99 protein-coding genes and 1 tRNA gene (1 of these 100 cut by a window edge) are annotated in these 114,649 nt (G+C 72.7%); 38 read left to right on the forward strand and 62 right to left on the reverse strand.

The annotated features are described in order from the left end of the window. The coding region (locus A6A06_RS42480; protein ID WP_206780376.1) for a hypothetical protein at positions 1-242 on the forward strand (242 nt) is incomplete at its 5' end. A gap of 129 nt (positions 243-371) precedes the next feature. On the opposite strand, the gene A6A06_RS38100 is transcribed toward A6A06_RS42480, so the two are convergent. Continuing rightward, complete coding sequence (locus A6A06_RS38100) at positions 372-1,379, reverse strand: stage II sporulation protein M (RefSeq protein ID WP_073768440.1); 1,008 nt, start codon at positions 1,377-1,379, stop codon at positions 372-374. Between the two features lie 129 nt (positions 1,380-1,508). Here A6A06_RS38100 and A6A06_RS38105 point away from each other — a divergent pair, with 129 nt between their 5' ends. Beyond that, complete coding sequence (locus A6A06_RS38105) at positions 1,509-2,609, forward strand: RDD family protein (protein ID WP_073768443.1); 1,101 nt, start codon at positions 1,509-1,511, stop codon at positions 2,607-2,609. A 33-nt stretch (positions 2,610-2,642) separates the two neighbouring features. On the opposite strand, the gene A6A06_RS38110 is transcribed toward A6A06_RS38105, so the two are convergent. Then, on the reverse strand, positions 2,643-3,257 hold the full coding sequence (locus tag A6A06_RS38110; protein ID WP_073768445.1) for a hypothetical protein: 615 nt from the start codon (positions 3,255-3,257) through the stop codon (positions 2,643-2,645). 156 nt (positions 3,258-3,413) lie between these two features. Next, positions 3,414-4,871, reverse strand: a complete 1,458-nt coding sequence (ahcY, locus tag A6A06_RS38115) for an adenosylhomocysteinase (protein ID WP_073768447.1) — start codon at positions 4,869-4,871, stop codon at positions 3,414-3,416. A gap of 1,175 nt (positions 4,872-6,046) precedes the next feature. Between ahcY and A6A06_RS38120 the strand changes: the two genes are divergently transcribed. After that, positions 6,047-8,458, forward strand: coding sequence for a fructose-specific PTS transporter subunit EIIC (locus A6A06_RS38120; protein ID WP_274535913.1), 2,412 nt, complete (start codon positions 6,047-6,049; stop codon positions 8,456-8,458). A gap of 190 nt (positions 8,459-8,648) precedes the next feature. On the opposite strand, the gene A6A06_RS38125 is transcribed toward A6A06_RS38120, so the two are convergent. The 7 genes from A6A06_RS38125 to A6A06_RS38155 form a co-directional block, all read right to left on the reverse strand. Further along, positions 8,649-9,608 (reverse strand): cation diffusion facilitator family transporter, encoded by a 960-nt coding sequence (locus A6A06_RS38125; RefSeq protein ID WP_073768451.1) that lies wholly within the window; start codon positions 9,606-9,608, stop codon positions 8,649-8,651. A gap of 177 nt (positions 9,609-9,785) precedes the next feature. Continuing rightward, entirely contained in the window at positions 9,786-11,105 is a 1,320-nt protein-coding gene (manA, locus tag A6A06_RS38130; protein ID WP_073768453.1) for a mannose-6-phosphate isomerase, class I, read from the reverse strand. Positions 11,106-11,242: 137 nt separating this feature from the next. Continuing rightward, positions 11,243-12,385, reverse strand: a complete 1,143-nt coding sequence (locus A6A06_RS38135; protein WP_073768455.1) for an SIS domain-containing protein — start codon at positions 12,383-12,385, stop codon at positions 11,243-11,245. A gap of 64 nt (positions 12,386-12,449) precedes the next feature. Beyond that, positions 12,450-12,632 (reverse strand): Trm112 family protein, encoded by a 183-nt coding sequence (locus tag A6A06_RS38140; protein WP_073768457.1) that lies wholly within the window; start codon positions 12,630-12,632, stop codon positions 12,450-12,452. Between the two features lie 287 nt (positions 12,633-12,919). Further along, complete coding sequence (locus tag A6A06_RS38145) at positions 12,920-14,278, reverse strand: phosphomannomutase/phosphoglucomutase (RefSeq protein WP_199931418.1); 1,359 nt, start codon at positions 14,276-14,278, stop codon at positions 12,920-12,922. 148 nt (positions 14,279-14,426) lie between these two features. Then, entirely contained in the window at positions 14,427-16,055 is a 1,629-nt protein-coding gene (locus A6A06_RS38150; protein WP_199931429.1) for an L-lactate permease, read from the reverse strand. 314 nt (positions 16,056-16,369) lie between these two features. Beyond that, entirely contained in the window at positions 16,370-16,813 is a 444-nt protein-coding gene (locus tag A6A06_RS38155; RefSeq protein ID WP_073768845.1) for a DUF3499 domain-containing protein, read from the reverse strand. 271 nt (positions 16,814-17,084) lie between these two features. Here A6A06_RS38155 and A6A06_RS38160 point away from each other — a divergent pair, with 271 nt between their 5' ends. Beyond that, positions 17,085-17,624 carry a metallopeptidase family protein gene (locus A6A06_RS38160; RefSeq protein ID WP_199931419.1) on the forward strand — a complete coding sequence of 180 codons (540 nt, stop codon included), beginning with the start codon at positions 17,085-17,087 and terminating at the stop codon, positions 17,622-17,624. Between the two features lie 65 nt (positions 17,625-17,689). Here A6A06_RS38160 and A6A06_RS38165 read toward each other — a convergent pair whose 3' ends face one another. The 3 genes from A6A06_RS38165 to A6A06_RS38175 all read right to left on the reverse strand — a co-directional run bounded on the left by A6A06_RS38165 (position 17,690) and on the right by A6A06_RS38175 (position 23,711). Beyond that, the gene (locus A6A06_RS38165) at positions 17,690-19,222 is read right to left on the reverse strand and encodes a DUF5719 family protein (protein WP_073768461.1); all 1,533 of its coding nucleotides are present in this window, start codon (positions 19,220-19,222) and stop codon (positions 17,690-17,692) included. Next, the gene (locus A6A06_RS38170; RefSeq protein ID WP_073768463.1) at positions 19,219-23,154 is read right to left on the reverse strand and encodes a glycosyltransferase family 2 protein; all 3,936 of its coding nucleotides are present in this window, start codon (positions 23,152-23,154) and stop codon (positions 19,219-19,221) included. The genes A6A06_RS38165 and A6A06_RS38170 overlap by 4 nt, the downstream gene beginning before the upstream one ends. Before the next feature lie 293 nt (positions 23,155-23,447). Further along, entirely contained in the window at positions 23,448-23,711 is a 264-nt protein-coding gene (locus A6A06_RS38175) for a WhiB family transcriptional regulator (RefSeq protein ID WP_003983763.1), read from the reverse strand. A 678-nt stretch (positions 23,712-24,389) separates the two neighbouring features. On the opposite strand from A6A06_RS38175, the gene A6A06_RS38185 reads away from it, so the two are divergent. From A6A06_RS38185 to A6A06_RS38195, 3 genes are read left to right on the forward strand one after another with little or no spacing between them, the layout of a single operon-like run. Further along, a complete protein-coding gene (locus tag A6A06_RS38185; RefSeq protein WP_073768465.1) occupies positions 24,390-24,944 on the forward strand; it encodes a cysteine dioxygenase in 555 nt (184 codons plus the stop codon). Between the two features lie 12 nt (positions 24,945-24,956). After that, positions 24,957-25,913, forward strand: coding sequence for a 2-phospho-L-lactate transferase (gene cofD / locus A6A06_RS38190; RefSeq protein ID WP_073768467.1), 957 nt, complete (start codon positions 24,957-24,959; stop codon positions 25,911-25,913). Beyond that, a complete protein-coding gene (locus A6A06_RS38195) occupies positions 25,910-27,265 on the forward strand; it encodes a coenzyme F420-0:L-glutamate ligase (RefSeq protein WP_073768469.1) in 1,356 nt (451 codons plus the stop codon). The genes cofD and A6A06_RS38195 overlap by 4 nt, the downstream gene beginning before the upstream one ends. 92 nt (positions 27,266-27,357) lie before the next feature. Here the strand turns inward: A6A06_RS38195 and A6A06_RS38200 are convergent, their stop codons facing one another. The 3 genes from A6A06_RS38200 to A6A06_RS38210 all read right to left on the reverse strand — a co-directional run bounded on the left by A6A06_RS38200 (position 27,358) and on the right by A6A06_RS38210 (position 31,045). After that, positions 27,358-28,272, reverse strand: coding sequence for a DNA-3-methyladenine glycosylase family protein (locus A6A06_RS38200; RefSeq protein ID WP_073768471.1), 915 nt, complete (start codon positions 28,270-28,272; stop codon positions 27,358-27,360). A gap of 147 nt (positions 28,273-28,419) precedes the next feature. Continuing rightward, on the reverse strand, positions 28,420-29,502 hold the full coding sequence (locus A6A06_RS38205; protein ID WP_073768473.1) for a nucleotidyltransferase family protein: 1,083 nt from the start codon (positions 29,500-29,502) through the stop codon (positions 28,420-28,422). 73 nt (positions 29,503-29,575) lie between these two features. Beyond that, positions 29,576-31,045 (reverse strand): peptidoglycan recognition protein family protein, encoded by a 1,470-nt coding sequence (locus A6A06_RS38210; RefSeq protein ID WP_073768475.1) that lies wholly within the window; start codon positions 31,043-31,045, stop codon positions 29,576-29,578. A 127-nt stretch (positions 31,046-31,172) separates the two neighbouring features. On the opposite strand from A6A06_RS38210, the gene A6A06_RS38215 reads away from it, so the two are divergent. The 4 genes from A6A06_RS38215 to A6A06_RS38230 all read left to right on the forward strand — a co-directional run bounded on the left by A6A06_RS38215 (position 31,173) and on the right by A6A06_RS38230 (position 37,723). Next, positions 31,173-31,925, forward strand: coding sequence for a TIGR03089 family protein (locus tag A6A06_RS38215; protein WP_073768477.1), 753 nt, complete (start codon positions 31,173-31,175; stop codon positions 31,923-31,925). 379 nt (positions 31,926-32,304) lie between these two features. Beyond that, positions 32,305-33,648, forward strand: coding sequence for an LCP family protein (locus A6A06_RS38220; RefSeq protein WP_073768479.1), 1,344 nt, complete (start codon positions 32,305-32,307; stop codon positions 33,646-33,648). Positions 33,649-33,877: 229 nt separating this feature from the next. Then, entirely contained in the window at positions 33,878-35,653 is a 1,776-nt protein-coding gene (locus tag A6A06_RS38225; protein ID WP_073768481.1) for an LCP family protein, read from the forward strand. A gap of 111 nt (positions 35,654-35,764) precedes the next feature. After that, complete coding sequence (locus A6A06_RS38230) at positions 35,765-37,723, forward strand: LCP family protein (protein WP_073768483.1); 1,959 nt, start codon at positions 35,765-35,767, stop codon at positions 37,721-37,723. Here the strand turns inward: A6A06_RS38230 and A6A06_RS38235 are convergent. The 3 genes from A6A06_RS38235 to A6A06_RS38245 form a co-directional block, all read right to left on the reverse strand. Next, positions 37,711-38,817, reverse strand: a complete 1,107-nt coding sequence (locus A6A06_RS38235) for a polyprenyl synthetase family protein (protein WP_073768485.1) — start codon at positions 38,815-38,817, stop codon at positions 37,711-37,713. The genes A6A06_RS38230 and A6A06_RS38235 overlap by 13 nt on opposite strands. Before the next feature lie 92 nt (positions 38,818-38,909). Further along, positions 38,910-40,340, reverse strand: a complete 1,431-nt coding sequence (locus tag A6A06_RS38240; protein ID WP_073768487.1) for an MFS transporter — start codon at positions 40,338-40,340, stop codon at positions 38,910-38,912. 298 nt (positions 40,341-40,638) lie between these two features. Then, positions 40,639-41,703, reverse strand: a complete 1,065-nt coding sequence (locus tag A6A06_RS38245) for a glycosyltransferase family 2 protein (RefSeq protein WP_073768489.1) — start codon at positions 41,701-41,703, stop codon at positions 40,639-40,641. 229 nt (positions 41,704-41,932) lie between these two features. Here A6A06_RS38245 and A6A06_RS38250 point away from each other — a divergent pair, with 229 nt between their 5' ends. Beyond that, positions 41,933-43,402, forward strand: coding sequence for an LCP family protein (locus A6A06_RS38250; protein ID WP_073768491.1), 1,470 nt, complete (start codon positions 41,933-41,935; stop codon positions 43,400-43,402). A 46-nt stretch (positions 43,403-43,448) separates the two neighbouring features. After that, the gene (locus A6A06_RS38255; RefSeq protein WP_073768493.1) at positions 43,449-44,189 is read left to right on the forward strand and encodes a hypothetical protein; all 741 of its coding nucleotides are present in this window, start codon (positions 43,449-43,451) and stop codon (positions 44,187-44,189) included. A gap of 12 nt (positions 44,190-44,201) precedes the next feature. On the opposite strand, the gene A6A06_RS38260 is transcribed toward A6A06_RS38255, so the two are convergent. Next, complete coding sequence (locus A6A06_RS38260) at positions 44,202-44,756, reverse strand: acyl-CoA thioesterase (protein ID WP_073768495.1); 555 nt, start codon at positions 44,754-44,756, stop codon at positions 44,202-44,204. A 283-nt stretch (positions 44,757-45,039) separates the two neighbouring features. Here A6A06_RS38260 and A6A06_RS38265 point away from each other — a divergent pair, with 283 nt between their 5' ends. The 5 genes from A6A06_RS38265 to A6A06_RS38285 all read left to right on the forward strand — a co-directional run bounded on the left by A6A06_RS38265 (position 45,040) and on the right by A6A06_RS38285 (position 49,501). Beyond that, positions 45,040-46,377 carry an LCP family protein gene (locus A6A06_RS38265; RefSeq protein WP_073768497.1) on the forward strand — a complete coding sequence of 446 codons (1,338 nt, stop codon included), beginning with the start codon at positions 45,040-45,042 and terminating at the stop codon, positions 46,375-46,377. 173 nt (positions 46,378-46,550) lie between these two features. Beyond that, positions 46,551-46,808 (forward strand): hypothetical protein, encoded by a 258-nt coding sequence (locus tag A6A06_RS43370; RefSeq protein ID WP_073768499.1) that lies wholly within the window; start codon positions 46,551-46,553, stop codon positions 46,806-46,808. Continuing rightward, positions 46,783-47,313, forward strand: coding sequence for a DUF6879 family protein (locus tag A6A06_RS38275; protein ID WP_073768501.1), 531 nt, complete (start codon positions 46,783-46,785; stop codon positions 47,311-47,313). Before A6A06_RS43370 ends, A6A06_RS38275 begins: the two co-directional genes overlap by 26 nt. A 23-nt stretch (positions 47,314-47,336) precedes the next feature. Then, positions 47,337-48,185, forward strand: a complete 849-nt coding sequence (locus A6A06_RS38280; RefSeq protein WP_073768503.1) for a helix-turn-helix domain-containing protein — start codon at positions 47,337-47,339, stop codon at positions 48,183-48,185. A gap of 215 nt (positions 48,186-48,400) precedes the next feature. Further along, positions 48,401-49,501 (forward strand): methyltransferase domain-containing protein, encoded by a 1,101-nt coding sequence (locus A6A06_RS38285; protein ID WP_073768505.1) that lies wholly within the window; start codon positions 48,401-48,403, stop codon positions 49,499-49,501. 141 nt (positions 49,502-49,642) lie between these two features. On the opposite strand, the gene A6A06_RS38290 is transcribed toward A6A06_RS38285, so the two are convergent. Continuing rightward, positions 49,643-50,815 (reverse strand): acyl-CoA dehydrogenase family protein, encoded by a 1,173-nt coding sequence (locus tag A6A06_RS38290; RefSeq protein ID WP_073768507.1) that lies wholly within the window; start codon positions 50,813-50,815, stop codon positions 49,643-49,645. 198 nt (positions 50,816-51,013) lie between these two features. On the opposite strand from A6A06_RS38290, the gene A6A06_RS38295 reads away from it, so the two are divergent. Next, on the forward strand, positions 51,014-52,354 hold the full coding sequence (locus tag A6A06_RS38295; RefSeq protein ID WP_073768509.1) for a UDP-glucose dehydrogenase family protein: 1,341 nt from the start codon (positions 51,014-51,016) through the stop codon (positions 52,352-52,354). Between the two features lie 78 nt (positions 52,355-52,432). Here the strand turns inward: A6A06_RS38295 and A6A06_RS38300 are convergent, their stop codons facing one another. The 3 genes from A6A06_RS38300 to A6A06_RS38310 are packed head-to-tail and all read right to left on the reverse strand — an operon-like array spanning position 52,433 to position 55,271. Continuing rightward, positions 52,433-53,620, reverse strand: coding sequence for a dipeptidase (locus tag A6A06_RS38300; RefSeq protein ID WP_073768511.1), 1,188 nt, complete (start codon positions 53,618-53,620; stop codon positions 52,433-52,435). After that, positions 53,617-54,156 carry a 5-(carboxyamino)imidazole ribonucleotide mutase gene (gene purE, locus A6A06_RS38305; protein ID WP_073768513.1) on the reverse strand — a complete coding sequence of 180 codons (540 nt, stop codon included), beginning with the start codon at positions 54,154-54,156 and terminating at the stop codon, positions 53,617-53,619. The genes A6A06_RS38300 and purE overlap by 4 nt, the downstream gene beginning before the upstream one ends. Beyond that, positions 54,153-55,271, reverse strand: coding sequence for a 5-(carboxyamino)imidazole ribonucleotide synthase (locus A6A06_RS38310; RefSeq protein WP_073768515.1), 1,119 nt, complete (start codon positions 55,269-55,271; stop codon positions 54,153-54,155). The genes purE and A6A06_RS38310 overlap by 4 nt, the downstream gene beginning before the upstream one ends. A gap of 165 nt (positions 55,272-55,436) precedes the next feature. Between A6A06_RS38310 and A6A06_RS38315 the strand changes: the two genes are divergently transcribed. Then, the gene (locus tag A6A06_RS38315; RefSeq protein ID WP_073768517.1) at positions 55,437-55,874 is read left to right on the forward strand and encodes a protease inhibitor I42 family protein; all 438 of its coding nucleotides are present in this window, start codon (positions 55,437-55,439) and stop codon (positions 55,872-55,874) included. A gap of 135 nt (positions 55,875-56,009) precedes the next feature. Next, positions 56,010-56,540 carry a GtrA family protein gene (locus tag A6A06_RS38320; RefSeq protein ID WP_073768519.1) on the forward strand — a complete coding sequence of 177 codons (531 nt, stop codon included), beginning with the start codon at positions 56,010-56,012 and terminating at the stop codon, positions 56,538-56,540. A gap of 55 nt (positions 56,541-56,595) precedes the next feature. Here the strand turns inward: A6A06_RS38320 and A6A06_RS38325 are convergent, their stop codons facing one another. Beyond that, a complete protein-coding gene (locus A6A06_RS38325) occupies positions 56,596-57,843 on the reverse strand; it encodes an ATP-binding protein (protein ID WP_073768521.1) in 1,248 nt (415 codons plus the stop codon). A 59-nt stretch (positions 57,844-57,902) separates the two neighbouring features. Beyond that, entirely contained in the window at positions 57,903-58,583 is a 681-nt protein-coding gene (locus tag A6A06_RS38330; RefSeq protein ID WP_073768523.1) for a response regulator transcription factor, read from the reverse strand. 522 nt (positions 58,584-59,105) lie between these two features. Here A6A06_RS38330 and A6A06_RS38335 point away from each other — a divergent pair. Next, positions 59,106-60,635, forward strand: coding sequence for a peptide MFS transporter (locus A6A06_RS38335; RefSeq protein WP_073768525.1), 1,530 nt, complete (start codon positions 59,106-59,108; stop codon positions 60,633-60,635). 97 nt (positions 60,636-60,732) lie between these two features. On the opposite strand, the gene A6A06_RS38340 is transcribed toward A6A06_RS38335, so the two are convergent. The 6 genes from A6A06_RS38340 to A6A06_RS38365 all read right to left on the reverse strand — a co-directional run bounded on the left by A6A06_RS38340 (position 60,733) and on the right by A6A06_RS38365 (position 66,724). Continuing rightward, positions 60,733-62,184, reverse strand: coding sequence for a hypothetical protein (locus A6A06_RS38340; RefSeq protein ID WP_079194638.1), 1,452 nt, complete (start codon positions 62,182-62,184; stop codon positions 60,733-60,735). Further along, entirely contained in the window at positions 62,184-63,329 is a 1,146-nt protein-coding gene (locus tag A6A06_RS38345; protein WP_443333826.1) for a hypothetical protein, read from the reverse strand. Before A6A06_RS38345 ends, A6A06_RS38340 begins: the two co-directional genes overlap by 1 nt. After that, positions 63,326-64,294: a COG1470 family protein gene (locus A6A06_RS38350; RefSeq protein ID WP_073768529.1), complete on the reverse strand. Its 969-nt coding sequence runs from the start codon at positions 64,292-64,294 to the stop codon at positions 63,326-63,328. Before A6A06_RS38350 ends, A6A06_RS38345 begins: the two co-directional genes overlap by 4 nt. A 129-nt stretch (positions 64,295-64,423) precedes the next feature. Continuing rightward, on the reverse strand, positions 64,424-65,230 hold the full coding sequence (locus tag A6A06_RS38355) for an LPXTG cell wall anchor domain-containing protein (RefSeq protein WP_073768531.1): 807 nt from the start codon (positions 65,228-65,230) through the stop codon (positions 64,424-64,426). A 446-nt stretch (positions 65,231-65,676) separates the two neighbouring features. Further along, on the reverse strand, positions 65,677-66,174 hold the full coding sequence (locus A6A06_RS38360; protein WP_073768533.1) for an ATP-binding protein: 498 nt from the start codon (positions 66,172-66,174) through the stop codon (positions 65,677-65,679). A gap of 181 nt (positions 66,175-66,355) precedes the next feature. Continuing rightward, on the reverse strand, positions 66,356-66,724 hold the full coding sequence (locus A6A06_RS38365) for an STAS domain-containing protein (protein ID WP_073768535.1): 369 nt from the start codon (positions 66,722-66,724) through the stop codon (positions 66,356-66,358). Between the two features lie 261 nt (positions 66,725-66,985). Between A6A06_RS38365 and A6A06_RS38370 the strand changes: the two genes are divergently transcribed. Then, positions 66,986-67,993, forward strand: a complete 1,008-nt coding sequence (locus tag A6A06_RS38370) for an RNA polymerase sigma factor SigF (RefSeq protein WP_073768848.1) — start codon at positions 66,986-66,988, stop codon at positions 67,991-67,993. 112 nt (positions 67,994-68,105) lie between these two features. Here A6A06_RS38370 and A6A06_RS38375 read toward each other — a convergent pair whose 3' ends face one another. From A6A06_RS38375 to A6A06_RS38425, 10 genes are all read right to left on the reverse strand, one after another. Further along, a complete protein-coding gene (locus tag A6A06_RS38375) occupies positions 68,106-68,534 on the reverse strand; it encodes a hypothetical protein (protein ID WP_073768537.1) in 429 nt (142 codons plus the stop codon). Between the two features lie 197 nt (positions 68,535-68,731). After that, a complete protein-coding gene (gene hutI / locus A6A06_RS38380; RefSeq protein WP_073768539.1) occupies positions 68,732-69,937 on the reverse strand; it encodes an imidazolonepropionase in 1,206 nt (401 codons plus the stop codon). A gap of 29 nt (positions 69,938-69,966) precedes the next feature. Further along, positions 69,967-71,292, reverse strand: coding sequence for a formimidoylglutamate deiminase (locus A6A06_RS38385; RefSeq protein WP_073768849.1), 1,326 nt, complete (start codon positions 71,290-71,292; stop codon positions 69,967-69,969). Between the two features lie 71 nt (positions 71,293-71,363). Next, a complete protein-coding gene (locus A6A06_RS38390) occupies positions 71,364-72,599 on the reverse strand; it encodes an allantoate amidohydrolase (RefSeq protein ID WP_073768850.1) in 1,236 nt (411 codons plus the stop codon). Positions 72,600-72,688: 89 nt separating this feature from the next. Beyond that, entirely contained in the window at positions 72,689-74,347 is a 1,659-nt protein-coding gene (gene hutU / locus A6A06_RS38395; RefSeq protein ID WP_073768541.1) for a urocanate hydratase, read from the reverse strand. A 166-nt stretch (positions 74,348-74,513) separates the two neighbouring features. Continuing rightward, positions 74,514-75,059: a hypothetical protein gene (locus A6A06_RS38400; RefSeq protein ID WP_242441157.1), complete on the reverse strand. Its 546-nt coding sequence runs from the start codon at positions 75,057-75,059 to the stop codon at positions 74,514-74,516. A 141-nt stretch (positions 75,060-75,200) separates the two neighbouring features. After that, entirely contained in the window at positions 75,201-76,244 is a 1,044-nt protein-coding gene (locus A6A06_RS38405; RefSeq protein WP_073768545.1) for a proline racemase family protein, read from the reverse strand. Then, entirely contained in the window at positions 76,244-77,215 is a 972-nt protein-coding gene (locus A6A06_RS38410; RefSeq protein ID WP_073768547.1) for a dihydrodipicolinate synthase family protein, read from the reverse strand. The genes A6A06_RS38405 and A6A06_RS38410 overlap by 1 nt, the downstream gene beginning before the upstream one ends. After that, positions 77,212-79,095 carry an FAD-dependent oxidoreductase gene (locus A6A06_RS38415; RefSeq protein ID WP_242441158.1) on the reverse strand — a complete coding sequence of 628 codons (1,884 nt, stop codon included), beginning with the start codon at positions 79,093-79,095 and terminating at the stop codon, positions 77,212-77,214. Before A6A06_RS38415 ends, A6A06_RS38410 begins: the two co-directional genes overlap by 4 nt. After that, positions 79,083-80,348, reverse strand: a complete 1,266-nt coding sequence (locus tag A6A06_RS38425; protein ID WP_079194640.1) for an NAD(P)/FAD-dependent oxidoreductase — start codon at positions 80,346-80,348, stop codon at positions 79,083-79,085. Before A6A06_RS38425 ends, A6A06_RS38415 begins: the two co-directional genes overlap by 13 nt. A 137-nt stretch (positions 80,349-80,485) precedes the next feature. On the opposite strand from A6A06_RS38425, the gene A6A06_RS38430 reads away from it, so the two are divergent. Together A6A06_RS38430 and A6A06_RS38435 are read left to right on the forward strand one after the other, a co-directional pair. Further along, a complete protein-coding gene (locus A6A06_RS38430) occupies positions 80,486-81,907 on the forward strand; it encodes a diaminopimelate decarboxylase (protein ID WP_079194641.1) in 1,422 nt (473 codons plus the stop codon). Positions 81,908-81,936: 29 nt separating this feature from the next. Further along, on the forward strand, positions 81,937-83,289 hold the full coding sequence (locus A6A06_RS38435; RefSeq protein WP_073768549.1) for an APC family permease: 1,353 nt from the start codon (positions 81,937-81,939) through the stop codon (positions 83,287-83,289). A gap of 10 nt (positions 83,290-83,299) precedes the next feature. Here A6A06_RS38435 and A6A06_RS38440 read toward each other — a convergent pair whose 3' ends face one another. From A6A06_RS38440 to A6A06_RS38455, 4 genes are all read right to left on the reverse strand, one after another. Next, the gene (locus tag A6A06_RS38440) at positions 83,300-83,884 is read right to left on the reverse strand and encodes a hypothetical protein (protein WP_073768551.1); all 585 of its coding nucleotides are present in this window, start codon (positions 83,882-83,884) and stop codon (positions 83,300-83,302) included. Positions 83,885-84,011: 127 nt separating this feature from the next. Beyond that, entirely contained in the window at positions 84,012-84,923 is a 912-nt protein-coding gene (locus A6A06_RS38445) for a MurR/RpiR family transcriptional regulator (RefSeq protein ID WP_073768553.1), read from the reverse strand. 142 nt (positions 84,924-85,065) lie between these two features. Continuing rightward, positions 85,066-86,655, reverse strand: a complete 1,590-nt coding sequence (locus A6A06_RS38450) for an aromatic amino acid ammonia-lyase (protein WP_079194642.1) — start codon at positions 86,653-86,655, stop codon at positions 85,066-85,068. A gap of 127 nt (positions 86,656-86,782) precedes the next feature. After that, complete coding sequence (locus tag A6A06_RS38455) at positions 86,783-87,799, reverse strand: LacI family DNA-binding transcriptional regulator (protein ID WP_073768555.1); 1,017 nt, start codon at positions 87,797-87,799, stop codon at positions 86,783-86,785. 181 nt (positions 87,800-87,980) lie between these two features. Here A6A06_RS38455 and A6A06_RS38460 point away from each other — a divergent pair, with 181 nt between their 5' ends. The 4 genes from A6A06_RS38460 (at position 87,981) to A6A06_RS38475 (ending at position 91,649) form a co-directional block, all read left to right on the forward strand. Next, a complete protein-coding gene (locus A6A06_RS38460; protein WP_073768557.1) occupies positions 87,981-88,871 on the forward strand; it encodes an amidohydrolase family protein in 891 nt (296 codons plus the stop codon). A gap of 11 nt (positions 88,872-88,882) precedes the next feature. Continuing rightward, on the forward strand, positions 88,883-89,542 hold the full coding sequence (locus A6A06_RS38465; RefSeq protein ID WP_079194643.1) for a cysteine dioxygenase: 660 nt from the start codon (positions 88,883-88,885) through the stop codon (positions 89,540-89,542). 237 nt (positions 89,543-89,779) lie between these two features. After that, on the forward strand, positions 89,780-91,222 hold the full coding sequence (locus tag A6A06_RS38470) for a purine-cytosine permease family protein (protein WP_073768559.1): 1,443 nt from the start codon (positions 89,780-89,782) through the stop codon (positions 91,220-91,222). 10 nt (positions 91,223-91,232) lie between these two features. Then, entirely contained in the window at positions 91,233-91,649 is a 417-nt protein-coding gene (locus tag A6A06_RS38475) for a hypothetical protein (RefSeq protein WP_073768561.1), read from the forward strand. Positions 91,650-91,979: 330 nt separating this feature from the next. Here A6A06_RS38475 and A6A06_RS38480 read toward each other — a convergent pair whose 3' ends face one another. Beyond that, complete coding sequence (locus A6A06_RS38480) at positions 91,980-93,371, reverse strand: cystathionine beta-synthase (protein ID WP_073768563.1); 1,392 nt, start codon at positions 93,369-93,371, stop codon at positions 91,980-91,982. Positions 93,372-93,668: 297 nt separating this feature from the next. Here A6A06_RS38480 and A6A06_RS38485 point away from each other — a divergent pair, with 297 nt between their 5' ends. The 3 genes from A6A06_RS38485 to A6A06_RS38495 all read left to right on the forward strand — a co-directional run bounded on the left by A6A06_RS38485 (position 93,669) and on the right by A6A06_RS38495 (position 97,550). Continuing rightward, entirely contained in the window at positions 93,669-94,694 is a 1,026-nt protein-coding gene (locus A6A06_RS38485; RefSeq protein ID WP_079194656.1) for an SGNH/GDSL hydrolase family protein, read from the forward strand. A gap of 330 nt (positions 94,695-95,024) precedes the next feature. Further along, complete coding sequence (locus A6A06_RS38490) at positions 95,025-96,245, forward strand: acetyl-CoA C-acetyltransferase (RefSeq protein ID WP_073768567.1); 1,221 nt, start codon at positions 95,025-95,027, stop codon at positions 96,243-96,245. 393 nt (positions 96,246-96,638) lie between these two features. Continuing rightward, positions 96,639-97,550 (forward strand): hypothetical protein, encoded by a 912-nt coding sequence (locus tag A6A06_RS38495; RefSeq protein ID WP_073768569.1) that lies wholly within the window; start codon positions 96,639-96,641, stop codon positions 97,548-97,550. A gap of 104 nt (positions 97,551-97,654) precedes the next feature. Here A6A06_RS38495 and A6A06_RS38500 read toward each other — a convergent pair whose 3' ends face one another. Then, positions 97,655-97,969, reverse strand: a complete 315-nt coding sequence (locus tag A6A06_RS38500; protein WP_073768571.1) for a hypothetical protein — start codon at positions 97,967-97,969, stop codon at positions 97,655-97,657. Positions 97,970-98,067: 98 nt separating this feature from the next. Here A6A06_RS38500 and A6A06_RS38505 point away from each other — a divergent pair, with 98 nt between their 5' ends. Continuing rightward, complete coding sequence (locus A6A06_RS38505) at positions 98,068-98,295, forward strand: DUF4287 domain-containing protein (protein ID WP_003984087.1); 228 nt, start codon at positions 98,068-98,070, stop codon at positions 98,293-98,295. Positions 98,296-98,409: 114 nt separating this feature from the next. Here the strand turns inward: A6A06_RS38505 and A6A06_RS38510 are convergent, their stop codons facing one another. Beyond that, positions 98,410-99,270, reverse strand: a complete 861-nt coding sequence (locus A6A06_RS38510) for a Bax inhibitor-1/YccA family protein (RefSeq protein WP_073768573.1) — start codon at positions 99,268-99,270, stop codon at positions 98,410-98,412. Between the two features lie 257 nt (positions 99,271-99,527). Continuing rightward, positions 99,528-99,932 (reverse strand): rodlin, encoded by a 405-nt coding sequence (locus tag A6A06_RS38515; protein WP_073768575.1) that lies wholly within the window; start codon positions 99,930-99,932, stop codon positions 99,528-99,530. A 213-nt stretch (positions 99,933-100,145) separates the two neighbouring features. Between A6A06_RS38515 and A6A06_RS42415 the strand changes: the two genes are divergently transcribed. Then, complete coding sequence (locus tag A6A06_RS42415; protein ID WP_199931420.1) at positions 100,146-100,319, forward strand: hypothetical protein; 174 nt, start codon at positions 100,146-100,148, stop codon at positions 100,317-100,319. An 87-nt stretch (positions 100,320-100,406) separates the two neighbouring features. On the opposite strand, the gene A6A06_RS38520 is transcribed toward A6A06_RS42415, so the two are convergent. The 5 genes from A6A06_RS38520 to A6A06_RS38540 form a co-directional block, all read right to left on the reverse strand. Then, on the reverse strand, positions 100,407-100,814 hold the full coding sequence (locus A6A06_RS38520) for a rodlin (RefSeq protein WP_073768577.1): 408 nt from the start codon (positions 100,812-100,814) through the stop codon (positions 100,407-100,409). Between the two features lie 148 nt (positions 100,815-100,962). Next, entirely contained in the window at positions 100,963-101,277 is a 315-nt protein-coding gene (locus tag A6A06_RS38525) for a hypothetical protein (RefSeq protein ID WP_073768579.1), read from the reverse strand. A gap of 236 nt (positions 101,278-101,513) precedes the next feature. Next, positions 101,514-101,747 carry a chaplin gene (locus A6A06_RS38530; RefSeq protein WP_073768581.1) on the reverse strand — a complete coding sequence of 78 codons (234 nt, stop codon included), beginning with the start codon at positions 101,745-101,747 and terminating at the stop codon, positions 101,514-101,516. Positions 101,748-102,035: 288 nt separating this feature from the next. After that, positions 102,036-102,443, reverse strand: a complete 408-nt coding sequence (locus tag A6A06_RS38535) for a rodlin (RefSeq protein ID WP_073768583.1) — start codon at positions 102,441-102,443, stop codon at positions 102,036-102,038. 346 nt (positions 102,444-102,789) lie between these two features. Continuing rightward, a complete protein-coding gene (locus A6A06_RS38540) occupies positions 102,790-103,080 on the reverse strand; it encodes a hypothetical protein (protein WP_073768585.1) in 291 nt (96 codons plus the stop codon). Between the two features lie 357 nt (positions 103,081-103,437). Between A6A06_RS38540 and A6A06_RS38545 the strand changes: the two genes are divergently transcribed. After that, positions 103,438-103,965, forward strand: coding sequence for an STAS domain-containing protein (locus A6A06_RS38545; protein WP_073768587.1), 528 nt, complete (start codon positions 103,438-103,440; stop codon positions 103,963-103,965). Positions 103,966-104,139: 174 nt separating this feature from the next. Here the strand turns inward: A6A06_RS38545 and A6A06_RS38550 are convergent. Beyond that, positions 104,140-104,221 (reverse strand) — tRNA-Leu (locus A6A06_RS38550). 424 nt (positions 104,222-104,645) lie between these two features. On the opposite strand from A6A06_RS38550, the gene A6A06_RS38555 reads away from it, so the two are divergent. Both A6A06_RS38555 and A6A06_RS38560 read left to right on the forward strand, forming a co-directional pair. Beyond that, positions 104,646-105,425 (forward strand): ABC transporter ATP-binding protein, encoded by a 780-nt coding sequence (locus A6A06_RS38555; protein ID WP_073768589.1) that lies wholly within the window; start codon positions 104,646-104,648, stop codon positions 105,423-105,425. A 46-nt stretch (positions 105,426-105,471) separates the two neighbouring features. Next, positions 105,472-108,012 (forward strand): ABC transporter permease, encoded by a 2,541-nt coding sequence (locus tag A6A06_RS38560; RefSeq protein WP_073768591.1) that lies wholly within the window; start codon positions 105,472-105,474, stop codon positions 108,010-108,012. Between the two features lie 154 nt (positions 108,013-108,166). On the opposite strand, the gene A6A06_RS38565 is transcribed toward A6A06_RS38560, so the two are convergent. Together A6A06_RS38565 and A6A06_RS38570 are read right to left on the reverse strand one after the other, a co-directional pair. Further along, positions 108,167-109,480, reverse strand: coding sequence for an SAM-dependent methyltransferase (locus A6A06_RS38565; RefSeq protein WP_073768593.1), 1,314 nt, complete (start codon positions 109,478-109,480; stop codon positions 108,167-108,169). A 224-nt stretch (positions 109,481-109,704) separates the two neighbouring features. Further along, positions 109,705-111,108, reverse strand: a complete 1,404-nt coding sequence (locus A6A06_RS38570; protein WP_073768595.1) for an NAD(P)/FAD-dependent oxidoreductase — start codon at positions 111,106-111,108, stop codon at positions 109,705-109,707. Positions 111,109-111,547: 439 nt separating this feature from the next. Here A6A06_RS38570 and A6A06_RS38575 point away from each other — a divergent pair, with 439 nt between their 5' ends. Then, positions 111,548-111,814, forward strand: a complete 267-nt coding sequence (locus A6A06_RS38575) for a type II toxin-antitoxin system Phd/YefM family antitoxin (RefSeq protein WP_073768597.1) — start codon at positions 111,548-111,550, stop codon at positions 111,812-111,814. A 38-nt stretch (positions 111,815-111,852) separates the two neighbouring features. On the opposite strand, the gene A6A06_RS38580 is transcribed toward A6A06_RS38575, so the two are convergent. The 4 genes from A6A06_RS38580 to eno all read right to left on the reverse strand — a co-directional run. Next, on the reverse strand, positions 111,853-112,821 hold the full coding sequence (locus A6A06_RS38580) for a Ppx/GppA phosphatase family protein (RefSeq protein ID WP_073768599.1): 969 nt from the start codon (positions 112,819-112,821) through the stop codon (positions 111,853-111,855). Then, positions 112,818-113,405: a DUF501 domain-containing protein gene (locus A6A06_RS38585; RefSeq protein WP_242441159.1), complete on the reverse strand. Its 588-nt coding sequence runs from the start codon at positions 113,403-113,405 to the stop codon at positions 112,818-112,820. Before A6A06_RS38585 ends, A6A06_RS38580 begins: the two co-directional genes overlap by 4 nt. A gap of 80 nt (positions 113,406-113,485) precedes the next feature. Then, positions 113,486-113,935 carry an FtsB family cell division protein gene (locus A6A06_RS38590; protein WP_073768601.1) on the reverse strand — a complete coding sequence of 150 codons (450 nt, stop codon included), beginning with the start codon at positions 113,933-113,935 and terminating at the stop codon, positions 113,486-113,488. 127 nt (positions 113,936-114,062) lie between these two features. After that, positions 114,063-114,649 carry the 3' portion of a phosphopyruvate hydratase gene (eno, locus tag A6A06_RS38595; protein ID WP_073768603.1) on the reverse strand. 694 nt of this gene lie beyond the right edge of the window, so only the last 587 of its 1,281 coding nucleotides appear in the window; the start codon falls outside the window, past its right edge — the gene reads right to left on this strand; its stop codon occupies positions 114,063-114,065.

The following is a 114,649-nucleotide window of genomic DNA, read 5'->3' on the forward strand; positions in this document are numbered from 1 at the left end:
CGGCTCCCTGCTGGAGCGGGGCGGCCGTCCGGCTTTCGCTTTTCAGCCTTTCCGACTCTATCAGATCCGATTCGCAGTCCGTTTCCGGGCTGAATTCGGTTCCGATTTTATCGGAGGAGTTTGCCTTTCGGCTGTTCCGACTTTATCAGAAGCGTTTCGCCGACATGAAGTCGATGAACTCTTTCCAGATAAAGATTTCGGAGGTGCTTCGCGGAATCAACTTCCCGACCGAAGCAGACTAGAGACTAGCCGTTGCGCTCGAACATGTCTAGTCCGTGGCAACCGTTTGAATCTACCTCCCCGCCTGACCCGTGTCAACGGGCTTCTTGGGGAGATCAGGAGATTAGCAGGTCAGGGCGGCTCTACGCACATCAGGCGGCGGTCGGGAGGAGGGCCTCGCGGTCCGAGGCGTCGACGTCCCCTGTTTCGCCCGATCGGACGGCACGGCCGCCGAGCACGTACACGTACGTGAGAAAGGCGAGCTCGGCGACGACGCCGATGGTGATCCGGGCCCAGGTGGGCAGGCCGGACGGGGTGACGAAGCCTTCGAGGACACCCGACACGAACAGCACGGCGGCCAGGCCGATGGCGACGCCGAGGGCGGAGCGGCCTTCTTCGGCGAGGGCGGTACGGCGGGTGCGCGGGCCGGGATCGACGACGGTCCACCCCAGGCGAAGGCCGACTCCGGCCGCTACGAAGACCGCGGTGAGTTCCAGGAGGCCGTGCGGCAGGAGCAGGCCGAGGAAGGAATCGAGGCGGCCTGCCGAGGACATCAGGCCGAGGCCGACTCCCAGGTTGAGCATGTTCTGGAAGAGCACCCAGAAGACGGGCAGGCCGAGGAAGGCGCCCAGGACGAGGCACAGGGCTACGGCCTGCGCGTTGTTCGTCCATACCTGGGCGGCGAAGGACGCGGCGGGATGGCTGGAGTAGTACGTCTCGTACTCCCCACCGGGCCGGGTCATGGCGCGCAGGTCCTCGGGAGCGCCGATGGCGGCCTGGACCTCGGGGTGGGTGGAGATCCACCAGGCGATGAGGACGCCGACCGCGGTGGAGAGGAGGGCCGTCGGGATCCACCAATGGCGCAGCCGGTAGACCGCTGCAGGGAACGACACCGTGAAGAACCGTGCGACGTCGCGCCAGGATGCCTTGCGTGCGCCGGCCACCGTACTGCGGGCGCGCGCTACGAGAGAGGTGAGGCGTCCTATGAGGGCGGGGTCCGGGGCGCTGGCCTGAAGAAGCGACAGGTGTGTGGTGGTGCGCTGGTAGAGGGCGATCAGTTCGTCGGCCTCGGCGCCTGTACGCCGGCGTTTGCGGCGCAGCAGTTCTTCGAGACGGTCCCACTCGGCACGGTGGGCACTGACGAAGACATCGAGGTCCATGGATCCAGCTCCTGGCGGCGCCGTGCGGTGACTGTGCCGTCAGCTTGGCAGACTGGGCTGGTCGGCAGCGGGGCGGGCGGCGGTTCGGGGACGGACCGGTACGGATCGGGGCATGGGAGGACGGCGCAGATGAACGAGCTCGTGACGGGCGAGGCGGTGGTGTTGGGGCTGCGGCCGGCCCGGCTGCCGAGCCGGGCGCTGGCGGTCCTCGTCGACCTCGCGGTGACCTGGAGTGCCTACGTTCTGGTGTCGGTGCTGATGCTGCGTGCCACGGCGTCGATGGACGAGGCGGCGGTGGCCGCCGTGTCGGTGGCGCTGTTCGTGCTGGTGCTGGTCGGAGTACCGATCGTGGTGGAGACGCTGAGCCGTGGCCGGTCGCTGGGAAAGCTGGTGTGCGGACTGCGGGTGGTGCGCGAGGACGGCGGGCCGGTCCGTTTCCGGCATGCGCTGGTGCGCGGCGCGCTGGGCGCCGTCGAGATCGTGCTGACGATGGGTGTGGTGGCGTGCATCGCCTCCCTGGTGTCGGCCAGGGGGCGGCGGCTCGGGGACGTCTTCGCGGGCACCGTCGTCGTACGGGAGCGGATACCCACGCCGCACGGCATGCCGGTGCTGCCGCCCCCGCCTCCCTGGCTGGCGGCGGAGCTCGGCGCGCTGGACCTGTCGCGGGTCCCGGACAGCTGGTGGCTGACGGTCCGCCAGTACCTGAGCCGAATACGGCAGCTCGATCCGCAGGCCGGCGGGGCGATGGGGGCTCGGCTGGCGGCGGATTTGTGCGGCTGGACCGGGGCGTCGGTGCCGGCGGGAATGTATCCGGCGGTGTATCTGGCCGCGGTGGTGGGCGAGCGGCAGGCGCGGGAGGCACAGCGGGCGTTCGGGGCGCCGCTGGGGGCGCCTGGGCCGGTGGCCGGCGGGCACGGGGGCGCGTACGGAGGTACGTACAGGGGCGGTGCTTATGGGGGCGGTGCTTATGAGAGCGGCGCCTACGGGCGCGGGGCTTACGGGAGCGGGGCTTCCGAGGTTTCGGCTGGGCCGGGGGCGGTGAGCGCGGAGGCGTCGTACGTGATGCCCGCGGTGGAGCAGCGCGGTGAGGGCGCCGTGGGGCCGGCTGCCGTGGGGCCGGCTGTGGTGACGGGCGGTGACGAGGGCCTGCGCGGGGCCGGGGAGACGGTGTCCGGAAAAGGGCCCGAGGATGGCCGGGAGCGTCGTTCGGGGTTCTCGCCGCCGGTGTGAGGGGTCGGGGGCATGGCGGTGGGGGCCCGCCGGTCAGGTGAAGGTCGAGGGCGGGGTTTCCAGGTCTTCGAGTTCGATGCCGGGGGCCGACAGGACGACGTCGCCGGCGAGGTGTACGGCGTGCTGTTCACCGGTCTCCAGGTCGTTGACCTGGTATTCGTCCGCGGTCAGCGGGTCGTTGTCAGTGGCGTGTGCTGTCCTTTTCACCAAGGCCCAGGACTGGTCGAGCGTGCGGGGTGCGAGGACGGGGGGTGCGAAGGCCACGAGGCGGGTGCGGACGGCTCCGGTGCCGGGGGCGGGGCGGAGCAGCCGGGCGGTGGCGATGAGGAAAGCGGGGGACGCGCCGGTGAAGGCATGGGCGGGAACGTTGCCTTCGGTGGCGTGGGCGCCGGACGGGTCGGTACGGACCCAGGTGACGCCTTCCAGGGCGGCGCCGCGTACCTGCCAGCCGCCGGCGTGGAGTTCGAGACGGATGGGGCGGCCGAGGTCGTCGAGGGTGAGGTCGACGGAGCCCGCGTGGTCTCCGGAGGGGGTGGTGATCTGGGAGACGTAACGCCAGCCGGAGGGGCCGGTGGCGCAGTGGAAGTGTTCTTCGCCGAGGGGGGTGTGATCGTGCGGGTCGTGGAGGGAGTAGCGGCCGCGGGGCATGGGGGTCCTTGGTCGGGTCCGGTGGTACGGGTCAGGCCCCCGCCGTGGTGCTGGGCGGGGGCCTGGATCACTGCCTGGATCGCTGCCTGGATCACCGGGTTCCGGTGGTGGTGCCCACCGCGCGCGGTGGCGGGGCGGGCGCCGGGAGCACGGGGATCAGTAGCGGTAGTGGTCGGACTTGTAGGGGCCCTCGACCGTGACGCCGATGTAGGCGGCCTGCTCGGGGCGGAGGGTGGTGAGCTTGACGCCGAGGGCGTCGAGGTGGAGGCGGGCGACCTTCTCGTCCAGGTGCTTGGGCAGGACGTAGACGTCGGTCGGGTACTCCTCCGGCTTGGTGAACAGCTCGATCTGGGCCAGGGTCTGGTCCGCGAAGGAGTTGGACATCACGAAGGAGGGGTGACCGGTCGCGTTGCCGAGGTTCAGCAGGCGGCCCTCGGACAGCACGATCAGGACCTTGCCGTCGGCGAAGGTCCAGGTGTGGACCTGCGGCTTGACCTCGTCCTTGACGATGCCGTCGATGGCGGCGAGGCCGGCCATGTCGATCTCGTTGTCGAAGTGGCCGATGTTGCCGACGATCGCCTGGTGCTTCATCTTGGCCATGTCGGAGGCCATGATGATGTCCTTGTTGCCCGTCGTGGTGACGAAGATGTCGGCGGTCTCGACGACGTCGGCGAGGGTCGTGACCTGGTAGCCGTCCATCGCCGCCTGGAGCGCGCAGATCGGGTCGATCTCGGTGATGATGACGCGGGCGCCCTGGCCGCGCAGCGACTCGGCGCAGCCCTTGCCGACGTCGCCGTAGCCGCAGACGACGGCGGTCTTGCCGCCGATGAGGGTGTCGGTGGCGCGGTTGATGCCGTCGATCAGGGAGTGGCGGCAGCCGTACTTGTTGTCGAACTTCGACTTGGTCACGGCGTCGTTCACGTTGATCGCCGGGAAGAGCAGCTGGCCGTCGCGCTGCATCTCGTAGAGGCGGTGCACGCCGGTGGTGGTCTCCTCGGTGACACCGCGGATCTCCGACGCGAGCTTGGTCCACTTCTGCGGGTTCTCGGCGAGGGTGCGGTTGAGGAGCTGCAGGATCGTGCGGTGCTCGTCGTTCTCCGCGGTCTCGACGGCGGGGGCCTTGCCCTCCTTCTCGTACTCGACGCCCTTGTGGACCAGGAGCGTGGCGTCGCCGCCGTCGTCCAGGATCATGTTCGGGCCGCCGGTGGGCGAGTTGGGCCAGGTCAGCGCCTGCTCCGTGCACCACCAGTACTCGTCGAGCGTCTCGCCCTTCCAGGCGAAGACCGGGACGCCCTGAGGGTTCTCGGGAGTGCCGTTCGGGCCGACCGCGATGGCGGCGGCGGCGTGGTCCTGCGTGGAGAAGATGTTGCAGGAGGCCCAGCGGACCTCGGCGCCGAGCGCCGTGAGGGTCTCGATCAGCACGGCGGTCTGCACGGTCATGTGCAGCGAGCCGGTGACGCGGGCGCCGGCCAGCGGCTGCGCGGCGGCGTACTCCTTGCGGATCGCCATCAGGCCGGGCATCTCGTGCTCGGCGAGGGTGATCTCCTTGCGGCCGAAGGCGGCGAGGGACAGGTCGGCGACCTTGAAGTCCTGGCTGTTGGCTGCGGTCGACATTCGGGTTGCTCCCGGGGTCGAGGGTGGTTGGCTGGCAGTCTGCGGCGCGGGCAGGCGGGGACGCCACCGCCCGGAGTTCCGCGCGGGCGGACGTACCGCATGAGCGAAATACCGTTGGTGACGGCATACCGTACGGGTGGTTCCGCGTGTGCGGACACACCTCTCCCCTGGCCGCAGCGCAGTCCGTCGGAGGCCCTCTCTCCCTCGGCCGGCCCGCGGGGCGGACCGCCCGACCGCCATCAGCAGCGACGTCTGGCACTGGTCACGAATCTACACCGATCGCCCCCCGGAACCCCAGCCCGCCCTAGGAAAACGCGCACAACCGCGAGTGGGCGGGGCCGACAGGCGACACGGGGCCGGGGATGTCGGACGCGGGGCGCACGTCGCGGATGCACGTCGCGGATGCACGTCACGGGTGCAGGTCACGGGGGTGGGGCGCGGGTGTAGGGCGCGGGTGCGGGTCCGGGTCCGGGTGTGGAGTGCGAGTGGGATGAGCGCGGGGTGGAGGGTGCGAGTGGGATGAGCGCGGGGGGTGGGGGGCGAATGGCGGGTAACGGGCGGCGGGTGGCGGGGAGTGGACTACCGGCTTACGGGCGCGGGCGGCGGAGTGCCGGGGGGAGCGCGGGAGGAGGGCTGGCGGCAGGGGGCGGCCCCGGAGAGCAGGGGGCGGCTGAGGACTGGTGGCAGAGGGCGGATGCGGAGAGCGGGAGGCCGAGAGCAGGAGGCGAGTGAGGGGCTGGCGGGTAGGGGGCGGAGAGCCGGAGGCGGAGGCGGCAGGGGACGGACGTAGAGAGCGGGAGGCGGGTGAGGGCTGACGGTAGGAGGCGGGCCCGGAGAGCGGGAGGCGGAGAGCCGGAGCGCGGGAGGAGGGCTGGCGGCAGGGGACGGATGCAGAGAGCGGGAGGCGGGTGAGGGCTGACGGTAGGGGGCGGGCCCGGAGAGTAGGAGGCGGAGAGCCGGAGGACGGGTGAGGGGCTGGCGGTAAGGGGCGGGCGGAGAGCGGGAGGCGGGTGAGAGCTGGCGTCAGGGATGGATGTGGGGGCGTGAAGGCGGGGGCGTGAGGGTGGGGTGGGGTGGTGTTCGGTGCTTTGCAGGTGTGGCTCTGTGTTGCAGGATGCGGGGAGCGTGAGGACACTCGCACGTCACCTTGCGCGCACGTCCGTTAGGAGAACCACGTGACCACCAGTCCAGCTGATCCCCCCAAGGGTGCGGGGAAGGGCGGGCGAGGGCTGAAGCTGCTCGCAGTGACCGCCTGCCCGACCGGCATAGCCCACACGTACATGGCTGCCGAGAAGCTGACCCAGGCCGCCGAAGCGCTTGGCCACGAGATGAAGGTGGAGACGCAGGGGTCGATCGGCGCCGAGAACGTCCTCTCTGACAACGATGTCAACCACGCCGACGGCGTCATCATCGCTGCGGACAAGGACGTCGACCCGAGTCGGTTCGTCGGCAAGAAGTTGCTGGTGGTGGGTGTGGCCGAGGGCATACGCCACCCCGAGGAACTGATCGAGCGAGTGCTGAGCGCACCCGTACACGGGTCGGACGGCGACAGCGACAGGGCAGGGTCTGGGGACGGAGTCGGGGGTGGAAGCGGTTCGGAGGTCGGGGGTACGGCCGGTGCGCGGGTCGGCGGAGTCCGTGGGGGCGGCGGAGTCCGTGAGGGCGGTGGAGTCCGTGAGGGCGGTGGTGGCGGGGGCGGTGCGTCAGGGGGGAAGGAGCGCGGGCTCACGTACAAGGCGCTGATGAACGGTGTCAGTTACATGATCCCGTTCGTCGTGGTCGGCGGTCTGCTGCTGGCGCTGTCCCTGGCGGTCGGCGGGGAGGCGACGCCGAAGGGGCTGGTCATCCCGCAGGGCACCTTCTGGGCGCACGTCAACGACATCGGCACGATCGGCTTCCAGCTGATGGTGCCGGTCCTCTCCGGGTACATCGCGTACGCGATCGGGGACCGGCCCGCGCTCGTACCGGGCATGATCGGCGGCTGGATAGCCAATACCGGCGAGCTGTACGACTCCAAGGCGGGCGCCGGGTTCATCGGGGCGATCGTGACGGGCTTCCTGGCCGGGTACCTGGTCATGTGGATCAAGAAGGTCCGGGTCCCCCGGTTCGTACGGCCGATCATGCCGATCATCGTGATTCCGATCGTCGCCACGGCGGCGGTCGGGCTGTTCTTCATCTACGTCCTGGGCAAGCCGATCTCGTGGGTCTTCACGCATCTGACGGACTGGCTCAGCGGTATGACGGGCACCAGCGCCATCGTGCTCGGCGCGGTCCTCGGCCTGATGATCGCGTTCGATATGGGCGGGCCGGTCAACAAGACGGCGTTCCTGTTCGGTACGGGGCTGATCGCGACCGGCAACCAGACCGTGATGGGCATGTGCGCCGCCGCGATCCCGGTGATGCCGCTAGGCCAGGGGCTGGCCACGCTGATCCGCCGGCGCCTGTACTCCGACCAGGAGCGGGAGACCGGGATGGCGTCGCTCTTCATGGGGCTGTTCGGTATATCGGAGGGCGCGATCCCGTTCGCGGCGGCGCGGCCGGCGCAGGTCATCCCGGCGAACATGCTGGGCGGCGCGGTGGCCGGTGCGGTGGCCGGCATGGCCGGGGTGACGGACGCGGTGCCGCACGGCGGCCCGATCGTGGCGATCCTGGGCGCGGTCGGCGGGGTGCCGATGTTCTTCGTGGCCGTGGCGGCCGGGGCGGTCGTGACGGCGCTGGCGACGGTCGCGCTGGTGGACGTGTCGGCGCGGCAGAAGGACCGGCAGCAGGACCGGAAGAAGGACCAACAGCAGGACGAACAGCAGGATCGTGCACCGGCCGGGGGCAGCGGGGCGGCTTCGGGAGCGGAGCCGGTCCTGGCCGGCGTCGGCGCGGGCGCCACCGCCGTACCACCCATGGCCGCGGCGACCGGGGCCCTGACGGCCGGAGCGGTGGCGGCCGGGGTGACCGGAGCCACGGCGTCGAAGCGGGAGGGAGCGAACGGGGAGGCTGGAGCGGATGGGGAGGCAGGAGCGGACGGGGCGGACCGCGCGGAAGAAGCGGACGGTTCGGAAGACGCGGACGGGGCGGACAGGGCGGAAAGGGCGGAAAGGCCGAACGGCGCAGGTGTGAGTGACGGTGGCTCGGAGGGTGAGGTGCTTTCCGGGTATCTCACGCGGGAGACCGTGAAGGTGCGGCTGGCCGCCGGCGGCAAGGAGGACGCGATCCGCGAGATGGCGGAACTCGCGGCCCGTACGGGCAAGGTGGCGGACGTGGACGAGCTGGTCCGGGTGGCGCTGGCGCGCGAGGCGCAGGGCACCACCGGCCTCGGCGAGGAGATCGCAATCCCGCACGCCAAGACGGACGCGGTGACCGCGCCCGTCGTCGGCTTCGCGCGTTCCGCGGAGGGCATCGACTGGGGCTCACCGGACGGTACGCACGCCAAGCTGGTGTTCATGATCTCGGTGCCGGAAGCCGCCGCGGGCGACGAGCACCTGCGCATCCTGGCGCTGCTGTCGCGGAAGCTGATGGATGCGGAATTCCGGGCGCGGCTGCAGGGCGCGCCGGACGAGGCGGCGATCCTGCGGGTGCTGGGCGAGGTGGGGTAGCCGGTCCGCCGCCGCCGAGTAGCTGGGGGGAGCGGTGGGCGGGTACGGGAGCCGGAAAGAAACGGCAGGGGGCGGCGGACGGGTACGGAAGCCAGAAGGAAACGGCAGAGCCGGAGACAGCAGGGCCGGAAACGGCAGGGCCCCGCACCGGATCGGGTGCGGGGCCCTGTTCGTACGGCTCGGGGCGTGATCAGATGCCGCCCGGCGTCTTGCCCGGGTTGCCGCCCGATGCGGCGGCGGACTCGTTGTAGATGTCGGGTTCCAGGTAGATCACGCGGGCGATCGGTACGGCCTCGCGGATGCGGTCCTCGGCGGCGTTGATCGCGTCGGCGACCTCCTTGGCGGTGTCGTCGTGCTGTACCGCGACCTTGGCGGCGACGAGGAGTTCCTCCGGGCCGAGGTGGAGGGTGCGCATGTGGATGACGCGGGTGACGGTGTCGCCGTCGACCAGGGCCGCGCGGATCTTGGTGACCTGTTCGGGGCCCGCCGCCTCGCCGAGCAGCAGCGACTTCGTCTCGGCGGCGAGGACCAGGGCGATCAGGACGAGGAGGGCGCCGATGCACATCGTGCCGACGCCGTCCCACACGCCGTTGCCGGTGGCGAGGGTGAGGCCGACGCCGCCGAGCGCGAGCACCAGGCCGACCAGCGCGCCGAAGTCCTCCAGGAGGACGACGGGGAGTTCGGGGGCCTTGGCGCGGCGGACGAACTGGGGCCAGGTCTGCTTGCCGCGCAGCTCGTTGGACTCCTTGATGGCCGTACGGAAGGAGAAGCCCTCGGCGATGACCGCGAAGACCAGGACGCCGACCGGCCAGATCCAGTTGTCCAGCTCGTGCGGGTCGTGGATCTTCTCGTAGCCCTCGTACAGGGCGAAGACGCCGCCGATGGTGAACAGGACGATGGAGACGAGGAAGCCGTAGATGTAGCGCTCGCGGCCGTAGCCGAAGGGGTGTTCCTCGGTGGCGGCGCGCTTGGCCTTCTTGCCGCCGAGCAGCAGCAGGCCCTGGTTGCCGGAGTCGGCGATGGAGTGGACGCCTTCGGCCAGCATCGAGGACGATCCGCTGAAGGCGAAGGCGACGAACTTCGCCACCGCGATGGCCAGGTTGGCGCCCAGCGCCGCGACGATCGCCTTGGTACCGCCTGATGCACTCATGGGTGGCGCATTTCCCTTCCGTCGGCCGACTGCGGTGCGCAGCCTGTTCAGAGGCCGCTCCGTGGGCTCCTTTACGAACCCTTTAGGCGGGTCATTGTTGCAGCCCGTCCGCCGGGGCGCGCAGGGGGCCGCCGGCCGGGGCGCCGGACGGCTCGTGGGCCGTCCGGCGGGCAGCCGTCAGACCGCCACCGTCGCGCGGAAGACCGTGCCCTCCCCCGTCAGTTCCACGCGTTCCCCGGCCGGTACGAAGACCGACTCGCCCGGCGCCAGCTTCAGGTCGGTACGGGAGCCGAAGCCGGAGCCGAAGCCGGAGCCGAAGCCGCTGTCCGCGCCCAGCCCCGCCCCACTGCCCGTCCCCGCCCCACTGCCCTCGCCCGTCCCCGCCCCACTGCCCGCACGCGGCCCGTCCGCGTGCAGAGCAACCGTTCCTGCGGTGCACAGCAGGATCTGCGGGGTGCGGTCGCCGAGAGTGCGGGGCGCGCCGCCGGGGGCCAGGACGAAGCGGGAGAGCCGGAATTCGTCGATCGGAGTCTCGTAGACCTCCTCGCCCGACGCCGTGGCCTCCTCCGGGCGCAGTACTCCGGCGTCGCGGGCGGCGAAGCGGACCACGCGCAGGAGTTCCGGTACGTCCACGTGCTTGGGGGTCAGGCCGCAGCGCAGCACGTTGTCGGAGTTGGCCATCAGTTCCACGCCGAGGCCGCTGAGGTAGGCGTGCGGGATGCCGGCGCCCAGGAAGAGCGCTTCGCCGGGCTGGAGCCGTACGTGGTTGAGGAGCATGGCGGCGAGCACGCCGGGGTCGCCCGGGTAGTGGTGGGCGATGGCGGCGTACGCGGCGTAGGAGTCGGCGTGCGGGCCGCCCTCGTCGGCCAGGCGCCGGGCAGCGGCCGCGGCCTGCTCGACGGTATCGGCCGTCTCGTCCTGGTCCGCGCTCAGTACGGCGGTGAGCACCTCGCGCAGCGCGGCGTCCTCCGGGGCGGCGCGCAGGATGTCGGCGTACGGCTTGAGGGTGCCCACGCCGAGTCCTTCGAGAAGGGACGCGGCCTCGGCCGGGTGCCGGAAGCCGCAGAGTCCTTCGAAGGGGGTGAGGGCGCAGAGCAGTTCGGGCTTGTGGTTGGCGTCCTTGTAGTTGCGGTGCGGGGCGTCCGCGGGGACCCCGCGCCGCTCCTCGTCGGCGTACCCCTCCTTGGCCTGGGTCAGGTCGGGGTGGACCTGGAGGGAGAGCGGGGAGCCGGCGGCGAGCAGCTTGAGCAGGAAGGGCAGCCGGGGGCCGAAGGCGCGTACCGCGTCGGGGCCGAGTTCGCCTTCCGGGTCGGCGGCTATGACGTCGGCCAGCGACACCGGGCCGGTGCCGCGGTCGGCTCGGGAGGGGGCGCCGGGGTGTGCGCCCATCCACATCTCGGCCTGCGGTTCGCCGGTCGGCTCGGTGCCGAGGAGTTCCGGGATGGCGGTGGTGGAGCCCCAGGCGTAGGGGCGCACGGTGTTCGTGAGGCGGTCCATGTGACGGGGTTCCTGACTCTTCGTTCGGGCTGAGCCGTATGCAGCCGTATGCAGTTGCAGCCGTATGCAGCCGTACGGGTACGGGGCGCGCCTGCCGGGCCGCGCTCAGGCTCCCCGTGCGCCCGGCGGCCGGGGCCTCATGTTCCCTCGGTGCCGGCGAGCGCCAGGTAAACGGCGGCGAAATCTGTGACGGCGAGGAGTTCGGCGGCCCTTTCCAGGGCGCTGCCGCCGTCCGGTTCCAGTTCGCTGACGGGTGTGTCGTGCTCCAGCGCCAGTTCGCGGGCGGCGGGCGCGGCGGAGAGCGGGCCGGGGTTCTCCTCGCGGAGCAGGACGACGCGGGCGTGCAGGGCGGTGGGCTGGTCGACGCGGTCGCGGAAGAAGTCGTCCGGGTCGGCGCCGGCCGCGAACGGGCCGGCGAGCAGCGCGCCGTGCGTGGTCATCGTCTCGGGCAGTTCGCCGGCGAGCGCGGGCCGGCCGGCGAGTCCGGCCAGTACGGTCGCGAAGTGCCGGCCGACGGCGCCGGAGACGGTGCCTTCGGTCCAGATCAGCGGGAGCGCGTCGGCGAGTTCGGCGGCGAGGGTCTTGGCGGGGTTGGAGTACGTCTCGATGGCGGGGCCGCAGCGTTCGGCGACCTGGTCGAGCCGGTCGGCGAGCTGCGCGAGCAGCTCGGGCGGGGCGCTGAGCAGGCCGATCCGGTCGGCGAGCGCGAGCAGCGGGATGAGCAGCGACCAGAGGGTGCCGGGGGCTGCCGGGGGTGCGCCCTCCACGTCGAACTCGGCGTCGTACGGAGTGGTGGCCAGCGGTACGGACAGGCCGCGGGCCTGGACGACGGCGTCGGCGAGCGGGCCGCCCGCGGGGGTGACGGCGACGACGGAGCAGCCGCGGCGGTACGCCTGCTCGACGAGCTGCGCGAGGCCCGCGTCGGTGCCGTCCGGGCCGACGATCAGCAGCAGGTCCAGCGGGCCGGACCAGCCGGGCAGGGTCCAGCGCAGCGCGCCGGGCCGGGCCGCGACGCCGGTGGGCCGGATGAGGGTGACCGGGCAGGTGCCGCCGCCGAGGGCGCCGAAGAGGTCGGCGACGCAGGCGGCGGCCGGTGCCGGGCCCGCCACGAGGACGGTGCGGGGCCGGCCGTCGGGCCGCAGGTCGGCGATGCCGGACTCGGCGGCGTTACGGGCCGCGGTGCGTACCCGGGCCCCGGATTCGGCGACGCCGCGCAGCAGTCCGTAGCGGTCGGCGCCGGCCAGCGCCTCGGGTGCGTCCAACAGGGACTCGTCGAGCATGGTGTGCGCTGCCTCCGATCGCCGGTGCGGGCGGGGTGGGGTCCGGGCGGCTCGGCCGCCCGGGTCAGGCGGGGCGCCGGGCCTCGTCCACCAGGAGGACGGGGATGCCGTCACGGACGGGGTAGGCGAGGCCGCATTCCTCGCCGGTGCACTGCAGCTCGGCCGGGTCGGCGTCCGACCGGTCCGCCAGCGGGGCGTGGCACGCCGGGCAGGCGAGGATCTCGATCAGGCTGGCGTCGACCGGCATGGGGGCTTCTCCTTCGGCGGAAATACGGCACTGCCAGCGTACCGCCGGGGCGGGCGCCGGGACGCGCCGCAGGTGGGTGGTGGGGCGACGGCGTTCCGGCGGCACGGGCCGGGGCCCGGCCCTTCGCTGCTGACCGAGCGCCCCGGCACCCCCGTACGGGTCCGTACGGACCCGTACGGACCCGCATTCGGACCCGCACCGGGCCCATACGAACCTGTCCCGCGCGGCCCCGTGGGCCCTCGCCCTCAGCCCCCACACACCGGCCTCACACCGGCCTCACCCCCGCCTCACCCCCGCACGATCCCCAGCACCTCGTCCCGTACCCGCTCGACCGTTGCGCTGTCCCGGGCCTCGACGTTCAGGCGCAGCAGCGGTTCGGTGTTGGAGGGGCGGAGGTTGAACCACCAGTCGGCGGTGCTGACCGTCAGGCCGTCCAGTTCGTCGAGTTCGGTGTCCTCGTGGCCCTGGTACGTGGTCTTGACGGCGGCGAGGCGGCCCGTCTGGTCGTCGACGGTGCTGTTGATCTCACCGGAGGCGGCGTACCGGTCGTACTCGGCGACCAGTTGGGAGAGCGGGCCGTCCTGGCCGCCGAGCGCCGCCAGGACGTGCAGGGCGGCGAGCATCCCGGTGTCGGCGTTCCAGAAGTCGCGGAAGTAGTAGTGCGCGGAGTGCTCGCCGCCGAAGATGGCCCCGGTCTTGGCCATCTCCCCCTTGATGAAGGAGTGGCCGACGCGGGTGCGGACGGGGGTGCCGCCGTTCTCCTTGACGACCTCGGGGACGGACCAGGAGGTGATGCAGTTGTGGATGACCGTGCCGCCGGGGTGTTTGGCGAGTTCGCGGGCGGCGACCAGGGCGGTGATCGCGGACGGGGAGACGGGGTCGCCGTTCCCGTCGACGACGAAGCAGCGGTCCGCGTCGCCGTCGAAGGCCAGGCCGATGTCGGCGCCGACCTCGCGGACCCGCGCCTGGAGGTCGACGATGTTCGCCGGGTCCAGGGGGTTGGCCTCGTGATGGGGGAAGGTGCCGTCGAGTTCGAAGTACAGGGCGTCCAGGTCGACGGGCAGGCCCTCGAAGACGGTGGGGACGGTGTGGCCGCCCATGCCGTTGCCGGCGTCCACCACGACCTTCAGGCGGCGGATGCCGGAGAGGTCGACGAGGTGGCGCAGGTGGGCCGCGTAGTCGCTGAGGACGTCGCGCTGCGTGATGGTGCCGGGGGTCGCCGCGGGCTCCGGGCGGTCCCCGTCGCGCCACTGCTCGACGAGGGCGCGGATCTCGGTGAGGCCGGTGTCCTGGCCGACCGGGGCGGCGCCGGACCGGCACATCTTGATGCCGTTGTACTGCGCGGGGTTGTGCGAGGCGGTGAACATCGCGCCGGGCAGGTTCAGCGCGCCGCTGGCGTAGTACAGCTGGTCGGTGGAGCACAGCCCGATCTCGGTCACGTCCGTCCCGAGTGCCGCGGCGCCACGGGCGAAGGCCCGGGACAGGCCGGGCGAGGAGGGCCGCATGTCGTGCCCGGTGACGATCGCGTCCGCTCCGGTCACGCGGGCGAAGGCCGCGCCGAACAGCTCGGCCAGCGTCTCGTCCCACTGATCGGGGACCACACCGCGCACGTCGTACGCCTTCACGATCTGCGACAGGTCAGTCACAGCCAGCCCTCCTGATGTCATGACGGGGTCCCAAACCTACCCGTAGGCGGTCGGGGGGAGGCGGGATCGGGGGCGGGTCCGGCGGTCCGGGGCGTCCTGCGTCCCGGCATCGCGTATCCCGCGCACCGCATCCCGCGCTCCGCACGCCCTACGGCAGCATCCACCCCAGCACAGCTGTGCTCTGACCCACCACGATCAAGCACATCACCAGCAACAATCCCAGACTCCACGGCAACACCTTGCGCAGCAGGTCTCCTTCACGTCCGGCCAGTCCGACCGCCGCGCAGGCGATGGCCAGGTTCTGCGGGGAGATCATTTTGCCGAGGACGCCGCCGGAGCTGTTGGCCGCGGCGAGCAGTACGGGGGAGAGCCCGGACTGCCGGGCGGCGGTCACCTGGAGGGCGCCGAAGAGGGCGTTGGCGGAGGTGTCGGAGCCGGTGACGGCGACGCCGAACCAGCCGAGGACGGGCGAGAGGAAGGCCAGTCCGGCTCCGGCGGCGGCGACGAAGTGGCCGATGGTGGCGGCCTGTCCGGAGAGGTTCATGACGTAGGCGAGGGCCAGTACGGAGGTGACGGTCAGGATCGCCGGGCGCAGTTCGCGTACGGTCGCGGCCCATTCGCGTACGGCGGTGGCGGCCCGTACGCCCAGGACGGGGGCACTCAGTACGCCCGCCAGCAGCACCAGGGTGCCGCCGGTGGCGAGCAGCGGGAGCGAGAAGACGTTGCCGCCGGCCGGTTCGCCGTCGGGGCCCGCGACGTCCAGGAAGGGCCAGTCGAAGGTGCGGGTCGCCCGCGCGAGGAGGTCCCTGACGGGCGGGACCTGGGCGAGGGAGAAGACGACGACGATGAGGGCGTACGGCGCGTAGGCCCGTACGACGTCGGCGCGGGAGTCGCGTACGTCGAGGTCCTCGCTGCGGGCGCCGGTCAGTACGGCGGCCCGTACCGGCTCGGCGGCGGGCCTGCGGGCGCCGGGGACGGCGACGAGCGCGGCGGCGCCCGCGAGGGCCGCGCCGATGTCGGCGAGCTGCGCGGACACGTGGTTGGCCGCCGCGAACTGCACGGCGGCGAAGGCCACTCCGCAGGCGAGCGCGGGCACCCACGTCTCGCGCAGGCCGCGCCGCCCGTCGACCAGGAACACCAGCAGCAGCGGTACGACGAGGGCGAGCAGCGGGGTCTGGCGGCCGACCACCGGGGCGACGGTGTCCAGCGGCAGTCCGGTGACCTGGGCGAGCGTGACCACGGGGGTGCCCATGGCGCCGAAGGCGACCGGCGCGGTGTTGGCGACGAGCGCGACGACGGCGGCGCGTGCCGGGGTGAAGCCGAGCGCGACCAGCATCACCGCGCTGATCGCGACGGGCGCCCCGAACCCGGCGAGCGCTTCGAGCAGCGCTCCGAAGCAGAAGGCGACGACCAGGGCCTGGACGCGGGGGTCGGCGGAGAGTCCGGAGAAGGAGCGGCGCAGGACGTCGAAGTGACGGGTGCGGACCGTCATCCGGTACACCCACAGGGCGTTGACGACGATCCACAGGATGGGGAACAGGCCGAAGAGCGCGCCCTGCGCCGCGCTGGACAGGGCCTGCCCGGCGGGCATGCGGAAGGCCAGGCAGGCGGTGGCGAGGGCGACGGCCAGGCCGGCGAGCCCGGCGAGGTGGGCGCGCATCCGTACGGCGCCGAGCAGGACGAGGACGGTGACCAGCGGGAGTGCGGCGACGAGTGCGGACAGGGCGAGCGAATCGGCTACGGGCTCCAGTTGCTGCACGAACTCCGGCTGCTGCACGAACCCCGGCTGCTGCACGAACTCCAGCTGCTGTACGGACACACGGCCTCCCGATGGACAGCTCCCCCGTCACTTCCGCCATACGGAAGCGGATCTATCGGGAGTGGAGGCATGGTGGTGTCCGCCCGGAGGCGGCGTCAATGCCGCGGGCGAAAGTGGCCGGGGGCGGGACGGGTTGCCCCGCCCCGCTCTCGTCGGCAGCTGTTTTCAGGAGCCCTTGCTCGGAAGCCCTTGCTCAGGAGCCCCTGGCCGGGAGCCCCTGCTCGGGAGCCCCGGCTCAGGGGCCCTTGGGGAATTCTTCTCGGAGGTCCCGCTCAGGAGTCCGGTGACCGCAGGACCCGCAGGTGGCCCCGGCGGGCGACCTCCATCGGGTGGGCGTCGCGCCCGTTCGGTCCGCTGACCTGGGGGCCGTTGGCGCCGCCCGCCGCGCGTTCCTGGGGCCGGGCCGCCTCGCGCACCGCGTTGGCGAGCGCTTCGAGGTCGTCGCCGCTGGGGCGGGCCGGACCGGTGTCGGTGGCCAGGCGCACGACCTCCCAGCCGCGCGGCGCGGTCAGCCGCTCGGAGTGCTCGGCGCACAGGTCGTAGCAGTGGGGCTCGGCGTAGGTGGCGAGCGGTCCGAGCACGGCGGTCGAATCCGCATAGACGTACGTCAGCGTTGCGACGGCGGGGCGGCCGCACGCAGTGCGCGAACAGCGACGTACAGGGCTCACGACGTTGGACGGTACCGCACTCTTGAGCGGGCCGCGATGACTCTCCACGACCTCACCCAACCGTGTCGTCCTGGTTCGTCCGGTGCGCCTGACCTGCGGGCGCTCGGACCGGACTGTGCCGTGAGCACTGCGCCGGACGGCGCAGGGCGTCGAAACCCGTCACGACTCTGTACATTTCATGTCAATCTCCATGCCCTTCTTGGTCCGATGCGTGGCCGCAACCGGACTCGACGAGCCTACGACCGGTCACTCGACGACATGCCACCGGATCCGCCGCTCTCCCGCGCCGCCTGGCCCCGGACGGTTACGCTCGGTTCTGATGGACAGCCCCGTACCTCCTCCGGCCGACGCCGGAGGGACCCCCGCACCGACCGGCACCGGCGGCACTCCCGCCGCACCCGGCGGCGCCGCGCGGCCCCCCGTCCCGGCGGGGCCCCGCCCGCGGCGCCGCGACCGGCACGGCCGCGGTATGCGCGGCCCGGTCGCCCCGCCCCAGGTGCCGCTCTCGGTGAGCCGCGCGGACTCCTTCGTCGACCTGGTCTACGACTCGCGGGACCGGCTGGAACGGCGCTGGCCGCAGCTGGCGGACATCGACTTCCTGGTCGTCGAGGTGCCCGGGTTCGGCCCCGACGGGGACGCCGGGCCGGCCGGCGACGACGAGACGGTGCCGCTGGGCCGGCTGCTGCCCGCCACCGGCGAACAGCAGGAACGGGTGGTCGTCTACCGCCGCCCGGTCGAGATCCGTACGAAGAACCGCTACGAGCGGGCGCTGCTGGTCCACGAGGTCGTCGTCGAGCAGGTCGCCGAGCTGCTCGGCCTGGCACCGGAGTCGGTCGACCCGCGGTACGGGCAGGACTGACCGCGGTACGGGCAGGACCGGCCCCGCCCTCACCTCCTCAGCAGCGCGACACCCGGACCCCGCCCTCACCGCGTCAGCAGCGAGAGGTCCTCCCCCGCCGTCGGCACCACCACGGTCCCCCGGTCGTCCGGCAGCGTCTGCACGGTGAAGGCGGGCAGGCCGCCCTGGGGCAGCGCCAGCGTCCGCGCCGCGTGGACCGGGCCGCTGCCCGCCGCCGGTTCGACGGTCAGCGCGTAGGAGCCCTTGAGGCCCTGGGGGCGCGGCGGTTCGACGGCGAGGGTGCTGCCGCCCTTGACCGTGTACGTCTTCGACACCGGCGTGCCGCCCCCGCTGCCCGCCGACGCGGTGACCGTGACCTTGGCGTCCTTGCCCTTCTCCGGTGCGACCAGGGACAGCGTGCTGCCCTTGTCCCGGTTGTCGGCGGCGGTGGCCCGCTGTCCGACCGCTCCGGTCGCCGGGATGAAGGCCATCTCCTGCTTGTCGCCCTTGCCGCGGATGACCTGGAGGGCCGCCGCGACCGGCGCCTTGGAGCCGTTCGCGGGGGTCAGCACGAGCGAGCCCGCCTCGCCCTTGGTGACGTCCTTGAGGTCGACGGACGCCGTCATGCCGCTCTTGACGTGCAGTGTCTCCACGCCGGCCGGGGTGATCAGGCCGTTCGGGGTGGCCAGTTGCACCTTCAGGTCGGCGTCCTCCCGGCCGGGGGCGACGGCGACGAGGTGGACGGAGGTCGCGTCGGCCGGGATGCCCGGCAGGACCGCGCCGGGCGCGGGGTCGGCCGCGGCGGGCAGCCAGTCGCCGCCCAGTTTCGCGTCGGCGGCCTGTACGGAGGCGCCGACCCGGCCCTCGCGGGCGACCACGTGCAGTGCCGCGTCCTGGGTGGGGGCGCCGGTCAGGGTGGAGAGCAGGACCGGCACGGTGGAGCGCGGCGGGACGGTGATGTTCTCGCCGGACGCGGACTGCAGCGGGCCGTCCTTGCCGCGCAGGTCGAGGTCGACGACGGCCGGGGAGTCGTCGGGGTTGGTGAGGTGGATGTAGTCCTGGCGGTCCTTGCCGGTGCTCACGCCGGGGAACCAGAAGTCGGTGTCGGGTGCCGCGCAGGACAGGCCGAGCAGGCCGCGGCCGCTGCCGGCCGCGACGCTGGTGGTCTGCTGGACGGTCCAGCCGGGCGCGAGGGCGCCGTCGGCGGTCCCGACGAGGGCGGGCGCGTCGGCGCGGTCCGTGGTGGCGGTGACCGGGGTGCCGGCTTCCTTCAGTGGCGCGACGGGCGCGGCGTTCGTCTGCGCGCCCGGCTTGCCCTTGCCGTCCGGCGTGCCGCCCTTGCCGTCCGGCTTGCCCTGCTGGGCGGGCAGCAGCCCCGCGGTGCCCTGGGGGCCGGTCTTGCCGCCCGTTCCCTTGGGGGTGAAGGCGGTGTACGTGGTGTCGCCGACCTCCGACGAGGTGGGCGGCGGGCACAGCTGCGCGGACCGCTCCACGGGCAGCCGGGAGGCGCCCTTGGCCGTGGTGGTGCGCTGGCCGTCGGGGGCGGCCATGGCGGCGACGCCGGTGACCGCGCCGAGCGCCACGGTCGCGCCGATCAGGGACATGATGGTGCGCTTCACTGCTGGTCGCTCCCGTCGCGGCGGGGCTCGCGGTAGGAGCCGGGGTACGTCGTGCCGTCGTCGTAGGGCTGCTGGGGCGGCTGGTGCGGCGGCTGCTGCTGGTGCGGCGGCTGCTGGGGCGGCTGCTGGCCGTAGTGGTACGGGTCGTAGGTGCCGGGCTGGTGCGGGGCGGCGGCCTGGTCGGAGTCCGGCGGGTAGCCGTCGGCTCCGCCCGCGTACGGCCGGCCGTACTGGTCCTGCCCGTACTGCTGGGAGCCCGCCTCCGGCCCGTACGGCTGCGCGCCCGCTCCCTCCCCGTACGGCTGCCCGTACGGTTCCTGCCCGTACGGCTGGACGTACGGCTGGACGCCGGGTTCCTGCCCGTACGGCTGCTGCGCGCCCTGGTACGGGTCGCCCGGCTGCTGCCACTGGTCGTACATCTGCATCTGCTGCTGCCCGTAGCCGTGCTGCTCGTCGTAGCCCTGCTGCGGCACGGCCGCGTACGGGTCGGCGGCCTGGACGTCCGCGGGGGCGGCGCCCTGCGGCACCGCCGCCGGGCCGGGCGGCGGCTCCTCGCCGGTCCGCGCGGCCGGGATGCCCGGCTCCGCGCCGCCTTCGGGGGCGTCCGCGGTCTGCGCCGCGCGCAGGCGCCGCGCCCGGCGGCCCTCGCCCGCGACGGCCTGTGCGGGCACCGCGGGCACGCCGTCCTCGGGCAGGTCGTCGTCGATCTCGCGGCGGCGGCCCGGCAGGGCGAGCACCACGAGGACCACGGCGAGCGCGCCCTGGGCCCAGAGCCACGCGGTGTGGCCCATGGGGTCGTCGTAGGTGAGGTCGAGGCGGCCGCCGGTCGCGGGCAGTTCGAAGCCCTGCGCCCAGCCGTCCAGCTCGACCGGTTTCAGTGCCTTGCCGTCGAGGGTGGCCTGCCAGCCCGCGTCGGCGGTGTCGGCGACGCGCAGCACCCGGCCGTCGGCGCCCGCGGGCAGGTCGGTGTGGGACTCGACGGGCCCGGACGGGACGGGCACCGGTGCGGCGGCGCGGCCCGCGCGGGTCCCGTCCTTGGTCTCCTCCGGCACGATCGAGACCCGCGAGACGCGCTGTTCCACGCGCCACAGGGCGCTGCCGTCGTCCTGGCTGAGGCGCATCAGGCCCGGTGTGGCGTCCAGGACGCGGCCCATGTCGCGGGGCGCGCCGTCGCGGACCAGGATGTAGCGGACCGCGTAGCCGCCGAGCTGGTTGCTCTGGTCGGCGCCGGAGCCGGCGACGAGGTTGGCGACGATGCCGCCGAGCCGCTTGTCCTCGCCGGTCCCGTCGGCGATGTCGGCGTCGCCGAGGCGGGCGCCGGAGCCGCGTACCAGGCTGTAGGCGACGTGGCCGGCGCCGCCGTCGAGGACGAGGGTGCGGGCCCGGTCGACGGAGCCGGTGTCCTCGGCGACGAACGCCGGGACCTGTACGGAGTCGCGGCGCTCCAGCGGCCCGGCCGCGCCGGTGATCATCCAGCTGACCGCCGCGTACAGGGGGGCGAGCAGCGCGGACAGCGCGATCAGGACGGCGACCGGCTGCTTCCAGCCGAAGCCGAGGGTCTCCATGCGGGAGCGGATGCCTTCGGCGCCGACGGTGGCGGTGCACAGCAGCGCCAGCCCGTAGACGAGGGCGGCGGGTCCGGCCCAGGCGGAGCGGTTGGCCAGTACGGCGAACAGCAGGGCGGTCACGGCCACCGCCCAGGCGACTCGGACCGCGCGCTGCCGGTCGTCGCGCAGGGTGGCGCCCAGCGCGGCCAGCACGATGCCGAGGAGCAGCACCCCGCCGACGGCCTTCGGGCCGCCGGGGCTGATGCCGACGAGGTCCAGTACGGACGCCGAGCCCGCGCCGAGGTCCAGTCCGGCCTCCCGGAAGAAGCGGGAGGGGTGGGCGAGCAGGGACAGCGACCAGGGGGCCAGGACGACGAGGGGGGTGACGGCGACGGCGAGGAAGCGCAGCGCGTAGGCGAGGAGCAGGCCGCGGTTGCCGTCCAGGGCGCGCAGGACGAGCAGGGCGATGCCGAGCAGGACGGCGACGGGCCAGACGACCGGCGTGAAGGCGGTGGTGACGGTGAGGAGCAGGGCGTACGCCCAGGCGGCGCGCCAGCTGGGCCGGGTGCCGGGGGTCAGCCGCAGGCCGCCTGCGGCGACGGCGGCCCGTGCCATGAGCGGCAGCAGGACCGCGAGGACCGCGGTGCCGATGCGGCCGCCGGCGAGGGCGCCGGTGGCGGCGGGCAGGAAGGCGTAGACGATGCTGCCCCAGGCGCGCAGCAGGCGGGAGCCGACGAGCGGCCGGGAGGCGAAGTAGGCGCTCAGTCCGGCGAGCGGTACGGAGCAGACGAGCAGCACGGTGACGGCCAGGCCGGTGCTGCCGAGGAAGAGGGTGGCGATCAGGGCGAGGACGGCGAGGTACGGGGGCGCGGCGGCGGTGCTGCCGGTGCCGGTGGCGTGCCAGCCGTCGAGGTAGCCCGACCACAGGTCGGAGAGGGTGCCGGGGGCGGGCAGCAGGGCGCCGCCGGTGAGCGCGCCGGAGCCGAGCAGGGAGCGGCAGGCGATGAGGGAGACGGCGAGCAGGAGGAGGAAGAGCACCGGGGCCGGCTGGCGGGCGATCCGCTTGAGCCGGGCGAACTGTTCGATCTCCAGGTAGTCGGCGTCGTCGCCGCCGGGGCCCGATTCGACGGCGCCGTGCCGTCCGGCGGAGGCGGCTTCGGGGGCGGAGCGGCCGGCGAGGTTGCCGGCGACCTGTTCGACGGTGGCCCGTACGGTCGCGCCGGGTGGCGGGAAGAGCGGCCGCAGTTCGCTCGCGTCGGTCGCGGGGCGGCCGCGTTTGCGGCGTGCGGCGAGGATGCGGCCGGGGCGCAGCAGGGTGCCGATGAGTCCGGCGAGTTCGTCGAGGGCCTGGCCGGGGACCTTGCCGACGAGGTAGGCGAGGACGCGGAGCAGGGTGCCGAGGACGATGCGCAGGGCGACGTACGGGAGCAGGGCGCCGCGGGTGTTGGCCAGGAGGGTGTAGACGGCGCCGGCCTTGTCGACGCGGTGGGGGCTGGCGGTGGAGCGGCCGACGCAGTCGATGGGGCGGCGTTCGCGGGCGGACGCCTCGGCGTGGCGCAGGACCGCGTCGGGGGCGACGAGGACCTGGTGTCCGGCGGACTGGGCGCGCCAGCACAGGTCGACGTCGTCGCGCATCAGCGGCAGCCGCCGGTCGAAGCCGCCCAACTGCTCGTACACGTCGCGGCGGATGAGCATGCCGGCGCTGGAGACGGAGAGCACCGGGCGTACCTGGTCGTGCTGTCCCTGGTCCTGTTCGCGGCGGTCCAGGCCGGTCCAACGGCGGCCGCTGCGGGCGATGCTGACGCCGGTTTCGAGGAGCTGGCGGCGGTCGTACCAGCTGCGCAGTTTGGGTCCGACGACGGCGGTGGAGGGGCTGGCGTCGGCGACGCGCAGCAGTTCGGCGAGTGCGTCGGGTTCGGGCGCGCAGTCGTCGTGCAGCAGCCAGAGCCATTGGACGGGTTCGCCGTGCGGGAGTTCCGGCAGGTCGTAGGCGTCGTCGCGCCAGGTGCGGCCGACCGGGTCCCAGCCGCTGGGGCGGCGCAGGTACGGCAGGTCGTCGGGGCCGAGGACGGGGGCGGTGCGTACGGCTTCGTCGACGGCGGTGCCGAAGCCGGAGCGGCGGGCGAGGTGGAGTACGCGGTCGTCGCCGAGGGCTTCGCCGAGCAGCCGGGCGGAGCCGTCGGCGCTGCCGGTGTCGGCGCCGACGACGTGCTGGGCCGGGCGTTCCTGGCCGAGCAGTCCGGCGAGTGCGTCGGGCAGCCAGCGTTCGCCGTCGTGGGAGACGATCACGGCGGTGACGACGTGCCGGGGGAACTCGGGGGTGCCGTCGTGGTATTCGGCGGCGGCTTGCGCGGCCTGGGCGGCCGGCTGAGTGTGCACGGACATCGAGGTAGGGGCCCTCCCCGGGGGTCTCGGGGTCCTCCCCCGGCATAGCGCTGCGCTGTGGACTGCGACGGACGGCGACGCGGTGCGGCCGACGGCGCGTCCCGTGGCCGGGTGCCCGTCAGGGCGTCGGTGCGCCTCGGACGCGGCCCCACACTAATGCTTCGGCGGTGGCGTGCGTCTGCCGCGTGCACAGCGGTCCGCCTCCGGCACGTGTGGCGCTGGAGGCGGACCGTTGTCTATAGGGGGATTTAGGGAGATGCGGTGGCCCGGCGGCCGGGCCGTCCTGCTGGACGTCAGACCGCTGCCTTCTTGAGCCGGCGCCGCTCGCGCTCGGACAGTCCGCCCCAGATTCCGAAGCGTTCGTCGTTGGCGAGGGCATATTCAAGGCATTCGGAGCGGACCTCGCACGCGAGGCAGACCTTCTTGGCCTCGCGGGTGGAGCCACCCTTCTCCGGGAAGAAGGACTCGGGGTCGGTCTGGGCGCACAGCGCGCGCTCCTGCCAGCCGAGCTCCTCGTCCGCCTCTTCGACCAGCAATTCCTGGAACAGCTCGGTCATGTGCGCCCCTCGTCTGTCTTTGCGTCCCCGTGATGCAGCCGTTACCGATGGCGGCTGAACGACACGAGTGAAATTACAAGTGTGCCGATCCGGGCCAGTCAAGCCGAGATCTGCTATTGGGCCCCTTATTCACTCTGCGGAACCAAGCCTATGCAGAAAGTGTTCAAATCGGCAAAAAACAGGACACTTTCTCAGCTGCATCACCTGTAACTCCCCTCTCACACCCAAGGACGCGACGGGCGGCGCAGCCGTTGCACCCTGCACGCGGAAGCGGGCCAGGTCACATTCAGGTCACGAGACCGCAACGGCGTACAGGGATACGCAGGTGTCGGCCGTCTTCTCCGCACCTCGCCTGCACAAACCTTTCGCCGGGCGCAGTAACCGGATGAGGTGAAACATATCCCCCAAATCAGACACCCGGTTGACATGGGGCCGAGTACCCGGTCTCCTTGCATGCATGCCAGCGATTCCTGCGCTCCGCCTGACCCGTGCCTACGGGTCCCGCTGCGCTGCCCAGGCCCGCTGTCGCTGTTCCAGCTGTTGACGCCACCGAGCTCCAGCTTCTTCTCCCCGTAGCATCCGCAGCACCCCGCACGGCTCCCGTGTCCGCTGCGCGCGTCCCGCGCGGCGGCGCACTCCATCTGCGCCACCTGAGCACCTTGCCGAGGAATTCCCGCAATGAACAGCGATGTCCAGATCGCCGGCGACCCGCTGGCCGTCCCGCACCTGCTCCCGCCCGTCCCCGCGCACCCCTCCACCGTGGCCGGATTCGCGGGACTCGCCCGTGAGATCGCCGCCGACCGGGCCCGCTGGGCCCCGCTCGTGCGCTACGACGCCACCACCCGCTGGTACCACCGGCTGCACGCCGTGCCCGGCGCCCCCGCCACCGGCCACGCGGGACAGGCCCCGGCCGGCTACGAGGTGTGGCTGCTGAGCTGGCTGCCGGGACAGGGCAGCGGACGGCACGACCACGGCCCCTCCTCCGGCGTACTGACCGTGCTGGAGGGCGAGTTGAGCGAGCACACGGCGGGCGGACCCCGGACCCTGAAGGCCGGCGCGCAGCGGGTCTTCGCCCCCGGGTACGTCCACGAGGTCGTCAACGACGCGCTCGTACCCGCCGTCAGCCTGCACGTGTACTTCCCCGGCCTGACCGACATGCCGATGCACGGCGCCCGGTGCGCGGCGGGCGCCTCCTCCGGGGCGGGCGCCTCCCGCCCGGTGGCCGCCCCCTGACATGCTGGGGCCATGCGCATTGTGGTTCTCGCCGGCGGCATCGGCGGCGCCCGCTTCCTGCGGGGTCTGAAAGCAGCGGCGCCGGACGCCGACATCACGGTCATCGGCAACACCGGTGACGACATCCATCTGTTCGGGCTGAAGGTCTGCCCGGACCTCGACACCGTGATGTACACGCTCGGCGGTGGCATCAACGAGGAACAGGGCTGGGGCCGTACCGACGAAACCTTCCGGGTGAAGGAGGAGTTGGCGGCCTACGGTGTCGGGCCCGAGTGGTTCGGGCTCGGCGACCGCGACTTCGCCACCCACATCGTCCGTACGCAGATGCTCGGCGCCGGCTACCCGCTCAGCGCGGTGACCGAGGCGCTGTGCGAGCGCTGGCAGCCGGGCGTGCGGCTGCTGCCGATGTCCGACGACCGGGTCGAGACCCATGTCGCCGTGGACATCGACGGTGAGCGCAAGGCCGTCCACTTCCAGGAGTACTGGGTACGGCTGCGCGCCTCGGTGGACGCGCACGCGGTGGTACCGGTCGGCGCCGAGCAGGCCAAGCCCGCGCCGGGCGTGCTGGAGGCCATCGCGGAGGCGGACGTGGTGCTCTTCCCGCCGTCCAACCCGGTGGTGAGCGTCGGGACGATCCTGGCGGTGCCGGGCGTCCGCGAGGCCATCGCGGACGCCGGGGTGCCGGTGGTCGGGCTGTCGCCGATCGTCGGGGACGCGCCGGTGCGCGGCATGGCGGACAAGGTCCTCGCGGCGGTCGGCGTCGAGTCGACGGCGTCCGCGGTGGCCCGGCACTACGGCTCCGGGCTGCTGGACGGCTGGCTCGTCGACACGGTGGACGCGGGCACGGTGGCCGAGGTCGAGGAAGCGGGCATCCGCTGCAAGGCCGTACCGCTGATGATGACCGACCTGGACGCGACCGCCGCGATGGCCCGCGAGGCACTGGCGCTGGCCGAGGAGGTCCGCGCGTGAGCACCCCCGGCCCGGCCCCGGCGGCCTACCGGGTGTGGGCGCTGCCCGGCATCCCCGAGGTGCGGGCCGGTGACGACCTCGCGAAGCTCATCGCGGCCGCGGCGACCGGCGACGGCCAGCCCGGACTCGCCGACGGCGACGTGCTGCTGGTGACCTCGAAGATCGTCAGCAAGGCCGAGGGCCGGGTCATGGAGGCCGCCGACCGTGAGGCGGCCATCGACCAGGAGACCGTACGGGTCGTGGCGCGCCGCGGCACCCTGCGCATCGTCGAGAACCGGCAGGGTCTGGTCATGGCGGCGGCGGGCGTCGACGCCTCCAACACTCCGGCCGGAACGGTGCTGTTGCTGCCCGCGGACCCGGACGCCTCGGCGCGCGCCATCCGCGACGGGCTGCGGGCCGCCCTCGGCGTACGGGTCGGCGTCATCGTCAGCGACACCTTCGGGCGGCCGTGGCGCAGCGGGCTGACCGATGTCGCGATCGGCGCCGCCGGGGTGCGGGTGCTGGACGACCTGCGCGGCGGCCTGGACGCGCACGGCAACCCGCTCGGCGTGACGGTGGTCGCCACCGCCGACGAACTCGCCGCGGCGGGCGACCTGGTGAAGGGCAAGGCCGCCGGGCTGCCGGTGGCGGTGGTCCGCGGACTGCCGCACGTGGTGCGCGACGACGGCACGGACCGCGGCGGTGCCGGGGACGACACGGGCGCCCGTGAGCTGGTGCGGTCCGCCCCCGACGACATGTTCCGGCTGGGCACGTCCGAGGCCGTACGGGAAGCGGTGACCCTGCGGCGTACGGTCCGCGAGTTCACCGACGACCCGGTGGACCCCGGCGCGGTACGGCGCGCGGTCGCCGCGGCGGTCACCGCGCCCGCGCCGCACCACACCACGCCCTGGCGGTTCGTCCTGCTGGAGTCCGCGGCGGCGCGCACCGGGCTGCTGGACGCGATGCGGGACGCGTGGATCGCCGACCTGCGCGGGGACGGCTTCAGCGAGGAGTCGATCGCCAAGCGGGTGCGCCGGGGCGATGTGCTGCGCAACGCGCCGTACCTGGTCGTGCCGTGCCTGGTGACGGACGGCTCGCACACGTATCCGGACGCGCGGCGCAACGCGGCCGAGCGGGAGATGTTCGTCGTCGCGAACGGCGCGGGCATCCAGAACTTCCTGGTCGCGCTGGCCGGTGAGCGGCTGGGGTCGGCGTGGGTGTCCTCGACGATGTTCTGCCGCGATGTCGTACGGGAGGTGCTGGACCTGCCGGCGGGCTGGGACCCGATGGGCGCGGTGGCCGTGGGGCGCGCGGCGCAGGCGCCCCGGCCGCGGCCGCCGCGCGCGGGGGACGACTTCGTGGTGGTGCGCTGAGTCCGGTGGGCTGGGCTCGGTGCGCTGAGCCCGGTCCGCTGGGCTCGGTGCGCTGGGCCCGTACGGTCTGCGGGGGCGCCGCCCGGCCGTCGCTACAGCCGGGCGATGTCCCCGACGGGGAAGCGCGGGGCGCGGCGCGGCAGCGTCCGGCCCGACAGCAGGATGAAGCGGGCGGCGCGGTGCCGCTGGCCCTCGTAGGGGGCGAGCAGGTCGAGCATCTGCTCGTCGGTGCCGTCCCGCCGCCCGGTCAGCGCGTAGCCGACGATGCGCGGCAGGTGCAGGTCGCCGACGGTGATCGCGTCGGGCGCGCCGTTGGAGCGCTGCACCGCCTCGGCGGCCGTCCACGGGCCGATGCCCTGCACCAGCTGGAGCCGGTGCAGGGCGTCCGGCAGGTCCATGGCCGCGGCCTCTTCCAGGCGGCGGGCGACGCGTACGGCCCGCAGGATCGTGGCCGAGCGCTTGTGGTCGACGCCCGCGCGGTGCCACTCCCAGGACGGGATCAGCGCCCAGCCGCGCGGATCGGGCATGACGCGCAGCCGGTCCCAGGGGCCGGGCGCGGGCTCGCCGTGCCGCTGGAGCAGCAGCCGCCAGGCGCGGTACGCCTCGTCGGCGGTGACCTTCTGCTCCAGGATCGAGGGGATCAGCGATTCCAGGACCAGGCCGGTGCGGGCGAGCCGTACGCCGGGGTGGCGGCGGCGTGCTTCGTGGACGAGGCGGTGCCGCGGGGTGAAGGCCGCCGGGTCGTCGCCCTCCCCCAGCAGGGCGGGCAGCCCGTCCAGCATCCACGCGGCGCCCGGCCCCCACGCCTCGGCCTCGATCCGTCCGGCGCCGGTCCGGGTGCGTACGCACAGGGTGGCCGGGCCCTGCGGGGTGCGGCTGGCCCGCCAGACGGCGCCGTCCGCCACCCGGAACGCGGGGTCGCCGGGGCCGCGACCGAGCACACCGAGGGTGCGGCTCAGGTCGTACGGGCCGGGCGGGACCCAGGTGCGGCGGAGGGCGGCGGGCATCCGGCCAGGGTAAGTGATACGGGGGTGCTGCCGCGGGGCACGGGGTTCGCGTGGGGTGCGCGCATGGGGTGCACGCGGGGTGCGCGCGGGGCCGCGTCCGTCCGCGGCCCTGCGGCCTCCGGCCTACTGGGGGATGCGCCCTCCGGCCTACTGGTCGGAGGAGAAGCGGACCGACGCCGCGGGTATCCCGGCGCCGCACCACACCCGTACGCCGTCGAGCAGCTCGTTGTCGGCGCCGATGTGCGCGCCGTCGCCGATGACGGCGCCTTCCAGGACCGTACGCGCCCCGATGTGCGCCCCGACGCCGATCAGCGAGTCGCGGACGCGGGCGCCCGGCTCGACGACTGCGCCCTCCAGGACGGTGCTGCCGTCGATGCGCGCCCCCGCGCCGACCCGGGCCCGCGCGCCGATGGCCGTACCACCGGTGATCTTCGCGTCCGGGGCGACGTCGGCGGTGTCCATGACCAGGCGGTCGCCGCAGCGGCCCGGCACGGCCGGGGACGGCGCGCGGCCCATGACCAGGTCGGCCGAGCCGCGGACGAAGGCGTGCGGGGTGCCCAGGTCGAGCCAGTAGGTGGAGTCGACCATGCCCTGGAGGTGGGCGCCGCTCTCCAGCAGGCCGGGGAAGGTCTCGCGCTCGACGGAGACCGGGCGGCCGGTGGGGATGGTGTCGATGACCGAGCGGTTGAAGACGTAGGCGCCCGCGTTGACCTGGTCGGTGACGATCTCCTCGGGCGTCTGCGGCTTCTCCAGGAAGGCGGTGACCCGGCCGGTGTCGTCGGTGGGCACCAGGCCGAAGGCGCGCGGGTCGGCGACCTTGGTCAGGTGCAGGGAGACATCGGCGCCGGTGGTGCGGTGGGTGTCCACCAGGGCCGCGATGTCCAGCCCGGTGAGGATGTCGCCGTTGAAGATCAGGACCGGGTCGCCGGGTGCCGAGTGCAGGCGGGAGGCGACGTTGCGGATGGCGCCGCCGGTGCCCAGCGGCTCCTCCTCGGTGACGTACTCCAGGTGCAGGCCGAGCGCGGACCCGTCGCCGAAGTACGGCTCGAAGACCTCGGCGAGGTACGACGTGGCCAGCACGATGTGCTCCACACCCGCGGCGCGGGCGCGCGCCAGCTGATGGGTGAGGAAGGGGACACCGGCGGCCGGGACCATCGGCTTGGGCGTGTGCACCGTCAGCGGGCGCAGCCGGGTGCCCTTGCCACCGACCAGAAGGATCGCTTCAGTCACCTTGTCTTCTCTGCTTCCTGCTGGGGTCGGCCGGTCGGCGGACCAGTGTAGGCAGATTCGTCCGAACGCCTTTTCAGCGGCCCTGAAGGCGCGCCGCCGTACTGCGTGCGGTGCTGAGCTTGCGGTAAAGACGATCGCCGGGGCACTGGGTATTGAAGCCGTCCCGATGTCCGGAGATGGCGTGCAGCTTAGCCCGGCTGCCCTTCTTGAACCGATTGCCTCCGCCAGACACTAGGGAAGTTGTGGCTCGCGGGTCCACGCCGTACAGGCCGAGTTTCCACGCCGTCAGCTTCGCCACCGCGTTCACGGACGCCGCGGACGGGTTTGCATTCTCGAACGATCCGAGGACGGCGATGCCCATGCTGTTCCCGTTGAATCCGCGGGTGTGCGCGCCCATCACCGGCTTGGCGACGCCGCCCGCGCGGCCTTCGTAGATGGTGCCGCACTTGTCGATGAGGAAGTTGTAGCCCATGTCGCGCCAGCCACTGCTCTTGACGTGGTAGCGGTAGATGCCGCGCAGGACCGAAGGGGCCTGCGCACACCTGTAGTTGTTGCCGGTGGCGCTGTGGTGGACGAAGGCCGCACGGACGCGCTTGGTGTACGCGAACTTCCGCTCGCGCAGCTTCTCGTCGGCGCCCCAGCCGGCCCGGGTGACGATGGCCGGGCGGGGGCCGATGTGGGAGCGGGGGCCGGTGGTGGGGCGGGGCTTGGTGGGGGCGGTGGGGCGCGGGGTGGGGTCGTCGTCGAAGTCGTCGCCGGGGGACGCGGGCCTGTTCAGCGCCGGGAGCCGGAAGATGCCGAGCAGGGAGCCGAGGGCGGAGCCGACGGTTTGGGTGCTGTTGCGGGGCGGCTTCGGGCGGCCCTCGCCGGACGGCTGCTCGCCGGTCCGCGCCGCGCGCACCTGAGAGGTGTCCCGGCCGGGGTCGACGAGCTCCAGGCGCATCCCGGCGGGCAGGGCCCGGCGGGCCGCCGCCCGGCTGCTGCCGTCGCGCTCCGGGGCGACGCGCAGTTCCACGGCGTCGGAGGCGCCGACCCACAGGGGTGCGGTGCTGCCCCGTACGGAGCCGCCCCGGCGCTCGGCGGAGTGCGGGTCGGGCGCGTCGTCGTCGTGCGCCTGGATGTCCTGCCAGCCGGACCAGCCGGTGCCGCCGACGGGGCGGGAACGGACCTGGACGTGGCCGTGCAGTTCGGCGGCCGGGTCGTCCCAGACGACGCCGACCAGCGAGAACGGGGCGACGCCGTGGGCGGACAGGCCCTGGGCGCCGGGGGCCGCGCTCCGGTCCGAGGTGCGCAGGGCGCGAAGGGGCAGGGACCGGGTGCTGCCGGGGATGCCGGGGGGCACGGCCCGTGCGGACCGGCCGTCCGGTGCGGACCGGCCGGCCTGCGGCGCGTGGGACGTACCGGTGGCGGACGTACCGGCGGACGTACCGGCGGCGGGGGTGCCGGCGGGACCGGCCGCGGTCGCTCCGGCGGGCAGGGCCAGCGGGAGGGCGAGGGCGGCGGTGCACGTCACGGCGATCGAGGTAGCAAGAATGGCACGCATGAGGGAAGCGTGAACGAATGGGGCATAACATGCCATTCATGGAACTGACGGCGCGTCGGCCGGGCCACCCCGTACCCGCCCGCCGTCCGGCTGACCCGCGACCGCTGCCGCGCGTACCCTGACGCCGATGAACACCACCGATCGCACCCCCGCCGACCTGCTGCGTTCCGCACTCGCCGCGGACCCGGCCCGCCCGCTCGTGACCTTCTACGACGACGCCACCGGCGAGCGCGTGGAACTGTCCGTGGCCACCTTCGCCAATTGGGTGGCGAAGACCGCCAACTACCTCCAGGGCGACCTCGCCGCCGAGCCCGGCGACCGCCTGGCGCTGCTGCTGCCCGCGCACTGGCAGACCGCGGTCTGGCTGCTGGCCTGCTCCTCGGTCGGCGTGGTCGCCGACATCGGCGGCGACCCGGCGGCGGCCGACGTCGTGGTGAGCGGCCCGGACACCCTGGAGGAGGCGCGCGCCTGCACGGGAGAGCGGGTGGCGCTGGCGCTGCGCCCGCTGGGCGGCCGCTTCCCGCAGCCGCCGCAGGGCTTCGCGGACTACGCGGTCGAGGTGCCGAGCCAGGGCGACCGGTTCGCGCCGTACGCGCCGGTCTCCCCGCAGGACCCGGCACTCGCCGTGGACGGCCGGGAGCTGACCGGCGCCGAGGTGGTGGCGGCGGCGCTGGCCGACGCGGCGGAGCGCGGGCTGGCCGACGGGTCCCGGCTGCTGTCCGGCCTGCCGTACGGCACCTGGGCGGGCCTGTCCGCCGGGCTGCTGGCTCCGCTGGCCGCGGGCGGCTCGGTCGTCCTGTGCCGGAACGCGGACCGGCTGGACGCGGACGGCCTGGCCAAGCGCGAGGAGAGCGAGCGGGTCACGCACCGCGCCCTCTGAGGGCCCGCCGAGGACCCGCTGAGAACGCACTGAGGGTCCGCTGAGGGCCCGCTGCGGACCCACTGAGGACCCGGCCGAGGGCCCGCGCCCGCGTCCCCGCCGGGTTCCGGCGCCTGCCCGCAGCCGCATCCCGGCCGGGTTCCGGCCCTGCCCGCGTCCCCGCCGGGTTCCCGCCCTGTCCGCATCCCCGCCGGGAGCGAGCGCAGGCTCCGCCGCTCCTTCCCCCGTCCGGCGGACGCCCGGCCCTCCGTGAGGGGCCGGTACGCCCCGGGCGGGCCATGATCTTGGGGTACGGATGCCCTTGCGGGCCCGCACGTCCGCCCGCCGGACGGCTCCCGCGCGGGCGGGACGCCGACTCCGGAGGGATGGGGACGCACACGTGAGCGACAGCCCGGAGAATCCTTCCGGCCGGTGGGGCCCGCGCGGCGCGCAGGGCCCCGCCGACGAGCCGGGCGCGCGCCCGGCCCCCCTCGCGGCCCCGCCGCTGGACCTCACGGCGGAGAGCGGCGCGACGGCCGACGGCCCGCGGCCCAGGCGGCGGTGGGTGCGCCGGTCCGCCCTCGGGCTCTCCGCGCTGGTGCTGGCCGCGGCCGGTACCGGCTGGCTGCTCTACGCCAAGCTGGACGGCAACATCCGTACCGACCCCGACACCCGCAACGAGCTGGAGAAGTACGAGGCGGAGCGGCCCAAGTCGGAGCCCGGCGGCGCGGAGAACGTCCTGCTGATCGGCTCCGACCGGCGCTCCGGGGAGAACAACGGCCGGTACGGCGAGGACAACGGCACCCAGCGCTCGGACACCGCGATCCTGCTGCACGCGGCGGCGGACCGCAGGAGCGCGACGGCGGTCAGCATCCCGCGGGATCTGATGGTGCGGATTCCCGGTTGCAAGCGTTCCGACGGAAAGCAGTCGGAGCCGCAATTCATCCAGTTCAACTGGGCGTTCGAGTTCGCGGGCGCGGCATGCACGATCCGTACGGTCGAGAAGATGACCGGCATTCGCGTCGACCACCACATGATCGTGGATTTCACCGGATTCAAGAAAATGGTGGACGCGGTGGACGGAGTGGACGTGTGCCTGGAACGGTCCGTCAATGACGACGAGGCGCATCTTCGACTGCCGGCCGGATGGCAGACGCTGCGCGGGGAAGAGGCGCTCGGATATGTCCGGGCCCGCAAGACCCTCGGCGACGGCAGCGACACCCAGCGCATGGAACGCCAGCAGCAGTTCCTGGCGGCGCTGGTGAACAAGGTCCACAGCAACGGCGTCCTGCTGCATCCCGGCAGGCTCTACCCGCTGTTGGACGCCGCGACCAGCTCGCTGACCACCGACGAGGATCTGGCGTCGCTTCGGGGTCTGTACGAATGGGTGCGCGGTATGCGCAGCATCCCGACCGCCAAGGTGCAATTTCTGACCGTTCCGCGCCAGGAGTACCGCTACGACCCGGACCGCGACGAACTCGTCCAGCCGGACGCCGAGCAGCTCTTCCGGCAGCTGGGCACGGACCGCCCGGTGACCGTGCGGCCCACTACCGCGCCCTCCTCGCCGGCCCCCGGGACGTCCGCCGCGCCGGGCCGGGCGCGGGAGACGGCGGGCACACCGGCGCCCGGCCCGGCATCCGGATCGCGTAGGAATTCCGCGGAGGGCGCATCGAACGGTCCCGCCGCCCCGTCCGCGACACCCACGTTCCGGGGAACCACCGCGGAACGCGGGATCTGTCGCTAAAAGCTCCGCAAAGGTACGCTCGGCTGCTCGAAAGCCGCCGAAAAGATGGGGTGAATTGCCCAGTTGTAGGCGAGTGGAATGTGTCACGGGCGTCGCTCGACGCTGAACTGGGCGGATAGTGTGAGCGATCCGGTCCGCACGATCAGGCTGACCGCGCATTGCACAACCGACCGACCGAGCGCCTTGAGGGGGAGGCGCCGCGTGGCACCGACGGAGGACACAAGGAACCGTGGACGCGCAAGGCCGTGGGCGAGGGGACGACATCGATCCCGCCGATCAGTGGGTGTTCGATCCGAACACCGGCACCTACGAGTTGCGGCTGGACCCTGGCGGCAGTCCGCCGGCGCAGCCCGCCGACCGCAGGGCTCCGGCACCCAGACGCGGCAGTGGTGACACACCACGGCCGGCGGGGGGCCGGGACACTCCCGCGCCCGGCAGCCGCACGGGGCAAAACGGTTCTGGAAGCGGCACGCCCGGCAAGGACACCGAGACCCGCGAACTGCCGGCCCAGCGCGACCGGCGTGCCGGAAACCGTGCCGCGCCGCCCGGCGGCGGCACGCCGAGCCGCCGTAAGCCCAAGCCGAAGAAGTCCGCGAAGAAGAAGGCGCTCTACTGGACGTCCGGCGCGCTCGGCTTCGTCCTCGTCGCGGGCTGCGGCGGCGCGTTCTACCTCTACCAGCAGCTGAACGGGAACATCTCCAAGGTCGACGTCGGCAAGGAGAACCCGGCGGTCAAGGACGGCCCCGTCAACATCCTCGTCATCGGCACGGACGCCCGCTCCGGCAAGGGCAACCAGGGCTACGGCGACTCGGGCAGCGTCGGGCACGCGGACACCACGATCCTGATGCACATCTCCAAGGACCGGTCCAACACGACGGCCCTGAGCATCCCCCGCGACATGATCACCGACATCCCGGACTGCCCGACGAAGAAGGACGGCACGACCAGGACCATCCCCGGCCAGCGCAACGTCCGCTTCAACACGAGCCTGGGCCAGGAGGACCGCGACCCCGGCTGCACCTGGCGCACCGTCGAGAAGATGACCGGCCTGTCCATAGATCACTTCATGATGGCCGACTTCAACGCCGTCAAGGAGCTGTCGGAGGCGGTCGACGGCGTCGAGGTGTGCGCCGCCAAGCCCATCGACGACCCCAAGTCCCATCTGCACCTGCCCGCGGGCAAGAGCGTCGTCAAGGGCGAACAGGCGCTGGCCTTCGTCCGTACCCGGCACTCCGTCGGCACCGGCAGCGACCTGAGCCGCATTCAGCTGCAACAGCAGTTCCTCAGCTCGATGATCCGCAAGATGAAGTCCGGCGACACCCTCACCAGCGTGCCCAAGCTCTACGACCTGGCGCAGGCCGCCACCAAGGCGCTGACCGTCGACACCGGGATCGGCAGCGCGGGCAAGCTGGTGGACCTGGCCAAGGACCTCAGCCGGGTCGACATCAAAAACATCACTTTCGCCACAGTTCCCGTCCTGGACAACCCGAAGGACCCCGCAACCGTCGTACTGGACGAAGCGAAGGCCGGACCGCTGTTCCAGATGATCCGCGCCGACCACTCGCTGACCAAGACCAAGACGAAGAAGGGCAAGGGCACGTCGGACGACAAGAAGGTTCCCAAGGCGCCGGCCGACCAGGTCCGGGTCGATGTCAGCAACGGCGGCGGACCGTTCGGTGCCGCCCAGGAGACGGTGGACTGGCTGCAGAACAGCAAGGCCGCGAAGCTGTCGACGAACGCGGGCAACGCCCCGACGAAGCTGGCCGCGACCAGGCTTGAGTACGCACCGAACCAGGCCGGCCAGGCAGCCACCCTGGCCGAGTGGATGGGGCTGCCCAAGAGCGCGCTGAAGAAGACCACCGCGGACGCGGGGCCCAAGGTCCCGATGAAGCTGATCCTGGGCAAGGACTTCGAGGGACCGGGCAAGTCGATCGAGGCGCCGACGAAGACACCGGACGGCGTGCAGAACGTCAACGCCGACGACCAGAACGTCTGCGCCAAGTAGCCGGACACCGGCCGGGGCTCCCCGGCCCGTCCGCGGCTGCACGGGGCAGCCGGAACGACCAAGCGAGCCCCGGCCGCCGTGAACGGCGCCGATCGACGGGGGAGAAACCCAATGCGGCACAACAGTGCGCGTGGTGACGGGCCACGCCGGCGCCGGCCCGACGCCGAGGACCTGGGCTGGGACGACAGCCTGTACGAGGACGGACAGAAGGCGGCACCCGCCCCCGGCGGCCCGCAGGCGGCGGACCGGGCGAGACCCGGGGGCGGCGCGGCCGTTCCGCCGGTGATCACCGGCGGGGTGTCGGGGCCGCCCGTCCCGGGGGTGAATGTCTCGGGGCCGCCCGTCCCGGGGGCGGCCGTCCCGCCCGTAACCGGTGCGGCCGTCACCGGGACCGCCACCACCGGCACGGCCACCACCGGCACCGCCACCGCAGTCGAAGACGCGGTGGAGCCCGACACCTCGCCGTCCGACGGCTCCGAGCCCGGCGGCTCCGACAACCCCCTTCCCAACACCTCCAGCCCCTCCGGCGGCACCGCGGCGGACACCGAGCCCGACGCCAAGGGCTCCCGCCGCGCCGGCAAGCCGCGCGGCAAAGGCCGGCGCGTGCTGCGCTGGAGCGCGATAACCCTGGCCGTGCTGTTGGTCGGCACGGCCGGAGCCGGTTACTGGTACTACGAGCACCTCAACAGCAACCTCCGCAAGGACGCCCTGGACCTGGGGTCCGGCGGCCTGGAGAAGCCGGAGCCGAACGCCTTCGGGCAGACTCCGCTGAACATCCTGCTGCTCGGCTCGGACGGCCGGAACAGCGAGAAGAACATCGAACTCGGCGGTGCCCGCAAGGACGCGGACCGCAAGCCGCTGGCCGACGTGCAGATGCTGCTGCACGTCTCCGCCGACCGCAGCAACATGTCGGTCGTCTCCATCCCGCGCGACACCCGCGTGCCGATCCCCGAGTGCAAGGACCCGGACGACGGCAAGGTCTACCCGCAGACCACCGCGGCCATCAACACCTCGCTCCAGCACGGCGGCCCCGGCTGCACGGTCGCCGCCTGGAAGGAGCTGACCGGCATCTACATCGACCACTTCATGATGGTCGACTTCTCCGGTGTGGTGGACATGGCGGACGCGATCGGCGGCGTCCCCGTGTGTGTGGACAAGAACGTCTACTCGCACGACAAAAAGGGCCACGGCAGCGGCCTGAAGCTGACCGCAGGCACCCACTCGGTCAAGGGCGTGCAGGCCCTGCAATGGCTGCGCACGCGGTACGGCTTCGAGGACAACACCGACATCGGCCGGGCCAAGGCCCAGCACATGTACATGAACTCGATGGTCCGCGAACTCAAGGCGGGCACCAAGCTCACCGACCCGATGAAGCTGCGCGACCTGGCCGAGGCCGCCACCAAGGCACTGACCGTCGACGAGGGCCTGGGCAGCGTGAAGAAGCTGTACGACCTGGGCGGCGACCTCCAGCGGGTGCCGACCGAGCGGATCACCATGGTCACCATGCCGTGGCAGTACGCGGCGGGCGGCGAGTACGTCGTACCCAAGCCGGGCGACGCCGAGCAGACCTTCTCCCTGGTCCGTAACGACACCGCGCTGGACGGCAAGGACGCGAAGAAGAAGCCCGCGCCCGACCCGCAGCCGACGACAGCCAAGGACAAGCTGGACGTCGTCGTGCAGAACGGCACCAACAGCACGGTCCAGGGCCCGGTCTCCGGCCGCGCGAACGTGATCAGCAGCCACCTGGCCTCCCTCGGCTACACGAACGCCTCCACCGACTCCTCCCTCACCACCCAGGCCGACACCACGATCACCTACCCGGCCAAGGAGGGGCGCGGCGACGCCCTCGCCCTCGCGAAGGCGCTCGGCCTGTCCAAGGACGCGGTCAAGGAGTCGCGTTCCGCCACCCAGGTGCGGCTGGTGATCGGCAACGACTGGCGCAGGGGCACGGCGTACCCGAAGCCGCCGGCCGGCAAGAAGGACGAGGACAAGGCGCCGGAGAGCGCCGACGCCCTCAACGGCGAGGACAAGAAGGCCTGCATGAAGGTGAACCCCGCCTACACCTTCTGACCGGACCGCCCCGGGGTACGGCCGGGCAGCACCGCCGGGCCGGGAGGCAGGGCGCAGTGCGCGCCGTGCGGGCCCGTCGGCGCGACGGCGTACGCGGTGGTCCGCACCTCGTCGTCGACACACCGGTGCAGGGGCCCGGCGAAGGGCGAGTCGGGGGCGAGGGTGTCCAGCAGGGCGTGGGCGTGCTGGTGGACGTCCGCGAGGAAGCGCTGGTAGGGGGCCAGGACGTCCGGGGCGTACATCATGGCGGCCAGCCGGTGGCGGTCGGCGGCCGAGTCGGCGGCCCGGCCGAGGAGTTCCACCGCCTGTTCCCTGGCCGCGTCGGGCGCGGAGTGCAGCAGCTGGACCAGGAGGTAGGTGGCGGTGTGGTTGCCGAGGTCGTCGCTGTGGCCGGAGCGCAGGTCGTCCTCGTCGTTGCGGAGCTGCGCGAGCATCCCCACGGCCTGCCCGAACTCCCCCCAGGCGGCGGTCCGCGGGTCGTCCGCGCCGTCCGCGCCGAGCGCGAGGCGGGCCGCCATCGTGGCGGCCATGGCGTAGACCGAGCCGCTCTTGTGCCGGTAGACCGTCAGGACCTCCTCGGGGCTCGTGCCGGTCGGTGAGCCGAGGATGTCGCCGACCTGCCCGTCGCAGGCGGCGGTCCAGCCGTCGAGGAAGTCCGCGGTCAGGCGCTCGCGCAGCGGTCCGGGCACCGGCAGTGCGGCCAGGGCGCGCAGCGGCAGCGCGTAGCCGCATTCCAGGGCCGCCGTCATGACGGCGGCCGGGTCGCCGCCGTACAGCCGGGTGCCGACGCCGCCGTCCGACACGTCGTCGAAGGTGTTGGCGGCCCGCCACCACAGGACGTGGACCCCGGCCACCGGGACGGCCGGTTCGAGGGTGCCTTCGACGGCGCCGTGCACGAGGAGCGGCAGCGCGTTCTCCAGGGGCGTCCGCCTGCCGTGGGCGACGAGCTGTTCGAGCGCGGGCCGCAGGTGCGCGTACCGGGGCCGGTAGGCGTCAAGGAGCCCGGCCAGGTACTCCCCCACCTGCGGGAAGACCTCGGCGAGCCGGGCTTCGGGGCTCGGCCGCACGGCGGCGGACCGGGGATGAGGGGACAAGCGTGTCTCCGTACGGTCAGGGGTCGGTCCGTGTCACGTGCGGTCGCAGGGGATCGGGTGGGCCCACATCGGGTGACGTGGGATCAGATGGGTCACATGGGCAGGTCCCGCGGCGCCGGAGCGCCGTGGATGTCCTCGGCCAGGCCGGCGGGCGCGGCCGCCCGGGGCAGACCGCGGGCGAGGACGGCGGCGGCCGCCGCCGTCGTGGTCAGTGCGGTGGTGGTGACCGCGAAGGCGGCGACGACGTCGGCCGTGGCGCGCACCTGGGCGAAGAAGAGGAAGCCGAAGATGCACACGCCGAGGGCGGCGCCGAGCTGCTGGGCGGTGGAGACCACGCCGGACGCCGCGCCCGCGACCGCTTCGGGCACGGTGCGCAGGGTCACGGACAGGGCCGGGGTGACGCACAGGCCCAGTGCGCCGCCGACGGCGCACACGGCTCCCAGCAGCCATCGCGGGTCGTCACCGAGGGCGCTCATGGCGCAGCCCGCGTACCCGGCGGTGGCGGCGAGGGAGGCCAGGACCAGCAGCCGGGCCTCCGCGCCGCGGGCGAGCCGCGGCGCGGCCAGCGACCCGACGGCGAACGCGACCGCGGCCGGCACCATGCCCGCTCCCGTGGCGAGCGGGCTCCAGCGCAGCCCTTTCTGCAGCAGCAGTCCGAGCATCAGGACGAACGCGGCGAGCCCGCAGTTGACCAGGACGATCAGCACGATGCCGCGGCGGAAGCCGTCGAGCCGCAGCAGCCGCGGCGGTACGAGCGGGTGGCCGCCCCGGGCGTCCAGTGCCCGTTCGTGGCGCAGGAAGCAGGCCGCGGCTGGGACCGAGGCGGCCAGGCAGGCCGGTCCCCACCACACCATGCCGCCCGTGCCGCCCGCCACGAGCGGGACGACGAACAGGCCGAGCGCGCCCGCCGCGAGGCCCGTACCGGTGAGGTCGGCACGGACCGGCCCGCGGCGTACGGGCCGGTGTCCGCCCGCCGCCCACGGCAGGAGTACGAGCGCCAGGACGCCCACCGGCACGTTGACGAGGAAGACGGCGCGCCACCCGAGGCCGAGGACGTCCGCCGACAGCAGCCAGCCGCCCAGGAGTTGCCCGCCGATCGCGCCGAGCCCCATCACCGCGCCGATCGCGGCGTACGCCCTGCGCTGCGCCGCGCCGGTGAACAGGGTCTGCGCCGCCCGGTAGACCTGCGGCACCATCAGCGCGGTGCCGGCCCCCTGGAACAGCCGCGCCACGACCAGGACGACCGTGGTGGGCGCCGCCCCGCAGGCGGCCGAGGCGCCGGTGAAGACGGCCATGCCGAGGCCGAAGACCCGCAGCGAGCCCAGCGCGTCCCCCAGCCGGCCACCGGCGGCCAGGCCGAGGGCGTAGACCAACTGGTAGCCCGCGAGGACGAGTTGCTGCTGTCCGCCGTCCGCTCCCAGGTCCCGCTCCAGTGCGGGCATCGCCACGATCACGATGAAGACATCGAGGTTGGCGAGGAAAGTGCCGCACAGCAGGACAACCAGCGCCGCCCATGGACGCACGGGGGCACCTCCAGCCGATCGTTGAGCACGGTACGTGATGATCGAGGCACGTATCGTAACCATGACGGTGCGTCTGTGCCCAGCCCGCGTCTACTGCTGTGACTGGCGGGGCGATTGGTGCGTGAGGGGCGAAGCGGCGGGCGAAGCGGCGGACGCGGGAAAGACGACCGGCACGGGAGAGGGGCCGGTGCGGGGCCGCCGATACGCGTCGGCGCCCGTACCCGTCGGAATCGGATCTGCTGGATTCCCGGGTACGGGCGCCGTCCGCGTCAGCGGCGGGTACGGGCCGCCGGCGTGATCACTCGGCGGCGGCCGCGGCCGGCCGGGGTGCCGTGACCGCCGGACGGCGGCTGGCGATGACCTTCTTGGCCAGCGACCGCGGGCTGGTCAGGAAGCCCCAGCCCCACGACATGTGCATGGTCGCCAGCGCGACCGGAATCTGGGCGCGGGCCTTCAGCGGCAGGTTCCTGCCCGCCGGGACCGAGCCCGCCGCGATGGCGGCCAGGTAACCGGCCGGTACGGCGAAGCCCCACGGCGTGACGAGGGCGCCGACCACGGTGCCCGCCGCGATGGCGCACACGGCGGTCGGCGGCGCCAGGTACCGCAGATTGATCGAACCGGAGTGGTAGCGGGCCACGACGTGGCGCCAGCGCCCGTAGTCCTTGTACTGCCTGGCGAGCGCGCGGACGCTGGGCCGCGGCCGGTACTGGACCCGCAGCTCGGGCGAGAACCAGACCTGCCCGCCCGCCTCGCGGATGCGGAAGTTCAGCTCCCAGTCCTGGGCGCGGATGAATTCCTCGTTGTAGCCGCCCTGCTGCTCCAGCGCCTCGCGCCGGAAGACGCCCAGGTAGACGGTGTCGGCCGGGCCTGCCTCGCCGCCCGTATGGAAGGACGCGTTACCCACGCCGATCCTGGAGGTCATCGCGGCGGCGACCGCGTCCTCCCAGGCGTTCTCGCCCTCGGCGTGCATGATGCCGCCGACGTTCTGCGCGCCGGTCTCCTCCAGGAGGCGCACCGCGGTCGCGATGTAGTCCGCCGAGAGCATGCCGTGGCCGTCGACGCGCACCACGACCGGGTGGCGGGACGCCTTGATCGCCGCGTTCAGGGCGGCCGGGGTGCGGCCCGTGGGGTTGGGCACGGTCAGCACCCGGGCCCGCTCGTTCGCGGCGTTCTCGGCGACCAGCTCGGCGGCGATCTCGTCCGTACGGTCCGACGAGGGCCCGAGCGCGATCACCACCTCCATCTCACCGGCGTACTCCTGCTCCAGGATGTGCTGGACCGAGCTGCGCAGATGACGTTCCTCATTGAGCACCGGCATGATCACGGAGACGGCCGGGAGCTGCTGCGGGGGCGTGGCGTTCATCGCGGTCACGTTACCGCTTGTGGGGGACGGGGGCCGACGGCAGCCGGGTGGCCCTGGGGGCGGCGCCCGGCGTGTGGTGCTTTACAGCCGATCATATGGGCCTACTGTGACCCGGCCCGCTCCGTTCCCTTTACGCCCGGTACGTCCCCGTCCCCCACCCTCCCGTTCCGAGGTCCGTCCGCCCCATTCCCACTCCGTCCGCCCCGACCCCGCCGCGGAGGTGTCCCCCATGACCGCACCGCACCGCTCGCCCCGCCCGCCCGCCCGTCACCGGCGACCGGGCGGGCGGCCCCGCTGGGGCCTGCGCATCACCGCGGGCGCCTCGCTGCTGCTGCTGGCCGCGGGCGGTATCGGGCACGCCATGGTCACCGGCGTCGAGGACGGCATCGCCCGCGTGGACGCCTTCAAAGGCATGGGCAACCGGCCGGACAACAGCGGCGGTGACGGCATGAACTTCCTGGTCGTCGGCACGGACGGCCGGGACAAGCTCTCCCCCGAGGAGAAGCGCAGGTACCACCTGGGCGGCGAGCCGTGCCACTGCACCGACACGATCATGATGGTGCACCTGTCCGCCGACCGGGACCGCGCCAGCGTGGTCAGCCTGCCGCGCGACTCGTACGCGCAGACGCCCCCGCACACCGACGGCACCACCGGCAAGCAGCACCACGGCCACCCCGTGAAGCTGAACGCGGCGTACGCCGAGGGCGGGCCCAACCTGACGATCCGGACCGTCGAGCGGATGACCGGGGTGCACATCGACCACTACCTGGAAGTCGACTTCACCAGCTTCATGAAGACCGTGGACGCGGTCGGCGGCGTGAACATCTGCTCCGCGCGCCCCCTGAAGGACAGCTACAGCGGTCTGGACCTGCCCGCCGGGCGCTCCCGGCTCAACGGCGGGCAGGCGCTCCAGTACGTCCGCGCCCGGCACCTGGACAGCGCCTCCGACCTCGGGCGGATGCAGCGCCAGCAGCGCTTCCTCGCCGCGCTCATGCACAAGATCACCAGCTCCGGCGCGCTGCTCCACCCGGCCCGGTTCAAGGAGATCACCGACGCGCTGCTGGAGTCCGTACGGGCCGACGAGGGCTTCGGCGCGGACGAGATGGTCGACCTCGGCCAGGCCCTGCGCGGCTTCAACCCGTCGTCCTCCGAATTCGCCTCCGTGCCGCTGGGCGACATCGACTTCCAGGTGCCCAACGTGGGCTCGACCGTGATGTGGAACGAGGAGCGGGCGAAGAAGCTCTTCCAGGCCCTGCGCGAGGACCGGCCGCTGGCCGTGCGGCGGTCCGGCCACCGGCGCGCGACGGTCGTGGACGTACCGCCCGCCACGATCCGGGTGCAGGTCGACAACGGAGCGGGCCGTACGGGGCTGGGCCGCGCGGTGGACAAGTCCCTGCGCGCCACCGGCTTCGACACCACCGGCACCCCCGGCAACGCCCCTGCCCGCGCCCGGCGGACCGTGATCGCCTACGACCCGCGCTGGAACCGCTCGGTTCGCTCCCTCGCCGCCGCCCTTCCCGGGGCGGCCCTGCGCCAGGTCCCCGGCCAGGGCGCGATGCTGCGCGTCACCGTCGGCAAGGACTTCAAGGCGGTCCACCGGGTCCGCTCCGACGACCCGACCCAGACGAACGCCTCCGGCGACTTCGGGACCCTGACCGGCGACGAGGCGGCGTGCCCCGAGCCGCCGGCCCGCCGGTAGTGAACCCGGTTGCCCAGCGCGCTGTGTACTCAGTACATTCCCGCCCATGGGTGAAAAACGAACACCTCTCAGCGACCGGTGGTTCCTCGACCAGATCGCCATCGTCGCGCAGCAGTTCCTGCGCTCACAGCCGGACAGTCAGGTGCCGGACGACCCGGGCGCCCCGGACGTCCCGGGCGCCCCGGGCGCCCCGGGCGCTCCGCGGCGCTTCGGGCACGAGGACCTGACCGCCCGCGCCGCGCGCCTGTCCGCGCAGCGGGCCCGGCTGGAGCAGGAGGAAGCCGCACTCCAGGCGGACGTCGAACGCCTCAACCATGCGAACCGGGGCGCCACCGGCCCGGCGCCGCAGTCGGCGCGGACCGGGAACGCGCCGGAACCGGACACCGGCGGCCTCGGCGCCGACGACCTCACCCTCACCGAGGCGGGCCGCATCCGCCGCGCCTACAAGATCACCGAAGCCGCCCTGCCGCGCCTCGTCCTGGAGGCCGCCGCGGACGGCCTCGAAGCACCCGCCATCGCCCGCGACCTCGCCGTCACACCGTCGTACGTGTACCGCATCCTGCGCGAACGCGTCCGCTACAGCTGGCGCCTCGACGTACGCGACGGCGGCACGTGGGCCGTACGGAGCAGCGGTCAGGACGTCGTGGCACGCGCCCTCGGCAGCGACACCCGGCTCGCCGAACAACTCCTCGCCGAGTCCGGCGCCGACCGCGTACTGCTCTGGGAAGGCGCCCGCACGGCCGACACGAAAGCAGCCCTCGACCTGACCCGCCCCGAAAGGGCCTGACCATCCGCGCCCCTACGCGTCGTCAATCCCGTCCGCCACCCGCTGCGCCCGCAACTCCTTGATCGCGCGCCGCCGGGCCAGCCGGTGGGTACGGCGGATCTGGGCCTCCTGGTAGCGACGCTTGTCCCGCTCGGTCTCCGGGACGACCGGCGGCACGGGACGGGGCTTGCCGTCCTCGTCCACCGCCGCGAACACCAGATACGCCGAACCGACCTGCGTCGCGGGCGTGGACTCGTTCCAGCGCTCGGCCAGGACCCGCACCCCGACCTCCATCGAGGACCGCCCGGTCCAGTTGACCTGCGCCTTCACATGCACCAGGTCACCCACGCGGACCGGTTCGAGGAACGCCATCTCGTCCATGGAGGCGGTGACCGCGGGCCCGCCGGAGTGCCGGCCGGCCACCGCGCCCGCCGCGTCGTCGACGAGTTTCATGATCACGCCACCGTGCACCGTACCCAGCAGGTTGGTGTCGCCTGCCGTCATGATGTGCGACAGCGTCGTCCGGGAGACGGAGGTGGGCTTGCCCGGAAGGTCGCCCTCCGGGTCGGTGGTGACGAGATCGGTCATGCGCCCACTTTATGCGCGGGGCGCACACCCTTCCCCCAGCCCCCACCCCTGCGCCCCCCTCCACCACCTCACGCTCCGAACACACCTCGACACCACCCGCCACCATCCACCGCGCCACTCCACCGCCCCCTCCCCCGACCAGGCAGAACCCGCTGGAATGATCACGTCCGTCCGCATTGCGCAAGCGACGCCCCGCGTCCCTTTGCATCAGCTCTGCAACAGCGGAGGTCCGATCTCGTACCTGGCCTGTATGGGGGAGCCGTAGGACAGGCAGACTTCCCCCATGAACGAGTGGCCTGGGTCCGACAACAGAGACCAGTACGGACGTGGCAGCGGCGCCGAGCCGGAGGGCGCGCGCGCCATGCCGCACGTACGGCGTGGCGGGCCCGGCGGCTCCGGCCCCGGACCCGGCCCGGGGCAGCAGCCCCCCGAGCCGCCGCTGCCGCCGCACCTCTCGCCGCGCCGGCCCTCCGTTCCCCACCAGAACCAGGGCCAGGGCCACGCCCCGTACGGCAACAGCTACGACGGCGGGCACAACGACGGCTACAACACCGGCCAGGTCTACGGCGGGGGCCGCGGCGGCGGACAGGGCGGCTCCGGAGGGCAGGGCGGCGGCCAGGGCGGCCGTGCCCCGCGGCCCGCCCCCAACTGGGGCCGCCGCATCAAGTGGACCGTCCTGACCCTGGTCGTCGTGCTCCTCGTCACCTCCGTCGCCACGTACTTCTGGGCCGACGGCAAGCTGCGCCGCGAGGTCGACCTGAGCAAGGTCATCGACCGGCCGGAGGAAGGCGACGGCACCAACTACCTGATCGTCGGCTCCGACAGCCGCGAGGGCATGTCCGACGAGGACAAGAAGAAGCTGCACACCGGCTCCGCCGAGGGCAAGCGCACCGACTCGATGATGATCCTGCACGACGGCGGCAACGGCCCGACGCTGGTCTCCCTGCCGCGCGACTCGGACGTGGAGATCCCCTCGTTCGTCGGCTCCAAGTCCGGCAAGAAGTACGCGGCCAGGGGCCGCCACACCAAGCTCAACGCGGCCTACGCGGAGGACGGCCCGGAGCTGCTGGTGCGCACCGTCGAGCACAACACCGGACTGCGCATCGACCACTACGTCGAGATCGGCTTCGCGGGCTTCGCCAACATCGTGGACGCGATCGGCGGCGTCGAGATGGACATCCCGAAGGCCTTCAAGGACAAGAAGTCCGGCGCCGACTTCCAGGCCGGCAAGCAGACCCTCAACGGCGAACAGGCCCTCGCCTTCGTCCGCACCCGCTACGCCTTCGCGGGCAGCGACCTGGACCGCACGAAGAACCAGCAGAAGTTCCTCGCGGCCCTCGCCGGCCAGACGGCCACCCCCGGCACGATCATCAACCCGTTCAAGCTCTACCCGACGATGAGCGCGGGCCTGGACACCGTGATCGTCGACAAGGACATGGGCCTGTGGAGCCTGGGCCAGATGTTCTTCGCCATGAAGGGCGTCACCGGCGGCGACGGCAAGTCGATGAACATGCCCGTCTCCGGCTCCCGCGGCGGCAACCTCGTCTGGGACAAGTCCAAGGTCTCCAAACTCGTCGACCAGCTGAAGAACGACGAGCCGGTGACGGTGAGCGGGGACTAGAGACCATCGAGGCGAGCCCCGGACCGCGAGCGCGGTCCGGGGCTCGGCGTTTCGGCGCCGGGGCACGCCGCACCGGGCAGCGCTCGGCTGCGGGTGTGCGCCGTTGACGGTCCGATCCCTCCGCCGTCAAGCTCGTGCAAGTCGGCGCAAGCCACTCGACGCCGGAGGCGGCCATGGCTCTACGGTTCATCGGGATCGATCCGGACACCGGGCAGCAGGGCTCCCCCACGGTGTGGGTGGACGACGAGGCTCGTGAACTGGTGCTCCAAGGATGGAAACCGGACACACGACTGGCGGCCGAATGCGCCGCTTTCGCCGTTCCCGGCCATGCTCCGGGAATTCCTTCGCACGAAGCCGTCATCCGGATTCCGGTCCGGATGGTGCCGGTACTCAGGGAGGCGTGTGATGCCGCAGAGCGAACGGGGCTTTGACGAACTGCTGGCCGCGACACGGCACTCCGCCGTTCATCTGGAGATGCGCGACGTGTACGGCGTGGGAGACGAGGCCGACGACTTCGAGCGGTGGAGGCGTACCGGACGACGCGACGCGGATCCCACGTCCGGCTATTGGGCGCCCTGGGTGGGGCTGATCCGGGAAACGGTGGCGCGCGGTGTCATCGTCCGCCGCGCCCGCGTCGTCTCCGAACCCGTCACCGACTACATCCGGTTCGAGCACGCCGGCACCCCGGTCAACCTGCACGCCGGGGAGCAGGTGCGCTGGCTGCCCCGGCGCCTGGCGTCGGACCTCGCGCTGCCGGGCAACGACTGCTGGGTGTTCGACGGCTCGACCGTGCTCTTCAACCACTTCTCGGGCGACGGCAACTGGTCGGCGCCCGGCTGGGAGGTCCGTACGGAACCCGCCGTGGCGCGATTGGCGTCGGCGGCGTTCGAGGCCGTGTGGGAGCGCGGTACCCCGCACGAGAGGTACGCGGTCTGAGCGGCCCCCGAGAGCGCCCGGCAATGCCCGCCTCGCCCTCGTCCAGCGCCCGGGCCGCCCGTGAGGTGATCGCCGCGCACCTCGGTGCGCTGCGCAGGGAAGCGGGGCTCAGCGGCCACGAGCTGGCGGTGCGGTGCGGCTGGAGCCCGGCCAAGTCGTCCCGGATGGAGCGGGCCAGAACGCCCGCCTCCGATGCCGACATCCACGCATGGTGCACGGCCTGCGGGGCCGAGGACCAGGTGGCCGACCTGGTCGCGGCGAACCGTCAGGCGGACCAGTTGTACGTGCACTGGAAGAAGCTGCACCGGCACGGGATGCGCAGGGCGCAGGAGGAAGTGATTCCCCTGTACGAGAGCACCCGCCATTTCCGGGTGTACTGCTCGAACGTCGTTCCGGGAATGCTCCAGACGGAGGCGTACGCGGCGGCCCTGCTCTCGACCATCGCCGCTTTCCAGAACACCCCGGACGACGCGGATTCCGCCGCGGCCTCCCGTGTCGAGCGCTCACAGGTGGTGTTCCAGGGCGGTCACCGGTTCGCTCTGCTGGTCGAGGAGACCGTACTCCGGCACCGCATCGGCGACGCGGGCACCATGGCCGGCCAGCTCGGTTTCCTGCTGGCGGTCATGGCTCTGCCGAATGTCGGCTTCGGCGTCATTCCGTTCGGGGCCGAGCGGCGGATGTGGCCGCTGGAGGCCTTCTATCTCTTCGACGACCGCCGGGTGAGCGTCGAACTGCTCACGGCCGCGGTGAACATCTCGGCTCCCGGTGAGATCGCCACCTATGCGAAGGCGTTCGCCGGGCTTTCCGACATCGCCGTGTACGGCACGGCCGCTCGGAGTCTGATCACGGAAGCGATTAACGCGTTGGGGTGATGCGCGTGCAAGCCGGTGCAAGAACGTGGCCCGTGGCCTGCCGCCTCCGTAGCGTCAGCGATGGAGCACCACGACAACGCGCGAGAAGCGAGGCACCCATGGGCAAAAAAGGCGGCGACCACTCCGGAAGGCCCGACACGTCCGACAGCGACGGCCACCGGGACAGGCCGCCGGGGCCGACCAAGCCGTACGAGCCGCCGAAGAGTTGAGGACGGATGACGACGCACCGGCAGCTCGTGGCCGGGCTGGAGAGGCGGGGGCTGGTGCCTGCGGAATGGCGGAGGGCCGTGGACGCGGTGGACCGGGCACTGTTCGTTCCGGAGAGATTCGAAGGGGGCGACTTCACCGCCGACCCCGAGGGCTGGCTGCGGGCCGTCTACGCGGACGCACCCGTCGTCACACAGGTCAACGACGGTGCGGCCACTGCGGACGGTGCGTTCCGGCTCGCCACGTCGTCGTCCTCCATGCCGTCGGTCATGCTCGACGTGCTGAGCCTGCTCGACGTGCGGGACGGACACCGGGTGCTGGAGATCGGCACCGGCACCGGTTACCACGCGGCCTGGCTGTGCCACCGGCTGGGCGACAGCCGGGTGACGAGCGTCGAGCTGGATCCGGCCGTCCTGGCCGCAGCGCTGGGCAGCCTCGACCGGGCTGGGTTCCGGCCGACGGCCGTCGCGGGCGACGGGCGCGACGGGCATCCGCAGGGCGCTCCGTACGACCGGGTCGTCTGCACCTGCACCATGCGGGACATCCCGCCGGCCTGGCTGGAGCAGTGTCCCGACGGGCGGATCGTCACCCCGTGGGGCAGCAGTTTCTTCAGTGGCTCGTTCGCCACGCTGGAGGTGCGGGACGGGACGGCCCGGGGCGCCTTCTCCGGTTACCCGGCCTTCATGTGGGACCGCACCCGCCGGGCCGGAGCCGGGCGCATCGCCGATCTGTACGGCGGGGAGGCCGGGAAGAAGAGCACGACGGGCATCCCGCCGCAGCACGTCATCCAGGACGCGCCGGCGTTCTTCACCGGTCTGCACGTCACCGACGCGTGGTACCGGTGGTGCGCCGACGACAGCGGCGAGGCCACCCTGTGGTTCTTCGCCGACGACGGATCGTCCTGGGCCACCGTGGAGTACGTACCCGACGTGGACACGTACGAGGTGGAGCAGTACGGCCCGCGGGCTCTGTGGGACGAGGTGCGCGCGGCGTTCCTCCGATGGCACGGGCTGGGGCGCCCGCAACGCTCCCGGTTCGGTCTGTCGGCCGGCCGGGACGGGTGGTGGGTGTGGCTGGACGAGCCGTCGCAGGTGGTGGGCCGTCCGTAGCTCTGTGAGTGCCCAGGAGGTCCCGCCGGAACGGAGGAGGCCCCGCCGGAACGGAGGAGGCCCCGCCGGAACGGAGGAGGCCCCGCCGGAACGGAGGAGGCCCCGCCGGGGCGGAGCCTCCTCGCACGCATGTGACGGCCGTTACGGCAGGTTCCGCGCCATCACGATGCGCTGGACCTGGTTCGTGCCCTCGTAGATTTGGGTGATCTTGGCGTCGCGCATCATGCGCTCCAGCGGGTAGTCGCGGGTGTAGCCGTAGCCGCCGAGGAGTTGGACGGCGTCGGTGGTGATCTCCATGGCGGCGTCGGAGGCGTAGCACTTGGCGGCGGCGCCGAAGAAGGTGAGGTCTTCGGGCTTGCCGCCGGCGGAGATGCGTTCGGACTTGGCGGCGGCGGCGTAGGTGAGCTGGCGGGCGGCCTCCAGCTTCATGGCCATGTCGGCGAGCATGAACTGCACGCCCTGGAAGTCGCCGATCGGCTTGCCGAACTGCTTGCGCTCCTGGACGTAGCCCTTGGCGTAGTCGAGGGCGCCCTGGGCGATGCCGAGGGCCTGGGCCGCGATGGTGATGCGGGTGTGGTCCAGGGTCTGCATGGCGGTGGCGAAGCCGGTGCCCTCGGCGCCGATGAGGCGGTCGGCGGGGATGCGGACGTTGTCGAGGTAGACCTCGCGGGTCGGGGAGCCCTTGATGCCGAGCTTCTTCTCCGGGGCGCCGAAGGAGACGCCCGGGTCGGACTTTTCCACGACGAAGGCGGAGATGCCCTTGGAGCGCTTCTCGGGGTCCGTCACGGCCATGACCGTGTAGTACTCGGAGACGCCGGCGTTGGTGATCCAGCGCTTGACGCCGTTGAGGACGTAGTCGTCGCCGTCGCGTACGGCCTTGGTCTTCATGCCGGCCGCGTCGGAGCCCGCGTCGGGCTCGCTCAGGCAGTACGAGAACATCGCGTCGCCCTTGGCGAGCGGGGCCAGGTACTTCTTCTTCAGCTCCTCGGAGCCGGAGAGGATCACCGGCAGCGAGCCGAGCTTGTTGACGGCGGGGATCAGGGAGGAGGAGGCGCAGACGCGGGCGACCTCCTCGATGACGATGACGGTGGCCAGCGCGTCGGCGCCGGCGCCGTCGTACGCCTCGGGGACATGGACGGCGTGCAGGTCGTTGAGGGTCAGAGCGTCCCGGGCCTCCTGCGGGAAGCGGGCCTCCTCGTCCACCTCGGCGGCGTACGGGGCGATCTTCGCCTCGGCGAGCGAGCGCACCGAATCGCGGAGCATGTCGTGCTCCTCGGACGTCCGGTACAGATCGAAATCAGCGGTTCCCGCCAAGGTTTCTCACTCCCCTGAGAGCTGGTGCAGTGCTAACTACCGTTAAGTAACCCGAATTCTAGGGGGCTGTACGGCGGGTGGGATACGTGAGTTTGCCGACAGCACCCGAAAGGTCCCGGCCACCGGGCCCGGACCGCCCGGCAGTGGCCCGACTATGCTCAGGCAGCGCACTTCTCCCCGTATGCACCTGGAGTTTCCATGGCCCTGAAGATCACCGTGATCGGCACCGGCTACCTCGGCGCGACGCATGCCGCGGCCATGGCGGAGCTGGGATTCGAGGTGATGGGGCTGGACATCGACCCGGCGAAGATCGCGATGCTGGAGCGGGGCGAGACCCCGATGTACGAGCCCGGCCTGGAGGAGCTGCTGCGGGCGCACGTCGCGGGCTTCGAGGGCACCAGCGGCCGGCTGCGCTTCACGACCTCCTGGGAGGAGCTGGCGGACTTCGGCGACGTGCACTTCCTCTGCGTGAACACGCCGCAGAAGCACGGCGAGTACGCCTGCGACATGTCGTACGTCGAGTCGGCCGTCGAGTCGCTGGCCCCGCTGCTGCGGCGCCCGGCGCTGGTGGTCGGCAAGTCGACGGTCCCGGTGGGCAGCGCGGCGCGGCTGGCGAAGCGGCTCGCGGAGCTGGCGCCGGCCGGCGAGGACGTGGAGCTGGCCTGGAATCCGGAGTTCCTGCGCGAGGGCTTCGCCGTGCAGGACACCCTGCACCCGGACCGGATCGTCATCGGTGTCGAGGGCGGGCGGGCCGAGGAGGTCCTGCGGGAGGTGTACGCGACGCCGGTGGCCGAGGGCTCGCCGTTCGTGGTGGCCGACTTCCCCACGGCGGAGCTGGTCAAGACGTCCGCCAACTCCTTCCTGGCCACGAAGATCTCGTTCATCAACGCCATGGCGGAGGTGTGCGAGGCGGCCGGCGGTGACGTGGTGAAGCTGGCGGAGGCGATCGGCCACGACGAGCGGATCGGCCGCAAGTTCCTGCGGGCCGGTATCGGCTTCGGCGGCGGCTGTCTGCCCAAGGACATCCGGGCGTTCATGGCGCGCGCCGGTGAGCTGGGCGCCGACCAGGCGCTGACGTTCCTGCGCGAGGTCGACTCGATCAACATGCGGCGCCGCGGTCACATGGTCGAGCTGACCCGGGAGGCGGTCGGCGGTTCCTTCCTCGGCACCCGGGTCGCCGTCCTCGGCGCCACGTTCAAGCCGGATTCGGACGACGTACGGGACTCGCCCGCGCTCAACGTCGCCGGGCAGATCCACCTCCAGGGCGGCCAGGTGACGGTGTACGACCCGAAGGGCATGGAGAACGCGCGGCGCGTGTTCCCGACGCTGGGGTACGCGGACACGGCGCTGGAGGCGGTGCGCGGCGCCGATGTGGTGCTGCACCTGACCGAGTGGCGGGAGTTCCGGGAGCTGGACCCGGCCGCGCTGGCCGAGGTGGTGGCCACGCCGCGCATCCTGGACGGGCGCAACGCGCTCGACCCGGAGCTGTGGCGCAAGGCGGGCTGGACGTACCGGGCGCTGGGCCGCCCGCAGGCCTGAGACGGGAACGCACACGCCACGAGGGCCGTACTCCGCGGAGTACGGCCCTCGTGGCGTTGCGCAGGAGGTGCGTGCCCCTCAGCCGTCGAGCTGTTCGATCGTCGCGTTGGACGGGCCGCGCTCGGTACGCACCGTACGCGCGACGTCCTCGGCGCCGCGCAGCGTGCGGACCGCGTTCTGCCAGGTCAGCTTGGCCAGGTCGGCCGTGGACCACTTGCGGTCGAGCAGTTCGGCGACCAGGTTCGGGTAGCCGGACACGTCGGCGAGGTCGGCGGGCGTGAAGGCGGTGCCGTCGAAGTCGCCGCCGATGCCGATGTGGTCGATGCCGGCGGCCTCGCGCATGTGGTCGAGGTGGTCGGCGACGGTGGCGGCGGTGGCGAGCGGGCGCGGGTGTTCGGCCTCGAAGGCGCGGTGCACGGCCATGCCCTCGGCGGTGGTGTCCAGGTGGTGGAGGCCGTGCGCGCGCATGTTCTCGTCCGCCCGCAGGGTCCAGTCGACGGCCGCGGGCAGGATGAACTTCGGCACGAAGGTCGCCATCGCGATGCCGCCGTTGGCGGGCAGCCGCTCCAGCACGTCGTCGGGGATGTTGCGCGGGTGGTCGCAGACCGCGCGGGCGGAGGAGTGCGAGAAGACGACGGGCGCCGCGCTGGTGTCCAGCGCGTGGCGCATGGTGTCGGCGGAGACGTGCGAGAGGTCGACGAGCATCCCGAGGCGGTTCATCTCGCGGACGACCTCGCGGCCGAAGGCGGTGAGGCCGTGCGCGCGGGGCTCGTCGGTGGCCGAGTCGGCCCACGCGATGTTGTCGTTGTGGGTGAGCGTCATGTAGCGCACGCCCAGTTCGTGCAGCGCGCGCAGGGTGGCCAGCGAGTTGTTGATCGAGTGGCCGCCCTCGGCGCCCATCAGGGAGGCGATCCGGCCGTCGGCGCGGGCCGCTTCCATGTCGTCGGCGGTGTACGCCAGGCGCAGGTCGCCGGGGTAGCGGGCGGCGAGCTGCCGCACCACGTCGATCTGTTCGAGGGTGGCGCTGACCGCCTGGTCGCCGGTGTAGTCGGTCCGTACGTAGACCGACCAGAACTGCGCGCCGACGCCGCCGGCCCGCAGCCGGGGGATGTCGGTGTGCAGGTGGCCGGTCTGGTCGTCGGCGATGTCGCGCCGGTCGAGGTCGTAGCGGACCTGCTCCCGCAGGGCCCAGGGCAGGTCGTTGTGGCCGTCGACGACGGGGTGCTCGGCGAGCAGCGCGCGGGCCGCTTCCAGGGACGCGCTCACTTGCCGCCCCCGAAGCCGAAGCCGGCCGGGGCGGCGACCTTGTTGCGCAGCCGCTTGCCCTTCTCGGTGGCCTGCTCGTTGAGCTGCTGCTGGAAGTCGCGCATCCGGGCGAGCAGGTCGGGGTCGTGGGCGGCGAGCATCCGGGCGGCGAGCAGCCCGGCGTTGCGGGCCCCGCCGACGGAGACGGTGGCGACGGGCACGCCGGCCGGCATCTGCACGATGGACAGCAGCGAGTCCATGCCGTCCAGGTACTTCAGCGGTACGGGGACGCCGATGACCGGCAGCGGGGTGACCGAGGCGAGCATCCCCGGCAGGTGGGCCGCTCCCCCGGCGCCCGCGATGATCGCCTTCAGGCCCCGGCCGGCGGCCTGCTCGCCGTACGCGATCATCTCGTGCGGCATGCGGTGCGCGGAGACGACGTCGACCTCGTAGGGGATCTCGAACTCGTCGAGGGCCTTGGCGGCGGCCTCCATGACGGGCCAGTCGGAGTCGGAGCCCATGACGATGCCGATGAGGGGGGAGCTGCTCTGGCTCATTCGGTGATGGTTCCTCGCAGATAGCCGGCGGCGTGCGCGGCGCGCTCTCGCACGTCGGCCAGGTCGTCGCCGTAGGTGTTGACGTGTCCGACCTTGCGGCCGGGCTTCACGTCCTTTCCGTACATATGGATCTTCAGCTGCGGGTCCCGTGCCATGCAATGGAGGTACGCGGAATACATGTCCGGATAGTCGCCGCCGAGGACGTTGGCCATCACGGTCCACTGCGCGCGCGGGCGGGGGTCGCCGAGCGGGAGGTCGAGGACGGCCCGCAGGTGGTTGGCGAACTGCGAGGTGATCGCGCCGTCCTGGGTCCAGTGGCCGGAGTTGTGCGGGCGCATGGCCAGCTCGTTGACGAGGATGCGGCCGTCGGTGGTCTCGAACAGCTCGACCGCGAGGTGGCCGATCACGCCGAGTTCCCGCGCGATGCGCAGCGCCAGCTCCTGGGCCTGTCCGGACAGCTCGTCGCTCAGGTCGGGGGCGGGCGCGATCACCGTGTCGCAGACGCCGTCGACCTGTACGGACTCCACGACCGGGTACGCGACGGCCTGGCCGTGCGGCGAGCGGACGACGTTGGCGGCCAGTTCCCGTACGAAGGGGACCTTCTCCTCGGCGAGAACCGGCACGCCGGCGCGGAACGGCTCGGCGGCCTCTTTGGAGGATCGTACGATCCAGACGCCCTTGCCGTCGTAGCCGCCGCGGACCGTCTTGAGGACGACGGGGAAGCCGTCGGTCTCCTGCGCGAACCGCGCCACGTCCGCCGGATCGGCGACGATGCGGTGCCGGGGGCAGGGGGCTCCGATCGCGTCCAGCTTCGCTCGCATCACCCCCTTGTCCTGGGCGTGCACGAGCGCGTCGGGGCCGGGCCGTACGGGGATGCCGTCGGCCTCCAATGCCCGCAGATGCTCGGTGGGAACGTGCTCGTGATCGAAAGTGATCACATCACAGCCACGGGCGAAGGCGCGCAGCGTGTCCAGGTCGCGGTGGTCGCCGATGACGACCTCGCTGACCACCTGGGCCGCCGAGTCCTGCGGGGTGTCGCTGAGGAGCTTGAATCTGATGCCGAGGGGGATGCCCGCCTCGTGGGTCATACGGGCGAGCTGACCGCCGCCGACCATGCCGACTACCGGGAACGTCACGCCCCCAGGGTATCCGCCCGCCCGCGGGGCCCCGTCGCCCCCTTGGAGGAACGTACGAACACAAGTACGCCACTCTCGCGTTCCGGCCTCCGGAGATCGGCCGGGGGCGGTAGGCTCGCCGCCCGCGCGAAGGGAAAGGAACGCATGGGCGACGGTCACATACCCAGGCGCACCAGGACCGTGGGCATCACCATCGCGGTCGCGGCGCTGGGCGCCGCCGTCTACGCGGTGGTCACCCAGCTGACGGGTCCGGTCGTCTTCGGCGAGGACGACCGGGAGATCACCGTCTCCGCCGGCACCCGCTTCTCGATCCGCCTCGCGGACACCCCCTCCACCGGCTTCCGGTGGGTCCTCGCGGCACCGGAGCCGGATCCGGCCGTACTGAAGGAGACCGGTGGCCACTACGACGCCGACGAGCCGGCCCGTCCCGGGTCGGGCGGCATCCGCTACGTGGATTTCATGGCGCGCGGCGCCGGACGGACCGAGGTGACTCTCAGGTACTGCTTCCGCTGCGGCACCCCGCAGGCCGACGAACAGGACGAGAACAAACGGATCCGAAGGTTCCGTGTGACCGTGAACTGACATGTCCCGCCTGTCACCGTGATCCCGGGTGGCAGGCAGCACGCAGGTCCGCTGGTTAGCATGAGCGTGCGGTTGAACGGAGACGACCGCACAAAAACGCCCACGAACGCCCACCACAGGAGCTGAACGATCACGATGAGTGAACGGAGCGCACTGCGGGCCCGACTGGACGCGCTGGCCCGCGAACTCGTGAAGTTCGGCGCCGTCGGGGGCGCGGGGGTCCTCGTCAACTTCGCCGTCTTCAACCTCGTGCGGCACCTGACCGAGCTGCCCGTCGTACGGGCCAGCATCGTCGCCACCGTGGTGGCCACCGGCACGAACTACCTCGGCTACCGCTACTTCACCTACCGCGACCGCGACAAGAACGGGCGGACCAAGGAGCTGACGCTCTTCCTGCTGTTCAGCGTCGTCGGCCTGGTGATCGAGAACGGCGTCCTGTACGTGGCGACGTACGGGTTCCACTGGGACACGCCGCTGGCGAGCAACGTCTTCAAGTTCCTCGGCATCGGCCTGGCCACGCTCTTCCGTTTCTGGTCCTACCGCACCTGGGTGTTCCAGGCGCTGCCTGCGCGGAAGGCCGTGCAGACCGCGGAGTCCTTCCTGGCCGAGGGGGCCGAGGCCCCGCAGGCGGCGGGCGCGGCGGCGGCCGAGCGGCCGCGCGACTGAGGCGCCTCCCGCCACGCCCGGCGCGGCCCTCCCCTCCCGGGGAGCGGCCGCCCGCTCACTCCGCGGACGCCTCGGCCTCACGGGCGAGGAACAGTGCGAAGACCGGCGGGTACTGCTGGAGGAGTTCCAGCCGGCCGCCGTCCGCCTCCGCGAGGTCGCGGGCCACTGCCAGCCCCAGGCCCGTCGAGTTCCGGCCGCTGACCGTCCGCTCGAAGACCCGCGAGCCGAGGTCCGGCGGTACGCCCCGGCCGGCGTCCGTGACCTCGACGACCGCCTGATTGCCGGTGACACGGGTCCGCAGCGCCACCGTCCCGTCCCCGTGCATCAGCGAGTTCTCGATCAGGGTGGCGAGGACCTGCGCCACCGCCCCGGGCGTGCCGACCGCCCGCAGCCCCTTCTTGCCGGAGCGGACGATGGCCCGGCCGGCGCTGCGGTAGGCCGGGCGCCACTCCTCGACCTGCTGCTTGACGACCTCGTCGAGGTCGAAGGCGACGGCGGAGCCGGAGCGCGGGTCGCGGGAGTTGGTCAGCAGCCGCTGGACGACGTCGGTGAGCCGCTCGACCTGGCCCAGCGCGATGGTGGCCTCCTCCTTCACCGTGTCCGGGTCGTCGGTGAGGGTGATCTCCTCCAGCCGCATGGAGAGCGCGGTCAGCGGCGTCCGCAGCTGGTGGGAGGCGTCGGCGGCGAGCCGCCGTTCGGCGGTGAGCATCCGCGCGATGCGCTCGGCGCTGGCGTCGAGCACGTCCGCGACCCGGTCCAGTTCCTGCACGCCGTAGCGGCGATGGCGCGGCCGGGGGTCGCCGGAGCCGAGGCGTTCGGCGGTCTCGGCGAGGTCGGTCAGCGGCGCGGTCAGCCGCCGGGCCTGCTGGACGGCGAGGACCACGGCGGCCAGGATCGCCAGGATCGCGACGGCCAGGATGACCAGCAGCGTGCGGCCGATCTCGGCGCTGACCGCGGAGCGCGGCTCCTGGACGGTGACCGTCTCGCCGCGGTCGCCGTGCTGGGTCGAGGCGATGACGTCGCCCGTCGGCCGGGCACCGATCTCGATGCGCGACCTGCCGGGCACCTCGATCTCCGCGTACCGCTTCGCGGTGATCTGTTCGGAGAGGATCTCGGGGGTCAGCTTCTCTCCGCTGCCCAGCCGGCTCTCGACGATGCCGACGAGGCGTACGGCCTCGGAGGCGACGCTGTCCTGCGCCCCCGACTGGATGGTGCGGGTCTCGACGATGACGAGCGAGAGGCCGAAGACGGCGATCACGACGAGCACCACGGCGAGGGTGGAATTGATCAGACGGCGGCGCACGGTGTCCTCCGGGCGGGATGCGTTCGTTCTTCTACTTCTTCCCGCCCGGCGGCGGGTGCTCAGCTCTTTTCGAAGCGGAAGCCGACGCCGCGCACGGTGGCGATGTAGCGCGGGTTGGCCGCGTCGTCACCGAGCTTCTTGCGCAGCCACGAGATGTGCATGTCCAGCGTCTTCGTGGACGACCACCACGTGGTGTCCCAGACCTCGCGCATCAGCTGGTCGCGGGTGACGACCCGGCCGGCGTCCCGCACCAGCACCCGCAGCAGGTCGAACTCCTTCGCCGTGAGCTGGAGTTCGTCGTCCCCCATCCAGGCGCGGTGCGACTCGACGTCGATCCGTACGCCGTGGGTCGCGGGCGGCTGCTGCGGCTCGGCGGACGAACCGCGGCGCAGCAGGGCCCGGACACGGGCGAGCAGTTCGGCGAGCCGGAAGGGCTTGGTGACGTAGTCGTCGGCACCGGCGTCCAGGCCGACGACGGTGTCGACCTCGTCGGCGCGGGCGGTGAGCACGAGGACGGGGAAGGAGTGGCCTTCGTTGCGCAGCCGGCGGGCCACCTCCAGGCCGTCCATGCCGGGCAGGCCCAGGTCGAGGACGACCAGGTCGATGTTGCCCTGCAGACCGGCGTCGAGCGCCGTGGGGCCGTCCTCGCGCACCTCGACTTCGTAACCCTCGCGGCGCAGGGCGCGGGCGAGCGGCTCCGAGATGGACGCGTCATCCTCGGCGAGCAGTACACGGGTCATGGGCCGATGGTAGTCCCAGGTCTTACCTCCACGGGCCGGACCCGGTGCGCCCGGAGGTGACCGGAAAACGTCCTGCGGGCGGCGCGCCGACGGCGTGATCGCGGCCGGCGGGTGATCGCGGGGCACACGGGGCGCGGCAAGCGCAACCCCCGGTACGGTTCCCGTTTGATCATGTGACCGTTGTCTCACTGGTCCCACCGGTGCGGCTGCTGGACGTATGGTGTCCCAACGTCCGTAGCACAGCCTCGGGACCCATGACTCTCAAGAGACGTCATCGGTCCCTGTTGTGTGCAGGGCTGGAACCACCAGTCTTGATACACAGTGAATGACCTGTCGACCGGGTCCACCGCGCGTGCAGCACGGGGGCGTGGATCCCGGTGTCACGACTGTCCTGCCGATTCCTCTTCCAGTGGCGTCGGCCCCCGCCGGACGTGGGGGCGGGCAATGTGACGCCGGTGCCGGTCAGCCGACCCGGGCGCGCTGCGGTCTCCCCACGCGTCCCGAGCACACCTAGGAAGCACCATGGCGTCCAGCCTGACGAAGGACGCCGGAGCGCAGGGGAACCCTGGCAGCGACGGCAAAACCTTCTTCGGCCACCCCCGCGGACTGGCCACCCTCTTCATGACCGAGATGTGGGAGCGGTTCAGCTTCTACGGCATGAGGGCGCTCCTCGTCCTCTACCTCATCTCGGGCGGCGCCGACGCCAAGGTGGGCGAGCAGGGCGGCGGCCTGGCCATGACCGCGGCGACCGCCTCGGCGATCTACGCGGTCTACATGGCGATGGTCTACCTGCTCGCCATGCCCGGCGGCTGGTTCGGCGACCGGATCTGGGGCCCGCGCAAGACCGTGGTCATCGGCGCGATCGTCGTGATCGCCGGTCACCTCACGCTGGCACTGCCCGGCCAGGGCACGTTCTTCGCCGGTCTGGCGCTGGTGGCGCTGGGTTCGGGTCTGCTGAAGGCCAACATCTCCACGATGGTCGGCCAGCTCTACGACGGCCCGCAGGACCCGCGCCGGGACTCCGGCTTCACGATCTTCTACATCGGCATCAACCTCGGTGGCCTGCTCGCCCCGCTGGTGGTCGGCACGATCGGCCAGAACATCAACTGGCACGTCGGCTTCGCCACCGCCGGCCTCGGTATGGCGCTGGGCCTGGCGGGCTTCCTGTTCGGCACGCGCAACCTGGACCCGCGCAGCAGCCAGGTCCCGACCCCGCTGCCCCGCGAGGAGCGCAACAGCTGGCTGCGCAAGGGCCTGATCTGGACCGTCGTCGCGGCCGTCTTCTACGGCATCGTCCTGGCCACCGGGTCCTTCACGCTGAACTGGGCGCTGATCCCGATCAGCCTGCTCGGCATGATCATTCCGATCTCGGTGCTGGTGCGCATCAAGCGCGACAAGGATCTGACGCAGACCGAGCAGACCAAGGTCAGCGGCTACATCTGGTTCTTCGTCGCCGCCGCGATCTTCTTCATGATCTTCGACCAGGCCGGTTCGACGCTGAACGTCTTCGCCGACAAGAACACCGCGGACACGATCTTCGGCCTGCACTTCCCCTCGACGTGGTTCCAGTCGGTGAACTCGGCCTGGGTCATGGCCCTCGCACCGGTCTTCGCCACGATGTGGCTGGCCCTGGCCCGGCGCTCCAAGGAGCCCACCACGGTCGTGAAGTTCGCGATGGCGATGCTGCTCGTCGGCGCCTCGTACTTCGTGCTCATCCTGCCGATGCAGATGTCGGCCGGCGGCGACAAGGTCAGCCCGATGTGGCTGCTCAGCGTCTACATGATCCAGACCATGGGTGAGCTGTGCCTCTCCCCGGTCGGCCTGTCGGTGACCACCAAGATGGCCCCGGCGAAGTACGCCAGCCAGATGATGGGCGTGTGGTTCCTCGCCGTCACCACCGGCGACTGCGTGGTCAGCCTGATCTCCCTGTCCGGCGCCGACCTCAGCGGTGTGGGGGTGGTGGCGTCCGAAGCGACCCTGGCCGCCCTGGCCGGTGTCGCGATCTGGATGTCCCGCAAGAAGATCGAGGCGTCCATGGGCGACGTCCACTGACGCTGTTCACGCGTCCCTGATCCGCGGAGGGGCTCGGTGCCGAGGGCACCGGGCCCCTCTTGCGCTGTACGCGGCTGCGTTCAGGTTCGTACGGGCCTCAGCGGCGCCGCGGCCTGCGGCCCGGGACGAAGGTGAAGACGGCGCCGCCCAGCAGGACCACCGTGCCCGCGACGAGGGCGAGGGCACGCAGGCCGCCGTGGTCGCTCGCGCCGGTCTCCGCGAGGCCGCCCGCGGTGCCGCCCGCGCTCGCCGGGCCCGCCGCGCTGCCGCCTGCCGCGCTGCCGCCTGCCGCGCTGCCGCCCGCCGTGTCCCCGCCGGTGCCGCCGGACGCGGAGCTGCCGCCGGTGCCGCCCTGCTGGGCCGTGGTGTCGAGGGTCAGGGAGGCGCCCGGGTCCTTCTCCGGGGTGCACGTCGTGGTCGTCCCCAGCGCGTTGACGGTCAGCACGCCCGGCGTCAGCGTCGTCCTGCCGGTGGCCCCCGGGGTGTAGGTGCCCTTCAGGTCGGGGATCGCGATCGGCTGCCCGGACTTGACGGGCTCCTTGTTGGCCGGGCCCTCGGTCTTCACGGTGCCCTGGCCGGCGCCGCCGAGCCGTACCGCCATGGACGGCTTGACCGTACCGGCCGGGATGTCCGCCGGGCTGTCCATCACCGACTTCGCGAACTTCACCGTCAGGCCGTAGCCGCCGCCCTTCTTGACGGCGTCGATCTGCACCGGCGACGTGGCCTTCTTGTCGCCGATGGGGGTCTTGCAGGCGTACGGGACCTGGACCTGCTTGCCCTCGTACGCGGTGCCGTCGGGGTCGCCGCCACCACCCGAGGAGCCGGACGAGGCGCCGGAGGAGGAGCCGGACGAGCCGCCGGAGCCGGACGTGCCGCCGGTGTCCGAGCCGCCGGTGGTGCCGCCCGTACTGCTGCCTCCCGAGTCGCCGCCGCCCGTACTGCCGCCGCCCGTACCGCTGCCGCCCGTACCGCTGCCGCCGGTCGTGCCGCCCGGGTCGCCGCCGCCTGCCGTCACCTTGATCGTGGCAGCGGGCTTCACCTCACCCTTCGGGGTGCACTTCGTGTCGGTGGAGATCGGCTTGTTGACGTTGATGGTGTAGGGGCCGGGCGCGAGGGTGACCTCGCCGGGCTTCTCCAGCTTCAGGGTGCCCTTCATGTCCGGGAGCTTCATCGGGCTGTTCTTGGGGATCGGCGGATTCTGCCGCGGCCCCTGGACGCGCAGCTCGCCGCTCTGCGCGCCGCCCACCTTGATCTTGCCGCTGGGCTGCACGGTGTCCTTGCCCAGGTCGAGGACGCCGGGGTTCTTGGACGCGGCCTCGACCGTCTTCCACACCACCTCGACCTCGTCGCCGACCTTCGCCGTCGCGGGCGCGGTCACCTCCACCTTGGTGGTGCCCTGGATCGCGGGCAGGCCCGAGATCGGCGGCGGTACGCACTCGGTCGGGTACGCCGCCTCCGCGGCCCCGGCCGGTCCGGCGGCCGCCAGAATTCCCGCACCGGCGAGCATCAGGGCGAAGCCGCCCGCGCTCGCTCTCCTGCGTTGCCTCATCACGTGGAACCTTTCGACGTCGGCGGGTCGGTCGGTGGTGCTGTGGTGGCAGACGGTGCGGTGTCCGGGGTGAACCACGGCAGGGTGGCGGCGGCATCGCCGTCCGCGGGGGCGGGCTCGGCCGCGGCGGGCGCCGTACGCCGGGGAGTCCGCGGGGCGGCCCTTCGCGGCGCCCGCCGCCGCGCCCGCCCCCGCGGACGGGCGGCTCCGGGGCGCGGGCGGGCCCGGTCGACGACCGCCATGCCGACACGGAAGACCGCGGCCGGCACGACGACGCACAGCAGGATCCAGAACAGCGTCACGCCCCACGGCCGCCCGACGCCCCACGGCTGCTCGGCGAGCACCTTGCCGCCGTACTTCAGCGAGACGAGATGGTCGCCGTGCGCCCCCGCGGGCAGCTCCACCGGCAGTTCGATCCGCTGCTTCCGCCCGGCGGGCACGGTCCCCCGCCACTGCTGCTCCTCCCACTGCGGGGCGAACACCCCGTGCGAGGTGCCGACCTCGAAGACCGGGTCCCGGGCGGAGGTGGCGCCGAGGTTGCCCACGGTGACCACGAGCCGCCGCTGCGGCGGTGCGCCGAACCAGGTCAGCAGGCCGCTGGAGCCTTCCAGGCGCGGCGGTGCCAGGACGCTCAGCCGCCCGCCCGTGTCCTGCCGTGGCAGCGGCGCGACGGGGTGACCGGCCACCGTGAACGGCGCGTCGGCGGTGGCGGGCGGGCCGGTCACGGTGGCGGCGTGCACGACGCACGGGCAGGGCTTGGGCGGCTCGGCGACCGGGAGGTCCTTGCGGAAGGAGCCGTCCGGGCCGGTGGTCACGGCCCGGCCGTCGCCGTTGGCGCAGGCGTTGGTGCCGCCGATCATGTTCTGCCCGCAGATGAGCAGGGTGAGCAGCGTCTTGGGCCGCCAGCCCCGGCCGGTCACGGTGACGGTGCCGCCCTTGCCCGCTTCCTGCGCGGAGAGCTGTACGCGGGGGGCGGGGGCCGCGGTGGCGGGGGCCACGGGGGCCGCGATGGCGGGCGGTGCGGGCAGCAGGGCGAGACAGAAGGGGATCAGGAGGGCAAGGAGGGGCAGAAGGGTCAGGAGGGCCGAGGCGGCTCCGCCGGTCCGGGCAGCGGCCCGGCGGCGAGCGGGCCCGGCGCGGTTCACGCGTCCGCCCCCGCCCGGGGAGCCGCCACCGGGGCCGCGTCCGGTTTCGGCCCCGGTTCTGTTTCCGGTTCCGGTTCCGTTTCCGGCTGCGCCGCCGGGGCCCCCGTCCCGGGCTCCGCCCGCCTCCGGCGCCGTACGCGCCACACGGCCGCGCCCGCCAGCAGTCCCGCGGGCGGCAGCGCGGCGACGCCCCACGGCACCGCCGTGTAGGAGGCCGCGGCCGATCCGTGCGCGCCGCCCGGCGCCGTGACCGTCAGCCGTACGTCCACCGAGTCCAGCGCGGGCGGATCGGGCCACGGCTCGGTCAGCGGGATGCGGCGGCCCGGCGGCAGGGTGACGGGGAGGGTGCGCGCGATGCGGCGCAGGGCCGGGCCGAACAGCCCGTCGGCGTCGACCGCGAGCCGTGGCGTGAGCGTGGTGTTGCCGCGGTTGACCAGCACGTACCGGATGACCGCCGCGCCGCCACGGCGCTCCACCGCCACCTCCTCGACGCTCAGCGCCGCCAGCGCGGGCCCGGTCACGCGCAGGTGCACCCGGACGGCGGCCGTCCTGCCGTGCCCTTCGGCGACGAGCGCGGCCGGGTGGTCGCCCGGCGCCGCGTCTCCCGGGACGGTCACGGTGAAGGGCACGTCCGCCCGGGTGCGCGGTGGTACCCGTACCTCCTCGGCCGCCGCCCTGATCCAGCCGCCGGACCCGGCCGGCCCGCCGCGCAGCCGTATCGTCACTGCTTCGCCACCGGGATTGGCCAGCGAGAGCCTGTCCTTCAGGACCGCCCCGGGCGCGCCTTCCAGGTAGAAGTACGGGCGATCCTGGGCGCCGGGCCGGGCGCCTCCGCCGGGGGCGGGCGCGGCGGTCCACCGTCCCGGGGCGGCGGGCGCGGCGTACGCCCCCGCCGGGCACAGCAGCGCGGCGGCGGTCGCGAGGGCTGCTGCGCCCGGGACCACCGAGCGGGTACGGGACGGCATCGGCGGCTCCTGGGGCTGGTGCAGGTGCTGTGCTCGTACGCGTGCCTGATGCGGGTGCTGTGCTTGTACGCGTGCCTAGTGCGGGTGCCTGGTGCGGGCGTTTCGTGCAGCGGTGCCCGGATCGCGGGACTAGGCGCGCTTCTGGTTGCGCCGTGTCAGCCACAGGACGCCCGCCGCACCGGCGAGGAGCACCGTGCCGCCGAGCGTGCCGAAGGCGACGGCGGAGTCGGCCGGTCCGGTCTGCGGCAGTTCGCCGCCGCCGGAGGTGCCCGACGATCCCCCGGCGCTGCTCCCGGAGCCGCCCGTGGTCCCGCCGGTGGTTCCCCCGGTGGAGCTGTCGGCCCCGCTGCCGCCCGTACTGCCGGAACCACCCGTTCCGCCCGTTCCACCCGTTCCGCCCGTGCCCTTGACGTCCAGGGTGAGCGACGGCTTCGGGTTGTTGGCGGGCGTGCAGGTGGTGGTCGTACCGAGGGCCTTGATGGTGAGCGTGGAGGCGGTGAAGGTGACCTGGCCGCTCCCCTTGGGCGTGTACGTCCCGCTCAAGTCACTGACCTTGATGGGCGTGTTGGCGGGGATCGCCTTGTCGTTGGGCGGCCCGGACACGGGCACGGTGCCGCTCTCCGCGCCGCCCAGCTTGATGAGGGCGTTCGGTTTCATGGCGCCCGCGCCGAGTTCGACGGGGCTGGAGGAGACGCCCTTCTGGAAGGACATCACCAGCTTGTACGCGCTGCCGCTGCGCGTGCTCCTGATGTCGATGGGCGAGACCGCGCTCTTGTTCCCGATCGGCGTCTTGCACTGGTAGTTGACGTCCACGACGTCGGCCCGTGCGGCCGGCGCGGCGAGCAGGACCGCGGACCCCGCCGTCAGCGCCACGGCCGCGGCCAGGCCGGCCGCGCGGCGGGGGCGCGCGGCGTGCTGTTCGTAGAAGCGGGCCACCTTGAGTTCCCCTTCTCGCGGTTGAGCGCCGCCCGATGTTACTGACGGCACATCAGATCGGTGGCTCAAGGTACGCCGGGGACCTTGTCGAGGGAAGTCACAGAACAGGCCGGATCCGTACGGCGCGGGGCTCCGGGGGAAGGCGGGGAGAGCGGAACGCGGGGAGCACGGGAAGCAAGGGGCGCCTGAGGTGCAGGGGAGGTACGTCCGGGGGCCCATCGCGGGTGGACGCTCGTACCCCGGAGCCGCCTGTACGGAGACAACCGGCCGCGGCCCGCAGACAGCCATCGCCGTAGCGGGATCCGCTACGGCGCCTTCAGAGTCACTCATGTGCGGCCACGGCGCGTTCCGGCGCGCTCACGTACGGCCACGAATCCACACCGCTCCGGCACGCGGCGCGCCGCGCACCACCGCCCGCGGCGCGAAGGAGGGCCCCGCCAGGGGCCCTAAGAGGGAGCTGCGAGCTCCGCCCACACGGTCTTGCCCGTGCCGTCGGGGTTGCGGACGACTCCCCAGTCAAGACACAGGCGCTGCACGATGAACATGCCGTGCCCGCCGGGCCGCCCCGCCCGGTGGGGGGTGCGGGGCGCGGGCGAGCCCGCGCCGAGGTCGGTCACTTCGAGGCGCAGCACCTTGGCGTTGCTGCGCAGGCGCAGTTCCTCGGGTCCCTCCGCGTGCAGGCAGGCGTTGGTGACCAGCTCGGACACCACGAGCAGGACGTCCTCGGCGGCCGCCCGCTGGTCGGCGCTGTCGGCCGGCAGCCAGCCCCAGTCGTGGAGGGCCTGCCGGGCGAAGTCACGGGCTCGCGCGACGGCTCCCTGCACACCCGCCAGGCGCAGCCTGCGGATCTGGCCGACCGGGACGGCCGGGGAGGCGGAGGGAGCGCCGGCGTTGCCCGGCTCCGGGCCGAGGTCGCCCGGCGGGTACGGCCGGGTGGTGCTCATCAGCGCTTCACCTCACCGATTCGCCATTTCACGGATAGCGGTTACCTGACAGATTCAACAGATTCAGATGTCTCCTGCCCGACGGGACCGTGAGAACACCCACTTCTTGGGTACGGAAGTTGTGACGCGGGCAACGCATACGGGAGGAACCCCCCGTAGTGCACCACCTGCGCCGCCACCGTCAGTCGGCGAGAGCCTTGTCGAGGGAGTCGTGCACGGTGAACACCGCGTCCGCGCCAGTGATCTCGAAGACCCGCGCCACCACCGGTTGCATCCCGGCCAGATGTACCCCGCCTCCCCCGGCCTCCGCCTTCAGGCGGGCACCGAGCAGTACGTTCAAGCCGGTGGAGTCCATGAACTCCAGTTGCGAGCAGTCGACGACCAGTCGCGCGAAGCCGTCCGCGACACACCCCTCGAGTGATTCGCGCAACAGGTCCGCGGTGTGGTGATCCAGCTCACCCGCGACGGACACGATCGCGCTGGCACCCTGATGCCGGATCGCGACATTGAGCCGTCCCCGGCTGGCACTGCCGACCGTCCCGCGGTCCATGCGCGTGCACCCCTCTTGCTGTCTCGGCGTCCGATTGCTGACGACTGCGCTGACCGAACACTACGCCTTCGATACACGCAGCTGGTAGCCGAACAATACGTAATTCACAGCAAACTCGGACAACACGCACTTGCCATCTTCCGGCAAACCCAGGTAGGCGTAGTAAGGACACATTCGAAACGGCCGGCTTTGGAGGCGCCGCACACCGCAGCTTCGCGTAGAGGCATCGGCAGCCATATGCCGAGAACGATGGAGGACAACATGTCACCCCGGCTCGACGAATTGCGCACCGAAGACACCACGGAGACCGCGTCGTCGACTCCCCTGTCAGAGACCACCCTCGCGGAGGCCGCTCTCACCGAGGCCGTCCTGGCCGAGGCCGCCCTGCCCGACCCGTCCCGAACGACTCATTCCCCGCAGATCACATCTGAATCAGCCGAATCGGATGTGGCAGGAATCCCCGAGCTCGACGGGCTGCCCGAGATCCCGCCGTACGCCGAGGTGGGGCCGGTGGACGCACGGGCCCTGTCCAAGACCCTCTTCGAGCGCCTGGAGTCGCTGGAAGAAGGCACGCACGAATTCGCGTACGTCCGCAACACCCTGGTCGAGCTCAACCTCGCGCTGGTGAAGTTCGCGGCCTCCCGGTTCCGCTCCCGCAGCGAGCCCATGGAGGACATCGTCCAGGTCGGCACCATCGGCCTGATCAAGGCGATAGACCGCTTCGAGCTCAGCCGCGGCGTGGAGTTCCCGACGTTCGCCATGCCGACCATCGTCGGCGAGATCAAGCGTTTCTTCCGTGACACCAGCTGGTCCGTACGGGTGCCCAGGCGCCTGCAGGAGCTCCGCCTGGACCTGGCCAAGGCCGGCGACGAGCTGGCGCAGAAGCTGGACCGGTCCCCGACGGTGAGCGAGCTCGCCGAGCGCCTCGGCATCACCAACGAGGAGGTCGTCGAGGGCATGGCCGCGAGCAACGCCTACACGGCCAGCTCGCTGGACGCCCAGCCGGAGGAGGACGACAACGAGGGTGCGCTGGCCGACCGCATCGGCTACGAGGACCACGGCCTCGAAGGCATCGAGTACGTGGAGTCGCTCAAGCCGCTGATCGCCGAGCTGCCCCCGCGTGACCGCAAGATCCTCTCGCTCCGCTTCGTCGCCAACATGACGCAGTCGGAGATCGGCGAGGAGCTGAACATCTCCCAGATGCACGTGTCGCGGCTGCTGTCGCGCACGCTCGTCAAGCTCCGCAAGGGGCTGATGGTCGAGGAGTGAGTCCGGCGAACACCTCGCGGTCGCTGCCGGCCTGACGGGCCGGCAACCGCCCGCGCGGAAGAGGGCCTGCCCCGGTCACCCGGGACGGGCCCTCTTTTGCCGACAGGCGCGCCTACAGCGTCGTGATGATCTCCTCGCCCGAGAGGCCCGGACCGTTCTCCTCCGTGAAGTCGACGGTGACCTTCACGTCGTCGCCCGGGGCGAAGTGCGAGCCGGGAGCCTGCTCCAGGTTCAGCCGGAGGGCGCGGGTCTTGTAGTCACACGTGATCTCCCCGGCCGGGACGGTGCCGGTGGCCGTCGAGACCGGGTCGGCCTTTCCGTCCGCCTTGGTGACCTTGCCGGCCAGCCCGAACGTGTAGCCGGTGTCGCAGGAGTAGCCGAGGTTCACCGAGAGCCGCTGCCCGTCGAGCGTGACCTTGTCAATGGACACCACGTTGGCCTTCGCCGCGGCGGTCGGCGCCATGGCCAGTGCGGCGCCGCCGAGGACGGCGACGGCCGCCGCGGTACCGGCGATACGCGCCGTGATGCGACCGGTCTTCATAGGATTCCTTCCCCCCGCGCGGTCACCCGTGGCGCGTGCCGGAGTTTTCTCCGGCTGTGCGGGTGACTGCGGCAGTTGTTCGCGTGGAGCCCGGACATTACGTGATCTCCGTAATGTCCGGTAGCGGAATCCGTTGAATCCGACGCCGTTCGAAGGCGCTGCCCCTCGACGTCGCTGCCCCTTGAAGTCGCTGCCGTTCAGACGCGTTCGCCGCGGTGCCAGACCTGGGAGACGAGGGGTACGCCCGGACGGTAGGCGAGGTGGACGTGGGAGGGCGCGTCGAGGAGGGCGAGGTCGGCGCGGGCGCCGGGGGTGAGGCGTCCCACGTCGGTACGGCGCAGGGCCGCCGCGCCGCCGGCCGTGGCGGACCAGACGGCTTCGTCGGGGGTCATCTTCATGTCCCGTACGGCCAGGGCGATGCAGAAGGGCATCGAGCTGGTGAAGGACGAGCCCGGGTTGCAGTCGGTGGACAGGGCGACGGTGGCGCCCGCGTCGAGCAGGGGGCGTGCGTCGGGCCACTGCGCGCGGGTGGAGAACTCGGCGCCGGGCAGCAGGGTGGCGACGGTCGCGCTGTTGGCGAGGGCGTCGATGTCGGCGGCGTCGAGGTGGGTGCAGTGGTCGGCTGAGGCGGCGTCGAGTTCGACGGCGATCTGTACGCCGGGGCCGTGGTGGAGCTGGTTGGCGTGCACGCGCGGGAGCAGGCCCTTGGCCTTGCCCGCGGTGAGGATCGCGCGGGCCTGGTCGCCGTCGAAGGCGCCCTGTTCGCAGAAGACGTCGATCCAGCGGGCGTACGGGGCGCAGGCGTCGAGCATGGGGCCGGTGACGAGGTCGACGTACCCGGCGGGGTCGTCGGCGTAGTCGGGGGAGACGATGTGCGCGCCGAGGAAGGTGACTTCGTCGGTGTGGGCGGCGGCGATGCGCAGGGCGCGGGCCTCGTCCTCGACGTTCAGGCCGTAGCCGGACTTGGTCTCCAGGGTCGTGGTGCCCTGGCGGAGCGCTTCGGCGAGGTACTTGGCGACGTTGGCGTGCAGTTCCTCGTCGGTGGCGGCGCGGGTGGCGGCGACGGTGGTGCGGATGCCGCCGGCCGAGTAGGGGCGGCCGGACATCCGGGCGTTGAACTCGGCGGTGCGGTCGCCGCCGAAGACCAGGTGGGAGTGGGAGTCGACGAAGCCGGGGATGGCCGCGCGGCCTCCGGCGTCGTGGTGACTGTCAGTGGCGGGTGCTTTGCTTGTCGTACCGATCCAGGCGACGCGGTCGCCGTCGAAGACGACGGCCGCGTCCCGGATGAGACCGAGGGGGCCTTCGCCGAGGGAGGGGTCGTTGGTGACGAGGCTGGCGATGTTGGTGATGGCGGTGGTGTGGCCGTTCGCGGTGCGTTCCGCGGCCGTGGTGCTGGGGTTCATCGTGGGGGTGCTCTCCTTCGGCCGCGGATTCAGCCGCGTACGGCCGCGATGGCCTCGGCCAGTGCGGTGGGGACGTCGGGCACGAGCGTGTGGACTCCGTCGCGTACGACCTGGCGACCGCCGACCACCGTGTGCCGCACGTCCGCCCCGGAGGCGGCGAATACGGCCGTCTCGGCGCCCAGCCGGGGCAGCGGCCCCGCGGTGCGTACGGAGTCCAGCGCGATCGTGGTGAGGTCGGCGAGCGCACCGCGTTCGATGGTGCCCGCCTCGTCCCAGCCCAGCGCGGCGTGGCCGTCGGCGGTGGCGGCGCGCAGCAGGGCGTTGGCGGTCCAGTGGCCGCGGGTGCGGGTGCGCAGCCGTTCGTCCAGCTCCATCGCGCGGGCCTCTTCGAAGAGGTCGATGACGGCGTGGCTGTCGCTGCCGAGCGACAGGGGGCTGCCGGCGGCCTGGAGGCGGACGGCGGGGCCGATGCCGTCGGCGAGGTCGCGTTCGGTGGTGGGGCACATGCACACGCCGGTGGTGGCGGCGCCCAGCAGGCGGATGTCCTCGCCGGTGAGGTGGGTGGCGTGCACGGCGGTGGTGCGGCGGCCCAGGACGCCGTGCTCGGCGAGGAGAGCGGTGGGGGTGCGGCCGTGCGCCGCGTGGCAGGCGTCGTTCTCGGCGGTCTGCTCGGAGAGGTGGACGTGCAGCGGTGCCTGCCGCCGGTCCGCCCATTCCGCGACGGTGCCCAACTGCCCTGCGGGTACGGCGCGTACGGAGTGCACGGCCGCTCCGATGCGGGCGTGCGGGCGGCCGTCCTTCAGGAGGGAGGCGCGTTCGGCCCAGGCGTCGGCGGTGCCGTCGGAGAAGCGCAGCTGGTGGTGGTCGGGGGCGGCGCCGAAGCCGGCGGAGAGATAGGCGGTGTCCAGCAGGGTGATGCGGATGCCCGCCTCGTCGGCGGCGGCGATCAGGGCTTCGCCCATCGCGTTGGGGTCGGCGTAGCGGGTGCCGCCGGGCCCGTGGTGGAGGTAGTGGAATTCGCCGACGCAGGTGATGCCCGCGAGCGCCATCTCCGCGTACACGGCCCGCGCGAGGGTGTAGTAGGAGTCGGGGGTGAGCCGGGAGGCGATCTGGTACATGACCTCGCGCCAGGTCCAGAAGGTGCCGGAGCCGACCTGGACCGTGCCGCGCAGGGCGCGGTGGAAGGCGTGCGAGTGGGCGTTGGCGAGGCCGGGCAGGGTCAGGCCGCGCAGGGGGACGGCGCCGGGCGGCGGCGCGTCCACCCCGGTCCGTACGGCGCCGATGAGGCCGTCGGCCGGGTTCACGTCCACGGCCACGCCCGGCTCGACGTGGGTGCCGAGCCAGGCGTGTTCCAGCCAGTACGTCTTCGGGGCGGCCGGCCCCGGGCCGTCGCCGGGTCGCGGGGTCGGCTCGGCTTCCTGCGGCGTCACCTGCACGCCAGGCCCTCCAGTACGTCGGCGAGTGCGGTCACCCCGGCGAGGCAGTCGTCCTCGGCCGCGCGTTCGGCGGGCGAGTGCGAGACGCCGGTGGGGTTGCGTACGAACAGCATGGCGGTGGGGACGGTGGCGGACAGGATACCCGCGTCGTGTCCGGCGCCGGTGCCGAGGACGGGCACCTCGCGGGCGCCGCCCGGCCGGCCGTCCGCCGCCTGGGTGAGGATCTTGGCCAGCTCGTCCCGCAGGGCGTGCCCGAACTCGACGACGGGGGTGAAGGACTCCCGGGTGACCCGGACGTCGACGCCGTCGCGCTCGCCGCGCTCGGCGGCCTCCCGCTCGATGGCGGCGATGACGGTGTCCAGCGTCTCCTGGTCGGCGGCGCGGGAGTCCAGCCAGCCGCGTACCAGCGACGGGATGGCGTTGACGCCGTTCGGCTCGACGCTGATCTTGCCGAAGGTGGCCAGCGCGCCGGCCAGTTCGGCGCTCTTGCGGGCGGCGAGCACGGTCGCGGCGTAGGTGAGCATCGGGTCGCGCCGGTCCGCCAGGCGGGTGGTGCCGGCGTGGTTGGCCTCGCCGTGGAAGTCGAACCGCCAGCGGCCGTGCGGCCAGATGGCGGAGGCGATGCCCACGGGGTCGCCGGTCAGGTCGAGCGCGCGCCCCTGTTCGACGTGGAGTTCGACGAACGCGCCGATGCGGGACAGCCGGCCGGGGTCCGCGCCGATGGCGTCCGGGTCGTATCCGGCCCGCTCCATGGCCTGCGGCAGCGACACGCCGTCGGCGTCCCGCAGTTCGTGGGCCGCCTCGGTGGTGAGCTGTCCCGCGCTGAGCCGGGAGCCGACGCAGGCCAGGCCGAAGCGGGCGCCTTCCTCGTCGCCGAAGTTGACGATCGCCAGCGGTTTGGCGGGCTCGGCGCCGCGGCTGCGGAGTTCGTCGAGCGCGGCGAAGGACGACACGACGCCGAGCGGGCCGTCGAAGGCGCCGCCGTCGGGGACGGAGTCCAGGTGGGAGCCGGTGACGACGGCCTCGCCGGGGGCCACGTCGGCGGCGGACGCGGCGCCGAGCCAGGCCCACTGGTTGCCGTTGCGGTCCTGCTCGTAGGCGAGTCCGCGGGCGCGGGCCTGGGCCTCGAACCACGCCCGGCAGTCGGCGTCGGCGCCGGTCCAGGCGAAGCGGCGGTAGCCGCCGCTGCCGGTGTGGCGCCCGATGGGCGCGAGGTCCCGCCACATCTCGTGGAAGGACGCCGCGCCCGGCCCGGCGCCGCGCGCCGGGCCGCCGGGCCGCGCGGGGGTGTCCGCCGGGCCGTCGTACGGCGGGGTCACTCGCCCTCCCGCATCGGGATGCGCACGCCGCGCTCGGCCGCGACCTCGTCGGCGCGGTCGTACCCGGCGTCGACGTGGCGGATGACACCCATGCCCGGGTCGTTGGTCAGCACCCGGCGGATCTTCTCGCCGGCCAGCGGGGTGCCGTCGGCGACCGTGACCTGTCCGGCGTGGATCGAGCGGCCCATGCCAACGCCGCCGCCGTGGTGCAGGGAGACCCAGGAGGCGCCGGAGGCGACGTTGACCATGGCGTTGAGCAGCGGCCAGTCGGCGATGGCGTCGGAGCCGTCGAGCATCGCCTCGGTCTCCCGGTACGGGGACGCCACCGAGCCGCAGTCCAGGTGGTCGCGGCCGATGGCCAGCGGTGCCTGGAGGGTGCCGTCGGCGACCATGTCGTTGAAGCGCTCGCCCGCCTTGTCGCGCTCGCCGTAGCCGAGCCAGCAGATCCGGGCGGGCAGGCCCTGGAAGTGCACCCGTTCGCCCGCCAGCTTGATCCACCGGGCGAGGGACTCGTTCTCCGGGAAGAGGTCGAGGATCGCCCGGTCGGTGGCGGCGATGTCCTTGGGGTCGCCGGACAGCGCGGCCCAGCGGAACGGCCCCTTGCCCTCGGCGAACAGCGGCCGGATGTAGGCGGGCACGAAGCCGGGGAAGGCGAAGGCGCGCTTGTATCCGGCGAGTTCGGCCTCGCCGCGGATGGAGTTGCCGTAGTCGAAGACCTCGGCCCCGGCGTCCATGAAGCCGACCATGGCCTCGACGTGCCGGGCCATCGACTCGCGGGCCCGACGGGTGAAGTCGGCGGGCTGTTCGGCCGCGTACGTGGCCATGTCCGCGAAGTCCACGCCGGTCGGCAGGTACGCGAGCGGGTCGTGGGCGGAGGTCTGGTCGGTGACGATGTCGATCGGCGCGCCGTCGGCGAGCAGCTGCGGCAGCAGGTCGGCCGCGTTGCCGAGGAGGCCGATGGAGAGCGGCTTGCGCTGGTCACGGGCCTCGACGGCGAGCTGAAGGGCGTGCTGGACGCTGTCGGCCTTCACGTCCAGGTAGCGGTGCTCGATTCGCCGTTCGATGGCGCGGGGGTCGCAGTCGATGCAGATGGCGACGCCGTCGTTCATCGTGACGGCGAGCGGCTGGGCGCCGCCCATGCCGCCGAGTCCGGCGGTGAGGGTGATCGTCCCGGCGAGCGAGCCGTTGAACTTCTTCGCGGCGACGGCGGCGAACGTCTCGTACGTGCCCTGGAGGATGCCCTGGGTGCCGATGTAGATCCACGATCCGGCGGTCATCTGGCCGTACATGGTGAGGCCGAGGGCCTCCAGCCGCCGGAACTCCTCCCAGTTGGCCCAGTCGCCCACCAGGTTGGAGTTGGCGATGAGCACCCGCGGCGCCCACTCGTGCGTCTGCATGACGCCGACCGGGCGTCCGGACTGGACGAGCATGGTCTCGTCCTGCTTGAGCGTGGTCAGCGTGCGCACCATCGCGTCGAAGGAGCGCCAGTCGCGGGCCGCCTTGCCGGTGCCGCCGTAGACGACGAGCTTGTCCGGGTGCTCCGCCACCTCCGGATCGAGGTTGTTCTGCAGCATGCGCAGTGCGGCTTCCTGCTGCCATCCCCGGGCGTTCAGTTCCGTACCGCGCGGTGCCCGCACGGGTCGCGGTCCCGACATGGGCCGTGCCTCCCTGACGTCGATGCGAATGGATCGAGCTATTCACATCTTGGAGGCGTTGAATAGGACTAGTCAACAGGTCGGGGCGGGTCGGGCGGCGGGTTTCCGGTTCCGGCGGGTTCCCGCGGCCCACGAGGGCCGACCGGGGCACCCGCCGGTTCCGTCCTCAGCGCACCGTCTGGTCCCCGTCCGGCACGTCCGTCACCGTGACCTTCGCGCGCGGCTGCCCCAGGCCGTCCGCCACCGCCTTCGCCAGACCGCCGGGGTCCGGACGCGTCGGGAACGGCACGGTCTCACCGTCCCCGTAGCTCTCCACCGCCTTGGTGAAGTAGCCGGGCAGCCAGGCGCCGACCGCGCCCCTGACCTCCACCGCGGTCACGTCCCGGCCGCCGACCCGGTCCCGCAGAGCGCCGAGGATGCGGTCGGACCGGTACTCCCCCGGCACCTGGAACAGGCTGGCGTGCGCGCCCGCCAGCCCGCCGTCCGCGAGGCGGACCGTCACGGTCAGGCAGCTGGTCACGCTCGGGTAGAGCAGCGCGCCCCCGGGCCCGGCCTCCCGGACCTGGCCCTCGGTGATCCGGACGGCCGGGGCCGTCCGGTCGGCGGCGGCCGCCGCGCTCCCCGCGTGGTCATGCGGCCGGTCCTGTGCCGCGGCCGGTCCCGCCGCCGCGTGCAGCGCCAGCAACGCGACCGGCACGGCGAGCAGCCGCACGCCCGCCCCTCGCCGCACGTGGCTCCCGCTGCCCGGTATCTCCCTGGTGAACACTGTGCTCCGCTCTCTCTGCCCGTACGCGACGGCCGCGTACGACAGCTCACCTTCGCAGCCGCACCCCCGGGGCCCGCACGGCCACCCCTACAGCACGAACCCGCACGGAAAGGGATCGGACGGATCGAGGACGTACCGGGCCGTGCCCGTGATCCAGGCCCGGCCGGTGACCGTCGGCACGACCGCCGCCCGCCCGCCGACCCGCGCCGTGCCCACCAGCCGGCCCGTGAAGCGGGTGCCGATCAGGGACTCGTTGACGAAGGGCCGGTGCAGCGGGAGCGCGCCGCGTGCGTGCAGCTGGGCCATGCGGGCGCTGGTGCCGGTGCCGCAGGGCGAGCGGTCGAGCCAGCCGGGGTGGATGACCATGGCGTTGCGGGAGTGCGAGCCGTCCGGGCCCGGGGTGCCGGGGGCCGTGAACTGTACGTGGCGGCAGCCGGAGATGGCCGGGTCGGCGGGGTGGACGGGCCGGTCGCGTTCCTCGACCGCGGCCATGACGGCCAGGCCCGCGGCGAGGATGTCGTCCCGGTGGGAGGCGGCGAACGGGATGCCCAGCGCGGCGAGCGGCGTGATCGCGTAGAAGTTGCCGCCGTACGCCAGGTCGTAGCGGACGTCGCCGAAGCCGGGGACCTTCACCACGGCGTCCAGTTCGTGCGCGTACGAAGGGACGTTGTGGAGGGTGACGTGCTCGGCGCGGCCGTCGCGCACCGTGACCCGGGCCGCCACCAGCCCGGCCGGGGTGTCCAGCCGCACGGTGGTGACGGGCCCGGTGACCTCCACCAGTCCCGTCTCGACCAGGACCGTCGCGACGCCGATCGTGCCGTGCCCGCACATCGGCAGGCATCCGGAGACCTCGATGTAGACGACGCCCCAGTCGGCGTCCGGCCGGGTCGGCGGCTGGAGGATCGCGCCGCTCATCGCGGGGTGCCCGCGCGGCTCGTTGACGAGCAGGCGGCGGATGTGGTCGAGGTGTTCGGCGAAGTACCGGCGGCGGTCGGCCATGGTCGCGCCGGGGATGGTGCCGACGCCGTCCGTGACGACGCGGGTCGGCATGCCCTCGGTGTGGGAGTCCACGGCGCCGAAGGTGTGCACGGCGCGGGCTGCGGACGGGCCGCGCACGCTGCCGTCCGTCATCACCCGGCCGCTTTCGCCCAGATCTCCAGTGCCTGGACGGCGCCGCGCAGGTCCGCGTCCAGTTGCCGCCGGTGCTCGGGCAGGAGCGGGCCGCGCGGCGGCCGGCAGGGGCCGCCGTACCGGCCCACGAGGTCCATCGCGCGCTTGACGGCCTGGACGAACTCGGTGCGCGAGTCCCACCGGAACGCGGCGACCAGCGGTTCGTACAGCTCCCGCGCCTCGGCCACGCGCCCGGCCCGCGCCAGCTCGTAGAGGCGTACGGACTCGGCGGGGAAGACGTTGGAGAAGCCGGCGAACCAGCCGGTGGCGCCCATCAGCAGCGCTTCCAGCACCAGGTCGTCGGCGCCCGCCACCACGTCCAGGCCGGGTGCCTGTTCCTTGATGTGCAGCACCCGGCGGATGTCCCCGGAGAACTCCTTGACGGCCACGACGCCGTCGATCGCGGCGATCTCGCGCAGGGTCTCCGGCGTCAGGTCGACCTTCGTGTCGAGCGGGTTGTTGTAGACCATCACCGGCAGCCCGGCGGCCGCTACCTCCTCGAAGTGCCGCACGGTCTCCGCGGTGTTGGCCCGGTAGAGGGTGGGCGGCAGGCACAGCACGCCGTCCGCGCCGTCCTCGGCCGCCAGCTCCGCCCAGTGCCGCGCCTGGTGCGAGCCGACGCCGTGCACGCCCACGACGACCAGCGCGTCGCGCCCCACCGCGGCGACGGCCGTGCGGGCCACGGCGCGGCGTTCGCCGTCGGTGAGGGAGGAGTACTCGCCGAGCGAACCGTTGGGCCCGACCCCGTGACAGCCGCTGTCGACGAGCCAGCGGCAGTGGTCGGCGTACCGGTCGAGGTCGGGCCGGAGCCCGGCGGGGGCGGTCCGGTCCTCGGCGTACGGGAGGGCGGTGGCGACGATGACGCCGGTCAGGGACGTACGGGAGGCGGCGGTGCGGGACGTGCGGGGCGTTGGCGTCGCGTGGTCCGTCATGGCGGGTCCTCTCGGTACGGGACGGCAGCCCCGGAGGTGCCGGGGCTTCGGGTCGGGAGGCCGGGTGCGGCCAGGTCCGCGAGGCGGACCGGCTGGGCTATCGGGCGCCGGTCGGCCGTCTGGGGGTCGGGGAGGGCGTCCGGGCCGCACAGACCGGCCGCGTTGCGGGCGCAGATCCGGCCCTGGCAGGGGCCCAGGCCGACACGCGTGGCGAGCTTGAACGTGCACATGCCGTCCGCCGCCGCCCCGCCTCCGCCGTCCCCGGCCCGCTGCCCCACCGCCGTACGCAGGACGCCGTACGGGACCTCCTCGCAGCGGCAGACGAGCGTGTCCTCGCCGAGCCAGGTGTGCCACCCGTCGCGTACGGGGTGGGCCTCGGCGAGCAGCCGGGCGAAGCGGCGGCCTGCGACGACCCGCCGCCGGGCGGCCAGCGCGCGCGTCACCACGTCGGCCGGGACGCGCTCAGCCACGCCGGACACCACGTCCGCCACGCCGGGCACCACGTCCGCCACGCCGGGCACCGCGTCCGCCGCGCCGGGCACCACGTCCGCCTCGCCGGGCCCCGCCCAGCGGGCCGCCGCCAGTCCCGCCAGTTCGCCTTCCGCCGCGGCGAGCGCCGCGCCGCCGATGCCGGTGGGCTCCCCCGCCGCGTACACGCCGGGTACGGAGGTCTGCTGCCAGGCGCCGACCGCGACCCAGGCGCCGTCGCGCAGCGTGCACCCGGCGGCGAGGGCGAGTTCCAGCTGCGGGGTGAAGCCGTGGCCGACGCAGACCGCGTCCACGCCCTCGACGCGGTGTCCGGTGCCGGGCACGATGCGCCAGTCGGGCGTGAGGCGGGCCACCGTCACCGCCTCGACGCGGTCCCGTCCGTGCGCGGCCACGACGGCCCGGCGGGTCCGGTACGGGACGCGGTGGCGGGCCAGTCCGGCCGCGTACGCGAGGAGTTCGGGCAGTTTGCCGTGTCCGTCGCGGAGCGCGGCCACCGGCGCGCGCAGCCAGGCGGCGGGCGATCCCGCCTCGTACACCCCGAGAACCCGCGCACCCACGGTGAGCAGCGACGACGCCACCGGCAGCAGGAACGGTCCGGTGCCGGAGACCACCACGCGGCGGCCGACCGCCGTCCGCTGGCCCTTGGCGAGGGCCTGGGCCGCGCCCGCCGTGACGACGCCCGGCAGGTCCCAGCCGGGGAACGGCAGGGCCCGGTCGTACGCGCCGGTGCACAGGACGAGCGCGGCGGCGCGCAGGGTGTGCGCCGTGCGGCCCGGGGCATCGGCGGGCCCTTGGAGGACGTGCACGGTCCACCCGGCGTCCGTACGGCCGGGCGGGGCCGCCTGGTGGCCGCCGCCCGGCTCCAGCGCCCAGACGGTGCATCCCGGCAGCCACTCGACGCGCGGGTGTTCCTGTACGGCACGGACCGCCGCGCCCCGCGCCGGCCCGTCCGGCGCCTGCCGGTGGAACTGTCCGCCCGGCCGTTCCCCGTCGTCCACCAGCACCACCCGCGCCCCGGCACCGGCCGCCGCCAGCGCCGCCGCCATGCCAGCGGGCCCGGCCCCCACGACGACCACCGGCACCGCCGCGTCACGTGCCGCGGCCGTGGGCGCGCCCGCGGCGGGATCCGCCGGAAAGCGCGGCAGCCGCGCCCCCTCCTGGGTCTCGATGCGGTCGCCCTCCTCGACCACGCGGCGGCAGGCCCGTACGTCCGGTACGCCGTTGACGACCACCAGGCAGTCGTGGCAGACGCCGATGCCGCAGAAGAGGCCGCGCGGGCGGCCGCCGCGTGTGGTCCGCCAGGAGGCGCGTCCCGCGCCCAGCAGGACCGCGGCGGCCGTCTGGCCCGGCCGCGCCCGCCGTTCGGCGCCGTCCACCGTCACGCGGAGCACCGCGCCTCCTCCGCCAGCCCCGGCCGTGCCACCCGGTACGGCTCCGGATCGAGGCACGGGCGCTCGCCCGCGTAGAGCTGGGCGAGGAGTTCACCGGTCGCGGGTGCCAGCCCGATGCCCGCGCCCTCGTGCCCGGTCGCGTGCCACAGGCCCGGCAGGCGCGGGTCCGGGCCGATCACGGGGAGGTGGTCGGGGGTGTACGGGCGGAAGCCGCCGTACGCGCGGATCACCGGGACGTGGCCGAGCACCGGGAACAACGTCACCGCGTTACGGGCGAGTTCGCGCAGGACCGGGGTGCGGAAACGTTCCTCGAAACCGGCCCGCTCCCGGCTGGAACCGATGAGCACCGTGCCGCCCCGGGTCGCCTCGACGACCGTCGCGGTCCGCAGGCCCGCGCCGCCGCTGCCGACCGCGCCCACGTATCCGGCGTCGTACACCTTGTGCCGGACCGTGCCCGGCGGCAGCGGCGCGGTGACCAGCACCAGGCCCCGGCGCGGCCGGACGGGCAGCGGCGCGCCCGCCTCCCGCGCGAACCGGCCCGCCCACGGGCCGCACGCGTTGACGACCGCGCCGCACGGCAGCGTCCCGGCCGAGGTGTGCAGCGCCGTCACCCGCCCGTCCGCGCCGCGCCCGACGCCGAGCGCCCGCACTCCGGCCCGCAGCGTGCCGCCGCGCCGCCGTACGGCGTCGAGCAGCGCGGTGGCCGCCGCGACCGGCTGGATCTGGGCGTCCTGCGGGTAGTGGACGGCGGCGCGGACGTCCGGTGCCAGATGCGGTTCGTAGCCGTGTACGCCGTCCGGGCCGACCTCGTGCGCGGTGACCCCGGCGGCCCGCTGGGCGGCGGCGAACCCGGCCAGCGCCCGCGCGCCCGGCTCCCCGCGGGCGACGACGAGGCCGCCCTTCGTCTCGTACTCGCACCGCTCGGCGAGCCCGCCGCGCCCGCGTTCCCCGGCCTCCAGTTCCGCGAGCAGCCGCGGCCAGCGGGCGGCCGAGGCGAGGGCCAGGACCAGTTCGGGCCCCGGGGGCTTGTCGGAGACCAGGAGGTTGCCCTCGCCGTGTGCCGTCGTGCCGGAGGCGAGCGGCCCGCGGTCCACGACGGTGACCCGTATGCCGCGCCGGGTGAGCGCCTCGGCGCAGGCCGCGCCGATGATGCCGCTGCCGACGACGGCCACGTCGGGGTACGGGGGCCCGGCCGGACCGGACGGCCGCGGCCGCCGCGCCGCCTCACTCGCCTGGACGCGCCGGTATCGCATGAACCCGCACCACCCGTTCCGCGAAGGGACCCTCGTGAGAGCGCCGTGACGTTATTGCCGCGTGCCGTCGAGGTCAACACCGCGTGCGGGCGGGCCGGTCGATGGCGGCCACGGCAGGCAGGTGGTGCAGTGGTGCCATGAGCCCCGCGACGCCTCCGCCCTCGCCCTCCCCCGCCTCTCCCGACCCCTCCGCCACCGGTTCCCCGTCCGCCGCCGCGGGCACACCGGCCACGCACGGGCCCGCCCTGCGGGACCGCGCCGTCGCGGCAGCCGTCGCCCAGGGGCTGGTCAGCGCCGCCGACCCCGTCGCGGGCCTGCTCGACATCGCCGGAATCCGCCGGTCCGCCGCCGAACTGCGCGCCGCCTTCGCCGAGTTCACCGCCCCGGGCACACCGGTCCTGCACGCCTTCGCCGTCAAGGCCGCCTCCCTCGTCCCCGTACTGCGGCTGCTCGCGCAGGAAGGACTGGGGTGCGAGGTCGCCAGCCCCGGCGAACTGGCCCTGGCCCGCGCGGCCGGACTGCCGCCGGACCGTACCGTGCTGGACTCGCCCGCCAAGACCCACGCGGAGCTGCGCGAGGCGCTCGCCCTCGGCATCGCCGTCAACGCCGACAGCTTCGGGGAGCTGGCCCGCCTGGACGCCCTGACCGCCGCCGCACCGACCGCCTCGCCGCTGGGCCTGCGGGTCAACCCGCAGCTCGGCGGCGGCAGCATCGACGCGATGAGCACCGCCACCGGCATGTCGAAGTTCGGGGTGGCGCTGCGCGACCCCGACGCCCGCGAACGGGTCGTACAAGCCTTCCTGGACCGCCCGTGGCTGACCCGCCTGCACGCCCACGTCGGGTCGCAGGGCATGCCGCTCGAACTGATGGCGGACAGCGCACGCGTCCTGTACGGGCTGGCCGAAGAGATCAACGAGCGGGCCGCGCGGGCCCAGGTCACCACCTTGGACATCGGCGGCGGCCTGCCGGTGAACTTCGCGTCGGACGAGACGGCGCCGACGTACCGGCAGTACGCCCGGCTGCTGCACCGCACCGTGCCGGGGCTCTTCGACGGCCGCTACGGGCTGGTCACCGAGTTCGGCCGCTCGCTGCTCGCCGAGCACGGCATGGTCCTGGCCCGCGTCGAGTACACCAAGTCCGCCGGCGGCCGGCGGATCGCGGTCACCCACGCGGGCGCGCAGGTCGCCACCCGCACGGTCTTCGCCCCGGACTCCTGGCCGGTACGGGTGGCCGCCTACGACGCACAGGGCCGCCCCGGGACCGGCGCGGCGGCCGCCCAGGACGTGGCCGGGCCGTGCTGCTTCGCGGGCGACCTGGTCGCCCGGAACCGGACACTGCCGCTCCTGGAACCGGGCGACCACGTCGCCCTCCTGGACACCGGCGCGTACTACTTCTCCACCCATTTCGCCTACAACTCGCTGCCGCGGCCCGGGGTGCACGGGTACGCGCCGGGCCCGGACGGCACCCTGCGCTGGGCGACCGTACGCGCCGCGCAGCGCGTGGACGAGCTGGTCGCCGAGAGCGGCGGCGCGTACACGGACGCCCTCACCCAGCTCTAAAAATCTTCCCCGCCGGGCATGTCCGGCTCATGCAGACCCCCGCCACGGACACCGCAGGGCCGACCGGCCCGCACCCCCCGCTGCGCCGCGCCATCGGCCCGAAACTGCTGGTCCTGCTGGTGGTCGGGGACATCCTCGGCACCGGCGTGTACGCCGTCACCGGCAAGGTCGCGGGCAAGGTCGGCGGCGCCCTGTGGCTGCCCTTCGTGATCGGGTTCGGCATCGCCGCGCTGACCGCCGCCTCGTACGTGGAGCTGGTCGGCAAGTACCCGAAGGCGGCGGGCGCCGCGCTCTACACCCAGAAGGCGTTCCGGGTGCCGTTCCTGACCTTCCTCGTCGCCTTCATGGTGATGTGCTCGGGCCTGAGCTCGGCGAGCGCCGCGGCCCGTGCCTTCGGCGGCGACTACCTGCGCACCTTCGCCGACCTGCCGCCGACCCTGGTCGCGGTGGTGTTCGTGCTGGCGCTGGCCGCGCTGAACCTGCGCGGCGTGGCGGAGTCGGTGAAGGCGAACGTGGTGCTGACCGCCGTCGAGGTGTCCGGGCTGCTGATCATCATCGGGCTGGGGGTGGCCGCGGTCTGGACGGGCGGCGGGGAGCCGGCGCGGCTGGCCGAGCTCGACACCGGCGGTACCAGCTTCGCCGTGCTGACCGGCGTGCTGGGCGCCACCGGGCTCGCCTTCTTCGCCTTCGTCGGGTTCGAGGACTCGGTGAACATGGCGGAGGAGACCCGCGACCCCGGCCGCAATTTCCCGCGCGCGATCTTCCTCGGGGTGGGGATCACGGGCACCGTCTACGTCCTGGTCGCCCTGGTCTCGTCGCTGCTGGTCGACCACCGGCGGCTCCAGGGGTCGTCGGCGCCGCTGCTGGAGGTGGTGCACGCGAGCGGCGCGACGTTCCCGCCGGAGGTGTTCGCGCTGATGGCGCTGTGCGCGGTCAGCAACTCCGCGCTGATCAACATGATGATGGCCTCCCGGCTGTGCTACGGGATGGCCAACGAGCGCATCCTGCCGCGCGCCGTCGCCCGCGTCCTGCCGGTCCGGCGCACGCCCGTGGTCGGCATCGCCCTGACCACGGCGCTGGCCCTGGGTCTGGTCCTGACCGGCGAGATCGAGGGGCTCGGCGACACGACGGCCTTCCTGCTGCTGTGCGTCTTCGCGGTCGTCAACGTGGCGGTGCTGGTGCTGCGCCGCGACCCGGTGCCGCACCGCCACTTCCGTACGCCCACCGCCCTCCCGGTGCTCGGCGCCGCCGGGGCCCTCGTGCTGGCCAGTCCGCTCGCCGACCGGGCCGTGGAGGTGTACGTACGGGCCGCCGTGCTGGTGGCGATCGGTGTCGTCCTGTGGGGCGTGAACCGGCTCGTGCTGCGCGCCCGGGGCGAGTGACTCCCGGCCGTCAGCCCCTCGCGGCCTTCGGCCGGGCCGCCTTCGCCCCTCCCGGGCGCGCGTCCTTGGCCGCGACGCCGGTCGTCAGGTAACCGCGTACGTCCCGGCCCGCGGGCCCGCCGCGTACGGCCGCCTCCGTACGGACCCACAGCAGCACGTCGTGGTCCCGCTCCCAGCGGCCCAGCCACAGCGCCTTGGCCCACAGTCCGAGACCCGCCCCCGCCAGCAGCATCCCGCCGGCCGCGGGCAGCACGAACGAGGAGCCGAGCGCGGCCGGGAACGCCACGAGCAGCCACCAGCGGTGGGCGCGGCGCCAGGCCCGCAGCGTCACGGCGCGGTCCTGGAGGACGGCCGACTTCCCGGCCCGCGACGCCGCCTTCGCCAGGTGCGCGTACCGCTTGCGGCGCACCGCGAAGACCGCGTACGCCGCGATGATGAACAGCGCCGCACCGGCGTACACCCCGATCCGCCGCCCGGCCGGTGCGGGCACCAGCACACCGGCCCCGGCGGCCAGCACCCCCGGCCACCACAGCCACCCGGCCGGCGCCCGTACCAGCACCGCCACCCGCGCCAGCGCAACAGCCCCGCGACCCACGACAACCTCCTCGTCCGACGATCCGGCTACGGATCCACGTCACGGCGGCGGATGGTAGCCAGCCCGTCTGAGAATTCCGTGAGGCCGCAGCGGCGGAGGAGGGCGGGCCGGGAGGGGGCCCGGCGGCTCACTCCACGAACAGGCCCCGCTCCGCCGCCTTCGCGTCGAACTCCTCCAGCCGCGCCTGCGCGTCCGGCAGCGCGTCGCACATCGCCTCCAGCAGGACCCGGCCGAGCAGCATCGGCGCGCAGGCCGTGTCGAAGGCGAGGCCGGTGCCGACCGCGGCGGGCAGCAGCAGGTCGGTGTGGCGGGCGACCGGCGCGAAGGCGCTGTCCGCGACGGTCACGACGGTCAGGCCGACGGCCCGCGCGTACTCCAGGGCGTCGACGACCTCGCGCGGGTGGCGCGGCAGCGCGAAACACAGCAGGGTGCTCGCGCCCGCCTGCTGCGCCGCGTCGATGCGGTCGGTGAGCATCGTGCCGCCCTCGTCGAGCAGCCGGACGTCCGGGTGGACCTTGCGGGCGAAGTACGCGAAGCCCGCGGCCTGCGCGGTCGCGGCGCGCAGGCCGAGGACCGGCAGGGGCCGGGAGGCCGCGAAGAGCCGGCCGGCCCGGACCACCGGACCCGGGTCGGCCAGCACCGCCGCGAGGTGGCGCAGGTTGTCGATCTCGGCCTGTACGGCCTGCTGGTACTCGTTGTACGTCCCGGTGCCGCGCGCCGCCGGGGCGGGCGCGACCTCGCGCAGGTGCTTGCGCAGCGCCGGGTAGCCGTCGAAGCCGAGCGCGACCGCGAAGCGGGTCACGGACGGCTGGCTGACCCCGGCCAGTTCGGCGAGTTCGACGCTGGAGAGGAAGGGCGCGTCACCGGCCCGGCGCACCATGCAGTGCGCGATGCGCCGCTGGGTCGGGGTGAGGCGGTGCCCCTCGAAGAGCTTCTGGAGGCGTGCCGCGGTGCCGGTGGCGGCGCCGGGTCCGGACGCCTCCGCCGCGTTCGCGTCCGCCGCCGTGCCGCCGCGGTCCTCGCCGCCGTCCCCGTTCATCGCTGCCTCCCGGCCGTTGTTCCCGGCCGTGCTCCCGGCCTTCGTGTCGTTCCTGCCCGTGCGGGGCGGCGCACCGCGTGCGTCCGTCCCGCCGCCCGACTGTACGTAATCGGGGCGCGCTCCCCGTCCCTTTCTTCCCGCTTCACAGCGCGGCCGGCCCGTCCAGCAGGTCCTCCGCCACCCCCACGTCCTCCGTCAGCGGCCGGTCCGCCATCCGCGGGTCGAGCGCCCCGGCGGCCAGGGCGAAGGCGCGCGCCGCCGGTACGTCCGGCGCGGGCTCCAGCGAGCGCATCCGCAACGCCCGTACGGCCGCCACGAGTTCGCAGGCGAGCACCCGCCGGTACGCGACGCGGGCACGCAGTGTCTGGCGTGCGCCGAGCGACGCGAAGCTGGCCAGTTCCTCCACGCCGCGGGAGAGCACCGCGTGCCCGAGGGACGCGGGCTGCGAGGCGGCCCGCAGCTCGCCGAGGGCGGCCCCGGCCGCGTATTCGAGGATCATCACGCCGGAGCTGGCCGGCGCGTGGTCGCCGAGGAAGGGGCGCAGCCGGGTGAGGTCCGGCTCGGAGAGGGCGGCGAGGCGGGCCGTGGACAGCAGCGCGGTCTGGAGCACGGCGAGCCGGAAGCCGTCCAGGGCGAGGGCCGGGTGGGCGGCGTAGAAGTTGCCGTGGTGATAGGCCGCCTGGTCCGCCACGCTGATGAGCGGGTTCTCGGCCGCGGCGTTGACCTCGACGGCCAGGACCCGGTCGAGGGCGTCGGCGGCGTCCAGCGCCGGGCCGTGGATCTGCGGGATGCAGCGGAAGCCGTACGGGTCCTGGATGCGGCCCAGCGGCGGCGCGGGCCGGGCCGCGGCCCCGGTCAGCTCCCGCATCCGGGCCGCGACCGCGGCCGATCCGGGGTGCGGGCGGGCCAGCACGACCGGCTCGGCGAACGGCTCGCAGGAGCCGCCGACCGCGAGCAGGGAGAGCGCGGCGACCGGCAGCGCGGCGGCCAGCAGGCGCCGCAGGCCGTCCAGGGCGAGCGCGGCCTGTCCGAGGGTGAGCGCGTTGCTGCTGATGAGGGCGAGCGCGTCGTTGCCGTCCAGGGCGAGGGGCGCGGGCGCCGGGGCGCCGCCCGGTGTCACCCAGGGGTGCTCACCGGCGAGCGCCAGGCCGGTCTGCGCGAGCGCGGCCAGGTCTCCGGTGCCGACCGCCCCGTACTCGTTGACGACGGGGTACGCGCCGGTCTCCAGCGCCCGGACCAGCGCGGTGATCACCGCGGGACGCAGCCCCGCGCCGCCCGCCAGCAGCTGGTTGGCGCGCACGGCGAGCATGGCGCGCACCTCGCGGGCGGGCAGCGGGTCACCGATCGCCCCGGCGTGGCTGCGCAGCAGGCGCAGGCCGTGCCCGTCGTCGGCGGCGGTCACGTCCTCCGTGCGGTTGGCGCCGACGCCGGTGCTGCGGCCGTAGACACGGCCGGTGGCGGCGAGGCGGCGGGCGGTCTTCCAGGACTCCTCGGCGTGGGCGAGGTCTTCGGGGCCGAGGGCTGCGGGGCGGGCCGTACCGTCCGCGAGGGCGACGATCCCGGGTACGCCGAGCCCGCGTCCGTCGAGCACGACCGTGGCGGCGGGCCGGGCGGGCGGCGCGGGGGCGGGCGTACCGGCGGGCGACGTGTCGGCGGGCGTGCGGGCGGGCTTCGTGTCGGCGGCGGGCGTACCGGCAGGCTTCGTGCCCTGGTCCAGAGTCCGGGACGGCATGGTGCGCGGCTCCCTTCCCAGACAGCCTCTATTCACCCACTGATGACTCTGCATGACGATATACAGTCGAGCAAGAGGCAGGCCCGCGACGGTCCGGCCGGGGCAGGACACGCCCCGCCCCGCGGCCTCACGCCCGTACCGCCGACCCCCGCTCGCTCAGCCGCGGCGCGCACAGCATCCGCTTGCGCCGTACGCGCCGCCCCTCGATCGCCGCGACGGCCAGCCGCGCCGCCTCCCTGGCGATGCCGGCGAGGCCCCAGTCCAGCGTCGTCAGGGGCGGGGTGAGCACCTGGGAGACGGGATGGTCGTCGAAGCCGACGACCGAGACGTCCCGGCCGACCGTCAGCGACGCCTCGGCCGCCGCCGCGTAGACCCCGTACGCGATCGAGTCGGAGAAGCAGAACACCGCCGTCGAGCGGGTCCGGCCCGCCTCGCCGTCGCACAGCACGCTGCGGGCGACCGCCGTCGCCTCGCCCAGTTCCTGGGCGCACGGCAGCACTTCGGCGGCGATGCCGAGGCGGCCCGCCGCTTCCCGTACGTACACGTCGGCGGGCCGGTCCGGGGTGGAGGGCCCGGTCGGGGTCAGGACCGTGACGCGGCGGTGGCCCAGGCCGGTCAGGTACTCCAGTACGGCGTCGATCCCGGCGCGGTTGTCGAACAGCACCTCGCCCGCCGTACGGGCGCGGCGCAGCGAGTCGCCGATGGACACCACCGGCACCGCCTCGGCGATCTGCGCCCAGCCCGCCGCCGAGGGGTCGACCGGCGAGACCAGCAGGCCGTCCACGCGCTGGTCGCGCAGCTGCTTGGCCAGGGCGAGTTCGCGTTGCGGGTCGCCGCCCGCGTCGAGGATGAGGGCGTAGCGGTCGCCCGCGAGCAGTTCCCGCCCTATCGCCGCCATCAGCTGCTGCTGCCACAGGTCCTGGAGGTCCCCGGCCAGCACACCGACCATGCTCGTACGGCCGCTGGCCAGGGCGCGGGCGATCGGGTCCGCCTCGTAGCCGAGTTCGGCGGCGGCCTTGCGCACCCGTTCCTCGGTCTCCTTGGAGACGTGCGTGCCGCGCAGCGCGTAGGAGACGGCGGCGGTGGAGAGCCCGGTGGCCTCGGCCACCTCGCGGAGGGTGGTGCGCTTACGGGGCCTGGCCATGGCGGAAGCCTACCCAAGGGCCCCCGCCGCGCCCCGCGTGCACGAGGCCGCGTCCGCTGTCGCGCACGCATGCCCGCCCCCGCGGTTCCCTTGACAGCCACCGGAGTTAATCGCTTCACTTAATCGCATAACTGAAGCGGTTAACCTCTTCGATCCGCGCTCGATCCACGGGAGGAATCCCGTGCCCACCGACGTCCATCAGCACTTCTGGCCACCGCTGTTCGCCGATCTGCTGCGCGCCCGCGGCGCACCGCCCCGCCTGGACGGCTGGACGCTGCACCTGCCCGGCGAGCCTGCGTACGCCGTCGGTCCCGCCGACCACGACCTCACCGCCCGCACCGGACTGGCCCGCGCCGACGGGCTCGACCGGGCCCTGATCTCCCTCTCCAGCCCCCTCGGCATCGAGTACCTGCCGCCCGCCGAGGCCGCCCCGCTCCTCGACGCCTTCCACGACGGCGCCCTCGCCCTGCCCGCCCCCTTCGGCGTCTGGGCCTCCCCCTGTCTCACCGGCCCCGGCCCGCGGCTCGTCGAAGACCTGCTGCGCCGCGGCTGCGCCGGTCTCCAACTCCCCGCCACCGCCCTGCTCGACGCCGCGGGCTGGGCCCGCTGCGCCCCGCTCGCCGACGTCGCCGCGCGCCACGGGAAACCCCTGTTCGTCCACCCCGGAGCCGCGGCGCCGGCCCCGTCCGGCGGCCCCGCGTGGTGGCCCGCCCTGGTCCCGTACCTCCAGCAGCTGCACGCCTCCTGGTTCGCGTTCCGCGCCTTCGGCCGCCCCCGCCACCCGGGCCTGCGCGTCTGCTTCGCCGCGCTCGCGGGCCTCGCCCCGCTGCACGGCGAACGGCTGGCCGCGCGCGGCGGCCGGGACCGCGGGCGCGTCGACCCCGCCGTCTACTACGAGACCTCCTCCTACGGCACCCGCGCCGTGGACGCGGTCGTCCGCGCCGTCGGCATCGACGCCGTCGTCAGCGGCAGCGACCGCCCGTACGCCGCCCCGGACCTGCCCGACCTGGGCGCAGCGGCCGTACACGCCCTGCGCACCGCCAACCCCGCCCGCCTCCTCGGCCCGGCGTAAGGAGCCCGCACATGACCCCGGAAGCATCCGCACCACCGGCAGCACCGGCATCGCCCGCACCATCGGCGGCACCGGCATCGTCCACACCATCGAAACCACCGGCATGGTCCGCACCACCGGAATTACCGGCCCCCGCGGCCCCTACGGCACCCGCACCGCCCGGCGTCCCCGAACCCTTCGCCGGCCTCCCCGCCCGCAACCTCGGCAAGCGCGAACTGCGCGCGCTCGTCGACCGGCTGGCCCGCACACCCGGCCTCTGGCGCGGCGAGGTCGCCTTCTCCGACGCCGAGCGGCACTACGCCTCCCTCCACCGCGACACCTATGTCGACATCTGGCTGCTGTGCTGGACCCGGCAGAACGACACCGGCTGGCACGACCACGACCTCTCGTCCGGTGCGGTACGCGTCGTCCAGGGCGTGCTGACCGAGGCCAACCCGCGCATCGGCGGCGCGCACCTGGCCACCGACGTCCACTCCGGCGCCTCCTTCTGCTTCGGCCCGGACCACATCCACCGCCTCACCGGCGCCACCGACGACGCGGTCTCCCTGCACGCCTACTCGCCGCCGCTGTGGCGGCTGGGGCAGTACGCCATCACCGAGGACGGCCTGATGCGCCGGCTGTCCGTCTCGTACGCGGACGAGCTGCGCCCCCTGGAGCCCGCCGCCACCTGAGCGGGGCCCGGCACGGCCGCGTCCGGGGGCGCCCCGGGACCACGTCCGGGGGCACCTGCGGGGCCGCCTCCGGGGCCGCCTCCGGGGCCGCGTCCCGGGCCGGGCCGTGAGCCTCGCCCGCGGCCGTGTCCGGAAGCCCTCGTTCCACCTTTTCCGGTCCGGGGTATTGATTTTTCCATTCACTCGCATCGATCCTGCATGAATTCATACAGCCGAGGTGCGGAAGAGGGCCAGCCGATGGCGGCAGTGGTGGAACAGCGCTCGATCGACGTCGTCCCGGACGACGAACGCCACGGCAGGCCCGTCAGCCAGTTCACCCTCTGGCTCGGCGCGAACCTGCAGATCACCGCCGTCGTCACCGGTGCCCTGGCCGTCGTCTTCGGCGCCAACGCCTTCTGGTCCCTGATCGGCCTGCTGCTCGGCAACCTCCTCGGCGGCGCGGTCATGGCCCTGCACTCCGCCCAGGGACCGCGCCTCGGCCTGCCGCAGATGATCTCCTCGCGGGCCCAGTTCGGGGTCCGCGGCGCGGCGGTGCCGCTGGCGCTGGTCATCGTCATGTACATCGGCTTCTTCGCCAGCGGCACGGTGCTGGCCGGGCAGGCGGTCGGCCAGCTGACGCACCTGGGCGACGCGACGGGCATCGTCGTCTTCGCCGCGATCACCGCCGTCGCCGCCGCCGTCGGCTACCGGCTCATCCACGTCCTGGGCCGGGTCGCGAGCATCGTGTGCGCGCTGACCTTCCTCTACCTCGGCGCCCGCCTGCTGGAGCGCGTCGACCTGGCCGTACTGCTGCACGACCGGTCCTTCTCCTTCCCCCTCTTCCTCCTCGCCGTCTCCCTGTCCGCCTCCTGGCAGCTGGCGTTCGGCCCGTATGTCGCCGACTACTCCCGCTACCTCCCCCGGCACACCTCCACCCGCGCCACCTTCTGGTGGACCCTGTCCGGCTCGGTCCTCGGCTCGCAGTGGTCGATGACCTTCGGCGCGCTCGCCGCCGCCGCGGCCCCCGCCGCGTTCGTCGGCCACGAGGTCTCCTACGTCGTCTCCCTGGGCGGCACCGGCCTGATCGCCTCGGCGCTGTACTTCGTCATCGCCCTCGGCAAGCTGACCATCAACGTCCTGAACACCTACGGCGGCTTCATGTCGCTGGTCACCGGCGTCAGCGGCTTCCGCACCCGGAACACCCTCACACCCCGCGGCCGGGCCGCCTACATCACCGGCATCATGCTCGCGGGCACCGCCGTCGCCCTGCTCGGCAAGGACTCCTTCCTCACCTCGTTCAAGGACTTCCTGCTGTTCCTGCTGACCTTCTTCACCCCGTGGTCGGCGATCAACCTCGTCGACTACTACCTGATCTCCAAGGAGCGGTACGACATCCCGGCGCTCAGCGACCCGGCGGGCCGCTACGGCGCCTGGAACGGCAGGGCGCTGGCGGTGTACGCGGCCGGGGTGCTGGCCCAGTTCCCCTTCCTGGCCACCCACTTCTACACCGGCCCGCTGGTGTCCCCGCTCGGCGGCGCCGACATCTCCTGGCTCGTCGGCCTGGCCGTACCCGCCGCCCTGTACTGGACCGTCACCCGCCGCGACACCGGCCGCATCCCGCCCGCCGCCGTACCGGGCACGGGTTCCTCCCCCGCGAATACGGGGGACAGCCCTACCGCGCGGGCCGCTTCCCGCCCGTAATCTCGGCAGTATGGCTGCCTTTGACCCTGAGCTGAAGAAAGAACTCGACGCGACCCTGCAGACCCGCAAGGAACTGGGGCCGGAGTACGAGTCGGAGCTGGTCGAGTCCTTCCTGGAGAAGCTCGACAAAACCGTCGACCAGCGGGTGCGCCGGCAGTTCGCCGAGCAGCAGATGCAGGTCGCGCGCGGCGCGCAGCCGCCCCGCCGGCGGCCCGCCCCCGGAGGCGGCTTCGGCGAGCGCTACGGCTTCGCCAGCGTCTCCCTGGTCCTGGCGATACCGCTGTCCGCGATCGGCGCGGTCAACGCCGGCCTGGTCGGACTGCTCGTCAGCTGGGCCGGGATCGTCGGCGTCAACGTGGTGCACGCGTCCGGCTTCTTCCGGCGTACGCACGGGGAGCGCACGCCGGAGGGGGACGGGTGGGACTGAGCGGACCGGCGCGCGGGCGCGGGGAGGCCCGGTGCGCGGGGACCGCCGCACCCCGGCCGGGGCCGGGGGCGGGACGACGGCGGTCCCCGCGGGGGACGCGGACCGGCTCGTGGCCGGCCGTCGCGTCCGGGCGATCTGCGGAAGGTCCGGGAGCCGCTCCGGAGGTCCGTATCGCCACCGTCACCACTGTGCCGGACCAGTGTTAAGCCCGTGCTGCGGGCACGTGACGCATACGTACACCTTGCGGCGACCGCCCGTTTCCTGACGGACACTTGACGCCGGCTGTCCTCGGCGCAGCGAACCGTACGGCACGGGCCTCCCTGGTGCCCCCTACGCCTGCTTGGCCTCGCGGGCCAGGAAGGCGAGCAGGTCCTGTCGGCTCACCACGCCCTTCGGCTTGCCCTCGACGAGCACGATCGCCGCGTCCGCCTTCTCCAGGACGGCCATCAGGTCACCGACCGGCTCGCCCGAGCCGACCTGCGGCAGCGGCGGGCACATGTGCTTCTCCAGCGGGTCCGCCAGCGACGCGCGCTGGGCGAACAGCGCGTCGAGCAGCTCACGCTCCACGACCGAGCCGACGACCTCCGCCGCCATCACGTCCGGGTGCCCGGCGCCCGGCTTGACGATCGGCATCTGCGAGACGCCGTACTCGCGCAGCACCTCGATGGCCTCGCCGACCGTCTCCTCCGGGTGCATGTGGACCAGCGAGGGCAGCGCGCCCTCCTTGTGCCGCAGCACGTCGCCGACCCGCGCCGCCGGACCGGCGTCCTCCAGGAAGCCGTAGTCCGCCATCCACTCGTCGTTGAAGATCTTGCTGAGGTACCCGCGCCCGCTGTCCGGCAGCAGGACGACGACCACGTCGTCCGGGCCGAGCCGCTCGGCGACCTCCAGGCCCGCCACGACCGCCATGCCGCAGGAGCCGCCGACGAGCAGGCCCTCCTCCTTGGCCAGGCGCCGGGTCATCTGGAAGGCGTCCTTGTCCGAGACCGGCACGATCTCGTCCGCGACCGTACGGTCGTAGGCGCTCGGCCAGAAGTCCTCACCGACGCCCTCGATCAGGTACGGCCGGCCCGAGCCGCCGCTGTAGACCGAGCCCTCCGGGTCGGCGCCGATGACCTTGACCCGGCCCTCGCCGGCCTCCTTCAGGTACCGGCCGGTGCCGCTGATGGTGCCGCCGGTGCCGACGCCCGCGACGAAATGAGTGATCTTTCCCTCGGTCTGTTCCCACAGCTCGGGACCGGTCGTCTCGTAGTGCGAACGCGGGTTGTTCGGGTTGCTGTACTGGTCCGGCTTCCAGGCGCCCGGCGTCTCACGGACCAGCCGGTCCGAGACGTTGTAGTACGAGTCCGGGTGCTCGGGGTCCACCGCGGTCGGGCAGACCACGACCTCGGCGCCGTACGCCCGCAGTACGTTGATCTTGTCGGTCGACACCTTGTCCGGGCAGACGAAGATGCACTTGTAGCCCTTCTGCTGGGCCACGATCGCCAGGCCCACCCCGGTGTTTCCCGAGGTCGGCTCGACGATGGTGCCGCCCGGCTTCAGCTCGCCGGACTTCTCGGCGGCCTCGATCATCCGTACGGCGATCCGGTCCTTCACGGACCCGCCCGGGTTGAAGTACTCGACCTTCACCAGAACGGTCGCCTGGATCCCCCTGGTGACGTTCCTGAGCTTCACCAGCGGGGTGTTGCCGACGAGCTCGATCATGGATTCGTAAAACTGCACGGTGGTCTCCGCTGTCGGGGGCGCGCTGTCCTGCGCCCATCCGACCAGCCTATTGCCCGCCCCTCATGGAGTCTTCGCGCGTTGCGCGGCCCGCCCGACGGGGCACCACCTTCATGTGGCGCTTCTCGCGACCGCCGCCACGACGTCCCGTCCGAGGCCCTGCGACCCGGCTCCGCCACCGACTCCGGACCCGGCCCGACTCCATCCGCCCGCCACTCCACACCACATTTCGCACACAGTTCCGTACACATTTCCGCACGCACTGCACGGGGAGGTGCCCGGCCTATGCCGATGACGATGTCCAGGGCGAGAGTGGCACGGCGGATCGCCGCCGCCGCAGCGGTGGGCGGTGGCGGGATCGGTCTGCTCGGCGTGGCCGGCGTCGGCCTGCTGCTGACCGAGGTCCGACTCGCCCGCCGTACGGTCGGCGGCTCCAGCGCCGTACCGCCCAGCGCGGACGGCCGCTACGGCTCCGCCTTCGCCCACCGCACCGACCGGCCGCCGCTGCGCCTGAGCTTCCTCGGCGACTCCACGGCCGCCGGCCAGGGCGTCCACCGCCCCCGCCAGACACCGGGCGCGCTGCTCGCCTCCGGCCTCGCCGCCGTCGCGGAGCTGCCCGTCGACCTGCACAACGTGGCACTGCCCGGCGCCCAGTCCGACGACCTCGAACGGCAGGTCACGCGCGCCCTGGAACAGCCGGGCCCGACCCCCGACGTCGCCGTCATCATGATCGGCGCCAACGACGTCACCCACCGGATGCCACCGGCCCGCTCGGTGCGCCTGCTGACCGACGCGGTCCGCCGGCTGCGCGAGGCGGGCTGCGCCGTGGTCGTCGGCACCTGCCCCGACCTGGGCACCATCGAACCCGTCTACCAGCCGCTGCGCTGGGTGGCGCGCCGCCTGTCCCGGCAGCTCGCCGCCGCGCAGACCATAGGGGTGGTGGCGCACGGCGGCCGTACGGTCTCGCTCGGCGCCCTGCTGGGCCCCGAGTTCGAGGCGCACCCCCGGGAACTGTTCGGCCCCGACAACTACCACCCCTCCGCCGAGGGCTACGCCACCGCCGCGATGGCCGTACTGCCCACCCTCTGCGCCGCGCTCGGCCTGTGGCCCGAAGCGGAACACCCGGAGCCGCACCGCCGCGAGGGCATCCTCCCGGTCGCCGAGGCCGCCGCACAGGCCGCGGACGAGGGCGGCACCGAAGTCACCGCCACCCGCGCCCCCTGGGCCCTCCTGAAACACCGCAGGCGGCGCCAGATCCCCACACCGGACCCGACGGAAACCGCAGAGGAGACGATTCCGCCCGGGGGCGCTTCCCAGCGGTAGCTGAGCCGGGGGCAGGTCGAGCGCCGTCAGAACAAACCCGTCCGGGGGCGCCTCCCAGCGGTAGCCGGGGGAGTTTGAGGACGAGCGAAGCGAAAACAAGCCCGCCTGGGGGCACCTCTCAGCGGTAGCTGGGGAGCTTGAGGACGCCCGCCGCAGGCGCAGCGTGCCCGCGGACGCACACCGACCACGCAACCCCCTTCGCAGCAGCCGAGCGCAGCGATAAGCACCCGCTTAGAAAAGAGTCCCGCATCACAACGCCCACCGCGTGACCTCCGCCCTACGGCCGGGTAACTTCCCCCTCAGCCCTGCCGTCCTTCCTCTGGAGCCGTCATGCCCGAAGCCGTGATCGTTTCTGCCGCCCGCACCCCGATCGGCCGCGCCTTCAAGGGTTCCCTGAAGGACGTGCGCCCGGACGACCTGACCGCCGGGATCATCCAGGCCGCGCTCGCCAAGGTCCCCGCCCTGGACCCGCGGGACATCGACGACCTGATGCTCGGCTGCGGCCTGCCCGGTGGCGAGCAGGGCCACAACCTGGGCCGGATCGTCGCCGTACAGATGGGCATGGACCACCTCCCCGGCTGTACGGTCACCCGTTACTGCTCGTCCTCCCTCCAGACGACCCGGATGGCGCTGCACGCCATCAAGGCGGGCGAGGGCGACGTCTTCATCTCGGCCGGCGTCGAGGCCGTCTCGCGCTCCGTGAAGGGCACGTCGGACGGCCTGCCCGAGACCCACAACCCGCTGTTCGCCGACGCGGAGGCGCGTACCGCCGGCCGGGCCGAGCAGGAGGGCGCGGACTGGCACGACCCGCGCGAGGACGGCCTGCTGCCCGACCCGTACATCGCGATGGGGCAGACCGCCGAGAACCTGGCCCGCGCCAAGGGCGTCACCCGCCAGGACATGGACGAGTTCGGCGTACGGTCCCAGAACCTCGCCGAGCAGGCGATCCAGAACGGCTTCTGGGAGCGCGAGATCACGCCGGTGACCACCCCCGACGGCACGGTGGTGGCCAAGGACGACGGCCCGCGCGCGGGCGTCACCCTCGAAGGCGTACAGGGCCTCAAGCCGGTCTTCCGCCCCGACGGCCTGGTGACGGCCGGCAACTGCTGCCCGCTCAACGACGGCGCCGCGGCCCTCGTCGTCATGTCCGACACCAAGGCCCGCGAGCTGGGCCTGACGCCGCTCGCCCGGATCGTCTCCACCGGCGTCAGCGGCCTGTCGCCGGAGATCATGGGGCTCGGCCCGGTCGAGGCGTCCAAGCAGGCCCTGTCGCGTGCGGGCCTGGGGATCTCCGACATCGACCTGGTCGAGATCAACGAGGCGTTCGCCGCCCAGGTGATCCCCTCGTACCGCGACCTCGGCGTCGACCTGGACCGGCTGAACGTCAACGGCGGCGCCATCGCCGTCGGCCACCCCTTCGGGATGACCGGCGCCCGTATCACCACCACCCTGATCAACTCCCTCCAGTGGCACGACAAGCAGTTCGGCCTGGAGACGATGTGCGTGGGCGGCGGCCAGGGCATGGCGATGGTCATCGAGCGCCTGAGCTGACCCCGTGACCGGGCCGGCGCCGTCCACGGCGGACGGCGCCCGCCCGGCGGGTGCGGACGGTCCGCCGGGCGGCGGGCGCGGCCCGCTCTCGCGACCGTGCGTGTCCGCCTGTCCCCCATAGGCGCCACATCCACACCCTGCGTCCCAACTGGCGTACACAGAGCGACCGTCGGTGAGCTGGATCACTGGTTGACAAGATCGCGATCAAATCCCCCCACGATTGTGACCAAACGCCGCTCAAGGCCATGTCTTTGCAGGTCAGCGCCGCATCACCCGAACGCACGAGGCCCAAATCCCTGTCCTTTCAAGGACCTGGGGCACTGGGCCCGGTCGCCGACGACCGGCAGCCTGATGTAGGAAGTCGGGGGACATTCTGCTAATGGGAGTACGTCAGTGAGCGCCATCACTCTTGCCCTGCTGCTGGCCGCGGCCGTCGCCGTGGCCCTGGGAGCGGCCGCCCTGCACACCGCCCACGCGCTGCGCCGCCAGGTCACGGCGCTGCGCGCCGAACTCCTCGCCGCGCACGCCGACGCCCGCACCGAGGCCCGCGCGCGGACCGCCGCCGCGAGCATCCCCGCCGCCCGCACCACCCCGGACGCCGCGCACGCCCTCGCCGACATACGGGCCGCCGTGGCCGACGCCCTGGCCGAGGAGCGCGAGCGCGAACTGGCCGAGGCCCGCGCCTTCTGGGCCGCCCAGGAGGCCCGGGACGCCGCCGACGCTCCCTCCCTGCTGGGCCCGGTGGACGGCGGCGCCGACCACCTCGACCCGCACGAGCGCCTCGACGACACGTACTTCCTGCCCCGGCAGTCGGACCTGGCCGGGCTGGAGCCGCTGCTCGGCCCGGACGCGCTGCACGCCACCGACGGGCCGGGCGCCCTGGAGCCGGTGGAGGCGCTGGAGAGCGAGGCCGCCGAGGAGGCCGAGTCGGCCGAGCTGGCCGCCGCGCGCCGACGGCACCCCTCGCACCCGGACTTCACCCCGTCGCCCGCCGTCGGGGACCACGAGCGCACCGTCAGCCGCCTGGAGGAGCTGGCCCGCGACCGCACCCCGCTCGCGGACGTCCGCCCCGGCCCCCTCGGCACCCTGGACGTGTACGTCTTCACCGACGGCACCACGATCTGCATGACGCCCGGCCACCGCGAGACCGCCGAGCGCGTCGTCGCGGCCCTGCGCGACGGCAGCACACCCGTCCTCCTGGGCGGCTCCGGCATCTCCGGCGCCTACGCCCTGACGTTCTCCTGGGGCCCGGCCGCCTCCGACAGCGTCTACATCCTCGCGGACCGCGTCATCGCGTCCCTCTGAGGAGCCCCCGCCCGGAAGCAGCCGGGGGCCTCGGAAACAGCCGGTACACCGCCTCGGAACAGCCGCACGCCGGAGGCCTCGGAAACAGCCGCACGCCGGAGGCCTCAGCAGCGCGCCGCGGCCCCCCGCACCAGCTCCACCGCCGCCGCGAGGTCCCGCTCGCCGCCCGTGGAGCGCACCGCCTCCACCAAGTCGTGCCCGGCCACCGCCACTTGGTCACCGACCGCGAACATCCCGGCGTCCGGGATCTCCCGCGCCTCCCGTCCCGGCTCCTCGATGCACTGCGCACGGGTCGCCAACTCGCGGGCAAGCGTCAGCGCTTCGGCTGCCGAACCGCGCGCCAGGGTGCTCTGCGGCAGCGCCCGCAGGCGGTCGGCGAGGGCGTCCACGGCACTCTGCAAAGGCGTCACGTCAAGCACGGACCGAGCTTATGCGCCACTCCCGGGTGGTTGCCAACACCCCAACGGTCAGGCACGGTGGGCTGAAGGACCAGCATCGAACGCGTCCGGAGGCGCCGATGTCTCAACTCTTCTCCGAAGAGACCCACCGGAACCTGCTCTCCCGCATCCCCCACTGCACCGGCCGTGAAGTCTCCGACTGGCTTCGCACGGTAGATGAAGGCCCCGCTCTCTTCCGCTTCGAGGAGAAGGTCAGCTGGCTCCGGGGCGAGCACAACCTCGCTTACGGACACGCCAAGGCAATCGTCCACGAGTACGACCTCAGGCGCGCCGCGCGCAAGCTGTAGCCGTGCCGCCCGGAAGAACGCCGAAGGGCCCGTGGGGAACTCCCCACGGGCCCTTCGTCACGTCACCGCACCGGGCGCCGGCCGCCCGGTGAGCGGCCGGCGCGGCGCCGGGTCTCAGTCCCGCAGGATCGAGATCAGCCGCAGCATCTCCATGTAGATCCACGCCAGCGTCACGGTCAGGCCGAACGCGGCCAGCCAGGACTCCTCGCGCGGAGCGCCGTACGCGATGCCGTCCTCGACCTGCTTGAAGTCCAGGGCCAGGCACAGCGCGCCGAGCACGACGCCGACGACACCGAAGAGGATGCCCATGCCGCCGCTGCGGAAGCCGAGGCCGTCACCGCCGCCGAAGGCCATGAACAGCACGTTGACGAACGACAGCAGCACGAAGCCGAGCAGCGCGATCATCAGGTAGCGCGTGAAGCGGGCGGTGACCCGCACGATGCGGGTCTTGTAGGCGACGAGCATGGCGACGAAGACCGCCATCGTGCCCATCACCGCCTGCATCGGCGCGCCGCTGAGCTTCGGGATGTCGTTGATCGCGCCGCTGAGCGCCCCGAGGAACAGGCCCTCGAAGGCGGCGTACGTCAGGATCAGGGCGGGCGAGGGCTTGCGCTTGAAGGACTGGACCAGCGCCAGCACCATCGCGACCAGCCCGGCGCCGCCGGCGAAGCCGAGGCTCTGGGTCAGGAAGATCCAGCCGACAGCCGCACCGGCGATCACGGTGCCGAGCGTCATGCCGGTGCGCAGCACGACGTCGTCCATCGTCATCGGGCGGGTCTGCGGCGCGTACTGCGGGGCCTGGGTGCCCTGCGCGGCGTCCTGGCCGTACGGGTTGCCACCCTGGGCGTACGGGTTCGTTCCGGCGTAAGGGTTCGCTGCGGGGCCCCCGGCCTGCGGCGGCGCGTTGAAGCCCGCGTAGCCGTTGTTGTCGCGGCTGAACCCCCGTCGCGAGAAGACCGGGTTGCTGCTCCTCATCTCACTCCTCCATGGCCGCCGTGCGCGGCCTTCCCACCAGGGTAATGGCTTGGCAAAAGCACGTTCTAGTTCTTGAGCAGGATCTTCACCGCAACTTCGGGTGATCAACCCCGCACGGGGACGATTCCCTCGGTCCGATCACGCCTGTAGGACGTACGGGAGGCCGGGAAGGTGCCCGGACGGCGCTGAGGGACCGTACGCGGGCGGCGCACGGTCCCTCAACGGGTTTCGGCGGCCGGTGGCCGGCCGTCAACGGGTCACTCGTTGTTGACACCGTTCTGGGAGAGCAGCGGCAGCTTGTCGACGAGGTGCGACAGCGGCTCGTCCTCCTTGCCCTGGGTCGAGTTCTCGACGCACTGCTGCTTCTGCGGCGAGGACAGGATGTCCTGCGCGATGCCGACGTTGACCAGCGCGATGATCGACTGCAGGTTGGCGTCGACCGGAATGCCGATGCACAGCTTGTTCAGCGAGTCGCCGATGAGCGTGGCGTCCGGGCTCATGTCGCCCTCGGTGCCGCCGTTGCCGAAGGCCTGCGCCGCGTGATTTCCGTTGGCCGTCGCCGTACCGCGGTCGTCACCCACCGCCATGGCCTGCGGAGCCGCAGCCGCGGAGATACCGATCAGAGACGCAGCAACCGCCACGCTCGCCATCATCTTGTTCATCTCGAAACCCCTTCAGGAAATGAACTCCCATGACGAAGGGAGCCCTGTAAGCAACAACCCGTCACAGCTGAGAAAGTTGCGCATCATCACCCGAACAGATCGACATTCCAGATCCCGGCACCGTTATTCCACTCTTCCGGGTCGGCTGCCGGGCAGATGTCCTGGGGACGCTTCTTCCGGTCCGCCGAATAGCGAAAGGACAAGGAGTCCGGCATGGTCGCTCCCATGGACGCGATGCGCGTGAAAGAGGAAATCGTGGACGCGGTGCGCCGCGGTGACGACGTGGGGGTCGACGCGCTGCTGGGCCGCTTTGCGCGGGTCGCCGATTTCGAGGCGCTGATGAGCCTGCGCAGAGCCTTGCTGGAAAGGCCGCAGGAGCCGGCCTGACGGGGGGGGGACCGGCCGCGAAAGGGCCCGCGGCGCCGGACGACGGCACCGCAGGCCCTGGCCCCGGTCAGACAGCTGCGGCGTCCGTCACTGGTTGTTGTTGCCGTTGGCGGACAGCACCGGCAGCTTGTCGATGAGGTGCGACAGCGGCTCGTCGCCCTTGACCTGGGTGGAGTTCTCCACACACTGCTGCATCTGCGGCGAGGAGAGCACGTCCTGCAGGATGCCGACGTTGACCAGCGCGACGATCGACTGCAGGTTGGCCTTGGCCGGCAGGGCGATGCAGGGCTTGTTGAAGGAGCCCTGGATGAGCGCGAACTGCGGGCTCATGTTCCCCGCGGTGGCGAAGTTGCCGTAGGTCTGGGCCGCACCGTTGCCGTTGACCGTGCTGACCCCACGGTCGTCACCGACGGCCGCCGCCTGTGGGGCGGCGGCGGCCGCGATACCGACAAAGGAAGCAGCCGTGGCCGCTGTGGCCAGCGCCTTCTTGATCATGTTTGATCCTTCGCGTTTCGGGATGCCCGTTACCCGGGGCAGTCTGAACAACTCGGTGTGACGAGCTTGGTTTTTGCTACATCACTCAAATGATTTGGCGCACAACCGATTACTCCGGCTGTGTTTCCGCAAACCCGCGGGACGGTCCCTACCTGCGCTTTCCGGCCGGCTTCGCCACCTCGACACCCCTCAGCCCCGGCGTCTTCTGCGTGACGTCACCGACGGTCTTCAGCAGCTTCTTGGTGGCCTTGGACTTCTGCAGTCCGTCGGCCGTTCCCTCGACGGTCCTGACCACCGGGTCCAGCTGCCGGCCATCCAGCTGCTTGTTGCTCAGGGCGTCCGTGAGGCCGCCGTTCAGACTGAAACTCGGCACCTGCCCCTGCGTGCCGGCGAAAACGGGGGACGCCGCTCCCAGAACCATGACGGAACCGGCCAGAAACGCGGCAGTCTTCGCGTACTTCACTTTCAGCTGTCCTTTCCTGAGCGGTGATGCCAACAGCTGCGGCCGCACTCGCCGCACGATCTTTCCTGGCACTGCCCGGATCACCGATTTTCAGTGGTTAACGATGCCGGCCAGAAAGAGAAACTCCGCTGGTTTCGCCACTTCCCGGCCCCTCGAATGACGATCGGCCCCGGCACGCGTGGCTGGCGCGCCGGGGCCTTTCGCTTCATCCTCTGCTACCCGTCCGACGCGGTACGTCAGTCGTTGACGCAGGTGTTGCCGAACGCCGGGTTCAGCAGACCGATGACGTTGATCGAGTTCCCGCAGACGTTGACCGGGATGTGCACCGGAATCTGGAGGACGTTCCCGGAGATGACGCCGGGAGAGTTCTGGGCGGCGCCCGAGGCGCCCGCGTCGGCGAACGCCGGGGTGGCGGCCCCGACCGCCATGAGCGTTCCAGCAGCGACTGCGGCAACCTTCGCGTACTTCACTTTCAGCCCTTTCCGCAGCGGAGTCCGAAACGGTCACGTCCTTCGTGCCGCACGGGCGCCCTCATGATCGCCCGTAACACCGCTACCAATATTCGTAACGATTCGTCCGCGCCGACGAAACCCCCGCGAAGTCGATTTTCACGAGGAATCGCCCGAATGGTTCAGCGCGGGCCAGGATAGAAGAGTGGAAATGCTGGTACTGCATGCGCTTTTTTTACGAAGCGCAAAGGCCCGGGTCGTTCAGGAGGAGAGAACCGACGTCCCGGGCCTTTTTTGCGACAGACCGGCTCAGCTGTTGTTGACGCCGTTCTCGGACAGCAGCGGGAGCTTGTCGATGATGTGCGACAGCGGCTCGTCGCCCTTGGACTGCGTCGAGTTCTCGACACACTGCTGCTTCTGCGGCGAGGACAGGACGTCCTGCAGGATGCCGACGTTGACGAGGGCGATGATCGACTGCAGGTTGGCGTCGATCGGGATGCCGACACAGGGCTTGTTGAGCGTGCCCTCGATCAGGCTCAGCTGCGGGGCCATGTCACCCTCGGTGCTGGAGTTGCCGAACGCCTGCTCCGCGCCGTTGCCGTTGGCAGTCGACGTGCCGCGACCGTCACCGACCGCCATGGCCTGCGGAGCCGCCATAGCCGAAACGCCGACGATGGACGCGGCTACGGCCGTCGTGGCCAGGAACTTCTTGATCACGATTCACCCTTCTCGAAGCGGAGTGCCCGTTTCCGGAGCGTCCTGGACAACTCGTGGCCGCCAGTTCAGTTTCGCCGGTTCACCCGAATGCCACGAAACCGTAGACACATATCACCGCATCGCCGGGTGACCGGCCGTATGCACCCGCGCGGAACTCGCGGGGCACCGGCCGCCCGGCGTGAATCGCGAAAATGAGCGAAACCACCAACGGCTCCGCCCACCGTGCTTTTCCCCGCGGCGACTGTCATAATCCCGCCGCACACAGAAAGGCCCCGCGAGTCGCGGGGCCTTTCCTGGTCTCAGCGGGTCGGCGGCCCGAGGTGCCGCCCGTCCCGCGGAAGCCGGCTCACTGCTCGACGTTGCCGATCGCCAGGCCGACCTTGGTGACGTTCTTCTTGTACTTGAACTTGTACGTGTCGTTGTCGTTGTACGTGTACGCCTTGTTGTCGTTGTACTCGTTGTGCTCCTTGTGCACCCGGTCACAGTGGAACTTGCCGTACTTGGCACCGCAGTTGCTGCCGGCGGTGAGCCGCGGCGCGTCGTCCCAGGACGCGGCGGAGGCCATGCCCGAGAGCGGGACGACGGCAAGAGCGGCGATGGCGACCGAGCCGGCGGTACGACCGATGAACTTGCGCATGCTTTCTCTCCTCGTGCGCAGAAATGTGACACGGGATGTCTACCGTCCCGTATGCGGTCGAACACGTGCTGCTGTGTGATATATCTGTTCGGGTCCGAAGTGCGACCATTTGCAGCACCAGCGTTTCCCCCGTGGAAATGCTTGCGCTATCCACGATCGGCCGCATTCGCGGGGTGCGCCGAATGCAGCCGCGGCCCGTGGCGGGGCCCGGTGCCGCCCGGCGGCTCCCGCGCGGCGGGGGCGCCCCGCAGCGGCGCGAAGCGGGCGCCGGGGAAGAGGGCGCCGCCCGGCACACTGGACGGGAGCGGGAAACCGCCCCGGAGTCCGGCCGCGGCCGGGCGCACATGTGGAGGAGCGATGTCCCAAGGCAGGCGGCACCTGACGATCACCACGGTCGTCGACGCCGAGGAGTGCGCGGTGCTCCGGGTGGCCGGGGAACTGGACGTACACGCGGAGCGGCAGTTCCTGGACGAGTCCGGGGCCGTGATCGCGGCCGGGCACCGGTTCCTGGTGCTGGACCTGACCGCGCTGCGGTTCTGCGACTCCCGCGGCCTGAACTGCCTGCTCGCCCTGGAGTGGCTGTGCCGGCGCATGAACGGGCGGCTGCTGCTCGCCTCCCTGGGCGTACGCGTCCTGCACGTGCTCCTGGTCACCCGGGCCGTGGACGCCCTGGCCTGCTTCCCGACCGTCGGCCACGCGCTGGCGGCCGTCCCCGTGGAGATCCGCCCGGCCTGGCCGCCCGGCGGCACGGCGTCCGCCGACGGCGGGATGATCACCGGCGCGGACGGCAACGGCGGCGTCAGCCGTGACGGCAGCGACAGCGGGGGCGACGACGACGGCGTCAAGACCGGTGACACGGACACCCGCCGGTCCTACGATCAGTGAGAGGCCGCAGCCGGTGAGAGGCCACAGCCGATAAGAGAGCTCAGCCGGGACCGGACCGGACCGCTCCGCAAGCGTCCGGCGGCATCCCCGGCACCGCACGGGCACGGCACCCCACGGGCACCGCAGTCCCCCGCGCCGGGCTCTTCGGCCGCCGCGAACGACGGTCAAGTACTGTGCCCGGAGCCGGACTTGAACCGGCACGGCCCGAAGGCCAGCGAGGTTTAAGCTCGCCGTGTCTGCATTCCACCATCCGGGCCTGGGATCCCCCATGCCGCCTCAAAGGGGCAGCACGAGCGTAGCCCGCAGTACCGTCTGAACAGGGGTCCGTCTTCCCGAGGTTGTCTTATTTTATTGGCAACTGAGGGGTCATCAGCGGCTGGTACGGGCCGTCGGCACATGCCTGCGGCCCACCCCCGCCGCTCCGGAAGCCGCCCCGGACCGGGTCCGGATTGACGGAAACTCGATGCCGTGCGTGCGCCCCCGCGAGCGCCCTTCCGCCCCCTGCCGCCTCAGGGTCGCCGTCATACCCAGGGATGACCGGCGGGCCCGGAGCTACGTCGCAGGGCTCCCCCAGGACCGGCTCAAGGGCTGACGTTGTCGTGCCGGAGCCTCCCCCACGATGGAACGGGCCGCCTTTACCCGGCCCCGACGGTCCCGCCATTCGACAGGAGTCCCTTCCCGTGACCACCACCCACACCGGCGTCCCCACCGCCCCCCGCGCCTCGGTGGCCGCATGCGCCACGGACCTCACCAAGGTCTACGGACAGGGCGAGACCCAGGTGGTCGCGCTGGACCACGTCTCCGTGGAGTTCCGGCAGGCCGAGTTCACCGCGATCATGGGCCCCTCGGGGTCCGGCAAGTCGACCCTCATGCACTGCATGGCCGGGCTGGACGCGATATCCCGCGGCTCGGCCGTGATCGGCGGGACCGAGCTGAACGGCCTGAAGGACAAGAAGCTCACCCAGCTGCGCCGCGACAAGATCGGCTTCATCTTCCAGGCGTTCAACCTGCTGCCGACGCTGACCGCGCTGGAGAACATCACGCTGCCGATGGACATCGCCGGACGCAAGCCCGACCGGCAGTGGCTGGACCGGGTCGTGACGACCGTCGGCCTGTCCGGACGGCTCAAGCACCGCCCCGCGCAGCTCTCCGGCGGCCAGCAGCAGCGCGTCGCGGTGGCCCGCGCGCTGGCCTCCCGCCCCGAGATCATCTTCGCCGACGAGCCGACGGGCAACCTCGACTCCCGCTCCGGCGCCGAGGTGCTGGGCTTTTTGCGCAACTCCGTACGGGAACTGGGCCAGACCGTGGTGATGGTGACCCACGACCCGGTGGCGGCGGCCTACGCGGACCGGGTGATCTTCCTCGCCGACGGCCGCATCGTCGACGACATGGCCGACCCCACCGCCGACCGGGTCCTGGAGCGTATGAAGGGCTTCGACGCCCGGAACCGGGTCAGCTGACCGGCACCGGCAGCCACCGCACCGCACCCCTCCCACAGGACTGAGAATGTTCCGTACCGCCTTGCGCAACGTGCTCGCGCACAAGGCCCGGCTGCTGATGACCGTCCTCGCCGTCATGCTCGGCGTGGCCTTCGTCTCCGGCACCCTGGTCTTCACCTCCACCCTCTCCGACGCCACGCAGAAGAGCTCGCAGAAGGGCTTCTCCGGCGTCGACGTGGCCGTCCAGCCGCACCGCTCGGACGCCGCCGACGCCAAGCCGGGCAAGGCCCCCGGGCTGAGCCAGGCGCTGCTCGACCGGGCCGGGAAGGTCCCCGGCGCGGCCGGCGCCACCGGCACCGTCGACGGGTTCACCGCCATCGCCGACAAGAAGGGCCGGCTCGCCGGCAACGGCGCCAGCTCCCAGGGCCGCAACTACTACCCCGGCGCGGACGGCAAGGACGCCCGCTTCCCGATGGCGTCCGGCACCGCCCCCAAGGGCGCGCACGAGGTAGCGCTGGACTCCGGGACCGCCAAAGACACCGGGTACAAGGTCGGCGACACCGTACGGCTGTCCGTCGACGGCCCGGTCCGCGAGATGAAGGTCTCCGGCGTCTTCACCACCGACGACGGCGCGGTCACCTCCGGCGGCAGCCTCGCGCTGTTCGACACCGCGACGGCGCAGAAGCTGTTCGCCGCGCCCGGCGAGTTCAGCGAGATCGACGTCAAGGCCGCACCCGGCACGTCCCAGGACGCGCTGAAGTCGGCGGTCGACAAGGTGCTGCCGGACACGGCCGAATCCGTCACCGGCAAGAAGATGGCCGACGACCAGGCCGAGATGATCGCCAAGGGCATGGACAGCATGAAGACCGGCCTGCTGGTCTTCGCCGCCATCGCGCTCTTCGTCGGCATCTTCATCATCGCCAACACCTTCACCATGCTGGTCGCCCAGCGCACCAAGGAACTGGCCCTGATGCGGGCGGTCGGCGCCAGCCGCCGCCAGGTCACCCGCTCGGTGCTCATCGAGGCGTTCGTGGTCGGCGCGGTGGCCGCCGTCACCGGCCTGCTGGCCGGTATCGGCATCGGCGCCGGGCTGCGCGCGCTCACCGGCGCCCTCGGCACCGTCCCGGACGGACCGCTGGTCGTCGCCCCCTCGACCGTCGTCACCTCACTGCTGGTCGGCATCGTGGTGACGGTGCTCGCCGCCTGGCTGCCCGGCCGCCGCGCCGCGAAGATCCCGCCGGTCGCCGCGATGAACAGCGTGCACGCCGCGGCGACCACCCGGTCCCTGGTCGTACGCAACACCCTCGGCGCCGTCCTCGCCGCCGCCGGTGCCGCCTGTGTGCTGGGCGCCACCGCCATCGGCTTCGACGGCAAGGGTCTGATGGGCCTGGGCGCCGGGCTGCTGCTGATCGGCGTCTTCGTGCTGACCCCGCTGCTGTCCCGCCCGCTGATCGCGGCCGCCGCGCCGCTGCTGCGCGTCTTCGGCATCTCGGGCAAGCTGGCCCGGCAGAACGCGGTGCGCAATCCGCGCCGTACGGCCGCCACGGCCTCCGCCCTGATGATCGGCCTGACCCTGGTCACCGGCCTGACCGTGATCGCGGGCAGTGTCCAGAAGAGCGTCGACAAGATGGCGACCGACGCCCTGAAGGCGGACTACGTCGTCGGTATGGCCACCATGGGCCCGCTCTCCCCCGACGTGGCGAAGACGCTGGCGGCCGACCCCGCGGTCACCGCCTCCAGCCCGCTGCGCAGCGCCACCGCCCGGATCGGCGATGAGACACAGTCCCTGACCGGGGTCGACGGCAAGGCGATCGGCGAGCTGACGAACCTGGAGTTCACCGCGGGCTCCCTGGACGGGCTCGGCACCCCGAAGGCGAACAAGGCGGTCGTCGACAGCGGCACCGCGAAGCAGCACGGCTGGCAGGTCGGCTCGTCCTTCGAGACGACCTTCGAGGACGGCAAGAAGGGCCGGCTCACCGTCTCCGGTGTCTTCGAGGGCAACGACATGCTGCGGGGCGTCCTGCTCGACACCTCCGTGCTGGCCCCGCACCAGAAGAACCCCACCGACACGCGGGTGATGGTCAAGACGAAGGACGGCGCGTCCGAGGCCGCCAAGGATTCCCTCGTCGAGACGCTCGGCAAGAACCCGGCGATCTCCGTCCAGGACAAGAAGGACGTGTCCGAGGGCATCGCGAAGATGATCAACCTGCTGCTGAACATGCTCTACGGGCTGCTCGCCATGGCCGTGGTCGTCGCGGTGCTCGGCGTGGTCAACACCTTGGCCATGTCGGTGTTCGAGCGGTCGCAGGAGATCGGCATGCTGCGGGCGATCGGCCTGGACCGGGTCGGCATCAAGCGGATGGTGCGGCTGGAGTCGCTGGTGATCGCGCTGTTCGGCGGGGTCCTCGGCATCGGCCTGGGCGTCTTCTTCGGCTGGGCCGCCGGCGAGCTGATCGGCAGCTCGCTCGCCACGTACGAGCTGGTGCTCCCGTGGGGCCGGATGGGCCTCTTCCTGGCGCTCGCCGCGGTGGTCGGGATGCTGGCCGCGCTGTGGCCGGCCCGCCGCGCCGCGCGGCTGAACATGCTGGCGGCGATCAAGGCCGAGTAGCGGCCACCGCCACGACGGGGCCCCGGTGCCCGGACCGCGCGCAACGGTCCGGGCGCCGGGGCCCTTCGTGCATGTCGGCCGCTGCCCGTGTCAGTCGCTGGCCATGTCAGCCACTGGCCGTGTCAGCCACTGGCCGTGTCAGCCGCCGGTCGTGTCAGCCGCGCCACTCCCGGGCGCGCAGTGGCAGCCCGGAGGCCCCCGAATCCGGCGTGCGGACCGCCAGCACCTGGTTGACCCCTATGCGGTTGCGTTCGAAGGACAGCGCGGAGGCGGCCATGTACAGCCGCCACACCCGGGCCCGGCCCGGCGTCGTCAGGCGCACCGCTTCCTTCCAGTGCGCCTCCAGGTTGGCCACCCAGGCGCGCAGCGTCAGCGCGTAGTGCTCGCGGATCGCCTCCACGTCGCGTACCTCGAAGCCGGCGTCCTCCAGCTGCCCGGCGGTGCGGCCGACGGGGGCCAGCTCGCCGTCCGGGAAGACGTACCGGTCGATGAACTCGTCGACGTGGTAGGCGTCCTCGTCCGCCAGCGGGCGGCGGGCGATCTGGTGGTTGAGCAGCCGGCCGCCGGGCTTGAGGAGGGCGTACAGGTCGGCGGCGTACTCGGCGTAGCGGGCGCGGCCGACGTGCTCGGCCATGCCGATCGAGGAGATCGCGTCGAACGGCTCGTCGTGGACCTCGCGGTAGTCCTGGACGCGGATCTCGACGCGGTCGGCGAGGCCCGCCTCGGCGACGCGCTTGCGGCCGTAGGCGGCCTGCTCCTCGGAGAGGGTGATGCCGACGACCCGTACGCCGTACTCGCGGGCGGCGTGCAGGGCCATCGAGCCCCAGCCGCAGCCGACGTCCAGCAGCCGCTGGCCCTCCCGCAGCCCCAGCTTGCGGCAGATCAGGTCCAGCTTGTCGCGCTGGGCGTCCTCAAGGGTGGCGTCCGGGCCCTGCTCCCAGTAGGCGCAGGAGTAGACCATGGACGGGCCGAGCACCAGCTCGTAGAAGTCGTTGCCGACGTCGTAGTGGTGGCTGATGGCCTCCTTGTCACGGCGCAGCGTGTGCAGCGGGCCGTGGCTCTTGGGGGCCTCCTCGGCGGGCGGTTTGGGCGGGATCGGGGCTCCGGCCAGGGCCAGCAGGTCGCGGGCGGCGGCCCGGATCTCCGGTCTGGCCAGGGCGCGCAGGACGGCCGCACGCTGCGGCTTGTCGGCCGCCGTACCGCGCTCCCAGATCAGCCCCGACAGCAGGTCCAGCGCCTCGTACAGGTCGCCCTCGACATCGATATCACCGGCCACCCAAGCGCGCGCGAGGCCCAGCTCGCCCGGTTTGAACAGGAGGCGGCGCAGGGCGCGGCGGTTGCGGATGACGAGGGTGGGGGCGCCCGGCGGGCCGTACTCGCTGCGGTCCCAGGCGCGGATACGGACCGGGAGCGGCGCTCCCAGCACCTCCTCGGCGAGCTTGGAGAGCCGTCCAGCGGCGTCGGCCATGTCGCACACCTCCGTGTTGACGAGAAGGGCGAAGAAGTTTCACCCACCACGTAAACGCCGTCCGAGCATCCGGTAGTCCCGTTCGTTCGTAAGGGAACAGCAAAACGGCCGCGCTGCGCCACAACGAATACGCCGAAGGGACGGCCGCACCACGGATGGCGGCCGCTCCTTCGGCGGTGGTGTGCGGGTGACGTCCGGTGCCGGACGTCACTCCTGCGGGAAGGTCAGGAAGCCTTGGCCTTCGCCTTGTCGTCGTCCTTCGCCTTGTCATCGGCCGCGGCGGCGGGCGCCGGGGCCGGCTTGGCGGCCTCGTAGAACTCCTCGCGCGGGTTCTCCATGGCGCCGAGCGAGGTGATCTCGCGCTTGAGGAACATGCCGAGGGTCCAGTCGGCGAAGACGCGGATCTTGCGGTTGAAGGTCGGCATCGCCATGCCGTGGTACGCGCGGTGCATGTACCAGGCCAGCCGGCCCTTCAGCTTGATCTTGGTCTTGCCGATGACGATCATCGCGACGCCCTTGTGCAGGCCCAGGCCCGCGACCGCGCCCTTGTTGGCGTGGCTGTACTCCTTCTGCGGGAAGCCCCGCATGCCGGAGATCACGTTGTCGCCGAGGACCTTGGACTGGCGCAGCGCGTGCTGGGCGTTCGGCGGGCACCAGGCGTTCTCGTTGCCCGCCTTGCGGCCGACCAGGTCCGGGACCTGGGCGTTGTCGCCGGCGGCCCAGATGTAGTCGGTGCCCTGCACCTGGAGGGTGGCCTGGGTGTCCACGTGGCCGCGCGGGCCCAGCGGGAGGCCGAAGCGCGAGAGCGCCGGGTTCGGCTTGACGCCCGCGGTCCACACGATGGTGTTGGAGTCGACCTCAAGGTCGTTGCTCAGCACCACGTGGCCGTCGACGCAGGACTTGGTGCTGGTGCCGAGGTAGACCTCGACCCCGCGGCTCTCCAGGTGCTCCTTGCCGTAGGCGCCCAGCTTGGGGCCGACCTCGGGGAGGATCTTGTCGGCGACGTCGACCAGCAGGAAGCGCATGTCTTCGCGCTTGACGTTGCTGTAGTACTTCGCGGCGTCGCGGGCCATGTCCTCGACCTCGCCGACGGTCTCCGCACCGGCGAAGCCGCCGCCGACGAAGACGAAGGTCAACGCCTTGCGGCGGACCTCTTCATCGGTCGTGGAGTCGGCCTTGTCGAGCTGCTCCAGGACGTGGTTGCGCAGGCCGATGGCCTCCTCGATGCCCTTCATGCCGATGCCGTTCTCGGCGAGGCCGGGGATCGGGAAGGTACGGGAGACGGCGCCCATCGCGATGACCAGGTAGTCGAAGGGCAGCTCGTACGCCTCGCCGACCAGCGGGGCGATCGAGGCGACCTTGCGGTCCTGGTCGATGGTGGTGACGCGGCCGGTGAGGACCTCCGCCTTCGGGAGCACGCGTCGCAGCGGCACCACGACGTGGCGGGGAGAGATGCTGCCGGCTGCAGCTTCAGGGAGGAAGGGCTGGTACGTCATGTACGAGCGCGGGTCGACGACCGTGACCGTCGCCTCGCCGTACCGCATCTTCTTGAGGATGCGGCGTGCCGCGTACAAACCTACGTACCCACCGCCTACAACGAGGATCCTGGGACGCTCCGTGGTGCTCATGCAATCGAGTATCCACCCCCACTCGGACCACCCCTCGTGAGCCCCTTCACAAGGTCGTCGAGGGTATCTGCTACACTCCGCGCCCCCGTGATCGACGCCATAGCGCCACAAGGGAACCAAGCCACCCCCCGAAGCGTTGGAGACCCCTGTTGATCAGGGATTGCGCCCTCCGGACCCGGTGGACCAGTCCCCGCGTAAGGATCTCTTTAACACCGCTGAAACCGCACTTTTCTGCGACCACAGGGACCTACGGCTCCAGAAGTAGGGCCTGGTGCCCGGTTTGTTCGGTCCGCGGACCCCTTTTTCATGTGAAGAGTTTCACGAACTTTCTCGGAGACAGGACCCCAGAAGCCCCCTGGAAGGGGTCCGACCGGCCCTGGACGGGGTGGGGGAAGGCGGTTTCGCGAACGCCGTCGTTGCTCCGGGGCACACTCGGCTCATGACCGAGCGCACCGTGTCCGTACGGGAAGCCCGCGCCCGCCTCACGGACCTCGTCGACCGTGCCGAGCAGGGCTCGCCCACAGTGATCACCCGCAACGGCGTGCCGGTGGCGGCCGTCGTCCCGATCGCCGACTTCGAAGCGTGGGAGGAGGCCGCCGACACACACCTGGCCAGGGAAGCGCGCGCGGCTCTGGCCGAAGGCGGCCCGACCGTGTCGATGGCCGAGCTGCTGACCGCCCTGTTCACCGAGCGCGCCCGCGCCTGACACGCCGGCCGCCCGGCTCCCGTAGCCGCCCCGGAGCGCTACGCGCAGCTCCAGGCGATGCCGTCGAGGATGTCGTGTTCCGAGACCACGACCTCCTCCGCGCCCACCCGTTCCATGATCGACAGGAGGACGAGGGCGCCTGCGCCGATGACGTCCACGCGGCCCGGGTGGACGGCGGGGAGGGCGGCGCGCTCTGCGTGGGTGGCGGTCAGGAGGTGGGTGGTGATCTCGCGGACCTTGGAGAGGGGGACGCGGGAGTGGTGGATGGCGTCGGAGTCGTACGCGCGCAGGTCCAGGGCGATGGCGGCGATCGTGGTCACCGAGCCGGCCAGGCCGACCAGGGTGGCGGTCTCGTCGAGGGGGACGGTCCGGGCCGCCTCGTCCAGGGCCCGGTCGATGTCCGCCTTTATGGCGCGGATCTGCTCGTCGCCGGGCGGGTCGATGATCTCGCCGTCGCGGACGAGGTGGCGCTCGGTCATCCGTACGCAGCCGACGTCCACCGAGCGCGCGGCGCGTACGCCGTCCGCGCCGAGGACGAACTCGGTGGAGCCGCCGCCGATGTCGACGACCAGGTAGGGCCCGGTCAGGCCCCCTCCCCCGCGCTCCGCGCCTGCTGCCGTTTCGCCGGTCAGCTCCTTCGTGGCGCCGGTGAAGGAGAACTCGGCCTCCTGGTCGCCGGTGATCACCTCGGGCTCGACGCCCAGGATGTCCACCACGCCGCGCACGAAGTCGTCCCGGTTCTCGGCGTCGCGGGAGGCGGACGTGGCCACGAAGCGGACGGCTTCGGCGCCCAGCTCCCGGATCACGCCGGCGTACTCGCGGCAGGCCGCGAAGGTGCGCTCCAGGGCCTCGGGCGCGAGCCGGCCCGTACGGTCCACGCCCTGGCCCAGGCGGACGATCTGCATCCGGCGGTCGAGGTCCTTCAGCTCGCCGGTCGCCGGGTCGACGTCGGCGACGAGCAGGCGGATGGAGTTCGTGCCGCAGTCGATGGCCGCTACGCGCTTCATGCGGTCCGTCCCCCTTCGTTCCCGGCGGTGTCCGCTTCGCCTTCGGCGGTGTCTCCGCAGGGGGCCACGCAGGGCCCCTTGCGCCACCACGGCGGCAGCATCGCCAGCGCTTCGTCGCCGAGCGGGTTGACGCCGGGGCCGGCCGCGAGCGAGTGGCCGACCAGGACGTGCAGGCACTTGACCCGGTCCGGCATGCCGCCGGCGCTCGGGAAGCCCTGGAGGACCTCGATGGCGTCCCGGCGTTCGATGTAGTCCTCGTGGGCGGCCCGGTACTTCTCGGCCAGCTCCGGGTCCTCGGCCAGCCGCTCGGTCATCTCCTTCATCACGCCGTTGGCCTCCAGCGTGCCGATCGCGGAGGCCGCGCGCGGGCAGGTGAGGTAGTACAGCGTGGGGAAGGGGGTGCCGTCCTCCAGGCGCGGGGCCGTCTCGACGACGTCCGGCTGTCCGCAGGGGCAGCGGTGCGCGATGGCGCGCAGGCCGCGCGGCGGGCGGCCGAGCTGTTCCTTGAAGGCCGCGATGTCCGCCTCGGTGGGCTCGGTGCGCTCGGTCTGCGGCGGGGGCATGAGGTGTTCAGACACGGACATGGGTGCTTTCGGTCGTGGCGGTGGTGGAGGTGGCGGAGTCGCCGTACGGCGGGCCGGGCCGGGCGCGCGCACCGGACAGGCTACTGGTCGGCGGAGTCCAGGCCGTTCCAGATGTTGTCGTACCAAGGGCGTTCCGCGGCGGCCTGGCCCTTGCGCTGCTTCCCCGCGCCGGAGCCGTCCTGGACGATGTAGCCGGTCTCGCCCGGCCGGACGTAGTGCAGGTGCAGGCGGGCCTGCTGCCGTACGTACTCGGGGTCCTGCCAGCGGGCCTTCTCGTCGCGCAGCTCGTCGGCGCGCAGCTGGGCCTCGGCGGCCTGGCGGCGCTGGTCGGCGATCTCGGAGCGCTGGGAGATGTACTGCCGGGTGGGGTAGGCCAGGGCGACGACCAGGGAGCACAGCACCAGTGCCAGGAGTGCTGCCCGGCCGGTCAGGCGGCCCCGGCGGGGCGGACGGGCGCGCTGGACGCGGGCGGCGGCCTGTTCGCCGAGCGCCTTGAGCCGGGTCGCGGTGGAGAACCGTTCCGCGGACACGTCGCCTCCATGGGAGTCCCTGGGCACGGACCGGCGCGGCCCGGACCACGTACGTCCCCGGCAACGGTACGGGACCACTGCCGGGGACGTACGTATTCGAGCGGGGCCGGCCTGCGGCCCCGCCGGATCAGCCCTTGAAGCGCGGGAAGGCGGAGCGGCCCGCGTAGACCGCCGCGTCGTCGAGGATCTCCTCGATGCGCAGCAGCTGGTTGTACTTGGCGACGCGCTCGGAGCGGGCCGGGGCGCCGGTCTTGATCTGGCCGCAGTTGGTGGCGACGGCCAGGTCGGCGATGGTGACGTCCTCGGTCTCGCCGGAGCGGTGCGACATCATGCACTTGAAGCCGTTGCGCTGGGCCAGCTCGACGGCGTCCAGGGTCTCGGTCAGCGAGCCGATCTGGTTGACCTTGACCAGCAGGGCGTTGGCCGAGTTCTCCTCGATGCCGCGGGCCAGGCGCTCGGGGTTGGTGACGAACAGGTCGTCGCCGACGAGCTGCACCTTGGTGCCCAGGCGCTCGGTGATGACGTTCCAGCCGGCCCAGTCGTCCTCGAACAGCGGGTCCTCGATGGAGACCAGCGGGTACGCGTCGACGAGCTCCGCGTAGTACGAGGTCATCTCCTCGGCGCTGCGCTGCTGGCCCTCGAACTCGTAGACGCCGTCCTTGTAGAACTCGGAGGCGGCGACGTCGAGCGCGAGCGCGATGTCCTGGCCGGGGG

It is taken from the genome of Streptomyces sp. CB02923, from assembly GCF_001905005.1.
Taxonomy (GTDB): Bacteria; Actinomycetota; Actinomycetes; order Streptomycetales; family Streptomycetaceae; genus Streptomyces.

Excerpts from the sequence above, each read along its gene's own strand:
- A6A06_RS38575 (WP_073768597.1), top strand. The coding sequence starts at position 111,548 with ATGACCGAGCGCACCGTGTCCGTACGGGAAGCCCGCGCCCGCCTCACG.
- A6A06_RS38430 (WP_079194641.1), top strand. The coding sequence starts at position 80,486 with ATGAGCCCCGCGACGCCTCCGCCCTCGCCCTCCCCCGCCTCTCCCGAC.
- A6A06_RS38390 (WP_073768850.1), bottom strand. The coding sequence starts at position 72,599 with ATGTGGCGGGACCTCGCGCCCATCGGGCGCCACACCGGCAGCGGCGGC.
- A6A06_RS38545 (WP_073768587.1), top strand. The coding sequence starts at position 103,438 with ATGTCCCAAGGCAGGCGGCACCTGACGATCACCACGGTCGTCGACGCC.
- A6A06_RS38435 (WP_073768549.1), top strand. The coding sequence starts at position 81,937 with ATGCAGACCCCCGCCACGGACACCGCAGGGCCGACCGGCCCGCACCCC.
- A6A06_RS38265 (WP_073768497.1), top strand. The coding sequence starts at position 45,040 with ATGAACGAGTGGCCTGGGTCCGACAACAGAGACCAGTACGGACGTGGC.
- A6A06_RS38175 (WP_003983763.1), bottom strand. The coding sequence starts at position 23,711 with ATGACCGAGCTGTTCCAGGAATTGCTGGTCGAAGAGGCGGACGAGGAG.
- manA (WP_073768453.1), bottom strand. The coding sequence starts at position 11,105 with ATGGACCGCCTCACGAACACCGTGCGCCCCTACGCCTGGGGCTCCACC.
- A6A06_RS38105 (WP_073768443.1), top strand. The coding sequence starts at position 1,509 with ATGAACGAGCTCGTGACGGGCGAGGCGGTGGTGTTGGGGCTGCGGCCG.
- A6A06_RS38485 (WP_079194656.1), top strand. The coding sequence starts at position 93,669 with ATGTCCAGGGCGAGAGTGGCACGGCGGATCGCCGCCGCCGCAGCGGTG.
- A6A06_RS38335 (WP_073768525.1), top strand. The coding sequence starts at position 59,106 with ATGGCGTCCAGCCTGACGAAGGACGCCGGAGCGCAGGGGAACCCTGGC.
- A6A06_RS38580 (WP_073768599.1), bottom strand. The coding sequence starts at position 112,821 with ATGAAGCGCGTAGCGGCCATCGACTGCGGCACGAACTCCATCCGCCTG.
- A6A06_RS38520 (WP_073768577.1), bottom strand. The coding sequence starts at position 100,814 with ATGATCAAGAAGGCGCTGGCCACAGCGGCCACGGCTGCTTCCTTTGTC.
- A6A06_RS38450 (WP_079194642.1), bottom strand. The coding sequence starts at position 86,655 with ATGCCGTCCCGGACTCTGGACCAGGGCACGAAGCCTGCCGGTACGCCC.
- A6A06_RS38455 (WP_073768555.1), bottom strand. The coding sequence starts at position 87,799 with ATGGCCAGGCCCCGTAAGCGCACCACCCTCCGCGAGGTGGCCGAGGCC.
- A6A06_RS38285 (WP_073768505.1), top strand. The coding sequence starts at position 48,401 with ATGACGACGCACCGGCAGCTCGTGGCCGGGCTGGAGAGGCGGGGGCTG.
- A6A06_RS42415 (WP_199931420.1), top strand. The coding sequence starts at position 100,146 with ATGGTCGCTCCCATGGACGCGATGCGCGTGAAAGAGGAAATCGTGGAC.
- A6A06_RS43370 (WP_073768499.1), top strand. The coding sequence starts at position 46,551 with ATGGCTCTACGGTTCATCGGGATCGATCCGGACACCGGGCAGCAGGGC.
- A6A06_RS38465 (WP_079194643.1), top strand. The coding sequence starts at position 88,883 with ATGACCCCGGAAGCATCCGCACCACCGGCAGCACCGGCATCGCCCGCA.
- A6A06_RS38215 (WP_073768477.1), top strand. The coding sequence starts at position 31,173 with ATGAACACCACCGATCGCACCCCCGCCGACCTGCTGCGTTCCGCACTC.
- A6A06_RS38375 (WP_073768537.1), bottom strand. The coding sequence starts at position 68,534 with ATGAAGACCGGTCGCATCACGGCGCGTATCGCCGGTACCGCGGCGGCC.
- A6A06_RS38275 (WP_073768501.1), top strand. The coding sequence starts at position 46,783 with ATGCCGCAGAGCGAACGGGGCTTTGACGAACTGCTGGCCGCGACACGG.
- A6A06_RS38410 (WP_073768547.1), bottom strand. The coding sequence starts at position 77,215 with ATGACGGACCACGCGACGCCAACGCCCCGCACGTCCCGCACCGCCGCC.
- purE (WP_073768513.1), bottom strand. The coding sequence starts at position 54,156 with ATGAGCCAGAGCAGCTCCCCCCTCATCGGCATCGTCATGGGCTCCGAC.
- A6A06_RS38560 (WP_073768591.1), top strand. The coding sequence starts at position 105,472 with ATGTTCCGTACCGCCTTGCGCAACGTGCTCGCGCACAAGGCCCGGCTG.
- A6A06_RS38365 (WP_073768535.1), bottom strand. The coding sequence starts at position 66,724 with ATGGACCGCGGGACGGTCGGCAGTGCCAGCCGGGGACGGCTCAATGTC.
- A6A06_RS38110 (WP_073768445.1), bottom strand. The coding sequence starts at position 3,257 with ATGCCCCGCGGCCGCTACTCCCTCCACGACCCGCACGATCACACCCCC.
- A6A06_RS38340 (WP_079194638.1), bottom strand. The coding sequence starts at position 62,184 with ATGAGGCAACGCAGGAGAGCGAGCGCGGGCGGCTTCGCCCTGATGCTC.
- A6A06_RS38570 (WP_073768595.1), bottom strand. The coding sequence starts at position 111,108 with ATGAGCACCACGGAGCGTCCCAGGATCCTCGTTGTAGGCGGTGGGTAC.
- hutU (WP_073768541.1), bottom strand. The coding sequence starts at position 74,347 with ATGTCGGGACCGCGACCCGTGCGGGCACCGCGCGGTACGGAACTGAAC.
- A6A06_RS38255 (WP_073768493.1), top strand. The coding sequence starts at position 43,449 with ATGGGTGAAAAACGAACACCTCTCAGCGACCGGTGGTTCCTCGACCAG.
- A6A06_RS38510 (WP_073768573.1), bottom strand. The coding sequence starts at position 99,270 with ATGAGGAGCAGCAACCCGGTCTTCTCGCGACGGGGGTTCAGCCGCGAC.
- A6A06_RS38170 (WP_073768463.1), bottom strand. The coding sequence starts at position 23,154 with ATGTCCGTGCACACTCAGCCGGCCGCCCAGGCCGCGCAAGCCGCCGCC.
- A6A06_RS38280 (WP_073768503.1), top strand. The coding sequence starts at position 47,337 with ATGCCCGCCTCGCCCTCGTCCAGCGCCCGGGCCGCCCGTGAGGTGATC.
- A6A06_RS38350 (WP_073768529.1), bottom strand. The coding sequence starts at position 64,294 with ATGCCGTCCCGTACCCGCTCGGTGGTCCCGGGCGCAGCAGCCCTCGCG.
- hutI (WP_073768539.1), bottom strand. The coding sequence starts at position 69,937 with ATGAACCCCAGCACCACGGCCGCGGAACGCACCGCGAACGGCCACACC.
- A6A06_RS38245 (WP_073768489.1), bottom strand. The coding sequence starts at position 41,703 with ATGAACGCCACGCCCCCGCAGCAGCTCCCGGCCGTCTCCGTGATCATG.
- A6A06_RS38475 (WP_073768561.1), top strand. The coding sequence starts at position 91,233 with ATGGCTGCCTTTGACCCTGAGCTGAAGAAAGAACTCGACGCGACCCTG.
- A6A06_RS38470 (WP_073768559.1), top strand. The coding sequence starts at position 89,780 with ATGGCGGCAGTGGTGGAACAGCGCTCGATCGACGTCGTCCCGGACGAC.
- A6A06_RS38505 (WP_003984087.1), top strand. The coding sequence starts at position 98,068 with ATGTCTCAACTCTTCTCCGAAGAGACCCACCGGAACCTGCTCTCCCGC.
- A6A06_RS38370 (WP_073768848.1), top strand. The coding sequence starts at position 66,986 with ATGTCACCCCGGCTCGACGAATTGCGCACCGAAGACACCACGGAGACC.
- A6A06_RS38160 (WP_199931419.1), top strand. The coding sequence starts at position 17,085 with ATGGACAGCCCCGTACCTCCTCCGGCCGACGCCGGAGGGACCCCCGCA.
- A6A06_RS38540 (WP_073768585.1), bottom strand. The coding sequence starts at position 103,080 with ATGCGCAAGTTCATCGGTCGTACCGCCGGCTCGGTCGCCATCGCCGCT.
- A6A06_RS38315 (WP_073768517.1), top strand. The coding sequence starts at position 55,437 with ATGGGCGACGGTCACATACCCAGGCGCACCAGGACCGTGGGCATCACC.
- A6A06_RS38405 (WP_073768545.1), bottom strand. The coding sequence starts at position 76,244 with ATGACGGACGGCAGCGTGCGCGGCCCGTCCGCAGCCCGCGCCGTGCAC.
- A6A06_RS38425 (WP_079194640.1), bottom strand. The coding sequence starts at position 80,348 with ATGCGATACCGGCGCGTCCAGGCGAGTGAGGCGGCGCGGCGGCCGCGG.
- A6A06_RS38585 (WP_242441159.1), bottom strand. The coding sequence starts at position 113,405 with ATGTCCGTGTCTGAACACCTCATGCCCCCGCCGCAGACCGAGCGCACC.
- A6A06_RS38100 (WP_073768440.1), bottom strand. The coding sequence starts at position 1,379 with ATGGACCTCGATGTCTTCGTCAGTGCCCACCGTGCCGAGTGGGACCGT.
- A6A06_RS38185 (WP_073768465.1), top strand. The coding sequence starts at position 24,390 with ATGAACAGCGATGTCCAGATCGCCGGCGACCCGCTGGCCGTCCCGCAC.
- A6A06_RS38250 (WP_073768491.1), top strand. The coding sequence starts at position 41,933 with ATGACCGCACCGCACCGCTCGCCCCGCCCGCCCGCCCGTCACCGGCGA.
- A6A06_RS38200 (WP_073768471.1), bottom strand. The coding sequence starts at position 28,272 with ATGCCCGCCGCCCTCCGCCGCACCTGGGTCCCGCCCGGCCCGTACGAC.
- A6A06_RS38310 (WP_073768515.1), bottom strand. The coding sequence starts at position 55,271 with ATGGTCGGCGGCGGTCAGCTCGCCCGTATGACCCACGAGGCGGGCATC.
- A6A06_RS38490 (WP_073768567.1), top strand. The coding sequence starts at position 95,025 with ATGCCCGAAGCCGTGATCGTTTCTGCCGCCCGCACCCCGATCGGCCGC.
- A6A06_RS38135 (WP_073768455.1), bottom strand. The coding sequence starts at position 12,385 with ATGCTCGACGAGTCCCTGTTGGACGCACCCGAGGCGCTGGCCGGCGCC.
- A6A06_RS38330 (WP_073768523.1), bottom strand. The coding sequence starts at position 58,583 with ATGACCCGTGTACTGCTCGCCGAGGATGACGCGTCCATCTCGGAGCCG.
- A6A06_RS38295 (WP_073768509.1), top strand. The coding sequence starts at position 51,014 with ATGGCCCTGAAGATCACCGTGATCGGCACCGGCTACCTCGGCGCGACG.
- A6A06_RS38360 (WP_073768533.1), bottom strand. The coding sequence starts at position 66,174 with ATGAGCACCACCCGGCCGTACCCGCCGGGCGACCTCGGCCCGGAGCCG.
- cofD (WP_073768467.1), top strand. The coding sequence starts at position 24,957 with ATGCGCATTGTGGTTCTCGCCGGCGGCATCGGCGGCGCCCGCTTCCTG.
- A6A06_RS38140 (WP_073768457.1), bottom strand. The coding sequence starts at position 12,632 with ATGCCGGTCGACGCCAGCCTGATCGAGATCCTCGCCTGCCCGGCGTGC.
- A6A06_RS38210 (WP_073768475.1), bottom strand. The coding sequence starts at position 31,045 with ATGCGTGCCATTCTTGCTACCTCGATCGCCGTGACGTGCACCGCCGCC.
- A6A06_RS38320 (WP_073768519.1), top strand. The coding sequence starts at position 56,010 with ATGAGTGAACGGAGCGCACTGCGGGCCCGACTGGACGCGCTGGCCCGC.
- A6A06_RS38445 (WP_073768553.1), bottom strand. The coding sequence starts at position 84,923 with ATGAACGGGGACGGCGGCGAGGACCGCGGCGGCACGGCGGCGGACGCG.
- A6A06_RS38230 (WP_073768483.1), top strand. The coding sequence starts at position 35,765 with ATGCGGCACAACAGTGCGCGTGGTGACGGGCCACGCCGGCGCCGGCCC.
- A6A06_RS38565 (WP_073768593.1), bottom strand. The coding sequence starts at position 109,480 with ATGGCCGACGCCGCTGGACGGCTCTCCAAGCTCGCCGAGGAGGTGCTG.
- A6A06_RS38125 (WP_073768451.1), bottom strand. The coding sequence starts at position 9,608 with ATGAGTGCATCAGGCGGTACCAAGGCGATCGTCGCGGCGCTGGGCGCC.
- A6A06_RS38515 (WP_073768575.1), bottom strand. The coding sequence starts at position 99,932 with ATGAACAAGATGATGGCGAGCGTGGCGGTTGCTGCGTCTCTGATCGGT.
- A6A06_RS38260 (WP_073768495.1), bottom strand. The coding sequence starts at position 44,756 with ATGACCGATCTCGTCACCACCGACCCGGAGGGCGACCTTCCGGGCAAG.
- ahcY (WP_073768447.1), bottom strand. The coding sequence starts at position 4,871 with ATGTCGACCGCAGCCAACAGCCAGGACTTCAAGGTCGCCGACCTGTCC.